We start from the raw sequence: 111,085 nt of genomic DNA, 5'->3' as shown, positions 1-111,085 counted from the left end.
CATGGTGAGCCGCACCCGCGACGGCGCGCTGGCGGGCGCCCTGGCCAACCAGGCGTACCTGGGCCGGACCATGGCCCATACGGCCGCCATCGAGGAAGCCATTCGCACGGCGACGCCCGACGCCGTCAATGCCGCCATCCGGCGCTATCTGGGCCCGGCCACGCTGACGCAGGCGTTCGCGGGCGATTTCGGCGGGGCGGGGGGCGTACCGGCCGCGACGGGGGCCGATGGCGGCGGCCAGGCGGCGGTGGCTCCGGCCGACGCAGGCAAGCCTTGAGGCAATGGGTCGATCACTGTATATTCATACAGTGTTTTGTTGAGACTTGAGGTGTGGATGTCAATCGTGCGAGCTGGCAGCAAGGCGGAGGCGCTCAGGCTTCTGACCTCGGAGCAGGCGCTGGCGCTTGAGCTGGACTACGAGACCGGATGGCAGGACGCCATCGAGCTCGGCCGGCTCGGCGAGAAGCGGGGCATCAAAGTGCAATATCGCGGACAGGAGAGTGTTGCCGTGCGGTCCCGCGAAGCATTGCTGGAGGGGCTGGGCAAACCCAAGACGACGTTCCGGCAGCGGAACCTGTATTGCCAGTTCGACCTGGGCTCGCTGGCCGACCGCGAGCTGCTGGACCTGGAGGCCAAGGCGACGCGGCTGGGCGACTACATCCTCGCCGGTCATCTGCTGCGCGAGGTCGACACCATCTGGGCATAAAGGTCGGCCAGGATGGCCAGGGTGACGCGCCATGGCACGCCCGGGAGCGGATTGGCTACCCGCCCCACCCCGCCGCCATCCGGCTCAGCGCCAGACGCGCGTCGCGCCGGCCCAACGCGCCGCGGCCATGGCGTGCATGACGGCGCAGTCGGCTTCGGTCCGGACGGCTGGCTGTTCGGCGTCGGGGATGCTGCTGGAGCACAGCACGGCGGTAACCAGCGTCTTGATATGGCCGCGCCCGCTCTGCGCCAGTTCGGTCAGGCGGTCGTAGCCGTCGAGGACGATCAGGCCGTCGCCGGCCTTGCGGTCGAGGTCGAGCGAGTACAGGTGGTCGCATTCGCAGCGCATGACGCCGCCTGCCACGGCCACCACGATGGCGTTGGGCAACGCCAGTCCGCAGTCGCGGACCGCGCGGTGCAGCCGATCCAGATGGGCCTGCGCGCGGTAGTCGCGCGCCGAATGCGTGGGTTCGGGGCCGTTCGAGAGCGCCATCAGCTCCCGGGCCGATACCACGAGCGTGTAGGCCTGCAGGCCCGTGCGGTACGTGGCCACCACGGCGCGGAGCCGATGGACCGCGTCATTGGCGGCCAGCTCGGCGACGGGCTTGCCCGCCACCGCCGACCTGCCCGACCCCTGCGGGGCCGCTACCTGGATCTTGCTCATCCTGTCTCCTATCCCCTCGTCAGGCCGGTCAGGCCGGCTCGCCTGCGCGTCGCGCGGCTCAGTCGCGCAGCAGTTGCTTGGCGATGATCAACTGCTGGATCTGGGTGGTGCCCTCGTACAGGCGCAGCAGGCGCACGTCGCGGTAGAACCGCTCGGCCTTGTATTCGGCAATGTAGCCGGCGCCGCCATGGATCTGCACCGCGCGGTCGGCCACGCGGCCCACCATCTCGGTACAGAACATCTTGGTGCACGATGCCAGCATGCTGACCTCGGGGTCGCTCTTGCCGGCCGGCTTGGCGTCGTACCGCTGCGCGCAGTCGCGCACCATCGACAGGCCCGCGTACAGTTCCGCCTGGCTGTCGGCCAGCATGCCCTGGATCAACTGGAAGTCGCCGATGGGCTTGCCGAACTGCTTGCGCTCCTTGGCGTAAGCCACGGCGTCGGTAATCAGGCGGTGCGCCATGCCGCAGGCCAGCGCCGAGATATGCAGGCGGCCCCGGTCCAGCACCTTCATGGCGGTCTTGAAACCCACGCCCGGCACGCCGCCGATGATGTTCGCGGCCGGTACGCGGACGTTTTCGAGCACCACGTCGCACGTCTTGGTGCCGCGCTGGCCCATCTTCTTGTCCGGCTTGCCCAGCGAGATGCCCGGGGTGTCGGCCGGGACGATGAACGACGAGATGCCCGACGCGCCCGGGCCGCCCGTGCGGGCCATCAGCGTGAATGCGCCGGCACGCGGCGCGTTGGTGATGAATCGCTTGGTGCCGTTGATGACGTAGTGGTCGCCGTCAAGCTCGGCGCGGGTCTGCAGCGACGCGGCGTCAGACCCCGCGTTCGGCTCGGTCAGCGCGAACGAAATCACCAGTTCGCCACTGGCGATCTTCGGCAGATAGGTCTGCTTCTGCTCCTCGGTGCCGTCCATCAGGATGCCCTGCGAGCCGATGCCGACATTGGTGCCGAACACCGAGCGGAATGCAAAGGCGGTGTGGCCGAGGTCGTACACCACATCGCATTCCTGCGACATCGACAGCCCGATGCCACCGTAGTTTTCCGGGATCGAGATGCCGAACAGGCCCATCTCCTTCATGTCGGCCACGATATCGGCCGGCACGTCGTCGATTTCCTCCAGCGTGTCCTCGGCCGGCTTCAGGCGTTCATCGATGAACCGCTGCACCGAAGCGCGCAGCAGGGAAAAGGATTCGGCGTCGAGGGCCATGGCTATCTCCGGTGAGTCGGTGCAACGTCAATGGCCGCCAATGGTACGCCGACCATCGGTTTTGACAATCCACGGCGACTTGGACAGAACCGTCAATAATTTTTGACAGTGCTGGATATGGCGCGCCAGTGTTGCAAATTAGTCACATTTCTTGCGGGCCAGGGTCTCGCGCGTGTAGCCGTGGCGCACCCGGAGCTGGTGCTCGGCCTCGTCGGCCTGGTCCAGGCAGGCGAACACCAGGTCGTCCTTGAACTTCTGGGTCACGCCGTGCAGCCGCGGCGCCTCGTAGGACATCTGGCGCGCGCGGCAGCGCAGGAACAGCAGCGTCTGCTCGGACGCCGTGCGCAGCTGGGCCTGACCGATCCGCTGGCACTGGACAAGGCTGGCGTCGCCTTCGGCGCGGGCCGGGCCCGAGGCCCAGAGCAAGGTGGCAAGCAGGACGAGGAAGTAGCGCACGATGGTGTCGACAAGGAGATTGAAAGGCGCGGCGTTCAGAATCGGCGAGCATCATTGCGCAGGCGCACGGCCGGCGCAAGCTGGCCGGATGACCGAAGTCAGGCCCGTGCATTTTTGACGCTTTTCGGGCGAATTTCGTAATAACTCTTTCCATCCCGTCAGACAATGCGGCGCAAAGCCGCCGCTGGCAAGGCATTTGCAACATCGACCGCACAGGATGCGGCGCGGCCCCCCTTGGGAGCGTCACGGTTACCGGTTACGCTAGCCAGCCTCAAGGGCGCCCGTGCGCGAGGCCCCGCCCGGATGGCGCGCCGGCCCGCCCGCCGCGCCCCGCCCGACCCGACCCGCGGCGCCCCCGCCGCCCAGATACAACACAAGGTCCTATGACAGACATCGCCTCCCCGGCCGTCACCGGCACGCCACCGTCCCCCGAAGAAACCAGAAAACGCGTCTTTGCCATCGTGGCCGCGTCGTCCGGCAACCTCGTCGAGTGGTTCGACTTCTATATCTATGCGTTCTGCGCCATCTACTTCGCGCCGGCGTTCTTCCCGAAAGGCGACCCCACCGCGCAGTTGCTGAACACCGCCGGCGTGTTCGCGGCGGGCTTCCTGATGCGGCCGATCGGCGGCTGGCTGTTCGGGCGCATCGCCGACCGCAACGGCCGCAAGAACTCGCTGCTGATCTCCGTGATCATGATGTGCTGCGGCTCGCTGCTGATCGCCTGCCTGCCCACCTACGCCACCATCGGCAACTGGGCGCCCGCGCTGCTGCTGCTGGCCCGCCTGCTGCAGGGCCTGTCCGTGGGCGGCGAGTACGGCACCACGGCCACCTACATGAGCGAAGTGGCGCTCAAGGGCCGGCGCGGCTTCTTCTCGTCGTTCCAGTACGTGACGCTGATCGGCGGCCAGTTGCTGGCGGTGCTGGTCGTGGTCATCCTGGAACAGTTGCTGACCGAGGCCGAGCTGAAGGCGTACGGCTGGCGCATCCCGTTCGTGGTCGGCGCCATCACGGCGGTCGTGGCGCTGCTGCTGCGCCGCACGCTCCATGAAACCACCACGGCACAACAGCGCAACAACAAGGAAGCCGGCAGCGTGGCGGCGATCTTCCGCCATCACAAGGCCGCGTTCTTCACGGTGCTGGGCTACACGGCCGGCGGCTCGCTGATCTTCTACACGTTCACCACGTACATGCAGAAGTTCCTGGTCAACACGGCCCACCTGCCGATCAAGACCACCAGCTACGTGATGACCGTCTGCCTGTTCCTCTACATGTGCATGCAGCCGTTCTTCGGCGCGCTGTCCGACCGCATCGGCCGCCGCACCAACATGCTGCTGTTCGGCGCCCTGGGCGCCATCGCCACGGTGCCCATCCTGACCGCGCTCAAGACCGTGTCCAGCCCCGAGCTGGCCGGCCTGCTGATCTGCGTGGCACTGGCCATCGTCAGCTTCTACACGTCGATCAGCGGCATCGTGAAGGCCGAGATGTTCCCGCCCGAGGTGCGCGCCCTGGGCGTGGGCCTGGCCTACGCGGTGGCCAACGCCCTGTTCGGCGGCTCGGCCGAGTACGTGGCCCTGGGCCTGAAGTCCATCGGCCACGAGAACGCGTTCTACTGGTACGTCACCGCCATGATGGTCATCGCCTTCCTGGTCAGCCTGCGGCTGCCGCGCCAGGCGAAGTACCTGCATCACGAGCATTGAGACGGGCGGGCGGGACCGGGCAACCGGCCGCGCCCGCCCCATCCACCACGGCCTGTCTGCGGACAGGCCGTGTTGCTTTCGGGAGGTTGACCGGCCCCGGCAAACCCGCTAATTTGGGCCCATGTCACTCTGCCGCGAGGCACCATGGGACGCTCCCACCCCCCCACGTCATTGCCTGCCGAACTGGACGCCCTGCCCACGACCCAGGTCAGCGAATTCGTCCGCGACTTTGCCCTGGCCCACGACGTGCGATTCCAGCGCACCGCCCTGGACGACTGGACCGAGGCCGTGACCCGGGCGTCCGGCGACGATGTCTCGCTCGATGCCACCGAGAAGCTGCTGGTCGCGCTGAAGAAGCGGCATCTCATCAACGGCCGGCAGATGGCCCGCCTGATGACCAACCACATGCGGGAACGCAAGCGTGTTTGATCCGTTCGGTGATTTCGCCAGCGCGGGCTATCTCCGGAACTTCGAACAGCTCAAGGACCTGGATGAAGTCAAGATCCAGGAACACGCCTTCTTCGAGGCCAACCTGGAAGAAGCGCTGGATTATCTTGCCACCATCCCCGACGCGATCCAGTACGAACACTTCCTCGCTGTCCACGCAATTCTTTTTCGCGATTTCTACCCGTGGGCGGGACAGGACCGCCAGATGCTGGGGGTCGGGCGACTCGTCGCCAAGGGCGACGTCCAGTTCGAAGTCTCGGAACTCAGCCGCCAGGCAGTCGGCTAGGGTCTGCGCATGGGCGCAGACGCCGCGGTCATGCGACGCAAGCCCGGTGTCGTGATGGGCGCTTTCGCGTGGGGCCACCCGTTCCTGGATGGCAACGGCCGCACGATGCTGCTGGTCCACACCGCCTTGTGCGGACGCGCAGGGTTTTCCGTTGACTGGCACCAGTCGCGCAAGAACGGTTATCTGGAAGCGCTGACGGCGGAGCTGCGCACACCGGACCAAGGCATTCTCGATGCGTATCTCCAGCCGCTGATCTGCCCGCTGATTCCGCAACAGAACTGGGTGTCTCGGCTGGTCGACCTGCCGGGCCTGGATGGCCGCAGCCGCCCGGACGACAACATCGCGTACCAGCAGGACGACCTCGCCGCACTGGCCCGCTATCAGGAGGCCGCTCGCGCGCGCGACGACAGCCTTGGCGGCCACGAATAGCCGCTTCTGACCCCGCCACCATGGCAAACTGAGGGGCCTTCGGGCCCCTTTTTTCGTTTCCGCGCCAGCCCTGCCATGGATCTCAACGCCCTGCGCCTGTTCGTCGATATCGTCGACGCCGGCAATCTCAGCGCCGCCGCGCGCAAGCTCAAGATGACGCGCGCCAATGTCAGCTACCACCTCAAGGCGCTGGAGGAGGAGCTTGGCGTGCAGCTGCTGCGGCGGACCACGCGTCACGTGGAGCCGACGCCGGTGGGTGCCGGGCTGTACGAGCACGGGCGCAACATCCTGGGCGAAGTGGCCGCCGCGAATGCGCTGATCAGCAGCATGGGCAAGAGCCTGCAGGGGCATGTGCGGCTGTCGGTACCGACCGGGCTGGGCCATGCCATGCTGTCGCCGCTGCTGGTGCAGTTCAAGCAGCGCTACCCCGACATCACGCTCGACGTCGTGTTCGACAACCGCATCCACAACCTTGTCTCAGAGGACGTGGAGGTGGCGCTGCGCATCATCTCGACGCCGCCCGATTCGGTGGTGGCGACCGAGATCGGCACCGTCGACTGGGTGGTCTGCGCAGCGCCGGCCTATCTGGACGCGCGCGGCCGGCCGGTGGCGCTGGCCGAGCTGGCCGGGCATGCCATCGTTTGCGCGTCGCCGATTGGCCAGAAGCTCAAGGCGGCGGGTATCCGGCACGACACCGGCGAGCGGGAACAGGTGGTGCTGGAGCCGACGCTGAGTTCCGAGAACTTCGCCTTCCTGAAGGATGCGGTGGTCAGCGGCCTGGGCATCGGCATCTTTCCGCTCTACGCGGTGCACAAGGACCTGCAGGCCCGCGCGCTGGAGCCGCTGCTGGCGGACTACCGCATCAGCGTGTTCGGCAGCCGGCTGTACATGCTGACGATGCCGAACCGCTACCAGACCATGGCCACGCGCTACCTGCTGACGTTCCTCAAGACCGAGCTGCAGGCAATCTGGCCCCGCATGGGCGGCGACAGTGCCTATAGTGAGAGCACCGAGGACTAGTCCGCGCCCCGCGGCGCGGGGAGGAAGACGATCATGGCAATGGCAGGCACACTGGCTGGCCGGCTCAGCCGCATGAACAGCCGGTTCGACATCATCCGCCATCCATACAGCCTCAGCAGCATGGCCACGGCGCACGCCGCGCACGTGCCGGGCCATCGGCTGGCCAAGACGCTGCTGCTGGAGGACGAAGGCGGCTACGTGGCCGCGGTGATCCCTTCGAACCATCACCTGCAGCTTTCGGCGCTGTGCGAGATGACCGGCCGCAAGCTCGTGCTGGCGCACGAGGACGAGATCCGCGAGGTGTTCAAGGACTGCGACCTGGGCGCGATTCCGCCCTGCGCCATGTCGTACGGCATGCAGACCTACGTCGACGACAGCCTGTTCGACGAGCCCGAAGTCTGGTTCGAGGCGGGCGACCACCTGGAGCTGGTGCACATGGACCGCGACCAGTTCATGAAGCTGATGGAAGACGCCCAGCGCGGCCGCTTCTCGCGGCTCATGATGTCGTAGCGGCAGCAGCCGTCACGTCCCTGGCAGCGTCGCCGTCCCGGCGGCGCTGTCGTCCTTCAGGTCCACCCCCGACCGCCCCAGCGCCACCGCTCCCCTGAGCAGGAAAACCAGTCGATCCGCCGCGTGCGCGTACGGCAGCCCTTCGGGCCGCACGTTCGAGATGCAGTTGCGCTGTGCGTCGGTGCGGCCGATACGGGGGTCGTACGTCAGGTAGATGCCCAGGCTGTCGGGCGAACTCAGGCCCGGGCGCTCGCCGATCAGCATCACCACCTGGCGCGCGCGCAGCCGTTCGCCGATGTCGTCGCCCAGCGCCACGCGCGCCTGTTCGGCGATGACCACCGGCCCCACGCGCCACTGCGACAGCCGCGCCAGCACCGCCTCCAGCAGCGGCACCGCATGGCGCTGGGCGGCAAGCGCGGACAGGCCATCGGCGATCACGAACACCACGTCCCACGGCTGGCCGTCAGGCGCCAGCCGGCCCTGGCTGTCGGCATCGAGCCGGCGGCCCAGGTCGGGCCGGCGCAGGTAGGTCTCGCGGTCGGGGGCGGCACTGTGGACCCGCACGACCGTGTGGCCGGCCTGCCGCAGCAGGGTGTCGATGGCCGGCGCGTCCAGCGGCAGGTGCACTGCGTCGCGGGCCTGCGCGTGGGCCAGGCCGAATGCCAGGATTGTTTCGGTGGTCTGCGCGTGGCCCGTGCGGCCGATGGCCACGCGGGCGCGCGTGAACTGCCGCAGGCGGCGCCAGGGGTCGGACGACTCCGGCGTGACGGCTGGGACGTTCGGGACGTCCGGCACGGTGGGCGGTGTTTTCGGCATCGGCAGTCTCCGGGGGCGTGTCAGCGTGTCAGAGCGATGCGGCCATCGCCAGCAGCGGCTGGCGCGCGGCGGGTTCCAGCAGCTTGCCGGCGCCGTCGAGGATGCCCATCGCCTGCAGCCAGCGCTCGAACTCGGGCGCGGGCCGCAGCCCCAGCACATGGCGCAGGTACAGCGCGTCGTGGAACGACGTGCTCTGGTAGTTCAGCATGATGTCGTCGGCGCCGGGCACGCCCATGATGAAGTTGATGCCGGCCACGCCGAACAGCGTCAGCAGCGTGTCCATGTCGTCCTGGTCGGCCTCCGCGTGGTTCGTGTAGCAGACGTCGCAGCCCATCGGCACGCCCAGCAGCTTGCCGCAGAAATGGTCCTCCAGCCCGGCGCGGATGATCTGCTTGCCGTCGTACAGGTACTCGGGGCCGATGAAACCGACCACCGTGTTCACCAGCAGCGGCTCGAAGCGGCGCGCCACGGCATAGGCGCGGGCCTCCATCGTCTGCTGGTCCACGCCGTGGTGCGCGTTGGCCGACAGCGCGCTGCCCTGGCCGGTCTCGAAGTACATGACGTTCTGGCCCACCGTGCCGCGCCCTAGCGCCAGCGCCGCCTGCCGCGCCTCGTCCAGCAGCGCCAGCGAGATGCCGAACGCGGCGTTGGCGGCCTGGCTGCCGGCCACGGACTGGAACACCAGGTCCACGGGCGCCCCCTGCTCCATCGCGCGCAGCGTGTTGGTCACGTGGGTCAGCACGCAGGATTGCGTCGGCACATCGTAGCGGGCGCGGATGTCGTCGATCAGCTGCAGCAGCGTGACGATGGCGCCCAGGTTGTCGCCGGCCGGGTTGACGCCGATGGTGGCATCGCCGCAGCCGTAGAGCAGGCCGTCGACGATGGACGCCGCGATGCCGCGCGGGTCGTCGGTCGGGTGGTTCGGCTGCAGCCGCACGGCCAGCCGGCCCGGCAGCCCGATGGTGCCGCGAAACGCCGTGACCACGCGGCACTTGCGCGCCACGGCCACGAGGTCCTGGTTGCGCATCAGCTTGCTTGCGGCGGCCGCCATCTCGGGCGTGATGCCGGGCGCCACGCGCGCCAGCGTGGCCGAATCGGTCTCTTCGCGCAGCAGCCAGTTGCGGAAGTCGCCCACGGTCAGGCTGGCGATCTCCGCAAACGCGGCGGCGTCATGGCTGTCGACGATCAGCCGCGTGACCTCGTCGTCCTCGTACGGCACCAGCGCCTCGGTCAGGCACCGGGCCAGCGGCATCTCGGCCAGCGCCATGCGCGCCGCCATGCGTTCCTCCTCGCTGGCGGCGGCCACGCCGGCCAGCGCATCGCCCGAGCGCGCGGGGCTGGCCCGCGCCAGCAGCGTGCGCAGGTCGGCAAACACGTGCCGGCGGCTGCCGACGGTATGGGTGAAGGCCATGCGGTCTCCTGGGGGTGGCTGCCCTGCTGCCTAATATAGGCGACGCCAACGACGCAAGTTCCGCGCCGGGCGCGCGGCCGACTTGCCATTGTTACGCGGCACATCGACAATCCGCCTACCCGTTCCACCTTCACCGTGCTTTGCCACCCATGCCGCAGTGTGATACCCCGGAAGACCGCGCCGACGACGGCGTTGCCATCGCCCCCGCCGCCCCCGCGCCCTGGCGCTGGCCGACCGTCACCATCGTGTCCTACGTGCTGACCGCCGGGGCGCTGCTGCTGGTCATGCACGCCAACCTCGTGGCCGCCCTGCTGTCGGGGCTGCTGCTGTACTCGCTGGTCGACGTGCTGGCGCCCCGCCTGACCCATTCCCGGCGCGACGCGCTGGCCGTGGCCATCCTGTCGGCCATCATCCTGCTGGCGCTCACGGGCGGCATCTGGGCGCTGGTCCACTTCCTGAACGTCGACAGCGCCACGGTGGAGCGGTTGCTGGACCACGCGGCCGACATCATCGACCAGTCCCGCGCGCAGCTACCCACCTGGCTCAGCGACTACCTGCCCAGCGGCACCGAGGAACTGGTCACCACGCTGCTGGCCGCCATGCGCGAACACGCGCAGATGGCGCAGCGGCTGGGCACCGACATCCTGCGCACGCTGCTCCATATCCTGCTGGGCCTGATCATCGGCGCGATGGTGGCGCTGTACCGGGCCATCTCGCGGCCCAACCGCCGCCCGCTGGCCGCCGCGCTGATCGACCGCGCCCGCACGCTGCAGCAGTCGTTCGCGCAGTTCATCTTCGCCCAGATCCAGATCTCGTCGATCAACACCGCGCTGACCGCCGTCTACCTGCTGCTGGTGCTGCCGCTGTTCGACCAGCACCTGCCGCTGTCGAAGACGCTGGTGGCCATCACGTTCATCGCCGGGCTGCTGCCGGTGCTGGGCAACCTGATCTCGAACACGGCCATCGTGATCGCGTCGCTGTCGGTGTCGCTGCCCATCGCCATCGGGTCGCTGCTCTACCTGGTGATCATCCACAAGCTCGAATACTTCCTGAACGCGCGCATCATCGGCGCGCGTATACAGGCCGCCGCGTGGGAGCTGCTGACCGTGATGCTGGTGATGGAGACGCTGTACGGCATCCCCGGCGTCATTGCCGGCCCCATCTTCTACGCCTACGTCAAGCGGGAGCTGACCACGTCCGGGATGGTGTAGCGGCACCCCACGGCGCGGCCCCAAGTGCCTGATTCCATTGGAAAGTCGTACGCAGCAACTGGTACGACCAATTCAGGCGCCGTCGCCTTCCACCTTGCTGCGCACGAAGTCGATATGGGTCTGCATGGCCGTGCGGGCCTCCTCGGGCCGCCGGGCCAGGATGGCCTCGCAGAGCGTGCGGTGCTGGCGCAGCAGCAGGTCCGGCGACTCGCCGTCGGACTCCCGCAGCCCCGTGCCGTTGACCGTGATGTGCTCGCGCAGCATGCCGATCACGCTGGTGTGCAGGTGCAGGAACATCGTGTTGTGCGATGCCTGCGCGATGGCGTCGTGCAGCCGGGCATCGGCATCGGCCTCGCCGGCCTTGTCGTCGGCGCGCCGCGCGCGTTCCAGATCCTTCAGCAGCGCCCGTATACGTTTCAGGTCGGCCGCGTCGGCACGTAGCGCCGCGAAGTAGGCGGTGGCGCCTTCCAGCACGCGGCGGAACTCCAGGATGTCGTCGCGCAGCGCCGGGTGGTCGGCCACGAGCTGGCCCCAGGGCGAGGCGATGCCGGTGCGCAACTGGTCGGTCACGTAGACGCCCGCGCCCCGCCGGCTTTGCAGCAGGCCGCGCGCGGCCAGCCGCTGGATGGCCTCGCGGATCGTGTTGCGCGCCACCGCGTACTGCTCGGCCAGCACGCGCTCGGCAGGCAGCCGGGCGCCAACGGGCCACGTGCCGTCCAGCAGCGCGGTCTCCATCCTGCGCATGACGTCTTCCACGCGGTTGCGTGCGCTGCCCCCCATCGATTCCCTTCCCTTGCACGGTGCCGCCGGATTGGTCCAACCAATTTGCGCTCCGGCGCGAGAGCGGGAATTATGCGCCCAAAAATGCCGCGGTGCGTGTCGCCCGTGGCCGCGCCACCGGAGGCAGACATGCAACCCAGGCAGTACCCCACCACCATTCCCAAGCAGGTGTATCTGTTCGGCACCTGCCTGGTCGACCTGTTCGTCCCGCAAGCCGGCCTGGATGCCGTGCGCCTGCTGGAGCGCGAAGGGCTGACCGTCCACTTTCCGCGCGGCCAGAGCTGCTGCGGCCAGCCGGCCTACAGCAGCGGCAATCCGGAGCAGGCCCGCAAGGTGGCCCGCGCCCAGCTGGACCTGTTCCGCGAGCCATGGCCGATCATCGTGCCGTCGGGCTCGTGCGGCGGGATGATGCGGCACCACTGGCCGAAGCTGTTTGCCGATGCTGGCGCCACCGGCAGCGAGGCCGCCATGGTGGCCAGCGACATCGCCGGCCGCGTCTACGAACTGGCCGAGTTCCTGCTCAACGTGCTGCACGTCCGCTTCGATACCGCGCCAGCGGGCCACTCCGAGCGCGTGGTGCTGCACACGTCGTGCGCCGCGCGGCGCGAGATGGGCACGCGCAGCCATGGCGTGGCACTGGTCGATGCCTTGCCGGGCGTCACGCGTGTGGAGCATAAGCGCGAATCCGAATGCTGCGGCTTTGGCGGCACGTTCTCGCTGAAGCACGCCGACATCTCGGGCGCGATGGTGCGCGACAAGGTCGCCTCGGCCTGCGCCACCGGCTGCGACCGCCTGGTATCGGCCGACTGCGGCTGCCTGCTCAACATCGGCCACGCGGCGGCCCACGCCGGCGCGCCGCTGCCCATGGAACACCTGGCGTCGTTCCTGTGGCGCCGCACCGGAGGTGCCGCATGACCGCCATGAGCGCCCGCGAGCGGATGCTGGGCCGCCTGCGCGCCGCCGCGCCCGATGCCGGGACCACGCTGGCGCACGACACCGCCGCGCTGGACCGCCGCATCGACCAGCATTTCGACAGCCGCCGTGGCGAGCGCCCGGCCGTGGCCGCGATGGTCGCGTCGATGCAGGCCGCGCTGACCGCCTCGCACGCCGAGGTCGTCTGTACAGATGCGGCCGGCTGGCCCGCCTGGGTCGCCAGCCGGCTGGCCACCGCAGGCGTGCGCCGCTTGCTGCTGGACACGGCCCGCCCCGAAGGCACTGCGCTGGCCCGGGCGCTGCCCGCCGGCATCGCCACCGTTGCGTTCGACCGCCCGCTCGAAGCGTGGAAGGCCGAGCTGTTCGACACCATCGACGCCGGCTTCACGGTCGCCCGCTCGGGGCTGGCCGCCACGGGCACGCTGGTGCTGGCGCCCGACGCGGGCTCGCCGCGCACGATGTCGCTGGTGCCGCCGATCCACATCGCGCTGGTGTACGCGTCGGCGCTGCACCCCGACCTGCACAGCGCGGTGCGCGCCGAACGCTGGGCCGACGGCATGCCGACCAACCTGGTCATGGTGTCCGGCCCGTCCAAGACCTCGGACATCCAGCAGACGCTGGCCTACGGCGCGCACGGCCCGCGCCAGCTCTGGGTCGTGATCGTCACCGACGGAGACGCCGCGCCATGAGCGAGCAAACCCTGCATTTCGTCCCCAGCCAGGACTTCCGCGCCCGTGCCCGCGAGGCGCTGGACGACCCCAAGCTGCGCAAGAGCTTTCGCGGCGCGATGGATTTCCTGCAGCAGAAACGCGCCGTGCAGTTTCCCGATGGCGACGAGCTGGAGCGCCTGCGCGACCTGGGCGAGGCCGTGCGCCAGCACGCGCTGGCCCACCTGCCGGACCTGCTGACGGAACTGGAAGCCAACCTGACGCGCGCCGGCGTGCAGGTGCACTGGGCCGAGACCGCCGACGAGGCCAACGCGATCATCCACAGCATCGCGCAGCGGCACGCCGCGCGGCGCGTGATCAAGGGCAAGTCGATGGCCAGCGAGGAAATGGAGCTGAACCATTACCTGGCCGCGCGCGGCATCGACTGCATCGAATCCGACATGGGCGAGTACATCGTGCAGCTGGCCGACGAAAAGCCGTCGCACATCGTCATGCCGGCCATCCACAAGACCAAGGCCGACATCGCCACGCTGTTCACGCAGCACATTCCCGACACGCCCTACACCGAGGACGTCGACGCGCTGATCCAGACCGGCCGGCGCGCGCTGCGCCAGGCGTTTGTGGAGGCCGACATCGGCCTGTCCGGCGTGAACTTCGCGGCGGCCGACACCGGCACGCTGTGGCTGGTGGAAAACGAGGGCAACGGCCGGCTGTCGACAACTGTGCCGGACGTGCACGTGGCCATCATGGGCATGGAAAAGGTGGTGGCCCGGCTGTCGCATATCGTGCCGCTGTCGAGCCTGCTCACGCGCTCGGCCACCGGACAGGCCATCACCACGTACTTCAACCTGATCTCGGGCCCGCGCCGCGCGAGCGAGCAGGACGGCCCGCGCGAGGTGCACCTGGTGCTGCTGGACAACGGCCGCAGCCAGGCCTACGCCGACGCCCAGTTGCGCGCAACGCTGCAATGCATCCGCTGCGGCGCCTGCATGAACCACTGCCCGGTCTACACGCGCATCGGCGGCCATGCCTATGGCACGACCTATCCGGGGCCGATCGGCAAGATCATCTCGCCCCACCTGCTGGGCCTGGACGCCACGGCCGACCTGCCCACGGCGTCGAGCCTGTGCGGCGCCTGCGGCGAAGTCTGCCCGGTGCGCATCCCGATCCCGCGGCTGCTGGTGCGCCTGCGCACCGAGGCCAACCGCAACCCGGACGAGGCGGTGCCCCATCCGCTCAAGGGCCAGGGCGCGCGCTACAGCCGCCGCGAACACCTGGTCTGGCGCTTCTGGAGCGGCGCGTTCGCGCATCCGGCGGCCTACCGACTGTTCCGATGGGCCTCCACGCGGCTGCGCATGTTCACGCCGTCGGCGCAGATGGGCTGGACGCAGCACCGCCAGCCGCTGACACCGGCGCCGCGCAGCCTGTCCGACCTGCTGGCGGCACGCGATCAGCCGGAGTAGGGGCGGGGGGAGGGGGAGATGGCTCCGCGGTGGTCGTTTAACGCTGGGGGGTTGCTCCCCTCTCCCGCAAGGCGGGAGAGGGGCCGGGGGAGAGGGCCGGGCGCCTCAAGATGCAACGGTGGCATATTGCGCGGTATTGCCCTCTCCCCCAACCCCTCTCCCACTTCATGGGAGAGGGGAGCCCACATGGCGACGGCTTGTGGCGCGTGGCTGGCCCCCCCCCTCAATCGTTCGCCGCCTCCCGTGGCAGGAACGCGTGGCCCTCCGTCAGCGGCGCGTACCGGTACGTGGCCGGGGTGCGGCTCAGCTTGACCGGGGCGCCCAGGCCCTTGTAGCCGCCGGGCATCTCCACGACCATCTCGCGGTGCGCGGTGTGCGGGTGCGTCAGGGCGTCGGGCACCGACAGCACCGGCGCGCACGGCACGCCGGCGGCGGACAATTCGTCGGCCAGCACCTTGCCGTCCCAGGTGGCCAGCTTCGATTCCAGCGTGCCTTTCAACTGCGCGCGGTTGACCGAGCGCGCGCCGGCCGTGGCAAAGCGTTCGTCGTCGGCCAGTTCGGCCACGCCGATGTGCGCGCAGAAGATGCGGAACTGGCGGTCGTTGCCGACGGCCAGGAAGATGGGGTCGGTGGCCGTGGCCACCGTGTCGTACGGGTAGATGTTCGGATGGGCGTTGCCGGTGCGGCCCGGCGTCTTGCCGCTCATGAACCAGTTGGCCGCGTGCGGATGCAGCAGCGACAGGCCCGAATCGTAGAGCGCCGCCTCGACGAACTGGCCGCGCCCGCTGCGTTCGCGCTCCTGCAGCGCCAGCAGCACGCCCAGCGCCGCGTTCAGGCCCGTGACCATGTCGACCACGGGCAGCCCTACGCGCAGCGCGTCGCCGTCGGGCTCGCCGTTGATGCTCATGATGCCGGCCATGGCCTGGATTGCCGCGTCGTAGCCGGGCAGGCCGCCCAGCGGGCCGTCGGCGCCAAAGCCCGACACGCGGCAGTGCACCAGCCGCGGGAACTGCTGCGACAGCGCGTCGAAGCCCAGCCCCCATTTCTCCATCGTGCCGGTCTTGAAGTTCTCGACCAGCACGTCGGCGTCGGCCAGCAGCGCCAGCAGCACCTGCCGGTCGGCGTCGGCCGCCAGGTCCAGCTTCATCACGCGCTTGTTGCGGTTCAGGCCGAAGTAGTAGGACGCCACGCCGTCGCGGAACGGCGGGCCCCAGGTGCGGGTGTCGTCGCCCTGGGGCGGTTCGATCTTGAGCACGTCGGCGCCGTGGTCGCCGAGGATCTGGCCGCAGAACGGGCCGCCGAGGATGCGCGACAGGTCCACCACGCGGATGCCTGCCAGCGCGCCGGTCTTGGTTGGCGTCATTGTCTCTTCCTGTGTGTTCTTCTGTTGGAGCTCAGTCCAGCTGCGCGCCGGACTTCTGCACCACGGCACGCCACTTGCCGACCTCGGCCTTCACGAACGTCCCGAGCTGTTCCGGCGACGTGGACGGCGCCAGTTCCAGCCCTTGCGCCAGCAGCGTCTTGCGGACGTCGGGCTGCTGCAGCGCGTCTGCGAACGCGCGGTTCAGCTTGCCAATGACGGGGGCCGGCGTGCCGGCCGGTGCCACCACGCCGAAGAATACCGAAACATCGAAGCCCGGGACACCCTGCTCGGCCACGGTCGGCACGTCGGGCAGCGCCTGCGAGCGGCCCTTGGTGGTCACGCCCAGCGCCCGCACCTTGCCGCTCTTGATGAACGGCAGCGCGGTCAGCACGTCGGTGAACGTCATGCTGACCTGCCCGCCCAGCAGGTCGTTCAGCGCGGGGCCGGTGCCCTTGTACGGCACGTGCTGGAAGTCGGTGCCGGCCAGGTTGTTGAACAGCACGCCGGCCAGGTGCGACGACGCCCCGTTGCCGGACGACGCATAGGTCAGCTTGCCCGGATGCGCGCGCCCGTAGGCAATCAGCTCCTGCACGTTCTTCGCCGGCACGGCCGGGTTGACCACCAGCACGTTGGGCAGGTGGCCGATCTGGATCACCGGCGCGAAGCTCTTGACCGGGTCGTAGTTGATCTTGCGATACAGGCTCACGTTGATCGCCAGCGGCGCCGACGTGCCGAACATCAGCGTGTAGCCGTCCGGCTCGGCGCGCGCCACCACCTCGGCGCCGATATTGCCGCCCGCGCCGGCGCGGTTTTCCACCACCACGGGCTGGCCCAGGCTGTTCTTGAGCGCGGCGGCCAGCGTGCGGGCCATGGCATCGGTGGGGCCGCCCGGCGGGTACGTCACCACCAGCATGATGGGCTTGCTCGGAAAATCCTTCTGCGCCAGCGCGGGCGTGGCCAGCAGCGTGCAGGCGGCGAACGAGGCGATGGCGGACAGGGCCGCGCGGCGGTGCCAGTGGGGCATGATGCGTTGTCTCCGGGTAAGGCGGGTCTGGGATCGGCGCGGTCCTGGCCGCGCCTGTATCGATACGGCTGGAACGTCAGAACAGGTTGATGGCGTCGACCGCGCCGGCCGCGCGCACGGGGGCGTCGGCGGGCGGGGCCACGGTGTCGGCCAGCCAGTCGGGCTCGGTGCCGCCGCCCAGCGGGTCCTGCGGCAGCACGCGATGCACGAGTACCAGCTGCGCCAGGCGCATGCGCCGGACCGATCCGATGCGGCCGGCTTCCCAGGCCATCGCCACGGCGCTGGTCACGTGGTACAGCCCCGAGGCCGCCTGGCGGGCCAGCACGTCGCCGTCCGCGCCGGCGTCAGCCGCCTGCGCGGCCTGGGCCGTGGCGCGGTCGATGGCCGACGCGAACACGGTGCGCGCGCGGTCGTGCAGCGGGGTATCGGCAAGCAGCCCTTGCAGGTAGGCGCGCAGCACCGGCAGCGAGCCTTCGCGGCGGATGGCGCGCAGCACGTCGAGCGCGACGATGTTGCTCGTGCCTTCCCAGATCGACCCCAGGTGCGCGTCGCGCACCAGGCGCGGGTCGGTCCATTCCTCGATGTAGCCGCAGCCGCCGCGCATTTCCATGGCGTCGCCGGTGACCTTGCGGGCGTCGCGGCAGGCGCGGAACTTGATGAGCGGCGTCAGGATGCGCATCAGCGGATAGGCGTCGGGCTCGCCGGCATCGGCGCGGCGCAGCGCCTCGGCGGTCTGGAACACCATCGTGCGCGCCTGCTCGGTGGGCAGCACGAGCTTGAGCAGCTGGCGGCGCATCAGCGGCATGTCCGCCAGCCGCTTGCCGAACGCGCGGCGCTCGGCGGCGATGAACTGCCCCTCGGTCAGCGCGCGGCGCATCAGCCCGGCGGCGCGCACGCCGTTGGACAGCCGCGAGTTGTTGATCATGTCGGCCATCTGCACGAAGCCGCGCCCCGGTTCGCCCACCAGGTAGGCGTGGGCGCCCTCCAGCCGGATCTCGCCGCTGGCCATCGAGCGGGTGCCGAGCTTGTCCTTGAGGCGGATGATGCGGTAGTGGTTGGCGCTGCCGTCGGCCAGCGTGCGTGGCAGCAGGAACAGCGACACGCCCTTGATGCCGTCGACCGCCGTGCCGTCGGCCTCTTCCACGCGGGCCAGCACCATCGCCAGCGCGGCGTCGGGGTTGGAGCAGAACCACTTGTCGCCCATCAGGCGCCAGCCGCCCTCGGCGCCGGCATCGCGGATGGCGCGCGTGGCCGTGGCGGCCACGTCGGAGCCCGCGCCCTGCTCGGTCATGAACATGGCGCCCTGGTACAGGTCGTCGAACACCTGCGTGGTCAGGTTGGGCAAGAAGCGCTGCACCAGCGCCGGATCGCCGAACTTGCGCAGCGTGCGCGTCAGCGAATCGGTCATCGACAGCGGGCAGCACAGGCCGAACTCGGCCTGCACGAACAGGTAGGTCAGCGCGTACTTGGCGGCGGGCGGCATCGGCTTGTCCCAGCCCAGCACGCCACCCCGGTGCGACGCCGCCGCGAGGCCGAATTCCGCAAAGGCCACGCGCTCCAGTTCCACGTAGGCCGGATGCTTGTGGATGCGCTGGGCGTCGAGCCCGGTGCGCGTGCGGTGCGACAGCGTGGGCGGCGCATGGTCGGCCACGTTGGCGAGTTCGTCGAGCACGCCGCCGGCCAGCGCGCCCATGCGCTCCAGGTGCGGCAGCAGGTGGTTGAACAGGTCGGCCGGCAGGTAGAGCGGCAGCAGCGCGCGCAGGTCCGGATCGGCCGCGAACAGGCTGGCGCCGTGGCGGTCCGGCACCGGATGGGCGTCGGGCTGGGCGGGCGCGGGTGGGGTCGGGGCGGTGCGGGCGGCGCGGGTGGGCATGCAGGTCTCCGGAGTCTCCCTGCCCTGCGGAACGGGGCGGGATGGTTTGGGATGCATTATTTGATCGCCAACGATTTGCGTCCAATTCTAAAATTGGCTCGATCCATACAAATTCTGTATCGCCATGGAATTCCGTCACCTCCGTTACTTTCTGGTGCTGGCCGAGGAGCTGCACTTCGGGCGCGCCGCCCGGCGCCTGTCGATCTCGCAGCCGCCGCTGTCGCTCAACATCCAGCAGCTGGAGGCGTCGGTGGGCGCCCGGCTGTTCGAGCGCGACAGCCGGGGCGTGCGGCTGACGGCGGCCGGCCGGGCGTTCCGGGAATCGGCCATCGCGCTGCTGGCCCAGGCGGAGTCGGCCCGGCTGCTGGCGCGCGAGATCGAGGCCGGCGCGGTGGGCCGGCTGCGCGTGGGCTTTGTCGGGTCGATGCTGTACCGGGGGCTGCCCCAGCGGCTACAGGAATTCCAGGCGCGCTATCCGGGCATCCATGTGGCGTTGACCGAACTCAACTCGCAGGAGCAGATCGACGCGCTGCTGCATGGCGAGCTGGATGCCGGCTTTGTCCACACCAGCCGGGTGCCCGACGAACTGGCGGCCACGCTGGCCCATTCGGAGCCCTTTGTCTGCTGCATGCCGGCCGATCACCCGCTGGCCACCCGCCCGGCGGTGGCGCTGGCCGACCTGCGTGGCGAGCCGTTCGTGCTGTTCTCGCGCAAGGCGTCGCCCGACTACTACAGCCGGATCTTCGACATGTGCGCCGCGCAGGGCTTCTACCCGCGCATCCGCCACGAGGTGCGGCACTGGCTGTCGGTGGTATCGCTGGTGTCGCAGGGCATGGGCGTGGCGGTGGTGCCGGCGGCCATGGCGCGCTCGGGCATGGCCGGCGCGGCGTTCCGGCCGCTGGCCGATGCCACGGTGCCGTCCGAGGTGTACTGCGTCTGGAAGCAGGCGCCCGACCATCCGGCGCGCGACCATTTCGTCGAAACGGTCCGGCAGGCGGCACCCGGGGCCTGAAAGAAAAAAGCCACTGGTCCAGAGAACCAGTGGCCTGAAGTACGCGTGGAACGGGGTGTTCAGCGTGCGTGCAGCTTATGCCCGGGGGCCGGGCCGTACCAATACCGCAAATGCGTTATTTGATTGGAAAAGTCGCCCGGACGGCCCAATTCCTGCGCCGGACGATGGTAATCCCCAAGGTCCGGCCCCGGTGTCATGTCCGCCCTGGATCAACCGCCTGCTGGACCGGCCGCGCCGACGGGATGTCGGTGGGCGTGACCACGGCGTAGAGATAGCGCCCGTTGCGCCAGTACTGGGCCATCAGGTTGCCCTCGGTCCGGGCGCCGTTGCGCAGGTGCAGCGCGCCGGACGGCCGTACGTAATAGACGATGGCCTGCGCCTGCGGGTTGCGGTACAGGATCATCGCCGCCGGGCCCTGTTCGGTGGACATCAGCCGGCCGCCGACGGGCCGGAAGCCATGGGCCGAGAAATCGGGCAGCGGGGCCGGCTGCACGAAATGGCGGTCCAGCCAGACCTGGAGGTCGCGGGCGTCGCTGGCCCGGACGTCGACCATCTGCGCGGCATCGCCGGCGTTAAAGAGGCGGTAGGCCGACATCGCATCGGCCATCGGCAGGTAGGTCTGGCGCAGCGCCATGTCGCGCCCCTGCCAGCCGCCCACGCCGCCCAGGGCCAGCGCCATGACCAGCGAGGCGGCGATGGCCACGCGGTGCCGGGCGCGGTCGCGCAGGCCACGGCGGATGCGGAACGGGTCGAGCCGGGCCGGGGTATCGGCCGGCGGCGGCTCCAGGCTCGCGCGCAGGCGCCGCATGTCGTGCCGGATGGCGTCGACCTCCCTGGCCAGTTCGGGATGGCTGGCGACTAGTGCGTCGATCTGCGCACGCCGCGCTGCGTCCAGCTCGCCATCGACATAGGCGTGGAGTTCCGGTTCGGTGGGCATCAGCGTATTCATTTGAGCACCTGCAGGGGAGGACGGACGACCTTGCCGTCGGTCAGCGCGCGCAGCGCCTTGCGGGCACGCGAGAGGCGGGACATCACGGTGCCGATGGGCACGTCGAGCGCCTGGGCGGCTTCCTGGTAGCTCAGCCCTTCCACCGTGACCAGCAGCAGCAGCGCGCGCTGTTCCGGGGTGAGCTGGTTGAAGCCGTCCAGCGCGGAGCGGGTCATCACCACGTCCTCGGCGGACGGCGCGCTGTCCTCGTCGCTGCCCACGCCGAACAGCGTCAGCAGGCCGGCATAGCGCTGGGCGCGGCGCTGGCCGTCCAGGAACAGCCGGTAGAGGATCGAGAACAGCCACGCGCGCAGGTCGGTGCCTGCCTGGCGGGACGCCCGGCGCGACAGCGCGCGCTCCAGGCAGGCCTGGACCAGATCGTCGGCGCTCGACGCGTTGCGCGTCAGCGAGACGGCAAAGCGGCGCAGCCGGGGAATCACTTCGCGCAGCGCGTCGTCGGTGAAATCGGGATCCATGGGATGAGGAATGGGGGTCGGTCTTCCGTATACGAATGGGGCCGGCGGCTATTCCCGCAAACATTACAAACGGCTAACAAGACCCCGGCTACAGCACGCAAGTGGCGCGAATGCTATACAATCGAGAACGATTTCTATTTACGTATCCGACAGGATTTTCCCTGTTGCGCGGCGGCGATCCCGCCCCTGGACTGGAAGCATATGCGGTTGCCTGAACTGCCCCGGCGCACGGTCGCCATCGTCAAGTCGGTGGATGATGCCACCCCGAACGACCCCGTCGCGCGACGCCTGCGCGATCTTGGCTTCGTGCCCGGCGAAACCGTGCAGATTGTCACGTTCGGCCCGTTCGGCAAGGACCCGCTGGTGGCCCAGGTAGGTTTCACGCGATTTGCCCTGCGCCGCTCGGAAGCCGAGCGCATCGCCGTGGAAGTGGCTTCGGCCACCGTCTCCAGCATCGCCCCGGCCGAGCAGGCCGGCCAGTCCGCCGCGTCCGACGCCGCCCAGCGCATCGCCTGACGGCCTGCCCGCCGACCTTTCTCCCCCCATCATGTCAGTTGCCCAGAACGCCTCCGCCTTGCGCATCGCGCTGGTCGGCAACCCCAATTGCGGCAAGACCGCCCTGTTCAACCGCCTGACCGGCAGCCGCCAGAAGGTGGCCAACTACGCCGGCGTGACCGTCGAGCGCAAGGAAGGCCAGTTCACGTCGCCGGCCGGCCGCACGGTTCGCATCCTCGACCTGCCCGGCGCGTACAGCCTGCATTCGGCCAGCCTGGACGAGGCCATCACGCGCGAGGTCTGCATGGGCCAGCGCCCCGGCGAGGCGCGGCCAGACTTGCTGGTGTCGGTGGTGGACGCCACCAACCTGCGCCTGCACCTGCGCTTCGTGCTGGAACTGCGCCGGCTGGGCCTGCCGATGGTGGTTGTGCTCAACATGAGCGACGCCGCCGCGCGGCGCGGCATCCTGATCGACCGCGAGGCGCTGTCGCGCGCGCTGGGCGTGCCCGTGGTGCAGACCGTGGCCGTCAAGCGCGATGGCGCCGCCGCGCTGGTGAAGCTGTTCGACGAGACGCTGCCGCCCGCCCCGGCCGCGCAGCCGCTGGACAGCGTGAGCGAGCTGGACACCCACGCCGAGGTCAAGCGCCTGCTGGACGCCGCCGTGAAGATGCCCGCCCGCACCGCCCGCTTCGACGACGCGGTGGACCGCGTGGTGCTGCATCCGGTGTTCGGCCTGGTGATCCTGGCCGTGCTGCTGTTCTTCATGTTCCAGGCCGTGTTCTCGTGGGCCGAGCCGATGATGGACGCCATCGAGGGCGGCATCCACGTGTTCGGCGCATGGCTGGGCGCCCTGATGCCCGACGGCATGCTCAAGAGCCTGCTGGTCGACGGCCTGATCGCCGGGCTGGGCAGCGTGGTGGTGTTCCTGCCGCAGATCCTGATCCTGTTCCTGTTCATCCTGACGCTTGAGGAATCGGGCTACCTGCCGCGTGCCGCGTTCCTGCTGGACCGGCTGATGATGGGCGCGGGGCTGTCGGGCCGGTCGTTCATCCCGCTGCTGTCGAGCTTTGCCTGCGCGATCCCGGGGATCATGGCCACCCGCACGATCCAAGACCCGCGCGACCGGCTGACCACGATCCTGGTGGCGCCACTGATGACGTGTTCGGCGCGGCTGCCGGTCTATGCGCTGCTAATCGGCGCGTTCATCCCGGAACGGACCGTGGCCGGGCTGTTCAACCTGCAGGGGCTGGTGCTGTTCGTGCTCTACGTGGCCGGCATCGTCAGCGCGCTGGTGGTGGCCTACGTGCTGAAGTGGTTCCGCCGCGACCGCACCGACCATCCGCTGCTGATGGAGTTGCCGTCGTACCGGGTGCCGAATCCGCGCGACATCGCCATCGGGCTGTGGGAACGCGCGCGCATCTTCCTGGCCCGCGTGGGCAAGGTGATCCTGACGCTGACGGTGCTGCTGTGGTTCCTGGCCACGTTCCCGTCGCCGCCCGAAGGCGCCACGCTGCCGCCGATCGACTACAGCTTCGCGGGCATGATCGGCCGCGCGCTGGAGCACGTGTTCGCGCCAATCGGCTTCAACTGGCAGATCTGTATCGCGCTGGTGCCGGGCCTGGCCGCGCGCGAGGTGGCGGTGGGTGCGCTGGCCACGGTCTATGCGCTGTCGGGCAGCGACGAGGCGGTGGCCGTGCAGCTTGCGCCGATGATCGCCGCGCAGTGGTCGCTGGCCACGGCGCTGTCGCTGCTGGCGTGGTACGTGTTTGCGCCGCAGTGCATTTCCACGCTGGCGGTGATACGTCGCGAGACCAATTCCTGGAAGGTGATGGCCGCATCGGCCGCCTACCTGACCGGGCTGGCCTACCTGGCGTCGTTCATCACCTATCGCGTGGCGCTGCTGCTGACCTGAACGGAGGAAACTGGCGTGCCGCACGCCAGTCAAACGGCCATGACGCTCTATCACGCCTTTGAAACCCTGATCGTTCCGCTGATCGTGCTGGCCTGCGCGATCCACGTGGCCGGCCGATACATGCCCCGCACGCGCGAGCGCATCAAGGCCAGTCTGGCGGCCACGCTGGGCGGCGCCTCGGCACCCGGCTGGCGCGGCTGGCTGGCCCGCCGGCTCTCGCCCACCCAGGCGGCGGGCTGCGCCTCGGGATGCGAAACCAACAGCGGATGCGGCACCTGCGGCTCGAATACCTCCAGCGGGGCAGATTCCCCGGACAGCAAGGCCAGTGACGAACAGATCATTCGCTTCGTCCGCAAAACCTGACTATCCACGAAAGCAAGCGACAAACATGAACGGCGACCCTAGGGTCGCCGTTTTTGCTTTGGGCGCCGATAAGCGTCTACCGCAAATAGCAATAGTCCGATTTGTCGCCTGCTTTTGATCGTCATTGGCTCAAGTCGAGATTGGCCGTTCTCAGTCGAATCGAAGCGGCGTAACGTCCTCGCGCCGGGATGGGTCTCGTCATCGTGCAGCCATGTACAGCCCCCCTCCCGATCAAGCATTTACGCCTGCAAAGAAGGTCACAACATGAAAAGAAGGTGGTGGGGAGCACTGCTGTTAGCCATGACATGCATGGCGGGGTGCGACGCGGTGTCATCGGAACCCACGTATGGTGGATTGAGTATCGCGGGCTTTAACTACACGCCGTACAACCTGAGCCGGTTTGTGATTACGGATGAGTTCGGGAACAGTGCGAGTGGTGGGGGAGATCTGATGCCCGGATCCGGTGAGGGCTCCCTGAGTTGCTGCTACAACCTGAAAGGGACCGAATTCACAGTGAAGTGGCAGGTCTACGATGCGGACGAAGCGATCCGCTCCCTCGATGCTGGCGAGCGAATTCAGAAGATTAGCAAAACGACGCACGTCCATTTGCCCCCCACCAAGATCAAGGGAGAAGCGGGCATGCGGGTGCTGGGCCTGCACTTCTATCCTGATGATCACGTCGAATTCGAATTTAGAACGGATCTGCGCGGCTCTCGAATTCACTATGTGGAGATATGGAGCTGGCTACGCAAGACTCACCGGAAACTCATCAATCCAGATAACGAAGACGAGACCAGCGTTGTGTTTCGTCGAACTGCTCGCCTTGCCGCAGGCGGCTGGCTCAAGTACCGCCTCACCGATACGAAAGACCTCCAGCAATACGTCTATTTCACGCTGCTGAATCCGCGATTTGATCAGCATCCCGCCATCCAGCAAATCATTGCCGAGACCAAGGACAAGCCGGGCGCGTTCGGTGCAGCCATGGAGAGCCTGAGCGCGCCACTCGTTGAAGAACTGAAACGGGACAAGTTCAAGAAGGCCGCGACGGAAGTCACCAATGCTGAACCGACGCCCGGTGATTAACAACAGGGAATGAAGAACGTGCTGAAAGGGTCGAACATGAATAGAAAGCTGATAGGGATACTGCTATTCGCCATGACATGGATAGTAGGGTGCGACGCAGTGTCGTCAGTACCCATTTATGGCGGATTGAGCATCGCGGGATTCAACTACACGCCGTACAACCTGAGCCGGTTTGTGATTACGGATGAGTTCGGGAACAGCGCGAGTGGTGGGGGGGGATCTACCACCGGGGTCGGGTGCCGGAAGACTTAGTTGCTGCTACAACCTGAAAGGGACCGAATTCACGGTGAAGTGGCAGGTCTACGATGCGGACGAAGCGATCCGTTCCCTCGATGCTGGCGAGCGAATTCAGAAGATCAGCAAAACGACGCACGTCCATTTGCCCCCCACCAAGATCAAGGGAGATGCCGGCATGCGGGTGCTGGGACTGCACTTCTATCCGGATGATCACGTGGAATTCGAGTTCCGAACGGATCTGCGCGGTACGCGGATTGAATACGCGGACATTTGGGACTGGCTGCGAAAGACCCATAAAAATCTCATCAATCCAAACGAAGACCATAGCAGCGTTGAGTTTCGTCGAGCCGCACGCCTTGCCGCAGACGGCTGGCTCAAGTACCGCCTCACCGATACGAAAGACCTCCAGCAATACGTCTATTTCACGCTGCTGAATCCGCGATTTGATCAGCATCCCACCATCCAGCAAATCATTGCCGAGACCAAGGACAAGCCGGGCGCGTTCGGTGCAGCCATGGAGAGCCTGAGCGCGCCACTCGTTGAAGAACTGAAACGGGACAAGTTCAAGAAGGCCGCGACGGAAGTCACCAATGCTGAACCGACGCCCGGTGATTAACAACAGGGAATGAAGAACGTGCTGAAAGGGTCGAACATGAATAGAAAGCTGATAGGGATACTGCTATTCGCCATGACATGGATAGTAGGGTGCGACGCAGTGTCGTCAGTACCCATTTATGGCGGATTGAGCATCGCGGGATTCAACTACACGCCGTACAACCTGAGCCGGTTTGTGATTACGGATGAGTTCGGGAACAGCGCGAGTGGTGGGGGGGGATCTACCACCGGGGTCGGGTGCCGGAAGACTTAGTTGCTGCTACAACCTGAAAGGGACCGAATTCACGGTGAAGTGGCAGGTCTACGATGCGGACGAAGCGATCCGTTCCCTCGATGCGGGTGAGCGAATCCAGACGATCACGAAGACAGCAAAATTCCATCTGCCCGCAACCGAGATCAAGGGCGAGCCCGGCATGCGGGTACTCGGCTTGCACTTCTATCCAGACGACAGTTTGGACTTCGAATTCCGAACCGATCTGCGCGGCACACGGATCTTCTATTCAGCCATTGATTCGTGGCTGCTCAAGAAGCAGGGAAAAACCTTTGATAGCACCATGGAAGATTGGGTTGCCTTCCGCAGAACGGCAAGGATCGCCGGACAAGGCTGGATCAAATACCGACTAACCGATACACAGGATCTGCAACAGTACGTTTACTACACCCTCTTGATCAATCCGAACTTCGACGCGCATCCCGCCATCCAGCAAATCATCGCCGAGACCAAGGACAAGCCAGGCGCGTTTGGCACGGCCATGGAGAGCCTGAGCGCGCCACTCGTTGAAGAACTGAAACGGGACAATTTCAAGAAGGCCGCGACGGAAGTCACCAATGCTGAACCGACGCCCGGTGATTAACGACAGGGAATGAAGAACGTGCTGAAAGGGTCGAACATGAATAGAAAGCTGATGGATTTGCCCCCGTGTCCCCGGACACGGTCACACCCTTAGATTGATAAGGCCATCGCACGCCTGAACTCGCGCGGAGAGCGGTAATTCAGGGCGCTATGGGGATGCTGCTCGTTGTAGTGCTCGAAGGCAATGGCCAGATTGCGAACGGCCGTCTCGGCATCAGGCTTGGGCATAAAGGCGACATAGTCGCGCTTCATAGTCTTCACAAAGCTCTCGGCCATGCCGTTGCTCTGCGGGCTGCAGACCGGCGTGGTCAGTGGCTTCAAGCCGATTGCCGACGCAAACGCCTTGGTCTTGTCTGCCGTGTAGCCTGAGCCATTATCGGTCAGCCATTCAATTTCCGTCGGCGTCTTCAGCACGTTTCCAAAGCGATTCTCGACGGCGGCCAACATCACGTCGCGGACCACGTCACCGCTATGCCCGCCAGTGGTCGCCGCCCAACTCATCGCCTCGCGGTCGCAGCAGTCCAGGGCAAACGTCACGCGCAGTGGCTCGCCGTTGTCGCAGCGGAACTCAAAGCCGTCAGAGCACCACCGCTGGTTCGTCTTTGCTACCGCAACCTTACCCTCATGCCTGCGCTGCGGGCGTGGCGGGGCCACCCTGCGTTGCAGCAGCAGGCCGTACATTCGCATGACCCGATAGACCCGTTTCGCATTGACGGGCGGTGCACTGTGGCGCTCGCGCTCCCTGCGCAGTACACCCCAGACCCGGCGATAGCCGTAGCTGGGCAGATGAGCGACCGCATTGCGAATCTCCTCGACCAACCCTGCATCGTCGGTTTGTCGGGCGCTGCGCCCGTCCCGCCAGTCTGCAGGGCGAGCCAGCTTCTCTGCCACATTCGAGCGCGCTACACCGAGAACTTCGCAGACCCGCTTCACAGGTCGTCCCCCGGCAATGAGGGTGAGCGCGCAATCCATTTTCGCGACTTCATCACCTCCACTGCCTCACGGAGAATCTCGTTCTCCATAGTCTTCTTGCCCAGCAGGCGCTGTAGCTCACGGACTTGCTTGAGCGCGTCGCTCAACTCCGATGCCGGCACGACTTCTTCACCGGCACTGACCGCCGATAGGCTGCCATCCTGGTACAGCTTGCGCCAATGAAAGAGCTGATTCGGATTGACGCCATGCTGGCGCGCCACCATCGACACCGTCTTGCCCGGCTCGCAGCTCTCGCGCACCATCGCGAGCTTCTCGTCCGGCGACCACCGCCGCCGGCGCTCCGGCCCCGTCAACACTTCCACCAATTCCTGCTTCGTTTTAGTCATAAACACAGTCGTATGCCTACCCGCTATTGTAAGTGGGGGACTGTGTCCGGCGATTCAGGGGGCCGCTCCAGCTGATAGGGATACTGCTTTTCGCCATGACATGGATGACAGGGTGCGACGCAGTGTCGTCAGTACCCATTTATGGCGGATTGAGCATCGCAGGATTCAACTACACGCCGTACAACCTAAGCCGGTTTGTGATTACGGATGAGTTCGGGAACAGCGCGAGTGGTGGGGGGGATCTACCACCTGGGTCTGGCGCAGGTTCGCTTAGTTGCTGCTACAACCTGAAAGGGACCCATTTCACTGTGAAATGGGTGGTCTACGATGCGGATGAAGCGATCCGTTCCCTCGATGCGGGTGAGCGAATCCAGACGATCACGAAGACAGCAAAATTCCATCTGCCAGCAACCGAGATCAAGGGCGAGCCCGGCATGCGGGTACTCGGCTTGCACTTCTATCCAGACGACAGTTTGGACTTCGAATTCCGAACCGATCTGCGCGGCACACGGATCTTCTATTCAGCCATTGATTCGTGGCTGCTCAAGAAGCAGGGAAAAACCTTTGATAGCACCATGGAAGATTGGGTTGCCTTCCGCAGAACGGCAAGGATCGCCGGACAAGGCTGGATCAAATACCGACTAACCGATACACAGGATCTGCAACAGTACGTTTACTACACCCTCTTGATCAATCCGAACTTCGACGCGCATCCCGCCATCCAGCAAATCATCGCCGAGACCAAGGACAAGCCAGGCGCGTTTGGCACGGCCATGGAGAGCCTGAGCGCGCCACTCGTTGAAGAACTGAAACGGGACAAGTTCAAGAAGGCCGCGACGGAATTCACCAATGCTGAAACCGACGCCCGGTGATTAACAACAGGGAATGAAGAACGTGCTGAAAGGGTCGAACATGAATAGAAAACTGATAGGGATACTGCTATTCGCCATCACATGGATGGCAGGGTGCGACGCAGTGTCGTCAGAACCCACTTATGGTGGATTGAGCATCGCGGGCTTTAACTACACGCCGTACAACCTGAGCCGGTTCGTGATTACGGATGAGTTTGGGAACAGCGCGAGTGGTGGGGGGGATCTGATGCCCGGATCCGGTGAGGGCTCCCTGAGTTGCTGCTACAACCTGAAAGGGACCGATTTCACTGTGAAATGGGTGGTCTACGATGCGGACGAAGCGATCCGTTCCCTCGATGCTGGCGAGCGAATTCAGACAATCAGCAAGACAACGCAAGTCCATTTGCCCCCCTACCAAGATCAAGGGAGAAGCGGGCATGCGGGTGCTGGGCTTGCACTTCTATCCGGATGATCACGTGGAATTCGAGTTCCGAACGGATCTGCGCGGTACGCGGATTGAATACGCGGACATTTGGGACTGGCTGCGAAAGACCCATAAAAATCTCATCAATCCAAACGAAGACCATAGCAGCGTTGAGTTTCGTCGAGCCGCACGCCTTGCCGCAGACGGCTGGCTCAAGTACCGCCTCACCGATACGAAAGACCTCCAGCAATACGTCTATTTCACGCTGCTGAATCCGCGATTTGATCAGCATCCCACCATCCAGCAAATCATTGCCGAGACCAAGGACAAGCCAGGTGCGTTCGGTGCAGCCATGGAGAACCTGGCTGCGCCAATCGTCAAGGAATTGAAGCAGAACACGTGCAAGCAAGCTGCCACAGGAGGGAACCATGACTGACTCTTGGAAAATCGATCCTGCGGACGCCACACCCCACGAGGTGTACGACGGTATGCTCGTTTCTCACAAGGCACTCAAACGTGACGAGTGCATTCCATGTGGCGCGATTGTCAAGATGGGGTTCTTCTTCGATGGCTTCGGACGTCACAGGGACCAGGACGATCCGAAGACATCCCGCTACTCGAATATCTGCCGGCTCTGGGAAGCACATCGTAATAATCGCGACTTCCGGCGCAAGGATTTCCCGAACCAGTTCTGGTACCCGTTCTACTACTCCGGCCTCGGCACACCGCTGAACAAGGACGCCGAGAACAGCGAGATTATCTCGGGGGCAACCAAGGCAGGAAAATCAGCGGTGAATCTCGCCACAAAGACGGCCACGAACACCGCCACGAAAGCAACCGGCGTGTCGAAGATTCTGGATATCCCAAAGATTCCCGGCAAGGTGGCAGAGAAGGCGTTATCCGAAGCCTTCGATGAGATGTCGTGGCGCCCGGTTGCAAGGATCCATGACGATATTCTCAAGGAAGCAAACGCCATCCCGGCCAAGGCTGGACGCGTACTGGCCTTTGCGAGCGAAAGCCGGTGGGTCGCGCGCGGCAAGGCATCGGTCCGGGCAGCGCTGTATGACATCAAGAAGAATCCGCTCAAGGCCGCGGCGGTTGCCGTGAAATCCATCGCCGTTGATATGGGAATCGATTCCATTCCCTTCCTGCGCGACAGCCAAGCGGCCGCGATGGTGTTTGGAACCGGCGTCCACGACCGTCTGCAGTGTGCCTTGAAGCAATTCGAAGCGGCCTATCGCCATGTGACGTCGCAGATGGAAAAGGTCCAACGTATTGAAGTCTCGGTGTTTGGGGCGGATCGGGGCGGCGTGATCGCACGCGCGTTCGTGAATGAACTGGTTCGCAAGTACAAGCAGCGCACGGATCTGGATCTGCGTATCGGCGGCGAGTGGGGCAAGGAAGGCCATCCCATCGAAATCCGGTTTCTCGGCTTGCTCGATTCCGTGTCCTCGGTCATGGCCGCGAATGAGTTGCTCAGTATGGTGCCGGTCATCGGGATGGTTAAACAGCACCACGGCGACCGCGAGCTTGCCGTCCCTGCCATCGTCCAGAAATGCGTCCATTTTGCGGCGGCGCACGAACTGCGTTTTTATCAGCGGCTCGATAGCCTGGAGAACACGCGGGGTGAGCAATATCTCTACCCGGGGACCAGCGAGGACATCACGGGCGGTGCCCCACCCGGGTCGTTGGGATTCCGTGGAGAACTGCAGCGCATCGTACTGCGTGACATGTTGCATGAGGCGCTCATGGCCGGGGCAAGGCTCGACACAGTGCTAGAACTAAGGAACCACAAGCCGGAGACTTACGAAAAATTTTCGCTGGCGCCAACCATCACCCAAGGCAACGCCAGTTACAAGATCCCGGATCTGATTTCTGCATATCGTGAACTCGTGCCGCGCAAGGAGGGGCTCGATTTCACCGCCCATATGGAAGTGTTCCTCCGCTGGCTGGCGGTGCGTTACCAGTCGCCGGCGTTTCGCACATTGCTGAACGAACCCGCCGAGGATCTGAAACGGCAGCATCGGGAAACGGCGCAGGCAGCCCGAGAGGCCGAATACGCGTACCGGGCCGAAAGACAACGTACGTCCTTTGATCGCGAGGCGATGGCTGCGGCCTGGATCCGTATGTCCGAGGCACACGATGCCGAGCGCGAATCGCTTCGAAATACGTTGGGAGCGTTGCAACGTCCCTCCATGAAGGTGTGGGACCGCATCGATGAGGAGGCGGCATCGCAAACGCGATGGTTGTCAACGCAGGCCGGGATAAAAAGGGCGGCAGACCTCGCCAAAACACAGCCTCACGACAATGACGACACGAAGAACGCGGCCGATATATTGGAGTCGATGCTAATGAGCCCCGAGGCACTGACGCTTGCCACTGCGTGGAAGGAGGGCGCCACGGGCATGAATCCACTGCCCGAGAAAGTCATGATGCTGTTCGACATGCTGGTTCATGACACGATGCTGACCAGTTGGCATGATCACGTCCTGTCGCCAACGTTGTACTTCCAGACGCGCGCTACCGATACCTTCGGCCTGACCGACGAAGTGGAGGAGGCAAAGCAGAGAGAACAGGATGAGACCTGGGCAAAGCGCATCGACGCGACGCCCGACATGAGGGAATCCACTCGGTGGTCGATTCAGTTTCCCCACTGATTCGATAGTGCGTAGAACGGGGGACGCTTCTGCCGTTTAGCCATAAGAAAGGCCCGCCATCGCGGCGGGCCTTCGTCCGTCCGGAGATCCTGAAGCCTTACTGCGCCGTGCCCGGAATCATCAGCGAGACCGGCGTGTCCGTGCCGGCCGTGCAGGTGGCCTTGAGCATGAACGGTCCCGAGCCAGTTGGCACGATATTGCGCGAGTTGTCGGTCAGCGCCGGAGTCAGCGTGACCGGCCCGCTCACCACGCTCCAGGCCCACGTGCCATTGCAGTTCATGATGCCGTTGTCGTTGCCGCGCTCCATGATGTGTGCCGCCACCGGGATGCCGCCGCCCGGCACCACCAGCGGGTTCGGGCCATCGTAGACCAGCGCCCACTTCGGCGTCTCGGTGATCAGCAGCGTCGCGCGCGGCTTGGCGGACAGCGTCAGGCTGCCAGCCATCTCGGACAACATGCTCTGCAGTGGCTGCGACCCATTCGGCCGGCTCGTCGTCACCGTGGTGACGTGCGTGGTGCCGTTGATGAGCGCCGCCAGCGAGGGCGAGGTGGTGGTGATGGCCCACAGCCCAGTGAAATCGGCCGTTGCATCGATATTGTCGTTGCGCACCACCTGCGAGTTGTACTGCTGCGGATAGCCGTTGAGCACGTTCAGCGCGTTGATCTGCTGGCCGTACTGCGACAGCACCAGCCGGTACGTCTGCACGCTCGTCTTGAACACCGACACGGGGAAGGCGCCGGTCAGCGTGTTGCCGTCGGGCGCAGTCACCTGGACGCTGACGACGGACAGCGCGGGCGTGTCGCTGGTGTTCGCGCCGACCAGCGTACCCACGTTCGTCGCGCCGCTCACCTGGACCGCGGACGAGCTGCTGCGCCACGTCCAGCCCGTGCCGGCCGAAGAGCGATCCGCGCCGTCGCTGTCGATCAGCGATGCGGTCACCGGCAGCACCTGCCCGTTGGTCATCGACAGCACCGGATACGGCAGCGCCAGGCTGTAGGTGCGCGTGCCCGGCGCCACCACGGTAATCGTCGCGGCCACCTGCGGCAGCACGGTGGTGGCGCCGGCGCTGCCGGCCACCGTCGCGCCCACTGAGACCGTGGCCGTGCCGACGCCCACGCCCGTAACCACGGCGCTGCCGGGAACGGTGGCGCCCGCCACGGCGGCGATCGAGGGATGGCTGGACGACCATGTGAAGGTCGTCGCGCCCGTGACATCGTTGCCAAGGTAGTCCACGACCGACGCCGTCAGCGAGATCGTGCTGCCCACGCCCACCTGGCCCGACGTGCGGTTGATGACCAGCGTGTACGACTTGGCAACCGGCGTGGCCGTGCCGCCGCCCGGATTGCTGGCGCCCCCGCCGGTATCGGCCGGCGCCGTCGTGCCCGCGCCGGAGCCGCCGCCCCCGCCGCCCCCGCATGCCGCCATCAGCATCGCCGTCGCGATGCACGCGACCCAGCCGCTCCACTTGCGTGTGCGCATGATTTGTCCCCCGTTATTGTCGGTCCCGTCCCGAGTGCTATCAGCCTAGGCGCGATAGGCAAGGTCCTGTACCGGCCAGATGATTGAGCGGCGGCGCACATATAGGGTGGAGGTCCCCCGATCGGGCTAGGGCTGGACGCCCCGTAATACGCCGGCGGTTGACGGGTCTGCGCGTTTTGCACTACGCTTTGTCGTCCGTCCTGCCCCCAGGCCGGGCCGACCCTTCTACCCGGTACGATGCAAGCCACTTCCCTCGACCTCCGCCACGCCGCTGATGCCCCGCGCATCGGTGCCGCCGTGCGCGTGCGCGTCGCGGGCCTGCTGTCGTGCCGCGCCCTGCGCGCTTCCTCGCTACTGCTAAGCCTACCGATCGGTTGCCGGGCCTAGTGCCGCGTGGCAGTTCGGCAGCCTTTCGCCACTCTTTTCCCTATTTTTCGTCGACGTGAAGCGTGCGCGTGCGCGCGGCGCCTTGCGTTGCCACTTTCCCGCGAGGAAGGAGATTCCCATGCCCATGTTGCGCAACCCGTCCGCCAAGTACCGTCCCGCCACCGTTGTCGACATCCCCGACCGCACCTGGCCGTCGCGCCAGATCACGCGCGCGCCGCGCTGGATGAGCACCGACCTGCGCGACGGCAACCAGGCCCTGATCGAGCCGATGAACAGCGCCCGCAAGCTGCGCTTCTTCGAGCAACTGGTGGCGGTGGGCCTCAAGGAGATCGAGGTCGCCTTTCCGTCGGCGTCGCAGACCGATTTCGATTTCGTCCGCATGCTGATCGAGGAAAACCGCATTCCGGACGACGTGACGATCGTCGTGCTGACCCAGGCCCGCGAAGACCTGATCCGCCGGACCGTGGAATCGGTGCGCGGCGCCCGGCGCGCCACGGTCCACCTGTACAACCCCATCGCGCCGGCGTGGCGGCGCATCGTCTTCAATGCCTCGCGCGAGGAGATCAAGGAAGTGGCCGTGTCGGGCACGCGCCTGATTCGCGCGCTGACCGACGCCATGCCGGAAACCGCATGGTCGTACGAGTATTCGCCCGAGACCTTCAGCCTGGCCGAGCTCGATTTCTCCCTGGAAGTGTCCGACGCCGTGTCGGCCGTCTGGCAGCCCGACGCCGCCCGGCCGATGATCCTGAACCTGCCCACCACGGTGGAATGCAGCACGCCGAACGTCTTCGCGGACCAGATCGAATGGATGCACCGCCGCCTGGCGCGGCGCGAGCACTTCGTGCTGTCCGTGCATCCGCATAACGACCGCGGCACCGCCGTGGCGGCGGCCGAACTGGCCGTGATGGCCGGCGCCGACCGCGTGGAAGGCTGCCTGTTCGGCAACGGCGAGCGCACCGGCAACGTCGACCTGGTCACGCTGGCGCTGAACCTCTACACGCAGGGCGTGGACCCGGAGCTCGATTTCTCCGATATCGACGCGGTGCGCCAGTGCGTGGAGCACTGCAACCAGTTGCCCGTGCATCCGCGCCATCCATACGTCGGCGACCTGGTGTTCACGGCGTTCTCCGGCTCGCACCAGGACGCCATCCGCAAGGGCTTTGCGCAGCAGAAGCCTGACGCGATCTGGGAAGTGCCCTACCTGCCGATCGACCCGGCCGACGTGGGCCGCAGCTACGACGCCGTGATCCGCGTGAACAGCCAGTCCGGCAAGGGCGGCATGGCGTACCTGCTGGAGCAGGTGCACGGCATCTACATGCCGCGCCGGCTGCAGATCGAGTTCAGCCGCGCCGTGCAGGCGATGACCGACGAGACCGGCCTGGAAGCCAGCGCGGAAGACCTCTACGCGCTGTTCCGCCGCGAGTATCTGGACGTCGACGCGCCGGTGCGATTTGTCTCGCACCGCATGGTGTCCACGGCCGACAACGCCGTCGAGATCGAGATGGAACTGGTACGCGACGGCCAGCCGGCGCGGGTACGCGGCAAGGGCAACGGGCCGATCGACGCGGCGGTCGACGCGTTCTCGCGCGGCCTGGGCATTGCCGTGCGCGTGATGGACTACCACGAGCACGCCATGACCACGGGCGCCGATGCCAATGCGGCCTGCTACGTCGAGGTGCGGGTCGGGGATTCGCCCACGGGCTTTGGCGCCGGCGTGGACGCCAGCATCGTGACCGCATCGCTGAAAGCCATGGTGTCGGGCGTGAACCGCCATCTGCAGGCCCGCGGCGGCGAGCAGGCCCGGGCCGCCTGAGCGGGCAACGCTGGCGCTGCCCGCGTGAAAAGCTGGTGTGCCCTGCCCCCACGGGGCACACCCTAAAAGACGTCCTGGCGGACGCCCACGACATGCGCGGTGCACGACCACGAGCGCACAGCGTACGGGCGCCGCGCCACGCGCGCCACGAATAAATCCGCATGTCCATAGAAGCTTCGGCGGCCGCTGGCAAGCGCCGGCAATGATCTGTCGCGCATACGCGACGCGCGAGCAGGGAGTTCCTGTCGGCTGTTGTTCACTTGTTTTGCGTCAAGGTTGAGCGCCTTTTCGCACGACACACTGGTCGCACTTTTTTCGATGTCCCGTGCTTGACCACCATGACAACTGCCAACACTCCCCGCCGCAAATCCCTCGTCTCCTCGCTCTGCATGGCGCTTGCCGCCGCCACGATCGGCACCCTTGCCGCGCCGGCCATCGCCGCCGACGACGCCCAGGGCAACTGGATGGTCCGCCTGCGCGGGACGTACCTGGACATGGCCAACAAGTCCGACCCCGTGGGCGGTGTCGGCGCGTCGGACCGGATCCACGTCAACAACAAATGGATTCCCGAAGTCGACATCACGTACTTCATCGTGCCGCACATCGCCGCCGAGCTGGTGCTGACCTACCCGCAGAAGCAGGACGTCAGCCTGGACGGCAGCCGGATCGGCTCCTTCAAGCACCTGCCGCCCAGCCTGCTGCTGCAGTACCACTTCCTGCCGAACGGCACCTTCCGCCCGTACGTGGGCCTGGGCGTGAACGCCACGCGCGTCTACGGCGTGGACCTGGCCGGCGGCACGCTGGGCCTGGACCGCTGGAGCGTGGGTCCGGCGGTGCAGATCGGCATGGACTACAAGATCAACAAGAACTGGTTCCTGAACGTCGACGCCAAGAAGGTCTGGATCTCCAGCAACGTGTACTCGAACGGCGTGAAGGTCTCCACGGTCAACCTCGATCCGTGGCTGTTCAGCGCGGGCGTCGGCTACCGCTTCTGAGGCCTGGGCGCGGCAGCGCCCAGACACTTTCCACTTGTCTCCTCGAGGAAGGGCCGCCCAACCGGCGACCTTTCCGTCTCACTGCGCGCGGCAATCCCGCGCGCTTTTTTACGGGCGCGCGGGCGGGGACGGGGAAGGTGGACGGGGGGACGCCACGAGGACCGTGGCGCCAGTGGGTCAGCGGAAGGCCGGCTCGTCGAAGCTGCGCAGCTTGCGGGAATGAAGCTGCTCGACGCCGTTCTCGCGCAGGATGCGGATTGCTTCGAGCCCGATCGTCATGTGCTGGCTGACGCGCTGGCGATAGAACGCGTTGGCCATGCCGCGCAGCTTCAGTTCGCCGTGCAGCGGCTTGTCGGACACGCACAGCAGCGTGCCGTACGGCACCCGCAGCCGGAAGCCGTTGGCCGCCACGGCCGCGCTTTCCATGTCGATGGCGATGGCCCGCGACTGGTTGAAGCGCGCGTAGAGCGACTTCGATTTCAGTTCCCAGTTGCGGTCGTCGGTGGAGACCACCGTGCCGGTGCGCATGCGGGTCTTCATCTCGGTGCCGGACAGCCCCGTGACGCGCGCCACGGCCTCCTGCAGCGCCACCTGGATCTCGGCGATCGGCGGCACCGGCACCCACGGCGGCAGATCGTGGTCCAGCACGTGGTCGTCGCGCACGTAGGCGTGCGCCAGCACGTAGTCACCAAGTTGCTGGGACCGGCGCAGGCCGCCGCAGTGGCCCACCATCAGCCAGCAATGCGGCCGCAGCACGGCCAGGTGGTCGGTCATGGTCTTGGCGTTCGACGGGCCCACGCCGATGTTCACGAGCGTCACGCCCAGCCCGTCCTCGCGCACCAGGTGGTAGGCCGGCATCTGCGGCAGCGCGCGCGGCCGCGTGGCGTCCTCGGGCTCCACGCCGCCAAGGTCCTGCACCACGTCGCCCGGTTCGACGAACCGCACGTAGCCGTCGCCGCCATCGGTCGACATCAGGCTGCGCCCCAGCGCCACAAATTCGTCGACGTAACGCTGGTAGTTCGTGAACAGCACGAAGCGCTGGAAATGCTGCGGCGCCGTGCCCGTGTAGTGGTAGAGCCGCTGCAGCGCCAGGTCCACCCGTTCGGCAGAGAACAGCGACAGCGGCCACGCCTCGCCCGGCGTGGGCTCGAAGGTGCCGTTGGCGATGGAGTCGTCGATCCGGCTCAGTTCGGGCAGCACGAACGACGCTTCCAGCTCGCGGGCCTGCGTGTAGCTGATGTCGGTGGTCGACGCCTCGATCACGAACGGCAGCGGGATCGGCCGGCGCGACAGCCCCACGACCACCGGCACGCGGTGATAGCGCATCAGGCGCTCGATCTGGTCGCGGTAGTAGTCGCACAGCAGGTCCGGCCGGGTCACCGTGGTGCCGTAGACGCCGGGGTAGGCCACCGTGCCCCACGACGGGCGGCTGTCGGTGACCATCGTCTCCAGGTTGACGGAGATGCCGAGGTACGGATAGCACGCGTGCGCGGCCGACGGCAGGGGCTTGCCCTGGGCGAACGCGTCGAAGCGCGCGCGCACCGCCGCCACGGAGCTGTCGTAGATCTCGCGGATGCGCGCCAGCGCGTCATCGGCATCGCTGAATTCGGCCAACTGGTCGGCCGGGTGTGCGGAAGAGAAGATCGGGGCGTCCATGGCAGCCATCATACCGCCAGCCTTGGCGCCGCGACAGGCCATCGGGCCCCGCCGCCGGCGCGCGCTGGCGGGGGCGTTGCTGCGTGCGGACGCTCGCACTCCGCGGCCAAAGTTGTTTGACGCCGCCGCATCCGCTTCGCTACACTCTGCGCCGAAATACGCGACAAATCAGCGCGATACATCGCGCGAATCGCGGCGCAGCCGCTCTGCGTCCCCCACTTCCGGAGGGGCTGCTCGCATGCGCTCCGGAATCACGCAGGAGGAATTGTCGATGGAAATCCGTAATCCGTTGCCCGCCGAGATCGAGGCAGCCCGGCTGCTGCTGGCTGCCAACGGCTGGGAACAACGGGTCGGCAATCCCGAGCGCTTTGCCCAGCTCATCGCCAACTCGCAGCGCGTGGCGGTGGCCGTGGAGCACGGCGAAGTCATCGGCTTCGCACGCGCCCTGTGCGACGACATCTCCAACGGCTATATCTCGATGGTCGCGGTCGCGCCCCAGCACCGGCGGCGCGGCATCGGCCGCGCGCTGCTGCGCCACGTGATGGGCAACGATCCCGACATCACGTGGGTCCTGCGTGCGGCGCGGTCCTCGGAGGCGGCCTTCTTCGGCCAGCTTGGCTTTACGCCCTCGATGGTGGCGATGGAGTGGCGCCGCCGCTAGGCCGCCTACTGCGCCATCGCGCGCCGGAATTCCTCGGCCGTACCCATCTGGCGGAACAGCTTGCCGCCCGGCGCGAACCGGTCCGCCGACGACAACCCGCCCACCACCACCGGTTCGAATCCCACCTCCCGCACCAGCGCCGATGCCACGGCCAGCGCCTCGGCATCGTCGGCCGCCAGCGGCACCGCCATCGGCGGCCCGCTGCGGTGGCTTTCCCGCGTGAATTCCGCCGCGCCCGTGAAATTGAACGCGCGGACGATGCGCGCACCCTTCAGGTACTTGGCCGTCGTCGCGCCGATGCCGTTGGCCTTGACCTCGTCGACGATGGCGCCGTCGCGCGCCGCGATGGCGTTGGTGGCGTCGAGCACGATCTTGCCCTGCCAGCGGTGCTGCTGCCCCACCTCGGGCACCGCGCTGTAGGGCACGGCCAGCAGGATCACGTCGGCAAAGGCCAGCGCCTGGGCCACCGTGCCGGTGCGGGCCAGCGGGCCCAGCGGATCGGCCAGCGACTTCAGTTCCTCGGGATGGCGCGACGCGAACAAGACCGGATGGCCGGCCTTGACGAACAGGCTGCCCACGGCGCCGCCCAGCCGGCCCGATCCGACCACGCCGATCTTCAACCGCGCCGGCTCGCGCGTGCCCTGCGCCATGGCATGGCCGGCCGGCACCGTCAGCAGCATGCTCCAGCCGCCCGCGATCAGCACCCTGCGCCGCCCGTGCGACATCCCGCGAAATCCGTGTGCCATGGCCTGTCTCCCGCTTGCTTCCTCCGATCACTCTAGGCGAAAACACGCGCCAGCGAGCCGCTGGCCTGTCACGGGAATGTCATGCCCGGCGTCCCGGACCGGCGCGCGGCCATGTGACGCGGACGCCGCACGTCCGGCTAGCCCCGCCATAACAGCAACGCCCCGGCACCTGCCGGGGCGTACCCGTTTCTGCGGGCCTTATTCGGGCTGGATATTGGCCGCCTTGATGATACGGCCCCACTTGTCCGATTCCTGCGACTGGAACTTGGCCAGCTCGGCCGGCGTGCTGGTGAAGATGTCGGTACCCGTGGTCTTGTAGAAGTTCGACGCCGTCTCGCTCCTGGCCGCCTTCACCAGCATCTGGTTCAGCTTCGTCACCACGGCGGGCGGCGTGCCGGCCGGGGCGTAGGCCGCGAACCAGTAGCTCATCTCGTAGCCCTTGACGCCGGCCTCGTCGATGGTCGGCACGTCGGGCGCCAGCGGCGAGCGCGCCTTGCCGGACACGCCCAGCGCGCGCAGCTTGCCGGTCTTCACCTGCGGCAGGCCGGTGGCCGTGTCGGTGATCATCATCTGGATCTGGTTGCCCAGCAGGTCGGTGATCGCCAGCGGATTGCTCTTGTACGGCACGTGCAGAAGCTGCACGTGGGCCATCTGCTGGAACAGCTCGCCGGCGATGCGCGACGACGAACTGCCGCTGCCGAAGCTGAGCTTGCCCGGTTCCTTCTTCGCCAGCGCGATGAATTCCCCGACGGTCTTGGCCGGCACCTGCGGATTGACCACCATGATCTGCCCACCCCGGCCCAGCGCGGACAGCGGCGCGTAGTCCTTCACCGGGTCGTACGGCAGCTTCTTGAACAGGTGCTCGTTGGCGGCGTGCGTGGTGTTGGTGGTGATCAGCACCGTGTAGCCGTCCGGCGCGGCCTTGGCGACGTCGGTGGCGGCGATGAAGCCATTGGCGCCGGGCTTGTTGTCGACCACGACAGTGGCCTTGCTGTCGACCGTGACGGCCTGCCCGATGGCCCGGGCAAGCTGGTCCGTGGCGCTGCCGGCCGCGAACGGCACGACAAAGCGGATCGGCTTGTCCGGGAACTCGGCCCAGGCGCTGCCCGCGGGCAGGGCCAGGCACGCGAACGTGGCAAGGGCGGCAACGGCCAGCGGCCTGCGAATTCCGTACATCTGTGTCTCCTCGAATCGTTTTGACATTGGGACGGCTCGGCAATCATGCAGTGCCGCCGGCGAGCCGCGGCGGCAGGGGGATCGGCAGGCCCAGCAGCAGGAACGCGAGTGCCTTGCCGTGGGTGTCCAGGTTCAGCGCGTCGTTGACGCCGCCGTCCAGCACGCCGTCGATCACGAAGTTCATGGCCTGGATGGACGGCACCACGTAGCGCCTGACAGCCGTGGGCCGGCGCGCGGCAAACAGCGCGCGCACGGCGTCTTCGGTAACGTGGGCCACGAGGTGGTCGAAGTCGCGCGCATCGTAGGCAATCACGCTGATGTTCGAGCGGTCGCCCTTGTCGCCGGTGCGGCCGTGGGCAAGCTGGTAGAGCGGCACGGTGTGGGTCGTGTTCATGGCGGCTCCGGGGTCAGGCGTCGACAAAGGCATGGCGGACGGTCACCGCATCGCGCGGCACCAGGCAGGACGTGGCGTTCAGCCGCGCGCGCATGGCCGTGCGCACGCCCCCGCCGCCGGCCGGGCCGCAGGTATAGAGCGCGTTGACCTCGCGCAGCAGCGCCTGGGCGACGGCCTGGTCCTCGTGGGCCAGCGCGGCCCGCAGGCGCACGTCGCGCGCGCCGGCCTCGCCGGCCTGCGGCTGCGCCAGCATCGTCCCGGCATCGTCGCCAAACACGCTCAGCACGCCGATCAGGTCGAAGCGGATCGCCACGTCGAAGCCCAGCATCTGCATGCGCCGGCGCACGATGTCGGCGGCCAGCCGGGCGCGCGCGGCGGCGTTGGGGCCGGCATAGGAAATCTCGCCCTCGGCAAACCAGCCGCCGTGGTGGAACAGGTTGGCCTTCAGTTGCGCCGGGCGGGCATGGCCGCGGATGTTGCGCACGGCCACGCGGTCGGGGCCCACCTGCTCGACGCTGACCGCGCCGATGTCGGCCACCACGTCGGGCGTCAGGTAGGCGCAGGGGTCGTGCACTTCGTAGAGCAGTTGTTCCTTGACGGTGCGCAGGTCGACGCAGCCGCCGGTATCGGCCGCCTTGAAGATCTCGATGCCGCCGTCGGCGTCTAGCCGGGCGATCGGGAAGCCCACCGCGTGCACGTCGGGCACGTCCTTCATGCCGGGATCGGCAAAGTAGCCGCCGCTGACCTGCGCGCCGCATTCCAGCAGGTGCCCGGCCATGGTGCCGGCGGCCAGCCGGTTCCAGTCGTCCCAGGCCCAGCCGAAGTGCGCCATCGCCGGCCCCACTGCCAGCGCCGGGTCAGCCACGCGGCCGCAGACCACCACCTGGGCGCCCTCGCGCAGCGCATCGGCAATCCCCTGCGCGCCGATGTACGCATTGGCGCAGACAAAGCGCGCGTCCGGAAACGCGTCGCCGACGATGCCGCGCAGCAGCTCGCGCCCGGCGTCGTGCGACAGGTCGTCGCCCTCCACCACCGCCACGCGCGGCCGTGGCAGCCCCAGCTCGGCAGCCAGCGCGACGATGCGCCGCGCGGCGGCCCGCGGATTGGCGGCGCCGAAGTTGCCGATGATCGGGATGCCGTGGCCCAGGCACAGGCCCAGGACCGGCGTCATCAGGTGGTCCAGCAGCGGCTCGTAGCCATGTTCGGGGTTGTTGCGGCGCGCCAGTTGCGCCAGCGCCAGCGTGCGTTCGGCCAGCGTCTCGAAGATCAGCGCGGCCGGGCCGCCGGCGGCGATCAGCGTGCGCACCACGGGCAAGGCGGCATCGGTGCGGTCGCCGGAGAATCCGGCGCCGGACCCGATCAGCAGGGGAGCAGTCATGGGCGTGGCAGCGTCTGGCAGGAGTGAACGGCGATCCCATTCTAGGGCCGGCTTCTGCCCCGCCAAAACGGATTATTTGGATTAATCTATCGACTTCCCAGATCAATCCGCCGCCCCCGCCCCGCCATGCTGTCGAACCTCTCGGTCAAGCACCTGCGCGCCTTCGTGGCGCTGGCCACGCATCGCAACTTCACCCGGGCGGCGCAGGCGTGCCACCTGTCGCAGTCGGCCTTCAGCACGCTGATCCAGACGCTGGAGGACCAGGCCGGCAGCCGGCTGTTCGAGCGCACCACGCGTCACGTGGACCTGAGCGCCGACGGCCGCCGCTTCGAGGAAGTCGCCACCCGCCTGCTGGCCGACTTCGAAACCGCGTTCGAGGACCTGCGCGACCACGCCGAGCGCCGCAAGGGCCGCGTGGCCATCGCGGCGCTGCCGTCGCTGGCCGGTGGCGACCTGCCGCCGCTGATGGCCGATTTCCATCGCCGCTACCCCGGCATCTCGCTGGCGCTGTACGACCAGCTGGCCGACGGCTGCATCGACATGGTCCGGCGCGGCCAGGCCGACTTTGCGCTGGCGCCGGCCCCGGCCCAGGACGCCGACCTGCGCGTGGAATCGCTGGTCCACGACACCTTCCACCTGGTCTGCCCGGCCGATCACCCGCTGGCCGCCAGGCGGCGCATCGCCCCGCAGGCGCTGGCCGGCCTGCCGTTCATCCAGCTATCGCGTACCAGCAGCGTGCGCCAGCACCTGGATGCGGCCATGCATCCGCTGAAGCTCAATGGGGTGATGGAGGTGGAACACCTGGCGACGGTGGCCGCGCTGGTGGAGGCCGGGCTGGGCGTGTCGGTGGTGCCGGCGCTGGCGCTGTTCCAGTTCCGCCGCGAGGGGCTGGCCGTGCGGCCAATGCAGATGCCGGCGCTGGTACGCGAGATCTGCCTGGTGCGGCTCAAGGACCGCGGCGATTCGGCGGCGTCCGCCGCGATGATCGATTGCCTGCGCGCGCACTACGGGCGCGGCGCGCGCCGGTGAGCGTATCGCTCAGAAGTGGCCCAGATAGCCGCCGTCGACGGCCAGCACCTGCCCGGTCACGTACGACGCCGCCGGCGACGCCAGGAACACCACGGCGCCCGCCACTTCGGCCGGCTGGCCCCAGCGGCCCAGCGACGTGCGGTTGCGCAGCCATTCGGCCACGGTTTCATCGTCGACCATGGCCTGGTTCGGCTCGGTGGCAAAGTAGCCCGGCGCCACGGCGTTGACCGTGATGCCGTGGCGGCCCAGGTCGGCGGCCATGGCCCGCGTCAGCGCGTCCAGGCCGCCCTTGGTGGCGGGATACAGCACGTCGTTGGCACGCGCCACCTGTCCCGCGATCGACGTCACGTTGACAATGCGTCCGTAGCCGCCCTGCTGCATCCTGCGCGACGCATGGCGGCACAGCGCGTACGGGGCCACCAGATTGGTCTCCAGCATCGCGCGCAGGTCCTGGGCGTCCAGGTCGGCCATGCCGCTGCGCTGGCGGGCGCCGGCGTTGTTGACCAGGATGTCGAGCCGGCCGTGCCGCGCGTCGAGATTGGCAAACGCCTGCGCAACGGCGGCTTCGTCGGTGATGTCGAGCGCCAGGGCTTCCGCGCTGGCGCCGCGCGCCTGCAGGTGGTCGATGGCGTGGTCCAGCCGTGCGGGGCTGCGCGCGCAGACGATCACGTGGGCGCCGGCATCGGCCAGCGCCTCGGCCATCGCCAGGCCAAGGCCCTGCCCGCCGCCGGTGACCAGGGCCACGCGGCGGGCCAGAGAGAAAGGATGGACTGCGGGGGTCGTCGCCATGGCGGCCACTATACCGCAGCCCGCCGGGCGCGGCGGGGCCTCAGCGGATCAGCTTGCCGGTTGACGAGACGATCGACATCTCGACGAACGACGACCCGGTATGGCGGGCCGGGCTGTAGCTGATCAGGATGCCGCCCAGGTCGTAATCGCGCAGCCCTTCCAGCGCGGTCACCAGCTTCTCGCGCGTGGGCTCGGGCCCGGCGCGGCGCAGCCCTTCCACCAGCACCTTGGCCGACATGAAGCCTTCCATGCCCGCGTTGCTGGGCTCCTGGTTCTGGGCCTTGGCCAGCCCGCGGTACTCGCTGGCGATGCTCATCTGGCTCGAATTCATCCCCGGCACCACCTGCGTGATGATCAGCCCCTTGCCGTCCTCGCCCAGGTCCTTGATGAACGAATCGGCCGCGTTGTTCGACAGCGTGACGAACTGCGCCTGGCTGCCGCCCTTTTTCATCTCGCGGATGATCCGCGCCGCCTCCGAGCCCGACCCGATCACCATCACCGCCTGCGGGTTGGCCTTGTTCAGGGTGGCCACGCCCTGTGCGATGTCGCCCATCGGCCGGTTGAACGACGCCGCGCCGGCCGGCTGCACGCCGCGCGCCTGGAGCGCCGTGTTGAAGCCTTCGAACACGTCCTGGCCGAAGCCGTCGTTGGCGTAGAAGATGGCGATGCGGCTCATGCCCGACGTGGCCAGGTGGTTGATCGCGCGGGCCACCTCGTCCTGGTACTTGGCGCGCACGTTGAACACGTAGCGGTTGACGGGCCGGTGCAGCGTGATGGCGCCGGTCAGCGGGGCGATCAGCGGTACCTTCTCGGCGCCGATGATCGGCAGGATGCTTTCGTTCTGCGGCGTGCCACGCACCATGAACAGCGCGAACACCTTGTCCTCGCCGATCAGCTTGCGGACGTTGTCGGGCGTGCGCTTGGCGTCGAAGCCGTCGTCGTAGGTCAGCAGCTCGATGCGCCGCCCCGCCACGCCGCCGTTGGCGTTGATGTGGTTCAGGTAGACCTGCGCCCCGGCGATCTGCTCCTTGACGGAGCCCGCGACCGGGCCGCTGACACCGGCCGACTGGCCGATCCGGATGGTGGACTTGGTGATGCCCGGTTCGGCGTGTGCCGCCATGGGCGTGACAAACCCGAGCGCGGCGGCAAGCATGCCGCACGCGACGTATCGTGCGTTCCTCATTGTGACCCCTCCAGTAGCGCTGGCTTTAATAGTGTTCTTGAGCTGCCCGCGCGCAGGCGCTGGCGCATCGGCCGATGCGCCGCGCGGCGGCTCACGAAAAGTACCTTAACAGGGGTAATTGTTCAAATCGGGGAACAATCGACGGGCGGGAACTGTTGCTGCGGCAGCACACCGCGAACGGACTGGTCCGGTTGACGTTTCGGGTGTGGCCGCAGCGTGGCGCATGACGGGACATGCGCCGAGGCGCGCCGGTCAGGGCGCGTGGATCAGGCCAGGACGCGGGCCACCGGGGCCCACGGCACGGGCAACTCAGGGAAAGGCAGGGACGGCGGGGTCCAGGCCGGCAAAGCGGGCTTCCGGATGGGCGTTCTGCAGCAGCGTCTCGATTTCCTCCACGCGGCCGCGCGGCACGTCCACCATCAGCAGCAGCTTGCCCGACTCGATATCCTTCTCGAACACGCGCAACCGGCTGTTCGGGGCCGAGCTGCCGATCATGCTCGATGCCCACGCGCCGAACACCGCGCCCAGCACCGCCAGCACGCCGACCAGGCCCCACTGCGGGGTATCGCTGACGATCGGGAACATCGCCACCACCACGCCTGCCACGATGCCCACGCCACCGCCCACCATCAGGCCCATTTCGGCCGCGTGGACGATGTCCGAGGTCTGGAACAGGTTGGCTTCGTGCAGGCCCGTCATGTCGGCGCCGTCGCGTCCCACGAAGTGGATGTGGCGGTTCTCGATGCGGGCCAGCAGCAGGTCGTCCATGGTGCGGCGGGCGCTCGCCAGGTCCGGCAACAACCAGAAGATCCGTTTGCGCATGACTTGCCTCCTCTGTCAGGCCGCCCCGGAACATGGGTCATCCGTCAGGGACGGTTTCGTCCGTTCTACTCTCTCCGCCGGCCCAGCGCAAGGCACCGAACGGCCGACTGCGCGGCGCGCCGCACCGCATGGATTTCCAACGTCACGTTGCGCCGCATCATCGGCTCAGAATGTGATCGGCAGGCGCACGGTGACGGTCAGGTCGGGCGTGTCGCGCGTGAGCCCGGCGCCCACCGACAGGTTCAGCGTGTAGCGGTTGTTGAAGCGGTACGAGTAGCCCACCAGCAGCGTGCCCTGCGTGATCCGCACCGAGCCCGGGATGGTCTGCCCGTTCTGCTTGGTCGGCCAGATGATGCTCTGGTCGTAGCCGATACTGAACGACGCATGCTCGTTCAGCGACAGGCCCATGCCGAAGTTGAACTGGAAGATGTCGCCGGGCGAGATCTTGCCCAGGAACTCCTTCTCGCCGTTCAGCACGGTGCGGCTGATGTTGTCGCGCGCAAAGTTGTGCAGGTAGCTGAACGTGCCGAAGAACACGGCCGGATCGGTCGGCAGCAGCCACGTCACGCCCGGCTGGATGGCCTGGAAGCCCGTGCCCGTGGGCATGCCCAGCGGCAGGCCGGTGCCCGTGGTGTTGCTCACGCAGCGGGTGACGCAGTCGGTCACCACCTCGAACGGGTCGCGCCCCGTGTTCGACTTGTAGCGCAGCCAGCCGATGAAGAACGGCATCTTCTCGTTGCCGTAGTTGAGCTGGTAGCGCAGCGTCGCCTCCACGTCGCCCAGCCCGCTGCCGCTGGAGCTGAACACGTTGTCGAACGCGGTACCGGTGAAGACCTCGCGGCTCACCGTATCGCTGCTGGAATGCACGTACGGGATCTTGGCTTCGATTTCCAGCCGCTTGGTGATGCCGTAGCGGAACGCCATCGCGCCGATGTAGGTGGACGTCTTGACCTGCCGCACGTCCACCAGCCCGATCAGGATGGCCGGAATGACCGTGTAGCCCACCAGCGCCACGCGGTCGCTGGACGAGTAGCCGTACTGGAAGCTGGGCTCCACCACGAGCTTGTTGGCCGGCGTCAGCACGCCGGGCTGGTCGAAGATCGGCGCGATCTCGGGCGGCCGGGTCTCGCGCTCAGGCGGCCGGCCCACCGGTTCCTCCACGCCCGCGGCGGACTCGCCCGGCTGCGCGGCCTGCGCCTGCGGCGGGGCGTCCGGCGGCGCGGCCGCGGGGGCCTGCTGGGCCTGCACGCCCTGCTGCGCGGTGTTGTTGATCTGGGTGGCGCTGGCGGCCGCGCCCGCGGCGGCGGCATTGGTGGCCATGTTGCCGCCGGTCACGCCCGCGCCCTGCCCGCCGCGCTTGTGCGACAGCGTGTCGCTGTTCACCGTGTTGCGCAGTTCGCGGATGGTGGCCTGCTGTTCGGCCAGCGCGCGCCGCATTTCCTCTAGCTGGCGGGCCTGGACGGCCAGTTCCTTCTGCAGCGCTTCCAGCCGCGAGGCCGCTGGCGGGCCTGCATCCGGCGATGTCTGCGCCTGTGCCATGCCGCCCAACAGCAGCATCGAGCATCCGGCATAGCCGATGCCCTGCAGCGAACGCTTCTTCATGACGTCTTCCTCCCCCGGGGACGGCGGGCAAACCGCAGGGCCCGCACCTGTTCGTTCACGACTTCCGCGATTTACCTCAGTGCCGCGGACCTTTGCATGACGCTGTTCAACGCGGTGTTTGCCATCTGTGAGCGGAACGCCGCCAGGGTGTTCACGCTTGCGTTGAGGGTCATCAGGCTCTGGATGTTCTGGTTGTTGAGGTTATTCTGGATCACGGTGCCCGGCATGTTCGATACCGCACCCATGTTTGCCGAGTTGCCCGCGCCGTTCTGAATCACGGTCAGCAGGCCGTTGGTGACGATGGTGCCGGCGCTGGCCACGGCCTGCTGCGCCGCGCCCGATGCACCGGCGGCAATTGCCGAGGCCCCGGCCGCCGCAGCGCTGGCCGTGCTGCTGGCCGTGCCCGCCGCGCCCTGTGCCGCCGCCGAAGCGCCGTTGGCGGCCGTGGTGGCGGCCTGCCCGGCCTGTCCCGCCGCGCCTTGGGCCGCCGCCGCGGCGGCCTGCGCCGACGCCACCGCGGCGTTGGCCGCACTGTTGGCGGCATTCACCGCCACCGTGACGTGGCCCAGCGCCTGCGCCAGCTGCGTCGCCTGCGCGGCCGTGATCGCGCTGATATCGGGAATCGTGATGCTGGTGGATACCGCCAGCGCGCCGTTCACGAACACGGCGCGGTCGATGCCGAAGCCCACCTGCAGGCCGCCGGCGTCAAAGCCGCCGCGCGATTCCTCCAGCCGCGCCTCCGCCACCGGCTTCCAGCCGGCCATCTGCTTGCGGGCATCGGACACCGGCTTGACGGGCTCGCGCGTGGCCAGCGTCATGGCGGCCGCCAACGGTTCCTGCGCCGGGTGGTGCTTCGCCACGCTGGCCTTGTCCACGGGCAACACGCGCGCCGGCGCCGGCGCCGGCTGGGCCTTGGGCAGCGCGCCCAGCACCGCATGCGCGGGCGCCGTCATGACGCCCGGCACGGTCGGTACGGCGGCCTCTGCCTGGGTGGCCACCTCGGCCGGCCGCTCCGCGGGCAGTTCCACGGCGGCCGGCAGCGCCGTCATGTCGACGGCCATCGCCACCGCCACGTCGGCATGGCTGGCCGGCTCCGGTGGATCGCTGGCCAGGCTCTCGGTATTGGCCTGGGCGTGTCCCGCGCAGGCCAGCCCCGCGCCAAAGAGCACGGCGGCCGTGGCATGGCCGGCGCTGCGTCTTGGCGGGGGTGAATCGGTGGTTCGGGCCATGATGTTCCTCAGCTCAGAAATCAGAGATGCCATGCTTGGGCATGACGGTGAAGAACAGACTGTCTCGCGGCACGCCTGTGGAATATGGCCCGGTCGGCGCTACCCGCCAGTCCGACGCCTGGTTGAAACGGGCCTGGTCGGTCCGGTTGTGGATCACGAACAGCAGGCTGCTGTCCCAGATCCGTTCGAAGTAGTCACGCTCCAGCGCGCGGGTGCCCCGCGCCGGGTCGCCAATCAGGACACGGTTGCCCTTCACGCCCTTCACCACGACGAAATGGTGGTAGCCGTTCTCCACGATCAGCACGATCGCCGGGATCTGCGCTTCCTCCAGCTTCGATAGCGGCAGCTCGTAGCCGTCGGCCTGGAAGCCGCGCGACTCCAGGAACCGCTTCATGTCGAGCAGCGAGAAGCCCTCGGCGCGGATCTTGGCCTGGTCGCCGTTCACGTACATGTTCGCGAACACCGTCTGCTCGGTCGTCGGAAAGTTGTACTGGTACGTCAGCAGCGTGGCCACGGCCGCCGAGCCGCAACTGAAGTCGTATTGCTGCCGGATGGTCGTGCGGAACCGCGCCTCGCGCAGGCTCGTGACCGGCACGTAGTACGAGTTGCCCTGGTCGCCGGGCACGCGGATCGTGTCGGCGTGGGCGCTGGCGATGCCGCCCAGCGCCGCCGCCAGCAGGACGGCCCTCCCCAGCAGGCTGCGCATGATCATTTGAACTGGACGTTGAGGATGGTCGCGTTCTGGATCAGTACGTTGTTGCCGGAGTTCTGGATTACCGTCGGCAACCCCGCGGCGTTCGAGAACGAGCCGTCGGCCACGATGTTGCTGCCGGAGAACGTGTTGACGGCGGCGTTGTCGCCAACCGTGCCGTGCAGGCGCATGTCGTTGACCACCACCTCGGCGCCGCCGCGCACGTCGTCCAGCTTCTGGGTCGCCACGGCCCTGGCCGCCGTGCCGAAGATGTTCGGTTTCTGGCCCTGGTCCGGCGTCATCGCCGCGACACTGGCCGCTGCGCCCGCCACCGCGGTGGCTGCGCCGGAATCACTGCCCGCGACCACGCTGGCCGTGGCGGATGCCTCGGCGCCGGGCGGCCCTGCATTGGCCTGGGCAAATGGCCAGACCAGTAAGGCTGTCGACAGCGTGACGACAGCTCGGCGTAGCGATCGCATGGTGCGTCTCCCCTTGTGCGCCCCGGGCAGTGGCGTGGGCCGCCACCGCCGCGAACCTGCAGGCCTGCCGGCCGATGCGGGCCCGCGCGGCAAACCTGCGCCGCACGGCCCCGCCCTGCCGGATTGAACCCTGGCGGCCCGGTCCCGCTCCGTGCGGAACGGAACAGAGCGCGCCAGCCGCTTACCTGCCAACGTTCATGTTGGCCTGCACATTGACGCTTTGCTGCACCAGCGATGCCATGCCGCTGTTCTGGTTGGCGATCATGATGCCCGCCGCCGACTGACCGACGCTGGTCATGGCGTTGGACATGTTGAACGTGCCGGCATCGACGTAGTTGGTACCGCCGGCACCACCAGCGCCACCCACCGCACCATTGCCCGCACCGCCCGTGCCGCCATTGCCGACGCCGCCGGCACCACCCGCACCGCCGGGGCCCGATGCCGCGCCCACCGCACCGGCTGCGCCCGTGGCGCTGCCGTTCGAGGCCGTGGTGGTCGAGCTGCCATTGGTGGCCGAGCCGCCGCCGCCGCCAGCGCCCGCGACGCTGTTCTGCGCGCCGCCCGCACCGCCGGTGCCCGTGCCGGTGCCGGCCGTGGCCGCACCCGCCGTCGACGTGGCCGCACCGCCGGCGCCGCCCGTGCCCGAGCCTGCGCCGCCAGATGCCGTGGCCGTAGCCGTGCCACCCGCCGCGCCCGCACCGCCGGTGCCGGTGCCTGCCGCGCCGGTACCCATGCCGGTACCGGTGCCGGTGCCGGAGCCCGCGCCACCTGCGCCTGCCGTTGCAGTGCCGGTACCGCCAGCACCCGCGCCGCGCTCGTTCGACGTGTTGGTCGAGCCGCTGCTGCCGCCGGCACCCAGGCCAGCGCCCAGCCCGCCGCCCAGCCCGGAGCCGCCGCTGCCGCGCGCATAGCCGCCATCGCCACCGGCGCCGCCGCGCGAGCCTGCGCCCGCGCTGCCGCCCGCACCCAGGGCCGAGCCGCCGCGTCCGCCAGCGCCCAGGCTCGCGGTCAGGGCGCTGCCGCCCGCGCCGCGGCCATTGCCGCCATCACCGCTGGCGCCGCTGGCATTGCCGCCGCGTCCGCCAGTGCCGGCCCATGCGCCGTCGTTGTAGGCCGATCCCGACGTTGCGCTGCCGTTGGTGGCCGAGCCGCCATTGCCGCCCGAGCCGCCGTTGCCGCTGGCGCCGCCGTTGCCGCCGTTGCCACCGCTGCCGCCCTGGCCAGTACCGCCGGTACCCGCGCCGCCCGCGCCGCCGGTGGCGCCTGCCGCGCTACCGCTGTTGGTGGCGTAGTTGCCGATGTTGGAGATGGTGTTGCCCGACACGGCGCCGTTCAGCCGGCTCACCGCCAGCGCGCGGCTGGAGTTGAACGCGTTGCTGAAGTTGGCCGTGGCCGTGCCGCCATTGGCCGCCGCCGCGTTACCCATGCCGCCCAGCTCCTGCGTGGTGCGGTTGCGGGACTGGGTGTTGGTCTGGGTGGTGGTCCGCGTGGAAGTGCGGGTGGAGCTGAGCGTGGCGGTCCGGGTATCGGTGCTGTTGTCCTGGTACGTCTTCGAGTATTCGTTGGCGGATGCGCCGGCCCCGCTTTGCGTCGAAGTCGCCGTAGCGGTATTGGTGTTGTCACCCTCACCATGGTTGTTGTTGGTCGGATTCGCCCAGGCAGTGCTAGCGAAGGCCAGCGCGATTGCCGACGCGAGTAAAGTCTTTTTCATACGAAGCTCCCAGGAAGTTTGTTGCAGCGGCTCAGCCTCCGGCCGGCGCTCTCGGGAACAGCGGCTGGAGGTTCAGGTCCGGCACGGTTGCCAGACCAGCCGCCCATTGCGCATATTCGGTGCCAGCGTGCCCCCTTTCGGCGAAAAGCTCTGGAAATACAAGGGCCCGCGCCGTTTCGGAGGAGAACTTTCCTGGTGCATTTGCCCTGCCGCAGGGCGTCGGGCCTGTGCTTGGCAGTAGACATGTCACACCGTTGTGACATAGGTTGGGACCGGCAGCCGGCCATCGGCCGACCCCCTGCGGAAAATCGGCTTCCATTCAAGGAGTTAGCACGTACCCCCGCCCAAACCCGCGCGCGGGCGCGCCGTAACGGCCATGAAACAACGCCGGCCGGGTGGACGGTATGCCGCGCGGGCGGTGCCGGCCGCGCGCACCATGCCGGGTCGCGGCCGGACCGCCCGGGCACCGACCCATACGGGTGAGCCGGACACGCCGGCGCGCGGCGTGAATCCATCCGCGGCGGCCGCCTTTCTTGCGGAACCGGTGCACCGCCCCGGCGCGCAACGGGTAATGCCGCGTAATACCGCGGCGTCGGCGCCACTAGGGTGTTTCATGCTAGGCTCTATGTCTGATTTAACGTACATTAGTCCCATCAAGGACTTGTTAGCGCATGCGCCAGGCAAAACCATGAGTGAAGCCGTCGTTCCCCTGTATCACCAGATTTACGTGGTGCTCCGCCAGCAGATCGTGGAAGGCCGTTTCGGTCAGGGCCCGCTGCCTGGCGAGATCGACCTTGCCAAGCAGTTCCACGCATCGCGCGTGACCATGCGGCGCGTGTTCGACCGCCTGGTGCAGGAGGGCCTGGTGCGCCGGCATCGCGGCCTGGGCACCTTCGTCAATCCGCACCCGGTGAAGCCCGCCGCCAGCGAGGAACGCGCCACGAGCCTGCTCGGCACCATCATCGACATGGGCGAGAAGACGTCGGTCAAGGTGATTTCGATCGACGAGGTGCACGCCACCCCCGACGTGGCCGAGGCGCTGAAGATCCAGACAGGCGATCCCGTCATCAAGATCGTGCGCGTGCGCCACTACCGCAGCCGGCCGCTGTCGCACATCACCACCTACCTGCCCGCCGACCTGGGCCGCCCGCTGGCCCGCCACGACCTGGAAACCAAGCCGATGCTGCGCCTGCTGGAAGCAGCCGGCGTGGAACTGGGCCGCGCCTCGCAGGTGCTGACGGCCCGCCTGGCCGACGTGGTGGTGGCCCCGCTGCTCGACGTGCCCGTGGGCGGCGCGCTGCTGGCGGTGCGCCGCGTGGTGCTGGACAAGGCCGGCCGCCCGGTGCAGCTGCTGATGGGCCAGTACCGGCCCGACCGCTACGAATACCGCATGGAGCTGTCCCCGATGGGCGGCGGCGACAGCGCCAACGTCTGGGTCGAGAACGAAACCCGCACCGGCCTGCGCGACTGACCCGCGCGGCCACGACGTTTTCCTGCCACGCAGGCGGCATTTCCGGGCGACGCGTTTCACGCCATACTGCGCACTCCTGATCACATCGTCGAGGAGCCATCGTCATGCCAGTCGTTCGCCCGGGCGTGTTCCAGCCTGCCCGTCCCTCCGCCCATTCCCGCCGCCGCCGCGTGCTAGCGCTGCTGGCCCTGGCGCCGATGCTGGCGATGCCGGCCGCGCACGCGGCCATCGCCGGCGGCAAGCCGATCCGCATCCTGGTAGGCGCCCCGGCCGGCGGCACCACCGACACGCTGGCGCGCACCATCGCCCAGGAAATGTCGCAGACGCTTGACCAGCCCGTGGTGGTCGAGAACCGGCCCGGCGCGGGCGGCAACATCGCCGCCGACATGGTGGCCAAGAGCCCGGCCGACGGCACCACGCTGCTGATGAGCTTCACCAGCCATACGATCAACGCCACGCTGTACAAGAAGCTGCCGTTCGATCCGATCGCCGATTTCACGCCGATTACGCTGGTGGCCAACGTGCCGAGCGTGCTGGTGGCCACGCCCAGGCTGCCGGCCAACAACATCCCCGAACTGATCCGGCTGGCGAAGGCCCAGCCCGGCAAGCTGAACTTCGGCATCGGCTCGGTGGGGTCGTCGGTGCATCTGGCCGGCGACATGTTCAAGATGATGACGGGCACCTACATCGTCAACATCCCGTACAAGGGCACCACGCCGGCCATTACCGACCTGCTGGCCGGCCAGGTGGACCTGATGTTCGCCAGCACGCTCAACGTGGCGCAGCACGTGAAGGCCGGCAAGCTCAAGGTGCTGGGCGTGACCAGCCCGGCGCCGCTGCCGCAGTTCCCCGGTGCGCAGCCGATTGGCGCGACGGTGAAAGGCTTCGAGTCGAGCGCGTGGTTCGGCCTGTTCGGCCCGGCCAACCTGCCGCCCGAGATCACCCAGACGCTCTACCAGGCCGCGCGCCAGGGGCTGGAGCAGCCGGCCGTGCGCAAGCGGCTGGAGACCGACGGCGCGCAGCCCAGCGGCATGGCGCCCGATGCGTTCGCCAACTTCGTGAAACAGGACGTCAAGCGCTGGGCCACCGTCGTCCGGTATTCCGGAGCCCAGCCGGAATGACGCTGTCCAGCGGCAACGCCGTCGATCCCGTCCGGCTGCCCGCCACGCTCGCCCAGAAACTGGTGGCGCGCGCGGCCGGCGTGGACCATGTCACGCCGGGCAGCATCGTGATGTGCAAGGTCGACCTGGCGATGTCGCACGACTCCAGCGGGCCGCGCCGCGTGGCGCCGCTGCTGCGCGAACTGGGCGCCCGCGTGTGGGACCCGGCGCGCTTCGTGGTGGTGACCGACCACTACCTGCCGGCCGCCGACCCCGATGCGGAAGCGATCCTGCGCTTCACGCGCGATTGGGTGCGCGACGCCGGCATCCCGAACTTCATCGACGGGCAGGGCATCTGCCACGTCGTGCTGCCCGAGCGCGGCTTTGTGCTGCCGGGCCGCTTCATCGTCGGCGGCGACAGCCACAGCCCCACGGGCGGCGCGTTCGGCGCCTACATGTTCGGCGTGGGCGCCACCGAGATGGCTGGCGTGCTGGCCACCGGCGAGATCTGGCTGCGCGTGCCGCAGACCATCCGCATCGACTGGCAGGGCGCGCTGGCCGACGGCGTCTGCGCCAAGGACATCATGCTGTGCCTGTGCGCCACGCTGGGGCTGGGCGGCGGCCGGTACGAGGCCATCGAGTTCACCGGCCCGGCCGTGGCCGCGCTGCCGATGCAGGAACGCATGACGCTGACGAACATGTGCACCGAGCTGGGTGCGCAGACCGGGCTGATCGCCCCCGACGCGACGACCATGGCATGGCTGGCGCAGGCCGGGGTGGACGCGGCCACGCTGGCGGCCATCGACCCGCGTCCGTGGCGCAGCGACGCCGATGCGCCGGTGCTGGCCACCCACCGCTTCGACGCCTCGCCGCTGGCCCCGCACGTGGCCGCGCCGCATTCGCCGGCCAACAGCGCGCCCGTGGCGCAGGCGGCGGGGCAGGCCATCGACATCGCCTACATCGGCGCCTGTACCGGCGCCAAGCTGGAAGACCTGCGGATGGCGGCGCGCGTGCTGCGCGGGCGCAAGGTGGCCGCGGGCGTGTCGCTGCGCGTGGCGCCGGCGTCCGTGCGCGACCAGCAGGTTGCCGCGCAGGACGGCACGCTCGGCGTGCTGATCGATGCCGGCGCCGAACTGCTGCCGAACGCGTGCAATGCCTGCGCCGGCTATGGCGCGTCGCGCTTTCCGGCCGGCAGCCGCGCGATTGCGTCCACGGCGCGCAATTTCGCCGGCCGCATGGGCGATGCCGGCAGCGCGGTCTGGCTGGCGTCGCCCTATACCGTGGCGGCCACCGCCGTCACGGGCCGGATCACCGACCCGCGCGCGATGCTGGCATGACCCCCGTCCCCGACTTCGAACACCCGCCCGCCGGCCGCATCTGGCGCTTTGGCGACGACATCGACACCGACGCGATGGCGCCCGCGCCCTATATGAAGGGTGGCATCGACACGCTGGCCCGCCATTGCCTGGAAAACCTGCGGCCGGAGTTCCCGACGACCGTCCGGCCGGGCGATATCGTGGTAGCGGGCACCAACTTCGGCATGGGTTCATCGCGCGAGCAGGCGCCGCAGGCGCTCAAGCACCTGGGCGTGTCGGCGGTGCTGGCCGGGTCGTTCGCGGGCCTGTTTTACCGCAACGCGATCAATATCGGCCTGCCGGTGCTGGTCTGTCCGCAGGCGGCCACGCTGCCCGACGGCGCGCGGGCGACCTTCGATCTCGATGGCGCGCAGCTACATCTGGACGATGGCAGGTGCGTGCCGTGCGATCCGGTGCCGGACTTCCTGCGCGCGCTGCTGCACGCCGGCGGGCTGATCCCGCACCTGAAAGCGCGCTTCAGGGGGCCAGCGGGCCAGCCCTGAAGGCGGGTTCTCCGCGCGGACGGGTGGCCACGGGCGGCAGCACCGACGCGCACGCGGCCGCGCGCAGCAGCGCCATGGCCTCGTCGTCGCTGGTCTGCGAGAAATCCAGATAGAACGCGCCCACCGCGCCAAAGCTGGCGGGGGTGTTGAGGCAGACGACCTCGTCGGCCACCTCGCGCAGCTTGTCGAGCCCCTCGGACGATCCCACGGGCACGGCCGCCACAATCCTGGCCGCGCCAGCCGCGCGCGCGGCATCCAGCGCGGCCCGCATGGTGGCGCCGGTGGCCACGCCATCGTCCACCACGATCACGCAGCGGCCTGCCATGGCCACCACCGGTCGGCCCTGGCGGTAGCGCTGCTGGCGGCGGCAGATCTCGCCCAGTTGCCGGCCGCGCTCGGCATCGAACGCGCCCGATTCCACCGCGCGCCGCGCCCACGGGTCTTCATTGATCACGGTGTGCGGCCCGTGGCCGCTGGCATCGCCCTCCACGACCGCGCCGAGCGCCAGTTCCGGATAGCCGGGCGCGCCGATCTTGCGGACCAGCAGGATGTCGAGCGTGCCATGCAGGGCCAGCGCCACCTCGTGCGCCACGGGCACGCCGCCGCGCGGCAGGGCAAGCACCAGCGGCGCGTCGCCACTGGCGGGGCGCGCGTAGCCGAGTTCGGCCAGGCGGCGGCCCAGGTACTGGCCTGCCTCCCGGCGGTCGGCAAAGCAAGGCGGCAGACTCATGGCGGACTCCTGCGGGGGTGGCAGGGAAGTGAAGAACCGCTTCTGGGGGCGGTTCCACAGTGACTATAGTCCCGCGCCGCATGGCCTGGCGGGATTTCTTCGGGCCCCGGGCGGCCGGGTGCGACAGCCCGCTTTTGTTGCGCCCGCGCCGCTATCGGTGCGATAGCGTACCGTCATTGATCCCCAAACTGAAACAGTCTTTTCAGCGTAAACCCGATGATCGAAGGCGCCGGGTTTCGTACGATGACTGCGTGGCGACAAACCCGTCGCGCAATCGACCCCCAGCAACGCGGCGGCCCGGCAGGCCGCCCCCGACCGAGTGAGAGTTATCGTGAACCCGCAGCACACCTCCCGCACCGACGACATGGCCACCCAGACCGAGGCCGATCTCGACATCCCGTTCGGCTCGCTCGAAGCCGCCGCCATGGCCGAACTGCCTTACACCTTCCGCCAGGCGGGCACCTGCACGCGGTTCTACCAGGAATACTTCGGCTAACCCGCCGGCCGGGGCGGCCAGCCGGCTGCCCCGCTTCGTTCCAGTCGTTTCAGCACAACCCTCAGTACGTCTTGTAGGGCAGGAACTTGCCCGACATCTCGATGCGCACCCGGTCGCCGTTCGGATCGGCCTCGCGCTGCAGGTCCATGCGGAAGTCGATGGCGCTCATGATGCCGTCGCCGAATTCCTCGTGGATCAGCGCCTTGAACGTGGTGCCATAGACGCTGACCAGCTCGTAGAAGCGGTAGATCAGCGGGTCAGTGGGCACTTGCGTCGGCAGCGACCCCTTGTACGGCACCGTGCGCAGCCACGGTTCGGCTTCGGCCGGCAGGTCGAAGATTTCCATCACGGCGCGCGCGCCGGCCTCGTCGAACGTCATCTGGCCCAGGCAGGCCGCGGTCGTCCATTCCTTGCTCTTGCCCACCTTGCGGGCCACGTCGGCCCACGAGATGCCGCGCCTTACCTTGGCTTCGATGATCAGGTCCGTCACGTCGTCGCGATTCATGGTCAGTCTCTCCGGTCGGTCTTCAATGGAATCCCCGGGGGGCCGACGTGGCCGGCAGGCTGGCTAGGGTGACTGTGTCCGCTCGATGACCGCCACGGCATCGACGGGACCGCCGTCGAGGTGCGCACGCGCGAACTGGGGCACGGCGAAAGGGCTCAAGCCTTCCAGCGCCTGCAGTACCAGCACGATGAACATGACCGGCATGACGTCCTCCCTCAGGGAATACGGCGACAAGCATTGCGCAAGCTTCGTGCCATCGGCAACGCACCGCGACGGGGCGGCTGCGCCCGCATGCCACGTCTTGAAGCGTACCCGTTTCTGCGCACAACGTGGCACCGGGCGGCGGCGATGACAGGGATTGCCGGCAGGCGGGCGCCGTCGGACGCATGGCCGAACCTTTACGCCAGACATTTCCGATGTAACGCCACATTACTTGCCGCTGACAGGTCAGAGATCGCCGGCGCGCCTGCGTCACATTCCCGGCGCACCTTGTGGCATATGGGCTGGCGGGTGGCCGTCCAGCGCGGCGGCGGGCGGGTCGGCGCGCGCGTCCATGTGAGACAGCCTTACAAGTGCAACCGTGTTGGCGCGGTGTGCGCCGCTAGAGTGAAGCCGTGTTCAACGCGAACCGGATATGGAGTCCACATGAAACGCGCAATCGCCCTGGCCCTTCTGCTGGCCACCACCAGTGCCCTGCTGTCGGCCTGCATCGTGGTGCCCCCGCGCGGTGGCCACTACCACCACGACTACTACCGCGGCGGCCGCTACTGAGCCGGCCACGGACCGAACATCGACATTCCGGCTGCCGCCGAATCAAGGAGAAACCCATGAAACGCCAGATCCTGCTTGCTGCAACCGTCCTTGCCACGGGCGGCATCTTTGGCCTGCTGTCGCCCGCCGCGCAGGCGCATGACGGCTACTACCGGAACGCGCCCCCGCCGCCGCGCCACGAGGTCCGGCCGGCGCCGCGCCCCGGAAAGGTATGGGTACCGGGCCACTACGACCGTGCGCGCGGCAACTACGCGTGGCGCGGCGGCTACTGGCAGGCGGAACGTCCGGGCCATCGCTACGTCCCGGACCGCTGGGTCCGCGGCCCGCACGGCTGGTACCAGCGCCCCGGCTACTGGCGATAAGGCGCCGACGGCAGGTCAGCGCTTGCTCCCGGCCGGGGGCACGCGCCGCGCGCATCGCAACAGGCAAAGGCGGGCCGGACCCACGGGCATGGGGACCGGCCCGCTGCCTTTTGCGGGCCCCGCCGGCCTCCTTCGGCGGTCGGTAGCAGGCCGGGCGACGACGACGGTACAACCCATTTTTCTTTCCTGCCGACGCACGACCCGGACGTCATCCTTTTGCACTAGTCCGCCAGAACCCCCACCAAGGTCGCACCCGTAAATACTGACACGCGGAATATTTTGAATCGGTTTCAGTAATGGGCCACCGCACACGATTTTCGTTAATGCCACACCCCCCATGCGGGTTAGTTTTTGATATTCGTCCGGCTATTTTCATTCGATTCGGTTGCATGCGTGAAACAACCGCCAGCCTTGCTGTATCAACCGTGTAACCCCCCTGCCGGTACCAACGACATGGCGTTGCAATTACTTCTCCAGCCAAATGCACGACCCGGTCAATGGATTAAGTGGGGGAACGCATTACACCGTGGCTTCCACCCCGATCAGCCTGCTTGCATTCGTTCCGACCAGCCCATAAGATGAATTTAAGTTTCGATTTAGGAGCGAGATTTTCTTTCGGGTTAGGGTACGGGTCATCCTTCCGGTCGCGCGGACAAGCCCATCTTACAAGCGGGCATCGACTGACACGGAAGCACGGGGTTGCAGCTGAAGCAGGCGGCGCATCAATTGGTGGCCGCAACGGCCAGCGGTGGACTTCCCTCACGCAAAGCGTCCCGCATCTCACCCATAAACGGGGAGTCAAGAAGAATGAACGCCTTGCTGATCGAGGAGCATCCGTTGCTCCGGCTCGGGCTGCTGCAGATGCTCGAAACCATCCAGGAATCCGGACACGTGCTGGCGCTGGCGCCGGCCGACATCAACCGCCTGGACGCACCACACCGAAACGCCGACCTGCTGGTCTTCGGCATGCCGGCCGACGAGGCCACCGGCTGGGAACAGCTGGAACAGGCACGCGAGCGGCTGGCGCCGCAACGCATCCTGCTGCTGGCCGATACCCTGCCCCTGCATGTGCCATCCGCCGACGCCGCGCGCGGCATCTGCGGCTGCCTGCCGAAATCGGCCTCGCTGGCGGTGATCGAGGCCGCCATCCGGCTGGCCATCTCCAGCGTGCAAGGGCTGATGTTCGCGGGCGAGGCCGTGGCCACGCCGGTGGCGTCGCGCTCGGCCATGCCGGCGGCCACGTCGCTGGCTTCGGCGGCCCCGCTGCCGCTGTCGGCGGCCATGCCGCAGGACCCGGCGTCGCCATCCGCCTGCGCCAGCGCCATGCGTGCCGCCGTGGCGGTGCGCGACCTGACCAGCCTGCGGCCCGGCCAGCCCATCGCGTCGACGTCCGCCCTGCCGGTGACGGCCATCCCGATGGCCGAGGAGGAGCCCAGCTACGACGAGGCGGAAATGCTCAAGATCACGCCGCGCCAGTATGAAGTGCTGGTGCTGCTGGCCCGGGGCTATCCGATCAAGACCGTCAGCCGCATGCTCAATATCTCGGTGGCCACCGTGAAGAGCCATGCCTGCACGCTCTACCAGCGCCTCAAGGTCCGCAACAAGGGCGAGGCCGTGTACGCGGCGCTGCAGCGCGGCGCCACGCTGGAATGGGTCAACGGCGACGAGCACGCCGCCCGCGACGGCGCCGCCCGCCGCGCGTTTGCCCGCCGCGACGACCCCACCTACGACGCCGGCATGCCGGTCGTCTGAGCCGCGCCAGCGGCCTTGCAGGACGCCATCGGGCGCCGCCTTTCCGGGCCGGCGCCCGATTTGCTTTTCGGGCCTCATCCCATCCGGATGACGGGCACGCCCCACTGTGTGGGATAGCAGACAGTGGCCCCCCGGCACGCTCAATACAGTCATCCCCATCGGCAACCAACATGTGACGGCCATGGGCGCAATCGATCTGGACAAACTCGCAACCGACAAGGAACAGACGCCCGACCGGGCACCGTCGCCGCGCGGACGCAACGGGACAAGGCGCGCCTTGATCACGGGCATCACCGGGCAGGACGGGTCGTACCTGACGGAGTTCCTGCTGGCAAAGGGCTACGAGGTCCATGGCATCAAGCGGCGCAGCTCGCTGTTCAACACCGAGCGGATCGACCACCTGTACCAGGACCCGCAGGCCGACGACCGCCGGCTGATCCTGCACCATGGCGACATGACCGACACCGCAAGCCTGGTGCGCGTGGTGCAGCAGTCCCAGCCGGACGAGATCTACAACCTGGCCGCGCAGAGCCACGTGCAGGTGTCGTTCGAGGAGCCCGAGTACACCGCCAACACCGACGCGGTGGGCACGCTGCGCCTGCTGGAGGCGATGCGCATCCTGGGGCTGGAAAAGGACACGCGCTTCTACCAGGCGTCGACGTCCGAGCTGTACGGTCTGGTGCAGGAAATCCCGCAGAAGGAAACCACGCCGTTCTATCCGCGCAGCCCGTACGCCGCGGCCAAGCTCTACGCCTACTGGATCACGGTGAACTACCGCGAGGCCTATGGCATGTACGCATGCAACGGCATCCTGTTCAACCACGAGAGCCCGGTGCGCGGCGAGACCTTCGTCACGCGCAAGATCACGCGCGCCATTGCCCGCATCGCGCTGGGGCTGCAGGAGACGCTGTACCTGGGCAACCTGTCCGCGCTGCGCGACTGGGGCCATGCCCGCGACTACGTGGAAATGCAGTGGCTCATGCTGCAGCAGAACGTGGCCGAGGACTTTGTCATCGCCACCGGCGAGCAGCACAGCGTGCGGGAATTCGTGGCCGCCGCCGCCCAGCGGCTGGGCATCACCGTGACGTTCGAGGGCAGCGGCGTGGACGAGGTGGGCATCATCTCCGAGATCCGTGCCGATGGCCGCCAGCTGTCGTCGCGCTGCAAGGTGGGCGACGTGATCGTGCGGGTGGACCCGCGCTGCTTCCGCCCGACCGAGGTGGAAACGCTGCTCGGCGATGCCACCCGGGCGCGCGAGAAGCTGGGCTGGACGCCGCGCATCAGCTTCACGGAACTGGTCAACGAGATGATCGAGGCGGACTTCCTGTCGGCCCGCCGCGACGCGCTGGTCAAGATGGCAGGCTTCCGGACATACGACTACCATGAATAGACAACTACAACGCATCTTCGTCGCGGGTCATCGGGGCATGGTTGGCTCCGCCATTGCACGGGCACTCTCCACGCGCGACGACGTGGAACTGGTCTGCCGCACCCATGCCGACCTGGACCTGACGGACCAGCACGAAGTGCGCTACTTCTTTGCGACGGAGCGCATCTCGCAGGTCTACCTGGCCGCCGCGCGCGTGGGCGGCATCCACGCCAACGACACCTACCCGGCCGAGTTCATCCAGCAGAACCTGATGATCGCGGCCAACGTGATCCACGAAGCCTGGAACGGCGGCGTGCAGCGCCTGCTGTTCCTGGGGTCGAGCTGCATCTACCCGAAGCTGGCGCCGCAGCCGATCCGGGAATCCGCCCTGCTGAGCGGCGCGCTGGAGCCCACCAACGCGCCCTACGCCATCGCCAAGATCGCCGGCATGATGCTCTGCGAGAGCTACAACCGCCAGTACGGGGCCGACTACCGCTGCGTGATGCCAACCAACCTCTACGGGCCGGGCGACAACTACCACCCCGAGAACAGCCACGTGATCCCGGCGCTGATCCGCCGCTTCCACGAGGCCAAGCTGACCAACGCGCCCGACGTGACCATCTGGGGCTCGGGCACGCCGATGCGCGAATTCCTGTACGCCGACGACCTGGCGCGCGCCTGCGTCCACGTGATGAACCTGCCGTCGCAGACCTACCGGCAGCATGTGGGCGCGGCCGGCTTTCTCAACGTGGGCACCGACGAGGAAGTGTCGATCCGCGACCTGGCGCTGCTGGTGGCCAAGGTGGTGGGCTTCGAAGGCAGCATCCGCTTCGATACGTCGCGCCCGGACGGCACGCCGCGCAAGCGGCTGGACAGCAGCGTGATCAACGGCACGGGCTGGCGTCCGCTGGTGGCGCTGGAATCGGGCCTGCAGATCGCCTACCAGGACGCCATGTCCAGCGGGCGGCTGAGCCGGGACATCAAGCCGCACGCCGTGGAAACCCACGCGTAGGAGACCTACCATGCGACTGTCGGCCGGGTCCCTCTGGGACATGCTGCTGGCGGCATCACTGTTTGCGATCGTCGGGTACTGCCACGTCGTCTCGCATATCGATTCGCCGATGCTGCTGCTATCCACCGTGCTGCTGACCGCGACGGTCGTCATGCACTGGTTCGTGCACGGGCGCGAACGGCATCCGTCGCTTGCGGATGCCGGGGTGCTGCTGTTCGAGATCCTGTTCCTGGTGGTGGCGCCGGTGGTGCAGCGCGCCTACTTCGACGGCGTGATGGTGAACACCGCCACGCTGGAAGAGGCGCCCGCCGTGGCCACCAACCTGCTGTGCACGCTGTTCATCATGGTCTACGTGGGCATGCGCGGCTACATTGGCCGGCATGACCGCCACCGGCCACCGAACCGACGCCCCCACGCCGCCCCGCCCCGCCCCGCGCCACGGCTGACCGTGCCGCGGGCATTCGTCATGGTGGGCATCGCGGGGCTGGCCGCCGCGCTGTCGTGGCAGTCGATCGACCTGCGCGCGCAGGCCGAGATCATCGAGGTCACGCCGCAGTACCTGCTGCAGCAGAAGTACCTGTGCTTCCTGCCGGTGCCGATGCTCCTGATGCTGGTCAACGTCAAGGGCATGAAGCTGCTGCGCCAGCCGTTCTGGCTGATGGTGGCGCTGTTCCTGCTGGTCTGCGTGCTGTTTGCGCAGAACCCGCTGATCGAGAAGCGCAACGCCATCGGCCCGGTCTACCTGACGCTGGTGCTGCTGATGGTGCCCTGGTTCTCGCGCACGTCGCGCCGCCAGGCCGCCACGCTGCTGCTGATGACGGGCGTGTTCTTTCCGCTGCTGTCGGTCTTCACGCACGTGGACCTGACCGCCTGGCACCCCACCGACGTGCTGGACCCCTGGCTCTACTTCGAGCATTTCCTGGACCTGCACTACGACGCGTGGGCCAACATCTGCACGGTGCTGGAGATGGTCAGCCGCGACGGCGCGCACTACGGCCAGCAGCTGATGGGCAGCCTGCTGTTCTTCGTGCCGCACACGCTGTGGGAGAACAAGCCGCACGCCACGGGCATCGACATCGGCCAGTTCCTGATGGCCTACTACAAGCTCGATTTCGACAACCTGTCGGCGCCGCTGATCGCGGAAGCCTATATCGACTTCCTCGTGCCCGGCGTGATCGCCTATGCGGTGGCGCTGGCCTGGGTGGTACGCCTGCTGGACCGCCTGTTCCACGGCGACAACCCGGTGGCCCGGCCCGCCAGCATCTACTTCTCGCTGTTCCTGATCTTTGCCCTGCGGGGCGCGCTGATGATCGCCATGGCCTACGGCAGCGGCGCGGCCATGGCCTTCCTGACCGTCGCGTGGTTCGTGCGCGGCAAGCGCAGCCGCCACGCCCGCCGCGCGCCGGCGGCACCGCCGCTGCGTCCCGCCCCGGCCCGGCCCGCGCACTAGACCGCCGCGCGAATATCCGCGCCACGACAACGCCCCGCTTGCCGCACGGCAAGCGGGGCGTTCTGCTTTGGGGACCGGAAAAGGGAATCGGATGGGATGCCGGACGGCAAGGCTGGCGCTGCGGACGTGGATCGGGGGAAGGGCCGGGCCGTTGCCCCGCCCCCTTCGTTGCGGGGCGCCGGGGCGCCGGGCAGGCCCGCTAGTGGCTGCCCGCCAGCGCGCCGCGCCGGATCAGGCCCAGCGCGCGCGTCGGCATCATCCAGAGCGCGGTGACCGCATTGGCCGCGATCAGCGCCACGACGATGTTCGGGAAGTTCACCGCGTGGGCCAGGTAGAGCACCACGCAGCCGACCGTGGCGGCCAGGAACTCCATCGTGCCGATATTCCCCAGGCTGCCGAACGCCTGCCCGCCCATCAGCACCGGCGCGCTGGCCTGCGACGTGACCAGCACGGCAAAGTAGACCGCGCACAGCGTGGCCAGGCCGTTGGAGATCGGGTACTCGCCGGCCGTCCACAGCGCCACCGCCGCGCCGCCCGCCACGGTGGCCACGGCCACCGCCATCAGCCCGTAGGCCACGTAGCACGTGGCGAGCTTGCGGTACGTCCGCGACACCCACGGCCAGTCGCCGGCCAGCATGTTGCGGTGGATGATGGGCCAGAGCGGCTGGTTGATCATGAACACCAGGCTGTGCAGCAGCATGTTGGCGCGGAACAGCAGCGCCAGCAGCGCCGCGTCGCGCGGCATGCCCATCTCGTAGCACAGCAGCACCGTGCCCTGCTGCAGGAACGCCACGGCAAGCTGCGCCTGCACCAGCGCGCGCGTGTTGCGTGCCAGTTCGCGCGCGAACGCCATGCCCGGGAATGCATGCGGGCGGCCCACGCGCACCAGCACGCCGGCCATGTTGAACACGCGCAGCAGGATGAACCCGAGCTGGCTGGCGATGAACAGCAGCGTCACGTCCACGTGCGCCTGGCCCTCCGGCCGCGCAAACGTCACCAGCAGGATGAACACCACGTTCAGCACGCTGCCGCCGGCCGTGATCAGGTTGTTCACGTGCTGGCGGTGCTGGCCCTGGTTCACGGCCTCGCCCACGGACAGCACGGTCAGCATCGCGTAGCAGACCAGCGCGGCCAGGAACAGGTCGTAGTGGCTGGCCGAGAACAGGTTCACGCCGCTCGATTCCAGCACCGGACGCAGCACCAGCACCAGCACGATCACCGAGACGAAGATCGCCGACAGCCCGCCCAGCGACACCGCCAGCACGCCCGGCAGCAGGCCGGACTTCTTGTCGTCGGCCGCGATCGACGTGATGGTCGGCCAGACCCCGATCGCCACCAGCGACAGCCAGGCCGAGATGCCGAAGTAGACCATCATCGCGCTGAAGTCGTCGGTGGACAGCACACGGGCGAACAGCGGAATGCTGACTACCTGCAGGCCGATGCTGCACGCCTTGGACACCATCGAGCTGGCCACGGCCAGCCGCAGCGCGCGGGTGGCCTGGCTGGCGCGTTCCGCCGCGCCGTGGTCCTGCGTCCCAAACCCCGCCGGCGCCACGGCCACCTCGGTATCGCTGCCGAGCAGCCCGCCTTTTGTCGTTGTCACGCACGCCTCCAGAAAAGCCGTTGCAAGCCGGGCCGCGCGCCCCATGGCGCACACGGCCGGGGGCCGCCGCAACGAAGGGACGTCCCGCCGTAGTGGAGCGTAGGCGCGTACCCCCCCGATCTCTGTTCGGTGCCCCACAGGATGGTGCACAGCGGCAAAGCGTGCGGCCTCGAACATAGCGCCGGCCCGGGCGTTCGTAGACTCCGTCTGAGGCTGACCGCGTGCGCGGCGGCCCACGCCGTGCCCCGAACATCCGCCAGACCGGCGCCAGGACGGAACAACAAGATGAAGATCCTGCTTTATTGCCTCAACTATGCGCCCGAACTCACCGGCATCGGCAAGTACACCGGCGAGCAGGCGGAATGGCTGGCCGCCAAGGGCTATGACGTGCGCGTGATTACCGCGCCGCCGTACTACCCGGCCTGGAAGGTCGACCCGGCCTATCGCGGCCTGCGTTTCCGGCGCGAGATGCGCAACGGCGTGGACGTCATGCGCGCGCCGCTGTGGGTGCCGGAGCGCCCCACCGGGCTGCGCCGCATCATCCACCTGGCGTCGTTCGCGCTGACCAGCATGGTCTGGCTGGCGCGGCAGGTGAAATGGCGCCCGGACGTGGTGTTCATCGTCGAGCCGCCGCTGTTCTGCAGCCCGGCCGCGCTGCTGTTCGCGCGCGCCACCGGTGCCAAGGCGTGGCTGCACATCCATGACTACGAGATCGACGCCGCGTTCGAGCTTGGCCTGCTCAAGGGCCGCTTGCTGCGCCGCATGGCCAATGCGCTGGAGCGCTTCGTGCTGACGCGCTTCGACCATGTCTCGTCGATCTCCAACGCGATGGTGGCGCTGGCCCGCCGCAAGGGTGCCAGCGACGCCCACCTGACCATGCTGCCGAACTGGGTGGACCTGCAGGGCCTGGCCCGGCGCAGCAACGCCGACTACCGCCAGCAGCTTGGCATCCCGGCCGATGCGGTCGTGGCGCTGTACTCGGGCACGATCGGCGCCAAGCAGGGCATCGAGATCCTGGCCGAGGCCGCGCACCGGCTGCGCGACCGCCAGGACCTGCATTTCGTGTTCTGCGGCGCCGGCGCCGGCGTGCCGGACCTGCGCGCGCGCTGCGCGGGCCTGTCGCGCATCCATTTCCTGCCGCTGCAGCCGTGGGAGGATTTCTCGGCGCTGCTGGCCAGTGCCGACATCCACCTGATGCCCCAGCGCGCCGACGCGGCCGACCTGGTCCTGCCGTCCAAGCTCGCGGCCATGCTGGCCAGCGGCAAGCCCGTGGTGGCCACGGCGGCGCCAGCCACCGAGCTGGGCAAGCTCGTCATGCAGTGCGGCATCGTGGTGGAGCCCGGCGACAGCGCCGCGCTGGCCGACGCCATCGTGGAACTGGCCGACGATCCGCAGCGCGGCCACGCGCTCGGCGCCGCCGGCAAGGCATGGGCCGAAGGCCACCTGGACCGCGACGCCGTGCTGGGCACCTTCGAGGCCACGCTGATCCGGCTGCACGCGGAGACGCCGCTCAGCGCGCCGGCCACGGCCGACTACGCGGGCGACTAGCGCGCCGTCCGCACGTTTGTGGGCTGCCGTACGGTCGATGCGGCAATGCAGCGTCACGATCAGGGTATCGCCCCCCGGCCTGGCCGGTTGAAGGAGCCGCAACATGTTCCAGGATCTGTCGAGCTTCAGGATGCCGTCGAACTTCCGCGGCCGGTCTGCCGTGGCCGTGCAGCTCTGGTGGTGCGTCCAGAGCCTGTTCTTCCACCGCTCGCCGCAGTTTGCCAACGGCTTCCGGCGCTGGCTGCTGCGCTGCTTTGGCGCGCAGGTGGGCCGCGACGTAGTCATCCGCCCCAGCGTGCGCGTGACGTACCCGTGGAAGGTACGCATCGGCGACTACGCGTGGATTGGCGACGGCGCCGAGCTGTACAGCCTGGCCGAGATCGAGATCGGCAACCATGCCGTGGTGTCCCAGTTCACCTACCTGTGCGCGGGCGACCATGATTACCGCCGCAGCGACTTTGCCATCCGCGGCCGTCCCATCCGCATCGGCGACGAAGCCTGGGTGGCCAGCCACTCGTTCGTGGCGCCCGGCGTCACGATCGGCCCCGGCGCCGTGATCGGTGCCCGCAGCGCGGTGTTCCGCGACATGCCTGCCGGCATGGTCTGCATGGGCAGCCCCTGCCGCCCGCTGCGCCCCCGACTCGACGATGCCGCGCCGCACGCCGCACCGTCGCCGCTTTCCGCCCGAGCACCGCTCGACGTGGATGTCCTCCACGCCAACTAGACGGCCGCCGGGCCCTTTCGCAGCCCAGGGACTGACGATGATCGACATCTACCACAACATGCTATGGCCCAAGTACAAGGGTGCCGTCTTCACCGAAGCGTTCTCGCACGCCCGCGGCCACGGGCAGGACGTGCGCTTCTTCCACATCTCCGCCACCGGCTACGGGCGCTCCGCGTACAGCGGCGTGGACACCAGCTACCACCGCTATCCGTACCAGATCCTGTTCGACGCACCCTACGAGACCATTCCCGCGTGGAAGGTGTCGCTGCGGCTGATGCAGCAGGTGTTCCGCTCGCGCAGCCGGCTGATCGTGATGCCGGGCTACCACCGCGTGGAGTTCTGGGCCATGCTGGCCGCCTGCATGCTGACCGGCAAGCGCCGCGGCGTGTTTTGCGACTCCACCATGCGCGACCAGGCCGACCGCCCGTTCAAGCGGCGGCTCAAGCGCTTCTTCTTCCGCCAGTGCGACGGCATCTTCGTCTACGGCCAGCGCTCGGCCGAGTACGTGATCGCCATGGGCGCGGACCCAGCGCGCATCGTCTATCGCTGCCAGGCGGCGGCGCTGCCGCACACGTACAGCGCGCAGACGGCCGCCAGCATGCGGCTGGCCAATGCCGCGCCGCCCGACGCGCCGCGCTACCTGTTCGTCGGGCTGGTGTGCCGCGCCAAGGGCATCGAGGACTTGCTGCGCGCCTTCGTCGACGTGCGCCGGCAGCAGCCGTCGGCCACGCTGGTGCTGGCCGGGCCGCTGGTGGAATCCGAGCAGCTACCGCAACTGGCCGAATCGCTGGGCCTGGGCGGCGCGGTGCAGTTTCTGGGTGCGATGGATATCGACCAGCTCGCGCAGCAGTACGCCAGGGCGACCTGCCTGGTGCTGCCGAGCCACACCGAGGCGTGGGGGCTGGTGGTGAACGAGGCGCTCAGCTACGGCTGCCCCATCGTGGCCAGCGACTGCTGTGGCTGCATTCCCGAACTGGTGCAGGAAGGCGTCACGGGCCACACGTTCGCCACGCGCGACGTGGCGGACCTGACCCGCGCGCTGTTGCAGGCCAGGCAGACCTTTGCCGACGTCGGCGCCACGATGCAGCACTGCCTTGACGTGGCCGCCCAGTACACGCCCGCGTGTGCCGGCCGGTCGATCATGGAAGGCTGCCTGAAGATCCTTGAGGACGCACGAGCATGACCGTACCCAGCGCTTTCGGCCCCATCGCCAAGCAGCCCGCCGACAGCGGCTCGCCCGCCGCGCCGCTGCACCGCCACGAAACCGCCGGCACGCCGGCGGCGCTGGCGCGGCCGGTGGTGTTCCTGGGGCCGCTGCCCCCGCCGCACAACGGCTTCTCGGCATCGAACCAGCGCATGCTCGACCGCATCCGCGAACGCGCGCCCGTGGTGGTGCTGGACGTGGCCCGGCGCACGTCGGGCCGGCTGGCCGGGGTGCAGGCGCTGGCCAACCGTGCGCGCCAGCTCTGGCGCATGGGCCGGCTGCTGGCCAAGGACCGGCCGCACACGCTGTACCTGGGCCTGTCCGGCGGCTTCGGGCAACTGCTCGATGCACCGTTCGTGGCGCTGGCGCACCGCGCCGGCATGGCGGTCTACTTCCATCACCACAGCTTCGCCTACATCAACCAGCCCACGTGGTACACGCGGCTGATCATGCGTTGCGCGCCGCGTGGCCGGCACCTGGTGCTGTGCGAGCTGATGGGCGCCGAGCTGTCGCGCATCTACGGGCTGGCGCCGGCCAACGTGCAGGTGCTGTCGAACCTGAGCCTGATCGACCTGCCGGGCACGGCGCCGGCGGCCGAGACCCCGCCCCGCGCATCGGTCAACGTCGGCTTCCTGTCGAACATCACGGCGGCCAAGGGCATCTTCACGTTCTTCGAGACGGTGCGGCTGGCGCAGGAGATCGGCATCCCGGTCTGCGCGCGCATTGCCGGGCCAGTGGCGGCCGACATCCGCGCCCGCTTCGACGCCGAACTGGCGCGCACGCCGTGCGTGCGCTACCTGGGGCCCGTGCACGGCCAGCAGAAGGAGGATTTCTTCCGCGACATCGACGTGCTGCTGTTTCCCACCACCTACCACAACGAGGCCGCGCCGCTGATCCTGCTGGAAGCCCACAGCCACGGCGTGCCGACCATCGCCCATGACCGCGGCTGCATCGGCTCGATGATCGACGCGCACAACGGCGTGCTGGTGCCGCGCGACGCCGACTTTGCCGAGTACGCGATTGCGTGGCTACGCAACCGGACGTCGCCCGACGGGCTGGCCGACGACCAGAAGGCGGCGCTGCTGGATCACTTCCGGGCCGAGCGCCGCCGGATGGAAGCGGTGCTGGACCGCACCGTGGCGGCCATCGCCGGCACCGGCGGCTGACGCCGGCATGAAGCACACCGGCGGCCCTGGGCCGCCGGCTGATGCCTTCCGCACGCCGGCCCCGCCGGCCTGCCCCCTCAGATGTCGTGATAGCGCATCAGCACGATGCCGGCCTGCTTGAGCACCGTGCCCAGCGGCTCGGGCTCCATCAGCGGCGCGCCTTCTTCCTGGCGCCAGGTCTCGGTGTAGCCCGGATGCACCGACATCTCGGTCACGCCCTCGGGCAGGATGGCCGGCAGCTGCAGCGCCCAGCCGCGCTGGCGCGTGTCGGCGCCGACGTAGAAGTCCGGGCTGCGCAGCCCGCCGAAGTGACGCAGCAGCAGCACGTTCATCGCGCCGCGCACGTGGTTCTTCATGAAATAGCAGTTCTGGGGCCGGCGCACGCGCGTGATGCCGGCGCGCAGCATTTCCTCGCGCAGCACGCGCATGATGGCCGGGTATTTGTGCATGTGGCCGTGGCCGTCCACGTGGGACACGTCCACGCCCTGGTCGCGCACTTCCTCCAGCTGCATCCGGAACTCGCGCCGGATGTCGGCGGCATCGATCAGCCCGGCCATGGCCCGCGCGCGCTGGATCTTCGGCGGGAACAGCGAGCCGTCCTTGCGGCACAGCGTGGCCGACGCCCCCTGCGGCCGCCAGCCTTCCACGATGTTGAAGTGCAGCCCGAAGGAAAAGCGCCTGGCGTGGTCGCGCGCGTAGCGGCACGCCTGTGCGGTGGCCGGCCGCCCGGCCAGGATCGTGGCGCTGGTCAGCAGGCCGGCATCGAAGCAGGCCACCGTCGCGCGAAAGGTATCGTCGTCGTAGCCGAAGTCGTCGGCATTGATGATCACGCCCCTCATCTTGTTCTCCCGTGGTTTGCCCGGAACGCCCTGGCATGGGCCGGCACCGTGCCGGCAGGACCGACGATATGCGGCACTGCAGCGCGCGTTCGGTGCGATACGCAACGTTATCCGGGGGCCCCCCGGCATCAATGTGCGAGAGCGCACCGATAGTGCACTTTGCAGACTCCTACGATGCATTCAGTCGCGGAAGACAGCGATGCCGTGTCCCATTTCACCGACTGGGGAGAGTACGCCGTGAATACAAGCCAGAACCGCACCGCACGCCGGTGCGACGCCCGATCCCTCCGCTCGCTGGGCGCCATGCTGGCGTCCGCGGGTGCCGCCCTGCTGCTGGGCGCCTGCGCCGCGGCGCCGGGCATGCAGTTCAGTGCCAACGCCCCGGTCAGCGCCGTGAGCCCCGACTCGATGCCCGATGTCACGCCAATCACGCTGGAGCTGGTGCGCGAGCAGCAGACCCGGGCCAAGCCGGCCAATTCCGGCGTGGAGGAACTGTTCGCCACGCCCTCGCCGTACCGCATCGGCCCGGGTGACATCATCTCCGTGGTGGTCTGGGACCACCCCGAACTCGTGTTCCCGACGCAGACGTACAGCATCGGCGCCGCCTTCGAGATTCCCACCTCCAGCGGCGGCTCCAACATGCCGGGCTACGTGGTCAGCCCCGCCGGCGACATCCAGTTTCCGTACGCGGGCGTGATGAAGGTGGCCGGCAAGACCGCCAACGAGGTGCGCGACGAGATGGCGCGCATCCTGTCGCGCGTGGTGCGCGACCCGCAGATGACGGTGCGCGTGCTGGGCTTCCGCAGCCAGCGCGTGTACGTCGACGGCGAGGTCAAGACCCCGGGCATGCTGGCCATCGACGATGCGCCGATGACGCTGGTCGAGGCGCTGAACCGCGCCGGTGGCGTGCTGAACCTGACCGGCGACAACAGCCGCGTGCGCGTCACGCGCGGCGAGCGCAGCTGGTACGTGAACATCCCGGCGCTGCTGGCCAAGGGCACCGACCCGTCGCGCATCCTGCTGCGCTCGGGCGACATCGTGCGCGTGGAACAGCGCGAGGACAGCAAGATCTTCGTCACCGGCGAAGTGGTCAAGCCGTCGTCACTGCTGATGCGCAACGGCCGCATGACGCTCAACGAGGCGCTTGGCGATGCCGGCGGCGTGAACCCGGCGTCGGCCAACGCCGAGCAGATCTTCGTGATCCGCAAGACCAACGAGGGCAAGCCCAAGGTGTATCACCTGGACGGCACCTCGCCCGTGGCGCTGGCCATCGCGGAAAGCTTCGAGCTGGAACCCAAGGACGTGGTCTACGTGGACGCGCGCGACCTCGTGCGCTGGAGCCGCGTGATGACGCTGCTGATCCAGCCGGTGGTTGGCACGGCCAGCATCGCGCGGCCATGAGCGCCGTCCTGGGCACGTTCGGGGCGCAAATGGTCCGCTCGATCCTGGTGATCTGCATCGGCAACCGCTGCCGCAGTCCCATGGCGGCGGCGCTGCTGAGCCGGGCACTGCCCGGGTGCCGCGTGCTGTCGGCCGGCCTGGCACCGCCTGTAGGCGCCACGGCGGACCCGCGCGCCGTGCGGCTGCTGGCCATCGAGGGAGACGACCTGAGCCAGCACCGCGCCCGCGCGCTGGACGCCACGCTGGTGGCCGGCGCCGACCTGGTACTGGTGATGGACGAGGAACAACGCGACGCGGTGGAAGCGCTGTACCCGCATGCGCGCGGCAAGACGCATCGCCTGTGCGAGCAGCAGCAGGCCGACGTGCCCGATCCGTTTGGCGGCTCGCAGAGCATGTTCGTCATCGCGCTAGGTTTGATCAAGAAAGGTGTTGAATCCTGGTCGGCACGCATCCACGCGGCCGAGCCGACCCACCGCCACGGAGAGGCATGATGAGCAACGTAAGGAATTTCCGGGAGCCCGCTCCCGATACATGGGAAGACAACGACAAGCCCATGGACATGACGTCCTACGTCGATGTGCTGGTGCGGTACAGGTGGACATTCGTGTTCGTCGCCGCGGCCATCCTCGGGCTCGGCCTGCTGTATGCGTTCCTGGCGCGCCCGGTGTACCGCGCCGACATCCTGGTGCAGGTGGAGGACACCAGCCCCGGCAACACGGCCAGCAAGATGGCGGCCAATATCTCGCCGGTGTTCGATGCCAAGCCGGCCGCCACGGCCGAGATCGAGCTGCTGCGCTCGCGCATGGTGGTCGGCAAGGCCGTGGACACGCTGCGGCTGGACATCGAGGCCACGCCGCGCTACTTCCCGCTGGTGGGCGCGTCGCTGGCCAGCTACAACAAGGAACTGTCCACGCCGGGCCTCTTCGGCTACGGCGGCTTTGCCTGGGGCAGCGAGTCGATCGTGGTGGATCGCCTGGACGTGCCCGCGCAGATGGAAGACCGCCGCATGGTGGTCACCGCGCTGGGCGAGGGCAAGTACCGCCTGGCGTTTGCCAGCAGCGACCAGACCGCCGAGGGCCGGGTGGGCCATCCGCTGACCGTGGCCACGGCCAGCGGCGCGGTGACGATCGACGTGAGCCGGCTGGACGGCCGCGCCGGTGCCCAGTTCTACGTCCGCCGCGTGCCGCGCGGCGCCGCCATCGCCACCCTGCAGGACCAGCTCATGATTGGCGAGCGCGGCAAGCAGAGCGGCGTGATAGGCGTGGCGCTGGAAGGCACGTCGGCGCCCCGCACGGCGGCCATCCTGAACGAGATCGGCAATGAGTACGTGGAGCAGAACCTGCGCCGCAAGGCCGCCGAGGCCGAGAAGTCGGTCAACTTCCTGGAAGGCCAGCTCCCGCAGCTCAAGCAGCAGATGGAGACGGCCGAGTCGCGCTACAACGCGATGCGTAACCAGCGCGGCACCATCGACCTGAGCGAGGAATCGAAGCTGATCCTGGCGCAGTCGGTGCAGATCCAGACCAAGCTGCAGGAACTGCGCCAGAAGCGCCAGGAGCTGATCGCCCGGTTCACGACCAACCACCCGACCATCGAGATCCTGGACAACCAGATTGCCGGCCTGACCGGCCAGCTCAACGGCGTGACCGGCAAGATCCAGAAGCTGCCCGACGTCGAGCAGAACGTGCTGCGCCTGATGCGCGACCTGAAGGTCAACACCGAGCTGTACCAGTCGCTGCTCAACGACGTCCAGCAACTGCGCCTGGTGAAGGCCAGCAAGGTCGGCACGGCGCGCCTGATCGACAGTGCCGACGTGCCGCTCAAGCCCGTGCGCCCGAACCGCATGCTGATCAGCGCCACGTCCGGCGTGATGGCCATCGTGGTGGCGCTGCTGGTGGTGGCGATCCGGCGCATGTTCGACGGCGGCGTGACCGATGCCGACGAGATCGAATCGCAATGCGGCATGACGGTCTACGCGACGATCCCGATGAGCGCCCAGCAGGCCCGCCTGACCCGCACCAAGGGCGGTGGCGGCGACGTGCTGGCGCTGGGCGAGCCCGACGACCCGGCCATCGAGAGCCTGCGCGGCTTCCGCACGGCGCTGCAGTTCGCGCTGCTGGGCGCGCCGCGCAACCACGTGGTGGTCTTCACGGGCCCCGCGCCCGAGGCCGGCAAGTCGTTCCTGAGCGCCAACTTCGCGGTGGTGGCTGCCGCGGCCGGCCGCAAGGTGGTGCTGGTCGATGCCGACCTGCGCCGCGGCGCGCTGAACGAGCGCTTCAACGTCACGCGCAAGCCGGGCCTGACCGAGGCGCTGACCGGCGCGCGGCTGGACGACGTCATCCAGAAGAACGTGGCGCCGGGGCTGGACTTCATCGCCACCGGCGCGGAGCCCCCGCTGGCCGCCGATGTGCTGCAGAGCCCGCACATGGACGACCTGCTGGCCGAACTGCGCACTCGCTACGACCTGGTGCTGATCGACACGCCGCCGGTGCTGGCCGCCTCCGACGCGGGCATCCTGGCCCCGAAGGCCGGCGCCGTGTTCATGGTGGCCCGGGCCGACAAGACCACCGCCGCCGAACTGACCGCCGCGCGCCGCATGGTCGAGCAGGCCGGGGGCGAGGTCAAGGGCGTGCTGTTCAACGGCCTGAAGGTCGAGGGACGCTGGTACCGGTCGCACTACCACTTCGGCAAGTACCGCTACCTGAACCGCTACGGCAGCGAGCAGGCCAAGCGCGCCTGATCCGCGCCGCAGCCCACCACGCAGGCCGCTTCTCCGGAAGCGGCCTTTTTGTTTGCTTCGGACGGTCGGGAGCGGGCTGGGCCAAAGAAAAACGCCCCGGCTTCGCGGGGCGTTCGACAGGCGGTAAAACGAACCGGCGGATCAGCCGATGTATTCGACCAGCGCCACCGCATCGGCGCCGGCGGCCTGCTCGGTGCCGGCGCCGGGCACCAGGCTCAGCGTGCAGCGCTGGCGCGTATTGCAGCGGAACAGCATGCGCTCGTCAGCCTGGCGCGCCGCCTTGAGCAGCGGCCCCGCGCCGGCGTCGCCGGACACGATCGCGTAGTTGCCCGCCCCGCCGCCCACGTCGAGCATGACGCGGGTGACGATGGCGTTGAGCGGCAGGATCACGGTCTGGGCGCCATCGGCACGCGACGGCAGCCGGCCAAACGCGTTGCGCAGCGAAACCACCTTGGTACGCACCGTGGCCGACGCCGCCACATGCCAGCCGATTTCCGCATCGGCATAGACGCCCGCCGCGCTGTTGCCGCGGCAGCCCTCCAGCGTTACCACCCGGCGCCGGCCGAGCTGGTTGCCCGATTCGGCGAACATCAGCGCTTCGTCCGGGTGCGTGTAGTTCACGAAATCGCAGTTGCGATAGACGGCCCGCCCCTGCGCCGTGGGCCCCTGGCCGGACACGTACTGGTGGCGGCCCATGACCTGGCAGTTGTCGAACACCACCTGGGCGCCGGCCGTGTTGCCCGGCGAGAACACCGTCGACACCGTGCCTGCCGCAAAGCCCTGGTAGCCCTGCGATCCGAAGTCGCAGTCCTTGAAGCCGATGTTGCCCTGTTCCCATTCGCAGAACATCACGCCCGCGTGGCGCGACTTCTGCTCCACGCGCACGCCTTCCGCCTTGAACGAGCACACGCCCATCGCGTGGTTGTTGCCGCGCAGGTTGAACAGGTAGGTCTGGGTCGACGGCTCGTAGCCGCTCACGTCGCAGTCGGTCAGCTTGATGTTGCCGCCGCGGTGCATGTCGATCCACGCGCTGGAACACCAGTACTTGCAGTGGTCGAACCAGTAGTTCAGGAACTGGTCCGACGTGCGCTTGTCGCCCACGTACAGGAACGCCTTCCACGACCCCGCCCAGGCGCAGCGCCAGAACTTCCACTCGCTGTTGCAGTTGTCGCCGGTCAGGTTCACGCCATAGCGCCACTGGCCCGTGAACAGGCAGTCGTCGAACGCATAGTCCTGCGCGCCGCCGCTGCTGACGCTTTCCACCAGGTCGTTGTTCGGCGCGTTGCCGTGGAACTGGAGGTTGCGCAGCCGCACGACCAGCGCGGCGTCCTGGTTGCGGAACAGCGCGCCATCGCCGCGCGGTTCGTAGAGGATCACCACGGTGCCCGAGGGGCCGTCGCCCTCGATCGTCAGGCCCTGCGTGCGGCCAGACAGCAGCGCGCCGTCGAACAGCGCGCCGGGGCGGGTCAGCCGGTACGTGCCGGGCGGCACGACGATGCGCCGGCCGCCGATCTGGTTCGGATTCTCGCCAAACTGGGCCTTGCGGGCCTGCCGCGCGACGGCGCGCATGGCGCTGGAAAATGCCGCGTCCGACGGCGTGCGGCCGCTGGGGTCGCACCCGTCGAAGTCCGCCACGGACACCATGCGCTCGCGCGATGCCGGCAGCACCGCCTCGGCGGCCTCGCGCGCGCCGGCGGCCGTGGCCACCCCCGCGCCGGTCAGCACGCCAAGCCTGGCCAGGAAACTTCTTCGAAGATTGGGCATGCGGGGGGCTCCGGAAACTTGGGCGCGGCCCGTTGCCGCGCTACTGGGTCAGCAGGAAGGACCAGAGCGCCGTGCACTCCGGATCGGATAGCCGGTATTGCGGCATGACCTTGGACAGCATCACGCCGGTGTTGTCGACGCCCTGCGCCACCACACGGCAGAAGCTGTCGCGGTCGTAGGCGGACGGCGGCCCGCCGCGCCGGGGCGCCAGCGTCAGCAGCGCGTCGGCGGTCAGCGGCGGCCCGAACGGCTGGGCGCCCTGGCTGGCCACGTGGCAATTCGCGCAGCGCGCGGCGGCGGCCGGCACCGGGCGCTCTTCCCAGCGCAGCCGCGCCGGCGTGGCCGGGGTTACGCTGCCGTAGAACAGTGACCGGCCCAGCTCGACGAGGTTGGGCGTGGGCGCCTGCGCCAGCGCAGGCACCGCCAGGCTGGCGGTGGCCATGGCCACCGCCAGCGCGCCGGTCAGGCGCGTGCGCATCAGCGAACCCGGACCGTGGCGGCCACGCTGGGCACGCCGGCCGCGTTCATCGCGAACAGCATGTAGTAGCCCGGCACGGCCACGCCCGGATCGGACGGGATCTGCAGCCGGTACTCGCCGGCGGTGCCGACGGTGAACGCCAGCGGCACGCGGCGCATCTCGTTGTTGACCGAGTGCGTGACCGACGACAGCCGCACCAGCGCGAACGACTTCATGTTGGCCGTGGCGTTGACCGAGATCGTGGTGCCCAGGTATGCCTCCGTGGGCGCCGACGTGATCGACGGCCGCGTGGCGTTGGTGCCATCGGCGTTGAGCAGGTACGGTGGGGTCAGGATCTCCACGTTCGAATGGTTGGTCGTGCAGGTGCCGCACAGGCCGCCGCCGCCGCTGAGCACGCGGCCGTCGGGCAGCAGCAGCGCCACGCTGTGGTACGTGCGCGGGGTCTGCATGGGCGCCAGGCGCGAGAACTTCTCGGTCGCCGGGTCCCACAGCTCGGCCACCATCACGGCGCCGTCGTCGCTGAACGTCACCGGCCACGCCTGCCCGCCGATCACCACCACCTGCCCGTTCGGCAGCACCACGCTGTTCTGGAACGCGCGGGCGTAGGCCATCGACCCCACCTTGCGCACCGTCGGCGTGGCCGTGCGGATGTCGATCACGTGCGCGTTGGTGGTGGCCGCCGCGTTTTCGTAATCGGGCGCGCCGCCCAGCGTCAGGATGCGGCCGATGTCGTACATGACCGCGTTGCCGTTCATCGCGTCGCCATCGGCGGCACGGGTGCCGGCCGCCGTCACGTTGCCGTTGCCGGCCGTGTCCATCCAGTTCATCTGCTTGCTCGGGCCGGCGTGGAACACGCGGCCGTTGCTGGCGGCGAACAGCCAGGCGTGGTTGTCGGAGCGATAGATGCCGCCGGCGTCGCCGGTCAGGATGTAGTCGTCCCAGATGGCGCTGTTGAGCCGCCAGCCGGTGGCCGCGGTCCAGGTCTCGCCGTCCTTGTCGCCGATATTGCCGCTCCACGACCCGCCCACGGTGAACACGCCGCCGTTGCTGAGCGTGACCGACCCCTGGTAGCCGCGTCCGCGCACCATCTCTGCCGCCGTGGTCCATGCGTTGGTGGCCGGGTTGTAGATGCTGGTCTTGGCGCTGCTGCTGCCGCCGTTCACGAGGATGCGGCCGTCCGGCAGGTTGGCGGTGCCGGGGCAGAACATGTCGTGGTAGGTGTTGGTCACCAGCTTTTCGCTCGACGCGCCGGTCGTCGGGTTGAAGATCGCCGTGTACGTGCGGCCGTTGTCGCCGCCGAAGTTGTTGCGCTCGTAGGCCGACCAGACCAGCACGCGGCCGTCCGGCAGGTTCGACGCAGCCACCGGGATCACGGTCAGTGCCTTCGGCGCGGTCCATTTCGACGGCAGCACCGTGGTCTGCGCCACCGTGACGTTCCAGGTCTGCGCCACGCTGCCATTACAGGTCTTCTGCACCACGGCCTGGCCCTCGGCCACCGTGTTGGGCGCCAGGCACAGGCCGCTGTGCGCCGCCACGATGGCATAGCCGCCGTTCTGCGCGCGCAGCGTGAAACGCTGGTTGGCCGTGCCGCTGCACTGCCATTGCAGCGCCGGCGAGCCCACGCCAGTGCTGGCGTACTGGATGTCCAGGCACTTGCCGCTGTGCTGTGGCGACATCTGGTACTGACTGCCGAACAGCGTCAGCGCCCATTGCTGGTTCAGGTCGCCGTGGCAGGTCCAGATGATGGCCGGCGCGTCGTTGTCCGGCACGCCGCCGCTGATGTCGAGACAGTAGTTGGTGCCGCTGACCTTGATCTCGGTGGTGGTCTGGGCCTGCGCGCCGGTCGGCGCCAGCCAGAGCCACAGCGCCAGCAGGCACGGCCCGGTGCACCTCAACCATCTCGCCAGCGCGCGCGCGGGCCCCGATCGCAGAATGGAATTCATGATGGCTTCCCCCTGAAGCAACGACTTGATGAAAGGTGTTGGGCGGCCCCGGTTCACGCCCTGGCAAGAAAGGCCATGACGTTCACCACATCCTCTGGTTGCGGCAACGCCTGGCTGCGCCAGCACATGCGTGCCGACGCATCGAAGAAGTAGACCTGGGTGGCGTGCTTGTCGAGGTTCTCGGACGGCGGGCGGCCGGCCAGCGTGCCGCGCAGCGCCATCACGTCGCCCGACGGGATGACGCCGCGCCATGCGCGCCCCGCCCCCATCCTGCGCAGCCATGCCTGCATGGCCGGCGGCGTATCGCCGAGCGGATCGATGCTCAGCGACAGCAGCTGCATCGGATACTTGCCGCGCTTGTCGGCCAGCCCCTGCTGCACCGCGCCGAACATGGCGCCCTGCAGCGGGCACACCGAGCTGCAGCCCGTGAACATCGTCTGCAGCGCGGTGACGCGGCCCTGCATCAGCGTGCCGAGCTTCTGGCGCTGCCCCGTGGCGTCGACCACCCAGGCATCGGGCGCCGGCACCAGCGGCTCCACCGCGCCGGCGCTGACATGGGCCAGCGCGCCACGCGATGCCAGCGTCAGCGCGCCGGCCGGGAGGGCGCTCAACCACGCGCGGCGGGTCCAGTTCATGGCATTGCTCCGGTGCGTCAGGGCGACAGGCGGCCTCGGCAACCGCGCCAGGCCATCCACGCCATCTTGCGAGCGTGGACCTGCGCCATCCGTGCGGAAACACACGCACGCATGGCCGCGAAACGCCCGTACGGGTGACTGCATCTGCTGCGTTGGCAAACACACTGAAAGCCCCGGACATCGATTCCTATACTCGGGCCAGACCCAACCGGATGCTGCACAACAACAAAGGGAGAGCCGCGTGATACCACAACACCTTCAGGGTGCGCCGCGCGCGTGCCGCGTTGCCGTCGTCATCGCCACCAAGGGCCGGCCGCAGGCGGTGCCGCGCATGCTGCGCCTGCTGGAGCAGCAGACCCTGCAGCCGTCGATCGTCGTGATCTCGGCCAACACGCGGCTCGACGTCGGCGAGTTCGCCGCGCCCCAGCACCTGCCGGTGGAATATCTGTTCGGCCCGGCCGGGCTGCCCGCGCAGCGCAACCGTGGCCTGGAACGCGTGCTGCCGGAGAGCGACATCGTCGTGTTCCTGGACGACGACTTCGTGCCCGCGCGCGAATGGCTGGCACGCTGCGCCGACGCGTTCGCGGCACGTCCCCATGCCGTGGGCGTCACCGGCGGCGTGGTGCAGGACGGCGTGCGCGGCGACGCGATCGACTGGGACGAGGCCGCCGAGCTGCTGTCCGACGACGCCGCGCATCCGCAGCCGATGGGCCTGGTGCCGGTGCAGAAGCTCTACGGCTGCAACATGGCCTACCGCTGCAGCGCCATTGGCGACCTGCGCTTCGACGAGCGACTGGTGCTGTACGGCTGGCTGGAAGACATGGATTTCTCGCGCGCGATGCATGCCAAGGGGCCGCTGCTGCAGGTGCTGGCGTGCCGGGGCGTGCATCTGGGGCTGCGCTCGGGCGGGCGCACGTCGGGCAAGCGCTTCGGGTTCTCGCAGATCGTCAACGCGTGGTACCTGTACGGCAAGGGCGCGCTGTCCGCGCGCGAGGCGTGGAGCTATACGGCCCGCGCGTTCCTGGCCAACGGGGCCAAGGCGCTGTTCCCCGAGCCGCACATCGACCGTCGCGGCCGCCTGGCCGGCAACCTGCTGGGCCTGCGCGAACTGCTGTCCGGACGCTGCCAGCCCGAGCGCGGCGCCGAACTCTGAGCCGATGGCCCCCGGCTGCGGGGGCCTCTGCACTATCGTGCCCGGCCGCGCGCGGGCTTGCTGGCATCGGCCGATGCGCGGGCGCGCTCGCCGCGCGTTTCCGCCGCCATGCCATGGTTCGACTTGCGCGGCGATGCCGGGCGCCACTGCGTGGCGGGCGGCTTGTGCGCCACCGGCGCGGCCTTGGCCTGCGGCATCTGCCCCAGGTGCGCCAGCAACTGCGCGGCAAACGCGTCGCGGCTTTCGGTCAGGAACAGCGAATGATCCAGCAGCGGCAGCGTCTGCAGCCGCACGTGGCGCAGCCCTTCCAGCGCCTCCAGCCGCTTGCCGAGGCCCAGGTGTGCCTCGTGCAGCCCCACGTCGCTAGCGCCGTACAGGAACAACGTGCGCACGCCGCGCCGCTCGAACTCGCGTACGGCGGCGCTGGCGAACGCCGGCACCGTCTGCGGCGACGGCTCGGCCACCTCGGCCGGCGCCGTCTCGCGGCGCTCGCGCAGCCGCTGGCGCACGCGGCGCGCCATCGCCGCCGCCAGCCGCCGCAGGCCCAGTTCGCCGCGCATCAGCCGCCGCCAGTTTTCCCATTTGCACGCGGCAGCCAGGTACACGTGCGCCGGGCGCAGATGATCGGACGCCGCCGCGTTGTCGGCCGCGTCCCAGCGGAACTTGACGAGGTTGACCAGCATGAGCCCGTTGACGCCGCGATTGGCCAGCGCCGCGTGCAGGCTCAGGAACGCGCCCGAGCAGATGCCGGCCAGCACCACGCAGCGAAAGCCCCGCGCGCGCATCGCATCGACAGCCGCCGCCAGATCGCGGCGCGGCGCCTCGGCGTAGATCGTCTGCAAGTCCATCCGCTGGGCGGCACCGGGGGCGTCACCGAGCGACGACACGTCCAGCCGCAGCGCCGCAAAGCCGTGCCGGGCCAACTGGCGCGATACCTCGACGAACAGCCGGCCGTCGCCGACGTGGTGGTTGCCGCCCGTGTTCGGAAAGATGACGACCGTGTTGGGCCGGGCATCGCGCGCGCGCGGCGCCGGGGTACAGAGCACGCCGAACAGGCGCGCGTTGTCGATCCACACCGGATGCTCGGCCACGCCGTCGAGCGCAGGCGGCGCCAGCGCATCGGGCGTCGGTACGGGCCCGACGGGGGCGGGCGCCGCATTGGCCGCATCCGCGCCGATCCAGCCGGCGATGCGGCGGCATGCCTGGGCCGGCACGTCGGCGAATTCGGCCGAGCGCATCATGTCCGGATACTCGGCAAACCCGTCCAGCTCGATGTCGATGCCGGCCTCGCGCAAATCGCCAGCCAGCCGGGCCAGCGGCGAGCCAGGGTCGGGCCAGGCGTCCAGCAGCAGCGTGCGCGGCAGCACCAGCGTGGCGTCGATGCGGATCGACTGGATGGCCGCCAGCGTGGCGGCGGGCAGGCGGAAGCTGAGCACGTCCTGCGCGCCGGCCGGCGTCGGCGGCACGTCGAGTTCGGGAATCGCGCTGTTGCGCCAGCCCGCGTGCAGCGCGCGCAGCTCGCGCAGGTAGAGGCGCCCGTCCAGCACCGGGGCCAGCATGACCACGCCGGCCGCGTCGATACGGGTGGCCGCCAGCGCGGCCAGCGATGCCCCGAGCCGCAGCCCGCACAGCACCACGCGCGTGGCGCCCGAAGTCCGGCGCAGCAGCGTGGCGGCCGCGGCGATGTCGTCCAGCGCGGCGGCCAGCGGATCGATGCCGCCCGGCAGGTCGGCGGCATCGCCGGTGCCCCGGTAGTCGAAGCGCAGCACGGGCACGCCGGCTTGCGCAAGGTGGTCGGCCAGATGGCGGAAGGCGCGGTGCGCCCACATCATCTCGTGACCGTGCGGTGCGCAGAGCACCACCCCGGTGTTGCCGCGCGCGCCGTGCAACCAGCCTGCGCAGCCATCGAACGTGACCCGTTTCATCCATCCGTCTCCCGATAACACTGACCGGGAACCCGCCTCGGACGCCCCGCAGAAACGGGTACGCCCGGGCCGGTGCCGATCCGGTCAGGCTGTGTTGTTATGTGCCGCCGGGGTATGGCCGATCTGCTTGATCGCCGGCGCCGCCACGGGCATGCCCAGGTACGGGTTCATGGCGGTGAAGTCGGTGCGGTTGCTGCGCTTGGGCACCACGCCGTTGAGGATGCCGCCCAGCAGCGTGGCATTGGCGCGCGCCAGCCGCTTCAGCGATTCGTCCACCTGCGACGGCAGCGTGGTATCGGCGCGCAGCACCAGCAGCGTGGCGCCGGCGCAGTTGGCCACCAGCGTCGCATCGGCCACGGCCATCACGGGCGGGGTGTCGATGATGACCAGGTCGAAGCGCTCCGCGCACGCATCCAGGCACTTGGCAAAGGCCGGGCTCATCAGCAGTTCCGACGGGTTGTCGGGCGGTGCGCCGGCCGGCAGCACCGACAGGCCGTTGACGATGGTCAGCTTGACGGCGTCCGGCAGCGTGGAGCGGCCCGCCAGCACATCGGCCAGGCCGGCACCGACGGGCAGGTCGAACCAGTTGGCCACCTTGCCGCGCCGCAGGTCGGCGTCGATCAGCAGCACGCGCTGGCCCGCTTCGGCAAACAGCACGGCCAGGTTGACCGATGCGAACGTCTTGCCCGCGCCGGCCGTGGGGCTGGTCACCGCCACGGTGCGCAGCTTGCTGTCGCGCAGCGAGAAATGCAGCGCGGCGCGCACGTTGCGCAGCCCTTCCACGGCCATCGAATGCGGGGCGTTGCGGGCCAGCAGGAACTGGTCGTGCAGGCCCAGGCGCAGCAGGCGCTCGGCGCCGTCCATGTCGTCGTCGGTGGTCTCCGCCAGTTCGTCGGGATTGACCAGCGCGTGGCCCGGCTGCTGCGGCAGCAGGCCCGCCAGCGACCCCGGCGACCAGCCGGCCTGGGCGCGTGCGTCGATCAGGCGCTCCAGCTCCACCTGTTCCTGGCTGAACACCACGTCGCCCAGCATCGGCAGGCCCAGGCGCGCCTCGGCCTCGTTGACGTTTTCCAGCGTGGGACGGATGCGCTGGCGCACGGTCACGCACGCCATGGCCAGGCACAGGCCCATCATGGCGCCGGCCAGCGTGGCCGGCCACGGGCCAAAGCCCACCGGGCGCACCGGCACCAGCGCGCTGTCCAGCACGCGCACCTGGCCCGTGCGGTCCAGCTGCACCAGCGACAGCTGCTCGGCCTTGTTGCGCAGCGTCATGTACATGTCCTCGGCCACCTTGACGTCGCGCGTCAGGGCCACCGATTCGCGCTCGGTCGACGACAGGTTCTGGTAGCGCGAATCCATGTCCTTGCGCTCGCGCATCAGCTGCTGGATCTGGCTGTCGATGGTCTTGACCTCGTTGGCCTCTTCCGTAAAGCGCTGCAGCATCTTGGTGCGTTCGAGCTTGAGCAGCGCGATCTGGCGCTGGTAGTCCATGCTGCCGGTCAGGTACGACTGGGCGTCCTGCGTGGGCGCGATGGTGCCGGCCTTCGAGCGGTAGCGCGTCAGCGCGGCCTCGGCGCGTTCCAGCTCGGCCTTCACGCGCGGGATCTCGGCGGACAGGAAGCCCAGCGTGGCCGCCGTGTCGTCGCGCCGCTGCATGGCCTGGTTGCCGATGAACGACTCGGTGATGCCGTTGACCAGCGCGGCGGCGGCCATGCGGTCGGTGGTGCGCCAGCCGATGCTGACGGTGCCGGCGTCGCCGGGCTGCATCTCGATGCGCAGCGCGTCGGCCACGGCATCCACGGTCTGCACCAGGTCATGCCGCGTCACGGTGAAGCGCGTGCCGGGCCGGGCGTCGATGCGCGCGACCTGCATCGTCACGCCATTGGCCTGCGCCACGCCGCCCACGGCGCCGGTCAGCAGTTCGGCATCGCGATAGGAGAGGCGGTAGCGGTCGCCCTGCAGCACTTCCAGCGTCAGCGGCGCGTTGAGCAGGCGCTCGGGCACGGCCAGACGGTCCACGGTGAGTTGCTCGCCGCCCCAGGCGTAGCCCAGGCTTTCGGGCCAGGGGCCGGACAACTGCCCCGGCGTGGCGAAGTACGCGGCCAGTCCGCCCAGCAGCGGCGCGCGCAGCGGACGCACCGAGATGTCCAGATGCAGCCGCTCCACGACCGGCGCCACGACGGTGCGGCTGCGCAGCATGCCGACATCGAGCGGCACCGGCGTGGCGGCCATGGTGGCCGCCGCGTTGCGCGCCGCCGCCATGCCCTCGCGCGACTGCTGCACCTGCACCAGCGCGCTGGCGCTGTATTCGTGCGGCTGCGAGACCGCGCAGACCCATGCAACGAGCCCGCCGGCCAGTGCCGCGCCCAGGATCCAGCCGGCGTGGTCCAGCATCGCGCGCCGGGCGCTTCCGGTGCCCGCGGGCGGCGTGGCCGCTGTGGCCGGCGCCGCTGCGCCCGCATAAGACATGTTGATCACGGTGTCCCCCTTCTACCTCGAAAGCCGCCCGGCCGCGCCGGGCGACGGATACTACTTGCGACCGTAGTTGTCCTCGTACCTGACGATGTCGTCCTCGCCCAGGTAGGAGCCCGACTGCACCTCGATGATCTCCAGCGGCGTCTTGCCCGGGTTTTCCAGCCGGTGCTGGGTGCCGATGGGGATGTAAGTCGACTGGTTCTCCGACAGGATGCTGACCGTATCGCCACAGGTCACCCGTGCCGTGCCGCGCACCACCACCCAGTGCTCCGCGCGGTGGTAGTGCATCTGCAGCGACAGGCTGGCGCCCGGCTCCACCACGATGCGCTTGACCTGGAAGCGGTCGCCATGGTCGATGGAGTCGTAGCAGCCCCACGGCCGCTGCACCTTGCGGTGGTTGACGATCTCGGCGCCGTGCTCCGAGCGCAGCCGCTGCACCACGTTCTTCACGTCCTGCACGTGGGCCTTGTCGACCACCAGCACGGCGTCGGCGGTTTCCACCACCACCACGTCCTGCACGCCCACGCAGGCAATCAGCCGCCCTTCGGAATGGGCCAGGCACGACGACGCGCCATCGAACAGCACGCGCCCGCGCGCCACGTTGCCGGCCGCGTCCTTTTCGGCGATGTCCCAGATCGCGGCCCACGAGCCCACGTCGGACCAGCCCGGGTCCATCGGCACCAGCATGGCCGGGATGTCGGCCAGCGTCTCGATCTTTTCCATCACCGCGTAGTCGATGGAGTCCGACGGGCACGCCTCGAACGCTTCCTTGCACAGGCACAGCGCGTCGCCCTTGGCGGCGCGCTCGGCGGCCTCGTAGGCGGCACGGCACTGGCGCGCCATGTCGGGCTGCAGTGCATCGAGCGCGCGCAGCCAGACCGTGGCGCGCACCACGTAGACGCCGCTGTTCCACCAGTAGTCGCCCGATTCCACGTACGCCTGTGCCAGTTCCAGGTGCGGCTTTTCGACAAAGCGCTCCAGCGGCAGCGCGCCTTCCTGCGACGCCTGGCCCGTGCGGATGTAGCCAAAGCCGGTTTCCGGCACGCTGGGCCGCACGCCCAGCGTCACGATGGCGCCGCGGTCGGCATGCCGCACCGCCACCGCCAGCGCGGCGCGGAACGCCTCGGGATCGGTCACGGCGTGATCGGCCGGCGTGGCCACCAGCACCGCGTCGCCCATTTCACCGGCATTGGCCACCGCGTGCAGCGCGGCCATCGTCAGCGCGGGCGCGGTGTTGCGGCCGCACGGCTCGGCCAGGATCTGCGCGGGCTTGCCGCAGCGCTTCATCATTGCCTCGATCATGAAGCGATGTTCCTCGCCGCACACCACGATCTGCGGGGCTTCCACCCCGACCGTGCGCCCGGCCATGACCGCCAGCCCTTCGAGCCGGCGCGCCGTGGCTTCCAGCAGCGTGTTCTCGGCCACCAGGTTCAGCAACTGCTTGGGATGCTGCTCGCGCGACAGCGGCCAGAGCCGCGTGCCGGAACCGCCGGCCAGGATCACGGGCTGGATCAGCGCCTGTCGCGTCTGCGGCGCGGACATGCCGTGGCCCGTATGCTCCATCATCGTCGGCACGGCGGCGGAGGGAAGGCTTTTCCCCCGGGTCGGAAGTCTCATCATGTTCCCCTGCTGGTGACTGCTTGTCGGCGCGAACTGGCTTCCGGACCCGGCACGGCGGGCGCGACGCCACGCGCATGCCCGCCCCGTGTCCCGGAAGGATGGGGCCAGTGTAGGAATGTGCGTCGGCGGGACTCTGTTCGATTCCGCACACGCTGCCGCCCGCCGTGCGCGGCACCCCGGCCAGCGCGACTTTGTTGGGCACCGTACCGATGCCCGGCGCGCGCGGGGCTCCAATACGGTTGGCCATCCGACACGGACACGGAGGACACGAGATGGAGCAAGCAAACGCGCTGGCGCCGCTGGCCGACGCCCCCGCCCCCGCGCAGCCGCCGGCCCGCCCGGTGGTGGCGCCGCAGCGGCTGCTGCACGGCGAGGCATCGGTCTGGCAGGAGACCAACTGCTACATGGACGTGTGGATCGAGCTGCTGTACGGCTGGCACCTCGACCCGCGCGCGGCGCTGCCGTTCACGGTGGCGCAGGACTACGAAGGCGACCACTTCACCTTCTTCAAGTACCCGCAGGCCGACCTGGAACTGCTGTATGGCACGGTGGTGCAGGAAAGCGCGATCTACGACACGCTGGAGGCGCACGTCGCCGCGCAGGTGCGGCGCGGCCACGCGATGCTGGTGGAAGTGGACAGCTTCTACCTGCCGGACACCCGCGCCACCGCGTACCGCGCCGCCCACGTCAAGACGACGATCGCCATCGACGCGATCGACACTGGCGCGCAGCGGCTGCACTACTTTCACGGGCTGGGCCGGCACACGGCCGAGGGCGACGACTACCAGGGGCTGATGCGCCTGACCCCGGCGCTGCAGGGCGACGGCAACATCCTGTTCCCGTACGTGGAATGCGCCAAGCGGGTACGCGCGCCGTTGCAGGGCCGCGCGCTGTCCAACGCCGTGGCGCAACTGCTGCGCCGCCATCTGGGGCGCCGGCCGGCCGAGAGCCCGGTGGCGCGCTGGCGTGCCGAGTTTCCCGAGCATGTGGCGGCGATCCTGGCGCGCGGCGACGCCTATTTCCATCACTATGGCTTCAACCTGCCGCGCCAGCTTGGCGCGAACTTCGAGATGCTGCATCACGGGCTGAACTGGCTGGGCGAGCACGGCCACCGCGCGCCGCCGGACGTGGCCGAGGCGGCGCTGACCATCGCGTCGGAATGCAAGGTGCTGCAGTTCCGCCTGGCCCGCGCGCTGGCGCGGCGGCGGCCCGATCCGTGCACGGAGAGCCTGGACACGCTGGAGACGGCCTACGCCACCGTGATGGCCGGGCTGCTGGCGTCCTTCGGGAGCGTGGATCCGGCGCATGGCTAGCGGCCCGTGGCGCCGGCGCGGCGCGCGGCGGGCGGGCCGGACATCGCGGTCATGCGGCGACATCCGGCGCGCTGCCCGCCGGGCCGGTCAGGCGTGCGCCAGCGTCAGCGCCGGCAGCAGGCGGTCGTATTCGCGCTTGACCAGCTTGTAGCACTCGCAGGAGTGGTGCTCCAGCCCGCAGCGGTCCAGCACGGTGATGTGGCCGCGGCTGTGGTGGATCAGGCCCAGGTCCTCCAGCTTGCCGGCGGCCTCGGTCACCCCCTCGCGGCGCACGCCGAGCATGTTGGCGATGACCTGCTGCGTGATGACCAGCTCGTTCGAGTTCATGCGGTCGATCGCCAGCAGCAGCCAGCGGCAAAGCTGCTTGTTCAGCGAATGGTGGCGGTTGCACGCGGCGGTCTGCGCGATCTGCGTCAGCACGGCCTGCACGTAGAGCAGCGTCACGCGCTGCAGCGACGGCAGGTGCGCCAGTTCGCTGCGCAGCGCGCGGGCCGGAATGCGGTAGGCAAAGCCGGGGCTGCGCACTTCCACGCGGCTGGGCATGGTGTCGCCGCCCGTGACCACCGGGATGCCAACCAGGCCCTCGTTGCCCACTGCCGCGAATTCCACCGTGGCGCCGTCTTCCAGCAGCGACAGCAGCGACACGACCGAGGTGGTGGGAAAGTACACGTGGACGATGCGCTGGCCCGAATCGGTCAGCAGCTCCCCTGCACGCAGGCGGACGAGTTCGAAATGGCGCGACAACACTTCCCACTCGTGGCGGGGCAGAGCGTTGAGCAGATGATTGACGTGCAGGTCAGACCGATGCGTGATCATTTTTCTTTCCTCCTATGTGCCAGGAGCGACATCGGTGTCCGCACGCAAGGGCGTCCCTGCGCGTGACGTGACCCGACTTCGCCGCCCCACCCGTTGCCGAAGCATGCTGGCGAATGCCCGGCGGCCTTCCAGCCGCCACCCGTAAATCCCGCCGGCGTTTCAGGCCCGGCGTTGTCTCTCGTTGTTGACTGTATTAAGTGGCATGGAACACAAACCTGACAGTAGGCAGACGGATAGGTCAGACGCTCATGCTTTGGTAGGTTGGATGGAGGAAAACGGCTGAGACGGGCCGCCTGCACGGGCGTGCGGTGGCACCCGTCGGGGTGGCCGCGTCGGGGGGATGGGACGGGGCGCCTGCCGGACCACCGCGCCGGTGCTGGACCGGCGGGTGGAAGGATGAGAAGGATGAGTCAGCCGGCGTAGCTGACGGGCCGGCCGGCGTTCAATGCGGCCACCTCGCCCGAAGGGATGGCGCCCGCACCTGCCGTGCCGGGGGCCTCGTGCATCAGGCGGATGCGGCGCGTTTCGCCCGGTCCCAGGTGGAACCAGTCGCACTCGGGCAGGTACGCGTGGTCATCCACGTGCACCCATCGTGCAAAGCGCTGGGCCGTGACGGTCAGCCACCAGACGCCGTCCTGGCGCGCCACGCTGGCGCACAGGCCAGGGTCCTGCAGCGCGTCGGCGCGGCGGTCGGGCAGGAAAACGGACTGGCTAAGCAACCGGTTGCCTGTCTCGTCCGCCGCTTCCGGCGCGTCGTCGTGCAGCGTGGCCAGCACCACGTCGTGGGCCGGCGGGCCGAAGCGGTAGGCATAGGTCAGGTCGACAAAGTGATCGAACAGTTCCGCAACCACCAGCCGGCGCGTCTCGCGCGGGGCCAGCGTCAGCGTACGCACGGCCGACTCCGCCACGTGTTCGCCATCGCGCAGGCAGCGCAGCGCCAGCCGCACCGTGCGCGGCGCGGGCGTCTCGTTGATCAGGTGCACGTGCAGGCCGTTGAGCCCCTCGTCGGTCAGGATGACCTGCAGCGGCTGCCACACCTGCCGCAGCGCGTGCCAGGCCGACTTGGGCCGCGCCATGGCATCGACGATGCCCCAGCCGGGGCCGGGCAGCAGGTCCTGCAACTGCCAGACCAGCCCGCCCTGGCAGGTGGAGCAGGCGCGGCGCCATTCGCCGAACACGTCGGTCATGATCTCGGCCACCACGGCGCGGGACAGTGCCAGGTAGCGCGCCGGGCGCTCGTAGCGCAGGCGCGGCGGATCGACGTCGAACAGCGCGCGCAGGTAGAAGTCGCGGATGTCCTCGAAATCCCAGGCCGCGCCGGCGTCGCGCGGCACGCGGGCCTTCCAGCGGGGGTCGTGCAGCGGCTGCGTGAGCCCCGCCTCTGCCAGCGTGCGCGCGCACGGCACGTTGGCAAATGCCAGGCATTCGGACGTGAAGCGGACATTGGCCAGCCGCGCATCGGCCAGCGGGCGCTGGTAGGCGCCCACGCCGTAGTAGTGCGACACGCCGGTATCGGCCTGGAACGGCCACGCGCCTTCGCACGGCGAATTGCGCACGTAGACCACGTCGGGGCGATGCTCGGCCACCAGCGACGGGATCAGCGTATCGAACAGCGGCTGGCGCCACGTGCCGCGCGGCGCGCCCATCATCGCCGCCTGCTGCTCGGACTCGCTGCCGCCGCACAGCACGGCCAGACTGGCGTGCGCGCGCGTGGACGTGAGCCACTGCGACACCTCGCGCCGCGCGTCGTCCATCAGCGTGGGGCTGGCGCTGGTCTCGCTGCCGTAGTCGAAGTTGGCGAACATGAAGTCCTGCCAGACCAGCAGGCCCAGCGCGTCGCACTGGCGGTAGAACGCCTCGCCGGGATAGCAGGTGACGCCGCTGACGCGGACCATGTTGGCGCCGGCGTCCCGCGCGAGCCGCAGCCAGCGGGCCACGGCCTCGTCGGTATCGGCCAGGCCGGGCAGGTCGTGGCTGGACACGCACGCGCCGCGGCAGAAGATGCGTTCGCCGTTGACGCGCAGCGCAAACGCGCCGGGATCGCCATCGCGGTCCTCGGTGACGGTGCGGAAGCCGACGTTGCCGCAGGCCAGCACCTGTCCGCCGATGCCGGCGTCGACGTGGTACAGCGCGGGCGTGCCGTGTGTATGCGGCCACCAGCGTTCCGCGTGGGGGATGCGTAGCGTGCCGGCCAGCGTATGCGGGCCGTCGCGGCGCAGTTCGCCATGCCAGACCGCGTGGTCCGGCCCGACGGCGGCGAACGTCGCCTGCGCCGGCGCCGCGCCCGGGAAATGCAGTTGCAGCGCGACGATGCCATCGGCGCCGTCGATGCTGCCCGACAGCTCGGCCCGCACGCCATGCGTGAGGTCGGTGGCGGCCGGATCGAGCAGTTCGATGTCGCGCCACGGCCCCACCGCGTGCACGGGCGGACACCAGCCGGCCATATGGCCGAGCAGCGTGGTGCGGACCGTGCGCAGCGACGGCGGCTGGATCATGCGCGGCTTCCACCGCACCGGGCCGCGCTGCGTGCGCAGGTACGGATGTAGCGCGCGGAAGCAGATATGCAGCACGTTGTCCGCGCCGGCCAGTTCCACCTCCACTTGATGCGCGGCGAACATATGGCGCGTGGTCAGCACGTTCACGCCGTTGAGCTAGACCTCGGCGATCGTCGCCAGCCCGTTGCAGCGCAGCAGGCGGCGGCCGCTGCCCGAGAAATGCAGCCGGTACCAGTAGTCGTGCTGGTGCAGCGGCGGCGGCGCGGTGTCGTCCCAGCGCCGCGCGGCGCGCAGCGCGGCCGCCACGGTGCCCGGCACGGGCGCGGGCAACCAGTGCCCGGTCTCCGACAGCTCGCCCGGATGCGCCGCCGCGTTGGCAAACGTCTCCAGGAAGGTCCAGTCGCCTTCCAGGCGTGCGCGGCCCACGGCCACGCCGGGGCGCAGGATGGGCAGCAGCGCCGGTACCGGATCGCGTGCGGTCATGTGACGGTCTCCCCGAAATGGGCCGCCAGCGCCGGCACCGTGCCCTGGTAGGCCAGCTCCAGCTGCTCCAGGCAGTCGTCGCAGCTATCGGGCTTGCGGCTGATGACCGCGCGCATCAGGCGGAACTGCATCACCATGGCCTCGGACGCCATCGTGTAGCACGCCTCGGCCACCGATTCGGGCAGGCTCTGGCCATGCATCACCAGCCAGCGCACGTAGCGGCCCAGCAGCTCGAAGTTGGCCCCGAGCTGCCGCAGCACGCTGGCGGCGTAGATCTGGAAGTTCGGCTCGCCGCGCGCCATCAGTTGCTCCAGGTGCGCGGGAAACACGGCGCGGAACGCCTGGATCGGGTTGTCGCGCGGACGCCGCGCCAGATGGCCGCGCAGCAGGTCTACCGATGCCTGCAGCAGGTCGTCCTCGGTCAGCGCCGGAAAGCGCCGGCGCACCACCTCGGCCTGCGGGAACGTGGCCACGCCCCACATCGTCTCGTGGGCCGGCGTGCGGAAGATCGCCAGGTAGTCGTCGCCGCTGGCGGTGTGGTAGCCGTCGTGGTGGTAGTAGCCCACGGCCGTGGCGTCCGGCACCAGCACGTCGATGGCGATGCAGGCGCGCGCATGCTGGCGGCGGTAGGTGCTGGCCGGCTGCGGAAGCTGGTAGCTGTCCACCTCCAGCAGCACGGCGTTGCCGCGGTTGGTCTGCGCCGCCACGTGGGCCTCCAGCCGGCCGTAGGTGGACAGCTCGTCGCGCACGATGCCGAACAGCTGCTCCAGGTCGGCCGGCGGGATGTTCGACGGCGTGAACTGGTCGCCGGAGAAATCGAGCGTGACGGTAAAGGGCAACGCGGCGATCGGCTCGAAGTTCCAGCCATGCAGCAGCTCGATCCACAGGTCGATATGCCGGTTGGCGTGCGACCAGACCGGATTGCCGCCGTGCAATGCATAGGCGCCCCCTCGCGCGCGAACAGCCTTGCCGTCACCGAACATTTACAGGTCTCCCAGCGTCTCGCGCACCGGTTGCGGCCACGCTGCCGGATCGAGCCCGTGATGCTTGAGCAGCGCCAGCGCCAGCCGCTCGATGCCGAAGCCGACGCAGCCCGTATGCGCCACGCCGCCATCGGCCAGGCCGATGTGCCACAGCGCGCCGAAGTGGTCCATGTGGTAGTTGAAGCTCATGCAGGCGGTGGGCGGCGCGCCGTCGTTCACCGGCACCAGCAGCTCGAACTTGAGCTTCAGCTCGCGCTGGCTGTCGGCCACGATCTTGCCGCCGCGCCCGAAGAACGGGTCGTTGGCCACGTCCACCTGCACGGGCAGCTGCAGCGCCTCGGCCAGCGCCTGGCCGCGCGCCATCCAGAGCTGGCGGAAGGCCACGATGCGCTCGGGCGATCCCAGGCACACGTACTCGCGCTGCCGGAACAGCTGCATGCGCGTGGGCTCCAGCGACGGCTCGTGGCGATAGCAGTACGACAGCACGTCCACCACCTTGCCCTCGGCCGGCAGCGGGCCGCGCCGCGCGACGACCGGATAGATCGGATAGCAGGCCGCCGGCGTCAGCACCACGCCGGTGAATGCCTGCTCGTCGGTCCACGGTTCCTTGTCTTCCAGCCGCGCCAGCAGGCGCCGGTGTCCGCGGTCGTCGCCGCAGAAGCTGTGGATGGTGCCGGCCAGCTGCGGAAAGCTCTTCAGGTACTCGCTGGTCTCGAAATCCTGCTGGCCCATGGCCGGCGGAAAGCGCAGCACCTCGGCGTGCTGGTCGGCGCCGATGCGCGAGATGGCCAGGTTCAGGCCGTCGGCGATGGCTTCGAACGCCGCGCTGCGGCCGTACAGGCCCTGGACGCCGGTGTCGATCAGCAGGCCGGCGGCGAGCAGCCGGTCAAGGTAGGTGGGCGCCGCGGCGACGGGCGCCGGGGCCATTTCACCGGCAGCGCCGCCCTGCGCGCGGTCGGTCAGTGCATGGGCATCCATCGGTCACTCCTCACGAACGGTCGGCCAGCAGCAGATTGGCCGTATTGGTCTGGATGCGGTCGTTGTTGATCATCAGCGGCGCGGACCACAGGTCGCGCAGATGGCGGCCCAGGCTGTACGGCGTGCCCTGCTTGTAGCCGGCCATGCCGCATACCAGCAGCGCCTGCTGCACGACGTCGAGCGCCATCGTCGACATCGACGTCTTGAGCCCGTTCATGCCGGCCGCGTGCGCGAACGCCGCCGACACCGAAGCATTGGCGTGCCGCGCGCGCTGGCGGGCCAGCGCCATTTCCAGCCGCGCCTCCATCATCTCCAGCATGCTCACGGCCTCGGCCACGCGCGGGGCCGACGGCGGCAGCGTGCCGGGCCGGGCGCGTGCCTGGCCCTGGAAGAACGTCTTGGCGCGCGCCACGGCGTCGCCGCAGATGCCTACCCAGAGCGCGCTCCAGAGGATGTGCGACACGGGCGTCATCGTGGTATCGGCAATCTCGCCGAACGGCACCGGCAGCACCTGGTCCACATGGCCGGTGGCTTCGAGCCGGAAGCCGTTGCTGCACGTGCCGCGCATGCCCAGCGTGTCCCACGTGTTCAGCGACTGGAGCGTGTAGTCGGGCTGCATCGCGCAGACCAGCACCTGGTCGGACGGCGACGCATCGGCATGGCGCCGGGCCGTGATCAGGATGCCGTCGGCGTGCGCGCCGTACGAGATGGTGGGCGCCATCTTCAGCAGGTGAAAGCGGTCGCCGTCGGCATTGACCGCGCAGCCGCTGCTGCGCAGCGCGCCGCCGATGGCTTCCTCGGACGTGGCCGAGGCCAGCAGCAACTGCTCGGCGGCCACGCGGGCCAGCAGCGCCTGGTGCCAGTCGCTGGCGGCGCCGTGGTCGACCAGGCAGGCCACCTGGATCTGGTGCATCGCGTAGATCATGCCCGTGGACGCGCAGCCCTGGCCCAGTTCGCGGCACAGCGCGGCCACCGTGGCCAGCGACGCGCCCGCGCCACCCTGGGCCTGCGGCACCATGGCGCCTAGCAAGCCGGCGGCGCGCAGCGCTGCGAACGCCTCGTGCGGAAAGCGGGCCTCTTGGTCCACGGCATCGGCATGGCGGCGGGCCACCTCGGCGGCGTCGCGCGCGGCGGCCAGCAGCGGGCCGGCATCGGGATTGGCGTGCGCCAGCGCCACCCGGTTGGTCGCGGCGCTCATGCCACTTCCTGCTTCTGGATGGTTTCCACGGCGGCCGCGAGCGAATCGACGCTGCGGAAGAGCTGCCGCGTCAGCATGCGGTCGGGGATCTCGATGTCGAAAGCATTCTCCAGCGCCAGCATCACGTGGACCGTGGCCAGCGAGGAAAGCCCCGCCTCGTACAGGTCGTCATGATCGGCAAGCGAAGCCACTGGCACATTGAGTCGGGCGACGTCGCCGAGTATGTTGCGGATGGTTGCTTTCATCTGGGGTCTCCGAATGCGTTGAGTGATCCATTTGACGACTTCCGGCCGCGTCGCTCGGTGCGACGTCGCACCAAACCGGGCCGGTGCCCGGGCGCCCTTCAGTAAGCGGTGGCGCCGGTCCAGCCGTGCAGCGCGGTGCGCAGGATGATCCGCAGGTCGAGCTGGAACGACCAGTGCTGGATGTAATAGATGTCGAACTCGATGCGCTTGCGCATCTTGTCGATGGTGTCGGTCTGGCCGCGCAGCCCGTTGATCTGCGCCCAGCCCGTGATGCCCGGCTTCACGCGGTGGCGCAGCATGTAGCGGTCGATCAGTTCCTTGTAGAGCTCGTTGTGCTCCATCGCGTGCGGGCGCGGGCCCACCACCGACATCTCGCCGCGCAGCACGTTCAGGAACTGCGGCAGCTCGTCCAGGCTGGTGCGGCGCAGGAACGCGCCGATGCGCGTCACGCGCGGATCGCCGCGCACGGCCTGCGTGACGCCGTGGTCCGCGTGCATCCGCATGGTGCGGAACTTGTACACCGCAAACGGCCGGCCATCGATGCCCAGCCGCTGCTGGCGGAACAGCACCGGCCCCGGCGACGACAGCTTCACCAGCGCGGCGATCACCAGCAGCAGCGGGCTCAGGCCCACCAGCACGGCAAACGAGAACACGCGGTCGAAGCTGGCCTTGACCACGCCCGTGATGCCCGACACCGGCGGGCTGTTCAGGTCGATCACGGGCAGGCCCATGAATTCGCTGAAGCGGTGGCCCAGCAGCTCCACCGACGAGACGTCGGGCACCCAGCGGATGTCGATCAGGTCGTTGCGGAACTGGCGCACCACGTCGGACAGGTCGCGGCAGGCGGCCATCGGCAGGGTCAGCCAGATCTCGCGCACGCCCTGGCCGCGCACGAAGGCGCTGACTTCGTCCAGCGTGCGCAGCGCGGGCACTTCGGGCGGCGTGGCGTCGGTGCCGTCGTCGTAGATGCCCACCACGCTGTAGCCGGCCGAGCGGAACTGCTGCACGCGGCGGTACATCTCGCGGCCCAGCGGACCGTAGCCGAAGATCAGCACGCGCTTGGCGTTGATGCCCTGCTCGCGCACGTTGCCGAGCATGCGGAACATCACCGCGCGTCCCACCAGCAGCACCAGGCCGGCCGACACGAACCAGCCGATCGACCAGACCCGCGACACGGCGCCGATCTGGTGGATCAGGAACGCGCCGAGCAGGCCGGTGATGAACACCAGCGTCCAAGCCGCGGCAATGCGCAGCACCAGCGCGGCCAGGCTGCGGCCGCGCCACGATTCGTAGATGCCGAACGCCGGGAACACGACCAGGGCGCCCAGCGCGCAGAGCATGGTCAGGAAGCCGTTGACGGGCGCGCTGTCGCGCAGGCCGCCCGCGAAGTACAGCTCGCCCATCAGCACGCCCATCGCCGCGATCAGCAATGCGTCCGATAACCTGTAGAGATAGTGCAATGCACTACGCCGCTCGCCGGCCACGCCCCAGTTCGATGCCATGACTGCTCCCCGTCCATCCATCAATGACTGGGGTCATGGTTGCGTACGGCAATCGGGGCGTCTGTGGGCGGACGCACAAAGCGCCGGCCCGCTGCGGGGGTGTCAGCCGGATTGGAGCGATGGCGCACACAACGGGCGCGCGCCGAGCGTGCGGCAGCCGGGACAGGGCCGCCGGCCCGACCACTCGCCGCGCTGGAACGGCCGCTCGCGGCCGGACAGGAACGTGGCGATGTCCTCGACCCAGACGTGCGTCACGCCCGCCACGCCGCCGATGGGCAGCACCAGCAGCATGGCCAGCGCGCCCGAGGCCACCAGCATCGCCACCGGGCCGCGCGGCACCTCGCGCCGGGCGATGAATGGCAGGCTGGCGCAGAACCCGAGCGCCAGGCCGCTGGCCACCTCGGACACCGAATGCGCGTGCAGCGCCAGCCGCGACAGCCCCACGGCCAGCGCCAGCAGCACGCCGGCCCCGGCCGCCAGCCAGCTCAGCGTGCGATGGCGCGCCGGCACGGCCAGGCAGGCCAGCACCGGCAGGATGGCCGCCGCCATCATCGCGTGGCCCGAGAAACCGGTGAAGTTCAGCGCCTGGCTGCCGACGCCCCATCCCATGAAGGCCAGCTTCGAGAGCAGCACGGCCAGCGCCGTGGCCGAGAACGCGAGCAGCCAGTGGCGCGCCACGGCGTGCGCGCCATGCCAGCGCAGCCATGCGTAGAGAAAGACCGCGCACGGCAGCAGGAAGGCGGATTCACCGAAGAACGAGATCAGTTGCCAGCGGCTCATGGTTGCGTCGGGCACATGCGGTGGGTGGGCTGCGGCGGGGTGGGTCGGGAGCGCCGCGCGAACCGGCAGCGTAACACCCGATCGGGGCCCGATCCATGCTGCCACGGGCCCGCCGGCCACCGGGCTCCATCCAGAAGCATGAGCCGAATGTGCGGTGCTGAACGTAGTGTCCGGGGGTGCCGCCGACCCGCCCGCGCGCACCAGGCATGGCGCACACGGCCGCGCGGTGCCGCGCGGCGCAGGGTTGAGGGCCGCCCGGGCAGTGCGTCTTCTGGTTGATGTTGTCCGTAGCCGCGATTCGTTATGTTCGATGCAATGGCCGCCCACCACGTGAGCGGCCATTTCAAAGCCCGCATGGTCCCCCGGTCGGCGGGCTTCTTTTTTGGTCCGGCGCGATGGGGCCGCACGCGCGCGCAGGCGCTGGGGCGGGATCAGGGAAGCGGCAGGCGGGTCAGCGCGACGAACATCGCGCGGGCGGTATCGAGATGCCGGCTAGCCTCGCGCTCGCCGATCTCGCGCGCCGCCGTGATGGCGGCGTCCTCGGTGGCGAAGCAGCGTCCGTGCAGTTCGCCCCGGTACAACAACGGCCCGCCGATGATGGCGAGCCGTATCTCATAGCAACATGCCCACTTGCCCCGGCCCTCGCGCACGGCAAACCCGTGGACGACCAGGATATCGAGACTGCGTTCCATACGACCCCCTGCCCCCACGGCGGCCGGTCTCGCCAAGGCACCGGCTTCTGACTGCGGGCACATCCAGCATAGTCGGCGCAGCGCGTGCGCGCCCTCATCCGATGGCAGTAGTCCCGTCCGGGCCGGACCGTACCGCAGGGATGAAGCGCGCCGCCGGCGCGGGCTGCGCGTCCTGCGCGTCCTGCGGATGCAGCGCCCGCAGCAGCGACAGCGCGCTGCGCGGAAAGCACTGGCCGCCGGCCCATACCAGCGTGGCCGCCGCGCAGACCAGTTCCACCGGCGCGGGCACGGCCAGGCAGCCGTTGGCACCCAGCAGCGCGGCGTGGGCCATCAATGTGGGATCGAGCGCGTCGGACAACACCAGCCAGCGGCGCGGTGCCAGGCGCTGGAGCACGCGGTCCAGCAGCGCGCGCGGATCGCCGTCGACGCCGCTGCAATCGACCAGCGCCATCTCCACCGGCTGCGCCGGCAGCGGCTCGGCCGCGTCAGGGTTGTCGATCGATGGAGGCCGGGCCGCGCCGCGCTCGGCGGTATCCGCGCCGTCGCCCTCCAGCAGCCATTCGGGCCCGTGCCAGCGCACTGGCGAGGGAATGTCCTGCGCCTCCATGCGCCGCGCAAGGATGCGGCACATCATTTCGTTGCTGGCGATGAGGTAGGTCGTCATCTGTCTGCCATCCGCGCTTGCCACGCGTGTATCCGCTGGCGGGGTACGCCGGCGGGCGCCCTGCCGGGGCGCGTCGTTGTCTTTTGGAACGGATGGCGTTGAGGGTGTCAGGGATGCCCATGATCCCGATGGCTGCCCCCGGCGCCGGACCTGAGATACAAGCTAGCAACGCCAGCCGGCCGCCGCCTCATGCTTTTGGATGAGGGCTCGGCGGCGGATGGCGCAGACAGGTGGTGGGCCAAGGGCGGCCGGGCGCAGGCGACTGCGGTCAGGCGGCCTCACAGGCCTCCCGCGCGGCCAGGGGCGCCATCGGGACATGCGTCGGCTTGGCCGGCGTGGGGCCGGTCCAGTTCAGCGTGGCGCCGCGCTGCAGCGCCACGTACACCGCCTCGCCCTTGTTGCGCACGTGCAGGCGCTGGTAGAGCGTGCAGGCGTGGGTCTTGGCGGTGGCCACCGAGATGTTCAGCAACCGGCTGACCGTCTTGATCGGATAGCCGCGCGCCAGCAATGCCAGCACCTCGTACTGGCGCTCGGTGATATTGAGCAGGTGCGCGCCGGCGGCCGGCGTTTCCATTGCGGCCGGCGTGGCTCCGCCCGGCAGCGCGGGCACGGCGTGCAGCGGCACGACGATCGGCGCGGCATCGTGGCGGGCGTCGGGCAGCGATGGCTCGGCGGCGCGCGTGGGCGGCAGTTGCGACGGGAAGCATTCGCCCCCGGCCAGCACCAGCCGGATGGCCGCTTCCAGTGCATCGGCCGAGCACGTCTTGGCCAGCAGGCCGCGCACGGCCTCGGGCAGGCCCGCTTCGGGCAGCGGCGCGGGCAGATGATCGGCCAGCACCAGCACGCGCAGCGGCGACAGGCGGCGGCACAGGTCGGCCAGCGTCTGCCAGCCGGCCTCGGCATCGGCCGGCAGGCCGAACAGCAGCAGGTCGGCGTGGTGTGTCCACGGGTCCGGGTCGTTCAGGCCGGCGGGATCGAGGTCGATGAGATCGCCCGGTACATGCGCCTGTGCCAACAGATGGCGCAGACCGAGACGCAACAATGGGTGTGGCTCAAGCAACAGGATGGTGGCCATGGCCGCTCACTTCTTATTGGCGCCCCGCTGCGGTGTGTGGAATGTCCCGCGGTGCGCTGATTGGAGATGCTCCGCTTATGGCGCGGCTGCATGTCCATACGGTCTGCATCACCTCCCGAGCCGCGGCAGCGCCAGCCCTCTCTGGCACGCTGCCGAACCGTCTGGCCCTCCCTCGGAGGATGTCCGACCGCCCCGATTGCGTATGTAACGCGTTAGATCCTTCTGAATACAGATTCAAATTAAATTGAATTCTGGTGTTCAGCATAGGCAGCACGTCGTGTGATTGCAAGCGGATGCTGCGGCGCAACGGGTTTTCCCTTGGTTGTATGGCAACCGCCGGCAAAACGTATCGCAAACGCCGCTTCTGCCGCGAACGATCGTGCGGAAGTGATAAAAGTGATGCCGGGAGCGCTATGTTGCATCGCACTAAAGTCGGCGGCCGGGGTGCCGTCAATGCGTGGGCAATTTTCCTGCCCCGACCCGGGCCAACCCGAGAGAAGAGTTAGACACCATGCTTTCCTCCCTACGCGCGCGCATCGTGGCCCTATCCGTGGCCATCGTGATCGTGGCGCTGGCGGCCAACGCCATCGTGAACCAGTTCGTGGCCCGCGCCTATAACGACGAGGCCATCGACAACAACCTTGCCGCGGTGCAGACCGGCCATGTGGATGCCATTGCGGCGTGGGTGTCCGGCCATTCCCGGATGATCGAATCGCTGCGGGACGCGGCGCTGCAGGACGATCCGATTCCCGCGCTCAGGCTGGTGGCAAGCGCCGGCGGCTTCATCAAGACCTATGTCGGCTATCCGGACAAGAGCCACCGGTTCTCGGACGCGGCGGGACTGAAGCCCGACTACGACCCCACCGCGCGGCCCTGGTACAAGCAGGCCGTGGCGGCGGGCAAGCCGATTGTCACGCCGCCCTATATCGCGGCCAGCAGCGGCAAGCTGGTGGTGACGTTTGCGGTGCCGGTGCTGCGCGACGGCGGCGTCAAGGCCGTGATCGGCGGCGACGTGGCCATGGACGCCGTGGTGGCCAACGTGCGCGCGATCCATCCGACGCCGGCCAGCTTCGGCATCCTGGTGGCGCGCGACGGCAAGATCGTCGCCCATCCCGACGACAAGCTGACGCTGAAGCCCATCGGCGAACTGGTGCCGGCGCTGGAGGGCGATCGGCTGGGCGCGCTGGTGTCTGCCGCCGCGCCGATCGACGCCAGGATCGGCGGCGCCGACAAGCTGCTGCGCGGCCGCGAGATCGCCGGCACCGACTGGGTGGCCGTGATCGCACTGGACAAGGCCGAGGCCACGGCCGGCATGCGGTCTGTGCTGATTGCGTCGATGGTGTCGCTGGTGATCGTGGCGTGCGCGGCCGCGGTCATCGTGGCCGGCGTGACGGCGGTATCGTTCCGTCGGCTGTCGGGCATCCGCGATGCGATGGTCGCCATCGGCTCCGGCGACGGCGACCTGACGCGCCGCCTGCCGGCCGACGGCACCGACGAGGTGGCGCAGATCGCGCGCGCGTTCAACGCCTTCGCCGACAAGCTCGTGCATGTGATGCGCCAGATCCGCGACGCGAGCGAATCTGTACACGTGGCGGCCAACGAGATTGCCGAGGGCAACGCGGACCTGTCGCGGCGCACCGAATCCGCCGCGGCCAGCCTGGAGCAGACCGCCGCGTCGATGGAGGAAATCACGGCGACGGTCGGCCAGTCGGAAAGCTCGGCGCACCAGGCCGACCAGACGGCCAGCGCCGCCCAGCAGGTGGCGACGGACGGCGGCCAGGCCATCGCCGGGGCCATCGAGACCATGAGCGACATCGAGCGCGCGGCGGTCAAGGTGTCGGACATCATCGGCGTGATCGAGGGCATCGCCTTCCAGACCAATATCCTGGCGCTCAACGCGGCGGTGGAAGCGGCCAGGGCGGGCGAGCAGGGGCGCGGCTTTGCCGTGGTGGCGGGCGAGGTGCGGAACACTGGCGCAGCGCAGTTCGCAGGCGGCCAAGGAGATCAAGACGCTGATCGAATCAACCGTGGACAGCGTGAGCGCCGGGTCTGGACAGGTGCGGATGAGCGGCGAGACGATGCGCGAGATCGTGGGCAACGTGGGACGCGTGACGCAGATCATCTCGGAAATCACCCGCGCGGCGCGGGACAGACGCGTGGCATCCAGGAGGTGAACGTGGCGGTCAGCCAGCTGGACCAGATGGTGCAGCAGAACGCGGCGCTGGTGGAGCAGTCGACCGCCGCAGCCGCCGCCTTGCAGGGACAGGCCGCGACGCTGGCCGACGTGGTACGGACATTCCGGCTCGATTGAGAGGGCTGGTCAGCCTTGACAGAGAGGCCGCCTGCGGGCGGCCTTTTTTCTATCTTTCTCCTCGGTTCAATTATTTTGAATAACTATGACAGCGATAGCCTGTTTGCGCCGGGCCGGCGGTCGCTATAGTTCAGCACATGGACGGCGCGACAACGCAGCGAAGCGAAACGAAGCGCGACGAAGCGAAGCCAGCACCGCCCAATAACCACTCAAATTCATTGAATCACCTTTTATACCGGAGCCCATCATGTCGAACGCCAACAACGCCAAGCTGCAAGTCCTGACCCCGCGCAACAGCCAACTGATCATCATCGACCACCAGCCCCAGATGGCCTTCGGCGTCCAGTCGATGGACCGCCAGACGATGAAGAACAACGTCGTCGGCCTGGCCAAGGCAGCCAAGATCTTCGACGTGCCCACCACCATCACCACCGTCGAGAGCGATTCGTTCTCGGGCTACACCTACCCCGAACTGCTCGACGTCTTCCCGGGCAAGGAAACGCTGGAACGCACGTCGATGAACTCGTGGGACGACCAGAAGGTGCGCGACGCGCTGGCCGCCAACGGCCGCAAGAAGATCGTGGTGGCCGGGCTCTGGACCGAAGTCTGCAACACGACGTTCGCGCTGTCGGCCATGCTGGAAGGCGACTACGAGATCTACATGGTGGCCGACGCCTCGGGCGGCACCACCAAGGAAGCGCACGACTACGCCATGCAGCGCATGATCCAGGCCGGCGTGGTGCCGGTCACCTGGCAGCAGGTGCTGCTGGAATGGCAGCGCGACTGGAAGAACAAGGAAACGTACGACGCGGTGACCGGCCTGGCCAAGGAACACTCGGGCGCCTACGGCATGGGCATCGACTACGCCTACACGATGGTCCACAAGGCCGCCCAGCGCACGCAGACCCAGCACGCATCGATCGCGCCGGTGCATGCGCCGGTGACGGAGTACTAAATCGCACAGACAGCACCGCCTGACTCTCGGGGCGTGAAGGGGCCACATATTCGTGGCGCTTTCACGCCCTTTTCGTTTGGCGCGGCGCTATTCGGTGGATTAGTAATGGCCCCCTGAAATTGGGAGCCAAAACTTGTTCGACGAATGATGTAGGCGGCCTTGGTTTTGGGGTGGATCGCATGGCGTATACGACGGCTACCCGACGTGTGGTCGATGCGTATACCCCGTATACGTATACGCTTTTCGCGTTTTTCGGCGGCGCGGGAAGGGGTGGCTGGTGCCGTCGTTTTCCATGCTTCGACGCACGGAGCGTACTCACTGCTGCGTATGAATTTCCTTTTAAATCAATGCCGCAGAAAGAGGTTGTGTCGGGGAGTTTTTTGACGCGTGGCGGGTGTTGTTGGGTGGTCTCATGGAGTTCCCGGCAGGGGTGGTGGCATGGGTGATGAGGGACGGACTTCTCTGCGTGTGGGGCGTTATCGGAGGGGAGTTCGGCTGTGTGCCGGTCCACATGCTAGCTGCGCTTGTCGGCGGGAAGAATGGAGCCGTTGTGACGAGACGCCCCAACATTCGTTTGCTGGATTGATGGGTTGGGCGGAGTTGTGCGGATGGCGCATCCAGAGACAACGCTGCCGGGGTTGCAGAGCGCGCCTCACCTCCTGCGGTCCAGGTCGAATCGCCCTTGGGTACGACCAGTGCGGCCCAGGCCATGGCTGAATCTATCGCTTCCCAGACATGACACACCTCTCGTAAAATAATTTGCATAGCATTTCCATGTGCAGAATGGGCCGGTTCAGCGTGGCGCCCCGAAGTTTCGGTTGCAAATCAGTCACTTAGGTGACTTTCTCGCCGTGGCTCGACGGAACGTGATTAGCGCTCTGCCCTCGTATCCGCACGCTTTGTGATGTAGCTTTCCCAGCATATTTACTGAAGGACTCCGTGGCAGAAGACCGCGACACCATCGCCGCAACCAAGCTCACCCGCACCGAATTTGCCGTGGTGCGCGCCTATGCGCAGGGCATGCGGCCGGTCGATATCGCCAACCGGTACCTGCTGGACCCGGACGATGACGACGAACTGACCGAACACCAGGCGGTGCAGCGCATCCTGGCGCTGCGCGACCGGCTGGTGCAGTTCGCCTTGCAGCACGACCGGCCGGACATCGCCGAGATGTTCGAAGCCCTGCGTGGCCGTTCGGATAGCGGGATGACCCGGCGCGTCGAGGCGCTGTCGTCGATCGAGCAGCTGGGACAGGGGCGGCCGCAGGCTTCCCATCGTGTGACGCTATGGTTCGGGCCCAGCCTGGCGCGCCGGCTGACGTCGGCTAACGTGCACACGATCGCGGATCTGGTCGACTTGGCCAATCGCCACGGCAGCAGTTGGTGGCGGCACGTGCCACGCATCGGCCGGCATTCGTGCGAGACGATTGTCCGGTGGCTGGCGGCGCAGCGGCCGCTGCTCGACACACGGCTGCGGGAGTTCGTCCAGGCCCCGTCGGATGTGCCGCATCGGGCCTCCCAGACGTACGCAGCATTGGGTACGGCAATGGCCGCGCCGGCCCCGCTGGAATGGCTCCGGGAGGCGCCGGGAGAGGATTTGACCCGGCGGAAGCTGGCCGAAGATCTGAGTACGGTGCGGCAATGGCTGCGGTCCAAAGAGGCGTCGCCAAACACCTGGAAGAGCTACCGCCGTGAAGCCGAGCGGCTGCTGCTCTGGGCGGCGCGCCGGGGCCAGTCGCTGCGAGATCTGGCTGACGATGACCTGCAGGCTTATCGCGAATTCCTGGCCGATCCGCAGCCGGCCGACTTCTGGTGCGGCCCCGCGAGCGCCCGCGACAAGGTGCATTGGCGTCCGTTCGAAGGCCCGCTTGGCGAGCGTTCGCGGGAAGCTGCGCTGCGGGTGGTCCGGCTGGTGCTGGGAGTCGTGCGGCCGGGCGGGCCCGCGCCTCGGGCACGTCGGCGCCCGTCCGCACCCGCTGCGGCGGGCTCCGCACCGGATGAATCCGATCCGCCGATCGCGTCGCATGTATCACCCGCGCCGACCGGTCTTTTCGTGCACAGATTTTTTGATTGGCTAGCGACGGATGCCACAACTCCGCAGGATCGCGCCGCGCTGGCGGCGGCGTTGCTGATCGCCCGGCATGGACTTCGGATCGTCGAATTGCCGTTGTTGCGGTACGCGGACGTGGTCAGCGATGCCGAGCCATGGCGGCTTTCTATCCCCGGAAAACGGGCGGGCGGTGGCGAGCAGATCGAACTGGGCGCCGATGTCCGGCACGCCCTCTTCGCTCACTGGCAAGATCGGGGCATGTCTTGGCAAGGATTGGCTTCGGACGGCGGCGCGCCCGAGGCGGCGCTGCTTGCGCCGGTCGATTATCCCGGCACGGCGCGGGGCCGTGCCAAGCGGGCGCAGCCATCGGCAGGTTATTCGGCGAGCGGCCTGGACCGGCTGCTGCGGGCCACGTGGCGGCGTTTTGCGGCGGCGCACGCGGACGTGCCTGCCGCCTTCACGCCGCGCCAGCTTCGGCTCGCCTGAGCGTCAGAGCAAGGTCTTGTCGAGGCCGAAGCGGGCCTTCAGGACTTCCAGCAAATCCTCGCGCGCGTTGCGGTCGGTCAGTTGGACGTCCAGCATGATGCGGCCGGAATCCCACTCCTTGATCGTGCCCAGTAGTTGGCCGTTCTCGGTCCGGATCTTGTACTGGCGGCTGATTTCCTTGACCTTGCGCGCCTTGCCTTCCTGCGCCTGCTTGCGGATCGATTCGACCTCGCGGCTCGACAGCCCGTCGTTCATGATGCGGGCCGCCAGTTCGCGGGTCCGGTCCTCGCCGGCGATCTTGTAGTACAGCGTCAGCTCGTACCCCGCCGCGATGCCGATGGCGCTCGGCCGCTCGCGCATCACGCCAATCACCGATTCGGGCAGCTTCAGCAGCGCCAGCGTCTTGTTTACTGTGCCAGCCGACATGCCGGTCAGCTCGCAGATTTCCTCTTCCTTCAGAACCTTGCCCTCGTCCAGCAACTGCCGCCACGCGATGGCATTGTCCAGCGCCGACTGGTCCGACCGCTGTTCGTTGAGCAGGAAGGACAGCCGGTAGAAATCGAGGTCGCTCAGGTCGTCCTCGATAAAGCATTCCATTTCCAGCTTGCCGGCCGATGCCAGCGCGCGCTTGCGGTAGTGACCGTCGATCAGGATGTAGTGGCCCGGCCGGGTCGGATCCGGCGCGGCAAGACCAGGGGTTTTCTGGCCGTGCGTGGCGATCGATGCGGCGCGCTCCTGAACCACGGCAGGGTCGTAGATCCGCCGCGCGTTGAACGGGTTGTCGTGCAACTGGGCGATCGGCACGCGGATGAGCTGGCGCCCCTCGACACCGGCCGCCGCACTTTCAGCGCTGAAAGTTGCGCCCGCGGTGCCAGCACGCTGCGACTGCAGCAGCCCGTTGGGATGCTCGGAGAGCGCGGCTTCCGCACGTGCGAACCGGTCGATCGCATCGTTGCGGGTCTTCTCCGCAGCCATGCCGGCGAGCATGCCGGCTTTCAGGCTTTTCAATTTTGTTGGCATTCTTGTTACTCGATCAAGGACAGGATTTCGTCCACCATCATGTCGACTTCCTGGATGGCCTCGCGCGCGCCGGGGACGCCGTGGACCGTACAGCCGATGGCCTGGCATTCGCGGAACGCTGAACGGGACCCGATCATCGAGTTCAGCAGCGGCACATCGCCGTCGTCACCCAGGATCTCGATGGCCTGGCGCGCGATCGACACGCGGCGCTGGACCATATTGGCCATCACCCGGATCTGCAGCGTCTCGTTCTGGACCTGAGCGTGCTGGGCCAAGGTCTTGGCGGCCACGGCAGCCCACAGGTCGGGCGGCGACGGGACCACGGGAATGATCGCAAGGTCGGAAATCAGCAGCGCGCTCGACGGCGCCGCCGAGTGCACGGCGGGCGGGCAATCGACCAGGATGTAGTCGTAGTCGTGAACGAACTTGCGGACTTCGCGGTGCATGGCGCCGCCCGACGGGGCCAGCCCGATCACGGACGCCGGAAAAGGCCGCTCGTCGCTGGCCTGCGCGGCCCAGCGTGTGGCGGTGCCCTGTTCGTCCATGTCGACGAGCATCGAGCGCGCGCCACGCAGGCCCAAGGTGCCAGCCAGATGCATGCTGACCGTGGTCTTGCCGCAGCCGCCTTTCTGGTTGAAAACGGTGATGATCTTTGCTGCCACTTGGGGCCTCACTTTCAGCGCTGAAAGTCGCGCGGGATGGTGTTCAATCAAGGCGAGACTTTAGCCAATCCAACCATGGGCTACAACCCGTTGTCGAAAATTTAAATTTTTGGATGGATGAAAGAGACCCCGCCGCAGCGGGCAGTCGGACGGCATTCCCGGAAAATCGGACTACATCAACCTTGCGGGATTCTTCTTCTTGAAAAGCGGTAGAGAATCCGCCTAAAGTAAAGACAGTGCGCATTACGCCGCACATGACACCGCAACACAATGTGGTTATGATGCCCGCTACAGTCGAGTCAAGTCGTTTCAACCTCGTTGACCTCCGTTCGGTATCTACGAGACCCCAGCGTGCTTGAACGGTTGTTTGCGTTTAAACGAACTTGCTTCGAAAGGAATTTCTTATGGCAACCGGTACGGTCAAGTGGTTCAACGAGACCAAGGGTTTCGGCTTCATTACTCCGGACGATGGTGGTGCAGACCTGTTCGCCCACTTCTCGGAGATTCAGGGTACGGGTTTCAAGACCCTGAAGGACGGCCAGCGCGTGACGTTTGAAGTCAAGCAAGGCCCGAAGGGCCTGCAGGCGTCCGCGATCAAGCCCGCCTGAGGCGAACCGCTGCAGCATCCGGTCGTCAGTCTGATGGGCCGGTAAGTGAAAAGGGCAAGCGCAATGCTTGCCCTTTTTGCATGCGCCGTCCGAACGGCGGCAGCCATCACCCTAGCTTGCGGACGCTCGTGCGCGACGGCTGCAGGATCAGTGCCTTCGACGAATCCGCGTCGACCTTGGCACCCGGATACACGACCAGCACGTCCTTGAGCGCCTTGCGGAACAGCGCACGGAACTTGCGCTCGCTCTCCGTCTCGGTGCCGAACTGCATCTGCAGCGCTTCCCACGGGATCTCGGTGCGGCGCTGGATCGTGAAAAAGCGGTAGGTCAGCCAGGAATACACATCGAGCGCGAACGGCGACTGTTTGAGCGCCTTCAGCGCGCGCATGTCGACCGGCACCGGCCGGTTCACCAGTTCGTTGAAGAACGGCTCCGACAGCACCACGAAGCTCTCGAACATCGAGCCCTGGCCCGGCTGCATCGGGTCCCACCAGGTCGACAACTGGTCGGCCAGCAGGTAACCCACGCGATCGATCGACAGCGGCTCGTGGTTGGGCGCCTGGTTCGGCACCGGGGTGGACTTGTTCTGGACGATGGCGATCGTGGCCGAGAACAGCCGGATCATCTGCTGGCGCACCAGCGTCATCGTGCCGCGCTTGCCGCCCGTGGCCATCGGAATGCCGAGGTTGTACATGAACTCGGACAGCGAATTGCCCAGCGAGATGCGGCGATCCTCCACCGTGCCGGTGAACTCGCCCCGCTTCTTCTTGGCCATGATCTCCTTGCCGATCCACGCCAGCATCAGCCGCGGATAGGAGCCATAGGGGTAGCCCAGCGACACGGTCTCGGACACCAGCTTCTGACGGCCATTGGAGGCGCGTTCCGAGCGTTGCTGCGTGAAGTACCCGGGCTGGATCATCAGCGAGATGTTGCCGCTGGTGCGCGTCCAAACCGGCGGCGCGCCCTTGGGCGCGCGGTACGGCAGCGTGACTTGAACGCTGGCGCGGCTCAGGAAGCCGACCTCGCCGCTTTGCCAGGCGTCCTCGCGCTCCATGGCCTGGGCTTCGTCGAAGAGGCGCTGGAACTTCTCGGATGGCACGACGACGTTCTCGCTGCCGGGAACGATGATGCGGGACGGTTCCCCGTCCGCGTCCAGGGCTGAGCGGTCCGCCACGGAGGCCATAGAGCGTTTGATCGACAT

General features: G+C 68.4%; 101 protein-coding genes and 2 pseudogenes (1 of these 103 cut by a window edge). 51 read left to right on the top strand and 52 right to left on the bottom strand.

The annotated features are described in order from the left end of the window. Nucleotides 1-277, top strand: the final stretch of a protein-coding gene (locus tag EPAKOI_RS17175; protein WP_423194093.1) for a M16 family metallopeptidase. Its footprint begins 2,585 nt before the window's first position; 277 of the gene's 2,862 nt are visible here — the last part of the coding sequence; its start codon lies off the left edge, out of view; it ends in the stop codon at nucleotides 275-277. 57 nt (nucleotides 278-334) lie between these two features. Beyond that, nucleotides 335-706: a PHA-granule associated protein 4 gene (locus EPAKOI_RS17170; RefSeq protein WP_124685872.1), complete on the top strand. Its 372-nt coding sequence runs from the start codon at nucleotides 335-337 to the stop codon at nucleotides 704-706. 84 nt (nucleotides 707-790) lie between these two features. Here the strand turns inward: EPAKOI_RS17170 and EPAKOI_RS17165 are convergent, their stop codons facing one another. The 3 genes from EPAKOI_RS17165 to EPAKOI_RS17155 form a co-directional block, all read right to left on the bottom strand. Beyond that, a complete protein-coding gene (locus EPAKOI_RS17165; RefSeq protein WP_423194092.1) occupies nucleotides 791-1,369 on the bottom strand; it encodes a hypothetical protein in 579 nt (192 codons plus the stop codon). A gap of 58 nt (nucleotides 1,370-1,427) precedes the next feature. Beyond that, nucleotides 1,428-2,585 (bottom strand): acyl-CoA dehydrogenase family protein, encoded by a 1,158-nt coding sequence (locus tag EPAKOI_RS17160; protein ID WP_313839261.1) that lies wholly within the window; start codon nucleotides 2,583-2,585, stop codon nucleotides 1,428-1,430. A gap of 138 nt (nucleotides 2,586-2,723) precedes the next feature. Beyond that, a complete protein-coding gene (locus EPAKOI_RS17155; protein ID WP_423194091.1) occupies nucleotides 2,724-3,041 on the bottom strand; it encodes a hypothetical protein in 318 nt (105 codons plus the stop codon). 383 nt (nucleotides 3,042-3,424) lie between these two features. On the opposite strand from EPAKOI_RS17155, the gene EPAKOI_RS17150 reads away from it, so the two are divergent. The 6 genes from EPAKOI_RS17150 to EPAKOI_RS17125 all read left to right on the top strand — a co-directional run bounded on the left by EPAKOI_RS17150 (nucleotide 3,425) and on the right by EPAKOI_RS17125 (nucleotide 7,430). Beyond that, the gene (locus tag EPAKOI_RS17150) at nucleotides 3,425-4,738 is read left to right on the top strand and encodes an MFS family transporter (protein WP_423194090.1); all 1,314 of its coding nucleotides are present in this window, start codon (nucleotides 3,425-3,427) and stop codon (nucleotides 4,736-4,738) included. Between the two features lie 144 nt (nucleotides 4,739-4,882). Continuing rightward, complete coding sequence (locus tag EPAKOI_RS17145; RefSeq protein WP_124685867.1) at nucleotides 4,883-5,167, top strand: hypothetical protein; 285 nt, start codon at nucleotides 4,883-4,885, stop codon at nucleotides 5,165-5,167. Continuing rightward, nucleotides 5,160-5,471, top strand: coding sequence for a hypothetical protein (locus tag EPAKOI_RS17140; RefSeq protein WP_423194089.1), 312 nt, complete (start codon nucleotides 5,160-5,162; stop codon nucleotides 5,469-5,471). Before EPAKOI_RS17145 ends, EPAKOI_RS17140 begins: the two co-directional genes overlap by 8 nt. Before the next feature lie 30 nt (nucleotides 5,472-5,501). Next, nucleotides 5,502-5,900 (top strand): Fic family protein, encoded by a 399-nt coding sequence (locus EPAKOI_RS17135; RefSeq protein ID WP_423194088.1) that lies wholly within the window; start codon nucleotides 5,502-5,504, stop codon nucleotides 5,898-5,900. Between the two features lie 75 nt (nucleotides 5,901-5,975). Beyond that, nucleotides 5,976-6,920, top strand: coding sequence for a LysR family transcriptional regulator (locus tag EPAKOI_RS17130; RefSeq protein WP_423194087.1), 945 nt, complete (start codon nucleotides 5,976-5,978; stop codon nucleotides 6,918-6,920). Nucleotides 6,921-6,953: 33 nt separating this feature from the next. Next, nucleotides 6,954-7,430, top strand: a complete 477-nt coding sequence (locus EPAKOI_RS17125; protein WP_124685864.1) for an aminoacyl-tRNA deacylase — start codon at nucleotides 6,954-6,956, stop codon at nucleotides 7,428-7,430. Between the two features lie 12 nt (nucleotides 7,431-7,442). Here EPAKOI_RS17125 and eutC read toward each other — a convergent pair whose 3' ends face one another. Both eutC and EPAKOI_RS17115 read right to left on the bottom strand, forming a co-directional pair. Further along, nucleotides 7,443-8,246: an ethanolamine ammonia-lyase subunit EutC gene (gene eutC / locus EPAKOI_RS17120; RefSeq protein WP_423194086.1), complete on the bottom strand. Its 804-nt coding sequence runs from the start codon at nucleotides 8,244-8,246 to the stop codon at nucleotides 7,443-7,445. 28 nt (nucleotides 8,247-8,274) lie between these two features. Beyond that, nucleotides 8,275-9,657, bottom strand: coding sequence for an ethanolamine ammonia-lyase subunit EutB (locus EPAKOI_RS17115; protein ID WP_423194085.1), 1,383 nt, complete (start codon nucleotides 9,655-9,657; stop codon nucleotides 8,275-8,277). Between the two features lie 149 nt (nucleotides 9,658-9,806). Here EPAKOI_RS17115 and EPAKOI_RS17110 point away from each other — a divergent pair, with 149 nt between their 5' ends. Next, on the top strand, nucleotides 9,807-10,868 hold the full coding sequence (locus EPAKOI_RS17110; RefSeq protein WP_313839276.1) for a hypothetical protein: 1,062 nt from the start codon (nucleotides 9,807-9,809) through the stop codon (nucleotides 10,866-10,868). 72 nt (nucleotides 10,869-10,940) lie between these two features. On the opposite strand, the gene EPAKOI_RS17105 is transcribed toward EPAKOI_RS17110, so the two are convergent. Further along, a complete protein-coding gene (locus EPAKOI_RS17105; RefSeq protein WP_423194084.1) occupies nucleotides 10,941-11,612 on the bottom strand; it encodes a FadR/GntR family transcriptional regulator in 672 nt (223 codons plus the stop codon). 165 nt (nucleotides 11,613-11,777) lie between these two features. Between EPAKOI_RS17105 and EPAKOI_RS17100 the strand changes: the two genes are divergently transcribed. Genes EPAKOI_RS17100 through EPAKOI_RS17090 form a run of 3 tightly spaced genes read left to right on the top strand, consistent with a single transcriptional unit; the run spans nucleotide 11,778 to nucleotide 14,712 of the window. Beyond that, on the top strand, nucleotides 11,778-12,563 hold the full coding sequence (locus EPAKOI_RS17100; RefSeq protein WP_423194083.1) for a (Fe-S)-binding protein: 786 nt from the start codon (nucleotides 11,778-11,780) through the stop codon (nucleotides 12,561-12,563). Further along, nucleotides 12,560-13,270, top strand: a complete 711-nt coding sequence (locus EPAKOI_RS17095) for a LutC/YkgG family protein (protein WP_423194082.1) — start codon at nucleotides 12,560-12,562, stop codon at nucleotides 13,268-13,270. Before EPAKOI_RS17100 ends, EPAKOI_RS17095 begins: the two co-directional genes overlap by 4 nt. After that, nucleotides 13,267-14,712 carry a LutB/LldF family L-lactate oxidation iron-sulfur protein gene (locus tag EPAKOI_RS17090; protein WP_423194081.1) on the top strand — a complete coding sequence of 482 codons (1,446 nt, stop codon included), beginning with the start codon at nucleotides 13,267-13,269 and terminating at the stop codon, nucleotides 14,710-14,712. Before EPAKOI_RS17095 ends, EPAKOI_RS17090 begins: the two co-directional genes overlap by 4 nt. Nucleotides 14,713-14,935: 223 nt before the next feature. On the opposite strand, the gene EPAKOI_RS17085 is transcribed toward EPAKOI_RS17090, so the two are convergent. The 3 genes from EPAKOI_RS17085 to EPAKOI_RS17075 all read right to left on the bottom strand — a co-directional run bounded on the left by EPAKOI_RS17085 (nucleotide 14,936) and on the right by EPAKOI_RS17075 (nucleotide 18,972). Further along, complete coding sequence (locus tag EPAKOI_RS17085) at nucleotides 14,936-16,075, bottom strand: CaiB/BaiF CoA transferase family protein (RefSeq protein ID WP_423194080.1); 1,140 nt, start codon at nucleotides 16,073-16,075, stop codon at nucleotides 14,936-14,938. A gap of 31 nt (nucleotides 16,076-16,106) precedes the next feature. Continuing rightward, nucleotides 16,107-17,099, bottom strand: a complete 993-nt coding sequence (locus tag EPAKOI_RS17080) for a Bug family tripartite tricarboxylate transporter substrate binding protein (RefSeq protein ID WP_124685856.1) — start codon at nucleotides 17,097-17,099, stop codon at nucleotides 16,107-16,109. A gap of 76 nt (nucleotides 17,100-17,175) precedes the next feature. Then, nucleotides 17,176-18,972 (bottom strand): acyl-CoA dehydrogenase family protein, encoded by a 1,797-nt coding sequence (locus tag EPAKOI_RS17075; protein ID WP_423194079.1) that lies wholly within the window; start codon nucleotides 18,970-18,972, stop codon nucleotides 17,176-17,178. Between the two features lie 124 nt (nucleotides 18,973-19,096). Here EPAKOI_RS17075 and EPAKOI_RS17070 point away from each other — a divergent pair, with 124 nt between their 5' ends. Further along, nucleotides 19,097-19,984: a LysR substrate-binding domain-containing protein gene (locus EPAKOI_RS17070; protein ID WP_124685854.1), complete on the top strand. Its 888-nt coding sequence runs from the start codon at nucleotides 19,097-19,099 to the stop codon at nucleotides 19,982-19,984. Nucleotides 19,985-20,177: 193 nt separating this feature from the next. On the opposite strand, the gene EPAKOI_RS17065 is transcribed toward EPAKOI_RS17070, so the two are convergent. Both EPAKOI_RS17065 and EPAKOI_RS17060 read right to left on the bottom strand, forming a co-directional pair. Next, nucleotides 20,178-20,933, bottom strand: coding sequence for an anti-sigma factor family protein (locus EPAKOI_RS17065; protein WP_423194078.1), 756 nt, complete (start codon nucleotides 20,931-20,933; stop codon nucleotides 20,178-20,180). After that, nucleotides 20,930-21,448: a sigma-70 family RNA polymerase sigma factor gene (locus EPAKOI_RS17060; protein WP_423194077.1), complete on the bottom strand. Its 519-nt coding sequence runs from the start codon at nucleotides 21,446-21,448 to the stop codon at nucleotides 20,930-20,932. The genes EPAKOI_RS17065 and EPAKOI_RS17060 overlap by 4 nt, the downstream gene beginning before the upstream one ends. 201 nt (nucleotides 21,449-21,649) lie before the next feature. Here EPAKOI_RS17060 and EPAKOI_RS17055 point away from each other — a divergent pair, with 201 nt between their 5' ends. The 6 genes from EPAKOI_RS17055 (at nucleotide 21,650) to EPAKOI_RS17030 (ending at nucleotide 27,007) form a co-directional block, all read left to right on the top strand. After that, entirely contained in the window at nucleotides 21,650-21,964 is a 315-nt protein-coding gene (locus EPAKOI_RS17055) for a FeoA family protein (protein ID WP_124685851.1), read from the top strand. A 31-nt stretch (nucleotides 21,965-21,995) separates the two neighbouring features. Next, complete coding sequence (gene feoB / locus EPAKOI_RS17050) at nucleotides 21,996-23,855, top strand: ferrous iron transport protein B (protein WP_124685850.1); 1,860 nt, start codon at nucleotides 21,996-21,998, stop codon at nucleotides 23,853-23,855. A gap of 39 nt (nucleotides 23,856-23,894) precedes the next feature. Then, entirely contained in the window at nucleotides 23,895-24,218 is a 324-nt protein-coding gene (locus EPAKOI_RS17045; protein WP_423194076.1) for a DUF6587 family protein, read from the top strand. A gap of 264 nt (nucleotides 24,219-24,482) precedes the next feature. Next, nucleotides 24,483-25,301, top strand: coding sequence for a hypothetical protein (locus tag EPAKOI_RS17040; protein WP_423194075.1), 819 nt, complete (start codon nucleotides 24,483-24,485; stop codon nucleotides 25,299-25,301). Between the two features lie 286 nt (nucleotides 25,302-25,587). Beyond that, nucleotides 25,588-26,154 carry a hypothetical protein gene (locus tag EPAKOI_RS17035; protein WP_423194074.1) on the top strand — a complete coding sequence of 189 codons (567 nt, stop codon included), beginning with the start codon at nucleotides 25,588-25,590 and terminating at the stop codon, nucleotides 26,152-26,154. 286 nt (nucleotides 26,155-26,440) lie between these two features. Further along, complete coding sequence (locus tag EPAKOI_RS17030; RefSeq protein ID WP_423194073.1) at nucleotides 26,441-27,007, top strand: hypothetical protein; 567 nt, start codon at nucleotides 26,441-26,443, stop codon at nucleotides 27,005-27,007. Between the two features lie 89 nt (nucleotides 27,008-27,096). Here EPAKOI_RS17030 and EPAKOI_RS17025 read toward each other — a convergent pair. Then, nucleotides 27,097-28,301 (bottom strand): IS3 family transposase gene (locus EPAKOI_RS17025; RefSeq protein ID WP_423193501.1). Its coding sequence is split into 2 segments (ribosomal slippage): nucleotides 27,097-27,983 and nucleotides 27,983-28,301, totalling 1,206 coding nucleotides; the frame shifts between segments, so codons are not numbered across the junction. Between the two features lie 119 nt (nucleotides 28,302-28,420). On the opposite strand from EPAKOI_RS17025, the gene EPAKOI_RS17020 reads away from it, so the two are divergent. Genes EPAKOI_RS17020 through EPAKOI_RS17005 form a run of 4 tightly spaced genes read left to right on the top strand, consistent with a single transcriptional unit; the run spans nucleotide 28,421 to nucleotide 32,257 of the window. Further along, nucleotides 28,421-29,197 carry a hypothetical protein gene (locus EPAKOI_RS17020; protein ID WP_423194072.1) on the top strand — a complete coding sequence of 259 codons (777 nt, stop codon included), beginning with the start codon at nucleotides 28,421-28,423 and terminating at the stop codon, nucleotides 29,195-29,197. Between the two features lie 13 nt (nucleotides 29,198-29,210). After that, nucleotides 29,211-29,648, top strand: coding sequence for a hypothetical protein (locus tag EPAKOI_RS17015; protein WP_423194071.1), 438 nt, complete (start codon nucleotides 29,211-29,213; stop codon nucleotides 29,646-29,648). Continuing rightward, nucleotides 29,614-30,036: a hypothetical protein gene (locus EPAKOI_RS17010; protein WP_423194070.1), complete on the top strand. Its 423-nt coding sequence runs from the start codon at nucleotides 29,614-29,616 to the stop codon at nucleotides 30,034-30,036. Before EPAKOI_RS17015 ends, EPAKOI_RS17010 begins: the two co-directional genes overlap by 35 nt. After that, complete coding sequence (locus tag EPAKOI_RS17005) at nucleotides 30,029-32,257, top strand: hypothetical protein (RefSeq protein WP_423194069.1); 2,229 nt, start codon at nucleotides 30,029-30,031, stop codon at nucleotides 32,255-32,257. Before EPAKOI_RS17010 ends, EPAKOI_RS17005 begins: the two co-directional genes overlap by 8 nt. Before the next feature lie 97 nt (nucleotides 32,258-32,354). On the opposite strand, the gene EPAKOI_RS17000 is transcribed toward EPAKOI_RS17005, so the two are convergent. Continuing rightward, complete coding sequence (locus EPAKOI_RS17000) at nucleotides 32,355-33,737, bottom strand: hypothetical protein (protein WP_423194068.1); 1,383 nt, start codon at nucleotides 33,735-33,737, stop codon at nucleotides 32,355-32,357. Nucleotides 33,738-34,248: 511 nt separating this feature from the next. On the opposite strand from EPAKOI_RS17000, the gene leuA reads away from it, so the two are divergent. Then, a complete protein-coding gene (gene leuA, locus EPAKOI_RS16995) occupies nucleotides 34,249-35,937 on the top strand; it encodes a 2-isopropylmalate synthase (RefSeq protein ID WP_423194575.1) in 1,689 nt (562 codons plus the stop codon). A gap of 389 nt (nucleotides 35,938-36,326) precedes the next feature. Further along, the gene (locus EPAKOI_RS16990) at nucleotides 36,327-36,932 is read left to right on the top strand and encodes an OmpW/AlkL family protein (protein ID WP_124686725.1); all 606 of its coding nucleotides are present in this window, start codon (nucleotides 36,327-36,329) and stop codon (nucleotides 36,930-36,932) included. Nucleotides 36,933-37,109: 177 nt separating this feature from the next. Here the strand turns inward: EPAKOI_RS16990 and EPAKOI_RS16985 are convergent, their stop codons facing one another. Further along, nucleotides 37,110-38,600: an AMP nucleosidase gene (locus EPAKOI_RS16985; RefSeq protein ID WP_124685845.1), complete on the bottom strand. Its 1,491-nt coding sequence runs from the start codon at nucleotides 38,598-38,600 to the stop codon at nucleotides 37,110-37,112. Between the two features lie 259 nt (nucleotides 38,601-38,859). Between EPAKOI_RS16985 and EPAKOI_RS16980 the strand changes: the two genes are divergently transcribed. Continuing rightward, nucleotides 38,860-39,249, top strand: a complete 390-nt coding sequence (locus EPAKOI_RS16980; protein WP_124685844.1) for a GNAT family N-acetyltransferase — start codon at nucleotides 38,860-38,862, stop codon at nucleotides 39,247-39,249. A 5-nt stretch (nucleotides 39,250-39,254) separates the two neighbouring features. Here EPAKOI_RS16980 and EPAKOI_RS16975 read toward each other — a convergent pair whose 3' ends face one another. From EPAKOI_RS16975 to EPAKOI_RS16960, 4 genes are all read right to left on the bottom strand, one after another. Continuing rightward, nucleotides 39,255-39,995: an NADPH-dependent F420 reductase gene (locus EPAKOI_RS16975; RefSeq protein WP_423194067.1), complete on the bottom strand. Its 741-nt coding sequence runs from the start codon at nucleotides 39,993-39,995 to the stop codon at nucleotides 39,255-39,257. 198 nt (nucleotides 39,996-40,193) lie between these two features. Then, nucleotides 40,194-41,171 (bottom strand): Bug family tripartite tricarboxylate transporter substrate binding protein, encoded by a 978-nt coding sequence (locus tag EPAKOI_RS16970; RefSeq protein WP_124685842.1) that lies wholly within the window; start codon nucleotides 41,169-41,171, stop codon nucleotides 40,194-40,196. A gap of 43 nt (nucleotides 41,172-41,214) precedes the next feature. Continuing rightward, nucleotides 41,215-41,565: an AtuA-related protein gene (locus EPAKOI_RS16965; protein WP_124685841.1), complete on the bottom strand. Its 351-nt coding sequence runs from the start codon at nucleotides 41,563-41,565 to the stop codon at nucleotides 41,215-41,217. 13 nt (nucleotides 41,566-41,578) lie between these two features. Next, on the bottom strand, nucleotides 41,579-42,943 hold the full coding sequence (locus tag EPAKOI_RS16960; protein WP_423194066.1) for an acyclic terpene utilization AtuA family protein: 1,365 nt from the start codon (nucleotides 42,941-42,943) through the stop codon (nucleotides 41,579-41,581). A gap of 126 nt (nucleotides 42,944-43,069) precedes the next feature. Here EPAKOI_RS16960 and EPAKOI_RS16955 point away from each other — a divergent pair, with 126 nt between their 5' ends. Then, nucleotides 43,070-43,972, top strand: a complete 903-nt coding sequence (locus tag EPAKOI_RS16955) for a LysR family transcriptional regulator (RefSeq protein ID WP_313839310.1) — start codon at nucleotides 43,070-43,072, stop codon at nucleotides 43,970-43,972. Between the two features lie 9 nt (nucleotides 43,973-43,981). On the opposite strand, the gene EPAKOI_RS16950 is transcribed toward EPAKOI_RS16955, so the two are convergent. The 8 genes from EPAKOI_RS16950 to EPAKOI_RS16915 form a co-directional block, all read right to left on the bottom strand. Further along, nucleotides 43,982-44,761 carry an SDR family oxidoreductase gene (locus EPAKOI_RS16950; protein ID WP_423194065.1) on the bottom strand — a complete coding sequence of 260 codons (780 nt, stop codon included), beginning with the start codon at nucleotides 44,759-44,761 and terminating at the stop codon, nucleotides 43,982-43,984. A gap of 40 nt (nucleotides 44,762-44,801) precedes the next feature. After that, nucleotides 44,802-45,944 (bottom strand): ABC transporter substrate-binding protein, encoded by a 1,143-nt coding sequence (locus EPAKOI_RS16945; protein WP_124685837.1) that lies wholly within the window; start codon nucleotides 45,942-45,944, stop codon nucleotides 44,802-44,804. Between the two features lie 309 nt (nucleotides 45,945-46,253). After that, nucleotides 46,254-46,766 carry a DUF1269 domain-containing protein gene (locus EPAKOI_RS16940; protein ID WP_124685836.1) on the bottom strand — a complete coding sequence of 171 codons (513 nt, stop codon included), beginning with the start codon at nucleotides 46,764-46,766 and terminating at the stop codon, nucleotides 46,254-46,256. A 165-nt stretch (nucleotides 46,767-46,931) separates the two neighbouring features. Then, nucleotides 46,932-48,368, bottom strand: a complete 1,437-nt coding sequence (locus tag EPAKOI_RS16935; protein ID WP_423194064.1) for an acetate kinase — start codon at nucleotides 48,366-48,368, stop codon at nucleotides 46,932-46,934. A 71-nt stretch (nucleotides 48,369-48,439) separates the two neighbouring features. Next, the gene (locus EPAKOI_RS16930; RefSeq protein ID WP_423194063.1) at nucleotides 48,440-49,597 is read right to left on the bottom strand and encodes a hypothetical protein; all 1,158 of its coding nucleotides are present in this window, start codon (nucleotides 49,595-49,597) and stop codon (nucleotides 48,440-48,442) included. 13 nt (nucleotides 49,598-49,610) lie between these two features. Next, nucleotides 49,611-50,309: a C39 family peptidase gene (locus EPAKOI_RS16925; RefSeq protein WP_124685833.1), complete on the bottom strand. Its 699-nt coding sequence runs from the start codon at nucleotides 50,307-50,309 to the stop codon at nucleotides 49,611-49,613. Beyond that, on the bottom strand, nucleotides 50,306-50,767 hold the full coding sequence (locus EPAKOI_RS16920; protein ID WP_124685832.1) for a hypothetical protein: 462 nt from the start codon (nucleotides 50,765-50,767) through the stop codon (nucleotides 50,306-50,308). The genes EPAKOI_RS16925 and EPAKOI_RS16920 overlap by 4 nt, the downstream gene beginning before the upstream one ends. A 181-nt stretch (nucleotides 50,768-50,948) precedes the next feature. Continuing rightward, nucleotides 50,949-52,478: a hypothetical protein gene (locus tag EPAKOI_RS16915; RefSeq protein WP_216644008.1), complete on the bottom strand. Its 1,530-nt coding sequence runs from the start codon at nucleotides 52,476-52,478 to the stop codon at nucleotides 50,949-50,951. A gap of 688 nt (nucleotides 52,479-53,166) precedes the next feature. On the opposite strand from EPAKOI_RS16915, the gene EPAKOI_RS16910 reads away from it, so the two are divergent. The 4 genes from EPAKOI_RS16910 to EPAKOI_RS16895 all read left to right on the top strand — a co-directional run bounded on the left by EPAKOI_RS16910 (nucleotide 53,167) and on the right by EPAKOI_RS16895 (nucleotide 56,907). Continuing rightward, complete coding sequence (locus EPAKOI_RS16910) at nucleotides 53,167-53,949, top strand: GntR family transcriptional regulator (RefSeq protein WP_124685829.1); 783 nt, start codon at nucleotides 53,167-53,169, stop codon at nucleotides 53,947-53,949. Nucleotides 53,950-54,053: 104 nt separating this feature from the next. Next, nucleotides 54,054-55,070, top strand: coding sequence for a tripartite tricarboxylate transporter substrate binding protein (locus EPAKOI_RS16905; RefSeq protein WP_124685828.1), 1,017 nt, complete (start codon nucleotides 54,054-54,056; stop codon nucleotides 55,068-55,070). Then, nucleotides 55,067-56,386: a 3-isopropylmalate dehydratase large subunit gene (locus tag EPAKOI_RS16900; protein WP_423194062.1), complete on the top strand. Its 1,320-nt coding sequence runs from the start codon at nucleotides 55,067-55,069 to the stop codon at nucleotides 56,384-56,386. The genes EPAKOI_RS16905 and EPAKOI_RS16900 overlap by 4 nt, the downstream gene beginning before the upstream one ends. Next, entirely contained in the window at nucleotides 56,383-56,907 is a 525-nt protein-coding gene (locus tag EPAKOI_RS16895; RefSeq protein WP_423194061.1) for a 3-isopropylmalate dehydratase, read from the top strand. The genes EPAKOI_RS16900 and EPAKOI_RS16895 overlap by 4 nt, the downstream gene beginning before the upstream one ends. On the opposite strand, the gene EPAKOI_RS16890 is transcribed toward EPAKOI_RS16895, so the two are convergent. Beyond that, nucleotides 56,882-57,637 carry a phosphoribosyltransferase gene (locus EPAKOI_RS16890; protein ID WP_124685825.1) on the bottom strand — a complete coding sequence of 252 codons (756 nt, stop codon included), beginning with the start codon at nucleotides 57,635-57,637 and terminating at the stop codon, nucleotides 56,882-56,884. The two genes, EPAKOI_RS16895 and EPAKOI_RS16890, sit on opposite strands and share 26 nt — an antisense overlap. A gap of 331 nt (nucleotides 57,638-57,968) precedes the next feature. Between EPAKOI_RS16890 and EPAKOI_RS16885 the strand changes: the two genes are divergently transcribed. Further along, entirely contained in the window at nucleotides 57,969-58,133 is a 165-nt protein-coding gene (locus EPAKOI_RS16885) for a hypothetical protein (RefSeq protein ID WP_172966155.1), read from the top strand. 61 nt (nucleotides 58,134-58,194) lie between these two features. On the opposite strand, the gene cynS is transcribed toward EPAKOI_RS16885, so the two are convergent. Further along, on the bottom strand, nucleotides 58,195-58,638 hold the full coding sequence (gene cynS / locus EPAKOI_RS16880) for a cyanase (RefSeq protein WP_124685824.1): 444 nt from the start codon (nucleotides 58,636-58,638) through the stop codon (nucleotides 58,195-58,197). A gap of 63 nt (nucleotides 58,639-58,701) precedes the next feature. Further along, nucleotides 58,702-58,842, bottom strand: a complete 141-nt coding sequence (locus EPAKOI_RS16875; RefSeq protein WP_172966125.1) for a hypothetical protein — start codon at nucleotides 58,840-58,842, stop codon at nucleotides 58,702-58,704. A gap of 441 nt (nucleotides 58,843-59,283) precedes the next feature. Between EPAKOI_RS16875 and EPAKOI_RS16870 the strand changes: the two genes are divergently transcribed. The 6 genes from EPAKOI_RS16870 (at nucleotide 59,284) to EPAKOI_RS16845 (ending at nucleotide 65,354) form a co-directional block, all read left to right on the top strand. Then, on the top strand, nucleotides 59,284-59,409 hold the full coding sequence (locus tag EPAKOI_RS16870; protein ID WP_301337494.1) for a hypothetical protein: 126 nt from the start codon (nucleotides 59,284-59,286) through the stop codon (nucleotides 59,407-59,409). Between the two features lie 56 nt (nucleotides 59,410-59,465). Continuing rightward, nucleotides 59,466-59,771, top strand: a complete 306-nt coding sequence (locus EPAKOI_RS16865; protein ID WP_124685823.1) for a hypothetical protein — start codon at nucleotides 59,466-59,468, stop codon at nucleotides 59,769-59,771. An 807-nt stretch (nucleotides 59,772-60,578) separates the two neighbouring features. Next, nucleotides 60,579-61,523, top strand: a complete 945-nt coding sequence (locus tag EPAKOI_RS16860) for a helix-turn-helix transcriptional regulator (RefSeq protein WP_124685822.1) — start codon at nucleotides 60,579-60,581, stop codon at nucleotides 61,521-61,523. A 181-nt stretch (nucleotides 61,524-61,704) separates the two neighbouring features. Beyond that, nucleotides 61,705-62,913, top strand: a complete 1,209-nt coding sequence (gene gmd, locus EPAKOI_RS16855; RefSeq protein ID WP_423194060.1) for a GDP-mannose 4,6-dehydratase — start codon at nucleotides 61,705-61,707, stop codon at nucleotides 62,911-62,913. Continuing rightward, nucleotides 62,906-63,904: a GDP-L-fucose synthase family protein gene (locus EPAKOI_RS16850; RefSeq protein WP_124685820.1), complete on the top strand. Its 999-nt coding sequence runs from the start codon at nucleotides 62,906-62,908 to the stop codon at nucleotides 63,902-63,904. The genes gmd and EPAKOI_RS16850 overlap by 8 nt, the downstream gene beginning before the upstream one ends. Nucleotides 63,905-63,914: 10 nt before the next feature. Further along, nucleotides 63,915-65,354, top strand: coding sequence for a hypothetical protein (locus tag EPAKOI_RS16845; RefSeq protein WP_313839338.1), 1,440 nt, complete (start codon nucleotides 63,915-63,917; stop codon nucleotides 65,352-65,354). Between the two features lie 199 nt (nucleotides 65,355-65,553). On the opposite strand, the gene EPAKOI_RS16840 is transcribed toward EPAKOI_RS16845, so the two are convergent. Further along, nucleotides 65,554-66,957 carry a hypothetical protein gene (locus EPAKOI_RS16840; RefSeq protein ID WP_423194059.1) on the bottom strand — a complete coding sequence of 468 codons (1,404 nt, stop codon included), beginning with the start codon at nucleotides 66,955-66,957 and terminating at the stop codon, nucleotides 65,554-65,556. Between the two features lie 285 nt (nucleotides 66,958-67,242). On the opposite strand from EPAKOI_RS16840, the gene EPAKOI_RS16835 reads away from it, so the two are divergent. The 4 genes from EPAKOI_RS16835 (at nucleotide 67,243) to EPAKOI_RS16820 (ending at nucleotide 71,599) form a co-directional block, all read left to right on the top strand. Next, nucleotides 67,243-68,505 carry a glycosyltransferase WbuB gene (locus EPAKOI_RS16835; RefSeq protein WP_423194058.1) on the top strand — a complete coding sequence of 421 codons (1,263 nt, stop codon included), beginning with the start codon at nucleotides 67,243-67,245 and terminating at the stop codon, nucleotides 68,503-68,505. Between the two features lie 103 nt (nucleotides 68,506-68,608). After that, complete coding sequence (locus EPAKOI_RS16830; RefSeq protein WP_423194057.1) at nucleotides 68,609-69,229, top strand: putative colanic acid biosynthesis acetyltransferase; 621 nt, start codon at nucleotides 68,609-68,611, stop codon at nucleotides 69,227-69,229. A gap of 37 nt (nucleotides 69,230-69,266) precedes the next feature. Beyond that, nucleotides 69,267-70,412, top strand: a complete 1,146-nt coding sequence (locus EPAKOI_RS16825; RefSeq protein ID WP_313839346.1) for a glycosyltransferase — start codon at nucleotides 69,267-69,269, stop codon at nucleotides 70,410-70,412. After that, complete coding sequence (locus tag EPAKOI_RS16820) at nucleotides 70,409-71,599, top strand: glycosyltransferase family 4 protein (protein WP_423194056.1); 1,191 nt, start codon at nucleotides 70,409-70,411, stop codon at nucleotides 71,597-71,599. The genes EPAKOI_RS16825 and EPAKOI_RS16820 overlap by 4 nt, the downstream gene beginning before the upstream one ends. A gap of 77 nt (nucleotides 71,600-71,676) precedes the next feature. Here EPAKOI_RS16820 and EPAKOI_RS16815 read toward each other — a convergent pair whose 3' ends face one another. Then, complete coding sequence (locus tag EPAKOI_RS16815; protein WP_124685813.1) at nucleotides 71,677-72,438, bottom strand: ChbG/HpnK family deacetylase; 762 nt, start codon at nucleotides 72,436-72,438, stop codon at nucleotides 71,677-71,679. Between the two features lie 303 nt (nucleotides 72,439-72,741). Between EPAKOI_RS16815 and EPAKOI_RS16810 the strand changes: the two genes are divergently transcribed. Genes EPAKOI_RS16810 through EPAKOI_RS16800 form a run of 3 tightly spaced genes read left to right on the top strand, consistent with a single transcriptional unit; the run spans nucleotide 72,742 to nucleotide 76,576 of the window. Next, entirely contained in the window at nucleotides 72,742-73,839 is a 1,098-nt protein-coding gene (locus EPAKOI_RS16810) for a polysaccharide biosynthesis/export family protein (protein WP_124686724.1), read from the top strand. A 29-nt stretch (nucleotides 73,840-73,868) separates the two neighbouring features. Then, nucleotides 73,869-74,330 carry a low molecular weight protein-tyrosine-phosphatase gene (locus EPAKOI_RS16805; protein ID WP_124686723.1) on the top strand — a complete coding sequence of 154 codons (462 nt, stop codon included), beginning with the start codon at nucleotides 73,869-73,871 and terminating at the stop codon, nucleotides 74,328-74,330. Beyond that, nucleotides 74,330-76,576, top strand: coding sequence for a polysaccharide biosynthesis tyrosine autokinase (locus EPAKOI_RS16800; RefSeq protein WP_423194574.1), 2,247 nt, complete (start codon nucleotides 74,330-74,332; stop codon nucleotides 76,574-76,576). The genes EPAKOI_RS16805 and EPAKOI_RS16800 overlap by 1 nt, the downstream gene beginning before the upstream one ends. A 141-nt stretch (nucleotides 76,577-76,717) precedes the next feature. On the opposite strand, the gene EPAKOI_RS16795 is transcribed toward EPAKOI_RS16800, so the two are convergent. From EPAKOI_RS16795 to EPAKOI_RS16780, 4 genes are read right to left on the bottom strand one after another with little or no spacing between them, the layout of a single operon-like run. After that, nucleotides 76,718-78,340, bottom strand: coding sequence for a hypothetical protein (locus EPAKOI_RS16795; RefSeq protein WP_423194055.1), 1,623 nt, complete (start codon nucleotides 78,338-78,340; stop codon nucleotides 76,718-76,720). 40 nt (nucleotides 78,341-78,380) lie between these two features. Next, nucleotides 78,381-78,818, bottom strand: a complete 438-nt coding sequence (locus tag EPAKOI_RS16790; protein WP_423194054.1) for a hypothetical protein — start codon at nucleotides 78,816-78,818, stop codon at nucleotides 78,381-78,383. Beyond that, nucleotides 78,818-80,761 (bottom strand): RICIN domain-containing protein, encoded by a 1,944-nt coding sequence (locus EPAKOI_RS16785; RefSeq protein ID WP_423194053.1) that lies wholly within the window; start codon nucleotides 80,759-80,761, stop codon nucleotides 78,818-78,820. Before EPAKOI_RS16785 ends, EPAKOI_RS16790 begins: the two co-directional genes overlap by 1 nt. Nucleotides 80,762-80,814: 53 nt before the next feature. Beyond that, complete coding sequence (locus tag EPAKOI_RS16780; protein ID WP_423194052.1) at nucleotides 80,815-81,396, bottom strand: SCO family protein; 582 nt, start codon at nucleotides 81,394-81,396, stop codon at nucleotides 80,815-80,817. A gap of 241 nt (nucleotides 81,397-81,637) precedes the next feature. Between EPAKOI_RS16780 and EPAKOI_RS16775 the strand changes: the two genes are divergently transcribed. After that, a complete protein-coding gene (locus EPAKOI_RS16775; RefSeq protein WP_313839355.1) occupies nucleotides 81,638-82,549 on the top strand; it encodes a glycosyltransferase family 2 protein in 912 nt (303 codons plus the stop codon). Between the two features lie 32 nt (nucleotides 82,550-82,581). On the opposite strand, the gene EPAKOI_RS16770 is transcribed toward EPAKOI_RS16775, so the two are convergent. From EPAKOI_RS16770 to EPAKOI_RS16760, 3 genes are all read right to left on the bottom strand, one after another. Continuing rightward, nucleotides 82,582-84,474 (bottom strand): serine aminopeptidase domain-containing protein, encoded by a 1,893-nt coding sequence (locus EPAKOI_RS16770; RefSeq protein WP_423194051.1) that lies wholly within the window; start codon nucleotides 84,472-84,474, stop codon nucleotides 82,582-82,584. 84 nt (nucleotides 84,475-84,558) lie between these two features. Continuing rightward, complete coding sequence (locus EPAKOI_RS16765; protein WP_423194050.1) at nucleotides 84,559-86,943, bottom strand: polysaccharide biosynthesis tyrosine autokinase; 2,385 nt, start codon at nucleotides 86,941-86,943, stop codon at nucleotides 84,559-84,561. Between the two features lie 60 nt (nucleotides 86,944-87,003). Then, on the bottom strand, nucleotides 87,004-88,515 hold the full coding sequence (locus tag EPAKOI_RS16760; RefSeq protein ID WP_423194573.1) for a mannose-1-phosphate guanylyltransferase/mannose-6-phosphate isomerase: 1,512 nt from the start codon (nucleotides 88,513-88,515) through the stop codon (nucleotides 87,004-87,006). Nucleotides 88,516-88,841: 326 nt separating this feature from the next. Between EPAKOI_RS16760 and EPAKOI_RS16755 the strand changes: the two genes are divergently transcribed. After that, nucleotides 88,842-89,882: a DUF1839 family protein gene (locus EPAKOI_RS16755; protein ID WP_423194049.1), complete on the top strand. Its 1,041-nt coding sequence runs from the start codon at nucleotides 88,842-88,844 to the stop codon at nucleotides 89,880-89,882. Between the two features lie 87 nt (nucleotides 89,883-89,969). Here the strand turns inward: EPAKOI_RS16755 and EPAKOI_RS16750 are convergent, their stop codons facing one another. The 11 genes and pseudogenes from EPAKOI_RS16750 to EPAKOI_RS16700 form a co-directional block, all read right to left on the bottom strand. Continuing rightward, nucleotides 89,970-90,698 carry a Crp/Fnr family transcriptional regulator gene (locus EPAKOI_RS16750; protein ID WP_124685805.1) on the bottom strand — a complete coding sequence of 243 codons (729 nt, stop codon included), beginning with the start codon at nucleotides 90,696-90,698 and terminating at the stop codon, nucleotides 89,970-89,972. Between the two features lie 410 nt (nucleotides 90,699-91,108). Continuing rightward, nucleotides 91,109-93,676: pseudogene (locus EPAKOI_RS16745) on the bottom strand (glycosyl hydrolase 2 galactose-binding domain-containing protein). Next, nucleotides 93,673-94,659 carry a DUF1839 family protein gene (locus tag EPAKOI_RS16740; protein WP_124685803.1) on the bottom strand — a complete coding sequence of 329 codons (987 nt, stop codon included), beginning with the start codon at nucleotides 94,657-94,659 and terminating at the stop codon, nucleotides 93,673-93,675. Before EPAKOI_RS16740 ends, EPAKOI_RS16745 begins: the two are co-directional and overlap by 4 nt. Beyond that, a complete protein-coding gene (locus EPAKOI_RS16735) occupies nucleotides 94,660-95,637 on the bottom strand; it encodes an amino acid--[acyl-carrier-protein] ligase (protein ID WP_423194048.1) in 978 nt (325 codons plus the stop codon). 10 nt (nucleotides 95,638-95,647) lie between these two features. Then, a complete protein-coding gene (locus EPAKOI_RS16730) occupies nucleotides 95,648-96,835 on the bottom strand; it encodes an acyl-CoA dehydrogenase family protein (RefSeq protein ID WP_423194047.1) in 1,188 nt (395 codons plus the stop codon). Beyond that, on the bottom strand, nucleotides 96,832-97,080 hold the full coding sequence (locus tag EPAKOI_RS16725; protein ID WP_124685800.1) for an acyl carrier protein: 249 nt from the start codon (nucleotides 97,078-97,080) through the stop codon (nucleotides 96,832-96,834). Before EPAKOI_RS16725 ends, EPAKOI_RS16730 begins: the two co-directional genes overlap by 4 nt. Before the next feature lie 98 nt (nucleotides 97,081-97,178). Further along, on the bottom strand, nucleotides 97,179-98,582 hold the full coding sequence (locus EPAKOI_RS16720) for an undecaprenyl-phosphate glucose phosphotransferase (protein WP_423194046.1): 1,404 nt from the start codon (nucleotides 98,580-98,582) through the stop codon (nucleotides 97,179-97,181). Nucleotides 98,583-98,684: 102 nt separating this feature from the next. Further along, complete coding sequence (locus EPAKOI_RS16715; protein ID WP_313839364.1) at nucleotides 98,685-99,362, bottom strand: phosphatase PAP2 family protein; 678 nt, start codon at nucleotides 99,360-99,362, stop codon at nucleotides 98,685-98,687. Nucleotides 99,363-99,793: 431 nt separating this feature from the next. Next, nucleotides 99,794-100,054, bottom strand: a complete 261-nt coding sequence (locus EPAKOI_RS16710) for a hypothetical protein (protein ID WP_124685797.1) — start codon at nucleotides 100,052-100,054, stop codon at nucleotides 99,794-99,796. A gap of 94 nt (nucleotides 100,055-100,148) precedes the next feature. After that, on the bottom strand, nucleotides 100,149-100,718 hold the full coding sequence (locus tag EPAKOI_RS16705; RefSeq protein WP_423194045.1) for a DNA-binding response regulator: 570 nt from the start codon (nucleotides 100,716-100,718) through the stop codon (nucleotides 100,149-100,151). A 268-nt stretch (nucleotides 100,719-100,986) separates the two neighbouring features. Further along, the gene (locus tag EPAKOI_RS16700) at nucleotides 100,987-101,793 is read right to left on the bottom strand and encodes a response regulator transcription factor (RefSeq protein WP_423194044.1); all 807 of its coding nucleotides are present in this window, start codon (nucleotides 101,791-101,793) and stop codon (nucleotides 100,987-100,989) included. 511 nt (nucleotides 101,794-102,304) lie between these two features. Here EPAKOI_RS16700 and EPAKOI_RS16695 point away from each other — a divergent pair. The 3 genes and pseudogenes from EPAKOI_RS16695 (at nucleotide 102,305) to EPAKOI_RS16685 (ending at nucleotide 107,594) form a co-directional block, all read left to right on the top strand. Further along, nucleotides 102,305-104,104 (top strand): annotated as a pseudogene (locus EPAKOI_RS16695) (methyl-accepting chemotaxis protein). A gap of 247 nt (nucleotides 104,105-104,351) precedes the next feature. Further along, nucleotides 104,352-105,059, top strand: a complete 708-nt coding sequence (locus EPAKOI_RS16690) for a hydrolase (RefSeq protein ID WP_124685794.1) — start codon at nucleotides 104,352-104,354, stop codon at nucleotides 105,057-105,059. A gap of 939 nt (nucleotides 105,060-105,998) precedes the next feature. Next, nucleotides 105,999-107,594 carry a phage integrase family protein gene (locus EPAKOI_RS16685; protein ID WP_423194043.1) on the top strand — a complete coding sequence of 532 codons (1,596 nt, stop codon included), beginning with the start codon at nucleotides 105,999-106,001 and terminating at the stop codon, nucleotides 107,592-107,594. A gap of 3 nt (nucleotides 107,595-107,597) precedes the next feature. Here EPAKOI_RS16685 and EPAKOI_RS16680 read toward each other — a convergent pair whose 3' ends face one another. Together EPAKOI_RS16680 and EPAKOI_RS16675 are read right to left on the bottom strand one after the other, a co-directional pair. Beyond that, nucleotides 107,598-108,614 carry a ParB/RepB/Spo0J family partition protein gene (locus EPAKOI_RS16680; protein WP_124685792.1) on the bottom strand — a complete coding sequence of 339 codons (1,017 nt, stop codon included), beginning with the start codon at nucleotides 108,612-108,614 and terminating at the stop codon, nucleotides 107,598-107,600. 5 nt (nucleotides 108,615-108,619) lie between these two features. Further along, on the bottom strand, nucleotides 108,620-109,276 hold the full coding sequence (locus EPAKOI_RS16675; protein ID WP_066737651.1) for an AAA family ATPase: 657 nt from the start codon (nucleotides 109,274-109,276) through the stop codon (nucleotides 108,620-108,622). Nucleotides 109,277-109,680: 404 nt separating this feature from the next. On the opposite strand from EPAKOI_RS16675, the gene EPAKOI_RS16670 reads away from it, so the two are divergent. Continuing rightward, on the top strand, nucleotides 109,681-109,884 hold the full coding sequence (locus EPAKOI_RS16670) for a cold-shock protein (protein ID WP_124685791.1): 204 nt from the start codon (nucleotides 109,681-109,683) through the stop codon (nucleotides 109,882-109,884). A gap of 106 nt (nucleotides 109,885-109,990) precedes the next feature. Here EPAKOI_RS16670 and EPAKOI_RS16665 read toward each other — a convergent pair whose 3' ends face one another. Beyond that, on the bottom strand, nucleotides 109,991-111,085 hold the full coding sequence (locus EPAKOI_RS16665) for a replication protein RepA (protein ID WP_124685790.1): 1,095 nt from the start codon (nucleotides 111,083-111,085) through the stop codon (nucleotides 109,991-109,993).

The organism is Cupriavidus sp. H18C2, assembly GCF_049393795.1.
GTDB classification, from domain to species: Bacteria; Pseudomonadota; Gammaproteobacteria; order Burkholderiales; family Burkholderiaceae; genus Cupriavidus; species Cupriavidus pauculus_C.
This window is presented reverse-complemented; position numbering and strand designations above follow the sequence as displayed.

What these genes read in the sequence shown, in the direction of transcription:
- EPAKOI_RS16960 (WP_423194066.1), bottom strand. Translation starts at nt 42,943, where the DNA reads ATGACTGCTCCCCTGCTGATCGGGTCCGGCGCCGGATTCTCCGGCGAC.
- EPAKOI_RS16730 (WP_423194047.1), bottom strand. Translation starts at nt 96,835, where the DNA reads ATGAGCGCCGCGACCAACCGGGTGGCGCTGGCGCACGCCAATCCCGAT.
- EPAKOI_RS16760 (WP_423194573.1), bottom strand. Translation starts at nt 88,515, where the DNA reads ATGATGGAGCATACGGGCCACGGCATGTCCGCGCCGCAGACGCGACAG.
- EPAKOI_RS17125 (WP_124685864.1), top strand. Translation starts at nt 6,954, where the DNA reads ATGGCAATGGCAGGCACACTGGCTGGCCGGCTCAGCCGCATGAACAGC.
- EPAKOI_RS16720 (WP_423194046.1), bottom strand. Translation starts at nt 98,582, where the DNA reads ATGGCATCGAACTGGGGCGTGGCCGGCGAGCGGCGTAGTGCATTGCAC.
- EPAKOI_RS17115 (WP_423194085.1), bottom strand. Translation starts at nt 9,657, where the DNA reads ATGGCCTTCACCCATACCGTCGGCAGCCGCCGGCACGTGTTTGCCGAC.
- EPAKOI_RS16715 (WP_313839364.1), bottom strand. Translation starts at nt 99,362, where the DNA reads ATGAGCCGCTGGCAACTGATCTCGTTCTTCGGTGAATCCGCCTTCCTG.
- EPAKOI_RS16710 (WP_124685797.1), bottom strand. Translation starts at nt 100,054, where the DNA reads ATGGAACGCAGTCTCGATATCCTGGTCGTCCACGGGTTTGCCGTGCGC.
- EPAKOI_RS16740 (WP_124685803.1), bottom strand. Translation starts at nt 94,659, where the DNA reads ATGTTCGGTGACGGCAAGGCTGTTCGCGCGCGAGGGGGCGCCTATGCA.
- EPAKOI_RS16860 (WP_124685822.1), top strand. Translation starts at nt 60,579, where the DNA reads ATGAACGCCTTGCTGATCGAGGAGCATCCGTTGCTCCGGCTCGGGCTG.
- EPAKOI_RS16810 (WP_124686724.1), top strand. Translation starts at nt 72,742, where the DNA reads ATGCTGGCGTCCGCGGGTGCCGCCCTGCTGCTGGGCGCCTGCGCCGCG.
- EPAKOI_RS16945 (WP_124685837.1), bottom strand. Translation starts at nt 45,944, where the DNA reads ATGAGGAACGCACGATACGTCGCGTGCGGCATGCTTGCCGCCGCGCTC.
- EPAKOI_RS16795 (WP_423194055.1), bottom strand. Translation starts at nt 78,340, where the DNA reads ATGCCCAATCTTCGAAGAAGTTTCCTGGCCAGGCTTGGCGTGCTGACC.
- EPAKOI_RS16955 (WP_313839310.1), top strand. Translation starts at nt 43,070, where the DNA reads ATGCTGTCGAACCTCTCGGTCAAGCACCTGCGCGCCTTCGTGGCGCTG.
- EPAKOI_RS16735 (WP_423194048.1), bottom strand. Translation starts at nt 95,637, where the DNA reads ATGGATGCCCATGCACTGACCGACCGCGCGCAGGGCGGCGCTGCCGGT.
- EPAKOI_RS17150 (WP_423194090.1), top strand. Translation starts at nt 3,425, where the DNA reads ATGACAGACATCGCCTCCCCGGCCGTCACCGGCACGCCACCGTCCCCC.
- EPAKOI_RS17105 (WP_423194084.1), bottom strand. Translation starts at nt 11,612, where the DNA reads ATGCGCAGGATGGAGACCGCGCTGCTGGACGGCACGTGGCCCGTTGGC.
- EPAKOI_RS16800 (WP_423194574.1), top strand. Translation starts at nt 74,330, where the DNA reads ATGAGCAACGTAAGGAATTTCCGGGAGCCCGCTCCCGATACATGGGAA.
- EPAKOI_RS17055 (WP_124685851.1), top strand. Translation starts at nt 21,650, where the DNA reads ATGCGGTTGCCTGAACTGCCCCGGCGCACGGTCGCCATCGTCAAGTCG.
- EPAKOI_RS16975 (WP_423194067.1), bottom strand. Translation starts at nt 39,995, where the DNA reads ATGGCACACGGATTTCGCGGGATGTCGCACGGGCGGCGCAGGGTGCTG.
- EPAKOI_RS16835 (WP_423194058.1), top strand. Translation starts at nt 67,243, where the DNA reads ATGAAGATCCTGCTTTATTGCCTCAACTATGCGCCCGAACTCACCGGC.
- EPAKOI_RS16785 (WP_423194053.1), bottom strand. Translation starts at nt 80,761, where the DNA reads ATGAATTCCATTCTGCGATCGGGGCCCGCGCGCGCGCTGGCGAGATGG.
- EPAKOI_RS17040 (WP_423194075.1), top strand. Translation starts at nt 24,483, where the DNA reads ATGAAAAGAAGGTGGTGGGGAGCACTGCTGTTAGCCATGACATGCATG.
- EPAKOI_RS16750 (WP_124685805.1), bottom strand. Translation starts at nt 90,698, where the DNA reads ATGATCACGCATCGGTCTGACCTGCACGTCAATCATCTGCTCAACGCT.
- EPAKOI_RS17045 (WP_423194076.1), top strand. Translation starts at nt 23,895, where the DNA reads ATGACGCTCTATCACGCCTTTGAAACCCTGATCGTTCCGCTGATCGTG.
- EPAKOI_RS17005 (WP_423194069.1), top strand. Translation starts at nt 30,029, where the DNA reads ATGACTGACTCTTGGAAAATCGATCCTGCGGACGCCACACCCCACGAG.
- EPAKOI_RS17135 (WP_423194088.1), top strand. Translation starts at nt 5,502, where the DNA reads ATGCGACGCAAGCCCGGTGTCGTGATGGGCGCTTTCGCGTGGGGCCAC.
- EPAKOI_RS16970 (WP_124685842.1), bottom strand. Translation starts at nt 41,171, where the DNA reads ATGTACGGAATTCGCAGGCCGCTGGCCGTTGCCGCCCTTGCCACGTTC.
- EPAKOI_RS16765 (WP_423194050.1), bottom strand. Translation starts at nt 86,943, where the DNA reads ATGTCTTATGCGGGCGCAGCGGCGCCGGCCACAGCGGCCACGCCGCCC.
- EPAKOI_RS16845 (WP_313839338.1), top strand. Translation starts at nt 63,915, where the DNA reads ATGCGACTGTCGGCCGGGTCCCTCTGGGACATGCTGCTGGCGGCATCA.
- EPAKOI_RS16920 (WP_124685832.1), bottom strand. Translation starts at nt 50,767, where the DNA reads ATGCGATCGCTACGCCGAGCTGTCGTCACGCTGTCGACAGCCTTACTG.
- eutC (WP_423194086.1), bottom strand. Translation starts at nt 8,246, where the DNA reads ATGCCGAAAACACCGCCCACCGTGCCGGACGTCCCGAACGTCCCAGCC.
- EPAKOI_RS16670 (WP_124685791.1), top strand. Translation starts at nt 109,681, where the DNA reads ATGGCAACCGGTACGGTCAAGTGGTTCAACGAGACCAAGGGTTTCGGC.
- EPAKOI_RS16895 (WP_423194061.1), top strand. Translation starts at nt 56,383, where the DNA reads ATGACCCCCGTCCCCGACTTCGAACACCCGCCCGCCGGCCGCATCTGG.
- EPAKOI_RS16985 (WP_124685845.1), bottom strand. Translation starts at nt 38,600, where the DNA reads ATGATGGCTGCCATGGACGCCCCGATCTTCTCTTCCGCACACCCGGCC.
- EPAKOI_RS17160 (WP_313839261.1), bottom strand. Translation starts at nt 2,585, where the DNA reads ATGGCCCTCGACGCCGAATCCTTTTCCCTGCTGCGCGCTTCGGTGCAG.
- EPAKOI_RS17015 (WP_423194071.1), top strand. Translation starts at nt 29,211, where the DNA reads ATGAAGAACGTGCTGAAAGGGTCGAACATGAATAGAAAACTGATAGGG.
- EPAKOI_RS17145 (WP_124685867.1), top strand. Translation starts at nt 4,883, where the DNA reads ATGGGACGCTCCCACCCCCCCACGTCATTGCCTGCCGAACTGGACGCC.
- cynS (WP_124685824.1), bottom strand. Translation starts at nt 58,638, where the DNA reads ATGAATCGCGACGACGTGACGGACCTGATCATCGAAGCCAAGGTAAGG.
- EPAKOI_RS17130 (WP_423194087.1), top strand. Translation starts at nt 5,976, where the DNA reads ATGGATCTCAACGCCCTGCGCCTGTTCGTCGATATCGTCGACGCCGGC.
- EPAKOI_RS17065 (WP_423194078.1), bottom strand. Translation starts at nt 20,933, where the DNA reads ATGAATACGCTGATGCCCACCGAACCGGAACTCCACGCCTATGTCGAT.
- EPAKOI_RS16980 (WP_124685844.1), top strand. Translation starts at nt 38,860, where the DNA reads ATGGAAATCCGTAATCCGTTGCCCGCCGAGATCGAGGCAGCCCGGCTG.
- EPAKOI_RS17060 (WP_423194077.1), bottom strand. Translation starts at nt 21,448, where the DNA reads ATGGATCCCGATTTCACCGACGACGCGCTGCGCGAAGTGATTCCCCGG.
- EPAKOI_RS16820 (WP_423194056.1), top strand. Translation starts at nt 70,409, where the DNA reads ATGACCGTACCCAGCGCTTTCGGCCCCATCGCCAAGCAGCCCGCCGAC.
- EPAKOI_RS16965 (WP_124685841.1), bottom strand. Translation starts at nt 41,565, where the DNA reads ATGAACACGACCCACACCGTGCCGCTCTACCAGCTTGCCCACGGCCGC.
- EPAKOI_RS16865 (WP_124685823.1), top strand. Translation starts at nt 59,466, where the DNA reads ATGAAACGCCAGATCCTGCTTGCTGCAACCGTCCTTGCCACGGGCGGC.
- EPAKOI_RS16780 (WP_423194052.1), bottom strand. Translation starts at nt 81,396, where the DNA reads ATGAACTGGACCCGCCGCGCGTGGTTGAGCGCCCTCCCGGCCGGCGCG.
- EPAKOI_RS16830 (WP_423194057.1), top strand. Translation starts at nt 68,609, where the DNA reads ATGTTCCAGGATCTGTCGAGCTTCAGGATGCCGTCGAACTTCCGCGGC.
- EPAKOI_RS16700 (WP_423194044.1), bottom strand. Translation starts at nt 101,793, where the DNA reads ATGGCCACCATCCTGTTGCTTGAGCCACACCCATTGTTGCGTCTCGGT.
- EPAKOI_RS17080 (WP_124685856.1), bottom strand. Translation starts at nt 17,099, where the DNA reads ATGCCCCACTGGCACCGCCGCGCGGCCCTGTCCGCCATCGCCTCGTTC.
- EPAKOI_RS16665 (WP_124685790.1), bottom strand. Translation starts at nt 111,085, where the DNA reads ATGTCGATCAAACGCTCTATGGCCTCCGTGGCGGACCGCTCAGCCCTG.
- EPAKOI_RS16725 (WP_124685800.1), bottom strand. Translation starts at nt 97,080, where the DNA reads ATGAAAGCAACCATCCGCAACATACTCGGCGACGTCGCCCGACTCAAT.
- EPAKOI_RS16680 (WP_124685792.1), bottom strand. Translation starts at nt 108,614, where the DNA reads ATGCCAACAAAATTGAAAAGCCTGAAAGCCGGCATGCTCGCCGGCATG.
- EPAKOI_RS17110 (WP_313839276.1), top strand. Translation starts at nt 9,807, where the DNA reads ATGCCGCAGTGTGATACCCCGGAAGACCGCGCCGACGACGGCGTTGCC.
- EPAKOI_RS17010 (WP_423194070.1), top strand. Translation starts at nt 29,614, where the DNA reads ATGCGGGTGCTGGGCTTGCACTTCTATCCGGATGATCACGTGGAATTC.
- EPAKOI_RS16925 (WP_124685833.1), bottom strand. Translation starts at nt 50,309, where the DNA reads ATGATCATGCGCAGCCTGCTGGGGAGGGCCGTCCTGCTGGCGGCGGCG.
- EPAKOI_RS16870 (WP_301337494.1), top strand. Translation starts at nt 59,284, where the DNA reads ATGAAACGCGCAATCGCCCTGGCCCTTCTGCTGGCCACCACCAGTGCC.
- EPAKOI_RS16770 (WP_423194051.1), bottom strand. Translation starts at nt 84,474, where the DNA reads ATGAAACGGGTCACGTTCGATGGCTGCGCAGGCTGGTTGCACGGCGCG.
- EPAKOI_RS16935 (WP_423194064.1), bottom strand. Translation starts at nt 48,368, where the DNA reads ATGAAGAAGCGTTCGCTGCAGGGCATCGGCTATGCCGGATGCTCGATG.
- EPAKOI_RS17020 (WP_423194072.1), top strand. Translation starts at nt 28,421, where the DNA reads ATGACATGGATGACAGGGTGCGACGCAGTGTCGTCAGTACCCATTTAT.
- EPAKOI_RS16990 (WP_124686725.1), top strand. Translation starts at nt 36,327, where the DNA reads ATGGCGCTTGCCGCCGCCACGATCGGCACCCTTGCCGCGCCGGCCATC.
- EPAKOI_RS16815 (WP_124685813.1), bottom strand. Translation starts at nt 72,438, where the DNA reads ATGAGGGGCGTGATCATCAATGCCGACGACTTCGGCTACGACGACGAT.
- EPAKOI_RS17100 (WP_423194083.1), top strand. Translation starts at nt 11,778, where the DNA reads ATGCAACCCAGGCAGTACCCCACCACCATTCCCAAGCAGGTGTATCTG.
- EPAKOI_RS16850 (WP_124685820.1), top strand. Translation starts at nt 62,906, where the DNA reads ATGAATAGACAACTACAACGCATCTTCGTCGCGGGTCATCGGGGCATG.
- EPAKOI_RS16900 (WP_423194062.1), top strand. Translation starts at nt 55,067, where the DNA reads ATGACGCTGTCCAGCGGCAACGCCGTCGATCCCGTCCGGCTGCCCGCC.
- EPAKOI_RS17095 (WP_423194082.1), top strand. Translation starts at nt 12,560, where the DNA reads ATGACCGCCATGAGCGCCCGCGAGCGGATGCTGGGCCGCCTGCGCGCC.
- EPAKOI_RS17090 (WP_423194081.1), top strand. Translation starts at nt 13,267, where the DNA reads ATGAGCGAGCAAACCCTGCATTTCGTCCCCAGCCAGGACTTCCGCGCC.
- gmd (WP_423194060.1), top strand. Translation starts at nt 61,705, where the DNA reads ATGGGCGCAATCGATCTGGACAAACTCGCAACCGACAAGGAACAGACG.
- EPAKOI_RS17085 (WP_423194080.1), bottom strand. Translation starts at nt 16,075, where the DNA reads ATGACGCCAACCAAGACCGGCGCGCTGGCAGGCATCCGCGTGGTGGAC.
- EPAKOI_RS16875 (WP_172966125.1), bottom strand. Translation starts at nt 58,842, where the DNA reads ATGCCGGTCATGTTCATCGTGCTGGTACTGCAGGCGCTGGAAGGCTTG.
- EPAKOI_RS16910 (WP_124685829.1), top strand. Translation starts at nt 53,167, where the DNA reads ATGAGTGAAGCCGTCGTTCCCCTGTATCACCAGATTTACGTGGTGCTC.
- EPAKOI_RS16690 (WP_124685794.1), top strand. Translation starts at nt 104,352, where the DNA reads ATGTCGAACGCCAACAACGCCAAGCTGCAAGTCCTGACCCCGCGCAAC.
- EPAKOI_RS16790 (WP_423194054.1), bottom strand. Translation starts at nt 78,818, where the DNA reads ATGCGCACGCGCCTGACCGGCGCGCTGGCGGTGGCCATGGCCACCGCC.
- EPAKOI_RS16915 (WP_216644008.1), bottom strand. Translation starts at nt 52,478, where the DNA reads ATGAAAAAGACTTTACTCGCGTCGGCAATCGCGCTGGCCTTCGCTAGC.
- EPAKOI_RS17000 (WP_423194068.1), bottom strand. Translation starts at nt 33,737, where the DNA reads ATGCGCACACGCAAGTGGAGCGGCTGGGTCGCGTGCATCGCGACGGCG.
- EPAKOI_RS16890 (WP_124685825.1), bottom strand. Translation starts at nt 57,637, where the DNA reads ATGAGTCTGCCGCCTTGCTTTGCCGACCGCCGGGAGGCAGGCCAGTAC.
- EPAKOI_RS16805 (WP_124686723.1), top strand. Translation starts at nt 73,869, where the DNA reads ATGGTCCGCTCGATCCTGGTGATCTGCATCGGCAACCGCTGCCGCAGT.
- EPAKOI_RS17165 (WP_423194092.1), bottom strand. Translation starts at nt 1,369, where the DNA reads ATGAGCAAGATCCAGGTAGCGGCCCCGCAGGGGTCGGGCAGGTCGGCG.
- EPAKOI_RS16825 (WP_313839346.1), top strand. Translation starts at nt 69,267, where the DNA reads ATGATCGACATCTACCACAACATGCTATGGCCCAAGTACAAGGGTGCC.
- EPAKOI_RS16905 (WP_124685828.1), top strand. Translation starts at nt 54,054, where the DNA reads ATGCCAGTCGTTCGCCCGGGCGTGTTCCAGCCTGCCCGTCCCTCCGCC.
- feoB (WP_124685850.1), top strand. Translation starts at nt 21,996, where the DNA reads ATGTCAGTTGCCCAGAACGCCTCCGCCTTGCGCATCGCGCTGGTCGGC.
- EPAKOI_RS16705 (WP_423194045.1), bottom strand. Translation starts at nt 100,718, where the DNA reads ATGACGACCTACCTCATCGCCAGCAACGAAATGATGTGCCGCATCCTT.
- leuA (WP_423194575.1), top strand. Translation starts at nt 34,249, where the DNA reads ATGTTGCGCAACCCGTCCGCCAAGTACCGTCCCGCCACCGTTGTCGAC.
- EPAKOI_RS16755 (WP_423194049.1), top strand. Translation starts at nt 88,842, where the DNA reads ATGGAGCAAGCAAACGCGCTGGCGCCGCTGGCCGACGCCCCCGCCCCC.
- EPAKOI_RS17170 (WP_124685872.1), top strand. Translation starts at nt 335, where the DNA reads ATGTCAATCGTGCGAGCTGGCAGCAAGGCGGAGGCGCTCAGGCTTCTG.
- EPAKOI_RS16940 (WP_124685836.1), bottom strand. Translation starts at nt 46,766, where the DNA reads ATGCGCAAACGGATCTTCTGGTTGTTGCCGGACCTGGCGAGCGCCCGC.
- EPAKOI_RS17070 (WP_124685854.1), top strand. Translation starts at nt 19,097, where the DNA reads ATGGAATTCCGTCACCTCCGTTACTTTCTGGTGCTGGCCGAGGAGCTG.
- EPAKOI_RS16950 (WP_423194065.1), bottom strand. Translation starts at nt 44,761, where the DNA reads ATGGCGACGACCCCCGCAGTCCATCCTTTCTCTCTGGCCCGCCGCGTG.
- EPAKOI_RS16930 (WP_423194063.1), bottom strand. Translation starts at nt 49,597, where the DNA reads ATGGCCCGAACCACCGATTCACCCCCGCCAAGACGCAGCGCCGGCCAT.
- EPAKOI_RS17075 (WP_423194079.1), bottom strand. Translation starts at nt 18,972, where the DNA reads ATGCCCACCCGCGCCGCCCGCACCGCCCCGACCCCACCCGCGCCCGCC.